The sequence below is a fragment of the Ancylobacter sp. IITR112 genome, from assembly GCF_041415945.1.
GTDB lineage: Bacteria > Pseudomonadota > Alphaproteobacteria > Rhizobiales > Xanthobacteraceae > Ancylobacter.
The window spans coordinates 3,420,567-3,533,440 of the sequence record NZ_JBGCUS010000001.1 but is presented as its reverse complement, the minus strand read 5'-3'; the positions used below and the strand labels follow the sequence as shown (position 1 = coordinate 3,533,440).

The window sequence follows — 112,874 nt, the reverse complement described above, 5'->3', positions numbered from 1 at the left end:
GATACCTTCCGTTAGGTCTGGAAATTCGTCGCCCGCTTGCCTAAAACACTTCCCGGGTGTCGTCGGCTGCATCCCGCAGCCGGGGCAGGTAAGCGCAGGTCGGGCCGCCGCGCGGGACCTGCCGCATGCCGTCACGCCTTTATCGTCGCACCAGCGCGCGTGCGCGCCTCGCCACCGAGCGCGCCTTCCATGCCGCCGAGCGTTTCCTGCATATCGAGGCGGTGAGCGGCCTCGTGCTGCTGGCCGCGGCGGCGATCGCGCTGATCTGGGCCAATTCGCCCTATGCACAGAGCTATCACGATCTCTGGCACACCCCGCTGAGCTTCGGCCTTGGCGGCTTCACCGTCTCGCAGTCGCTGCATTTCTGGGTCAATGACGCGCTGATGACAGTGTTCTTCCTCGTCGTCGGGATGGAGATCCGGCGGGAGATTCATGAAGGCGCGCTGTCCCGGCTGCGCGCGGCGGTGCTGCCGATGGCGGCGGCGGTCGGCGGCGTGGCGGTGCCGGCGCTGATCTATGTCTCGCTCAACAGTGCGCCGGGGCAGATCGAAGGCTGGGCGGTGCCGACCGCGACCGACATCGCCTTCGCCGTCGGCGTGCTGGCGATCCTCGGCCGCTCCATTCCCTCCAATCTCCGCGTCTTCCTGCTGGCGCTCGCCATCATCGACGATATCGCCGCGATCCTCATCATCGCGCTGTTCTATTCCGGCGGCATCGACCCGGCCGGCCTTCTGGTCGGGCTCGCCGGCATCGTCATGGTGGTGGCGCTGCAGCTTGCCGGGATCGGCTCGGCCTGGGCCTATATCGTGCCCGGCGCGGTGCTGTGGATCGGCTTGCTGCAGGCGGGCGCGCACCCCACGCTCGCCGGCGTGATGCTCGGCATGCTCACCCCGGTGGTGCCCGGGCGGGGGCGCGAGCCGGCGCTGCACGCGGCGGAGCGCGCTCTCGACGATATACGCGGCAAGGCGGCGCGCAGCGCCGATGCGGCGAGCCTGCTGCCCGCCCTGCGCCGCCTCGCCATCGCCCAGCGCGAGATGACGCCGCCGGTGACCCGGGTGCAGATGGTGCTGCACCCCTGGGTCGCCTATGGGGTGATGCCGATCTTCGCCCTCGCCAATGCCGGGGTTAGCCTCGACGGGGTCGATTTCGGCCGCGCGGATGCCTTCGCCGTCACGGCCGGGGTGGTGGTCGCTCTGGTGATCGGCAAGCCGCTTGGCGTCGTCGCCGCGAGCTGGCTGGTGGTGCGCGCCGGCTGGGGCAGCCTGCCGCCGGGCGTGAGCTGGGCCGGGGTGCTGCTGGTCGGCCTGCTCGCGGGCATCGGCTTCACCATGTCGATCTTCATCGCCACGCTGGCCTTTGCCGATCCCGCGCTGCTCGGCGCGGCCAAGCTCGGCGTGTTGATCGCCTCGCTCGCCGCCGCCGGCCTCGGCCTCGCCTTCGGCCTGCGACTCACACGGCGGGCGCGCGCGCTCGCCCCGTCCCCCAGTTGATCCACGGGAGAAGAGACCATGACCGGACTGATCATCGGCGCCGCCCTGATCCTCACCGCCGCAGTGCTGTTCGTCATCGCCCTGCCGCCGCGGGGCGAGCGGCAGGCGCGCCGCTTCCTGCGCGCGGACTCCGCGCAGGGAGCCTATGCCGTGTTCCTCGTCGGGCTCAGTGGCGCCGGGCTGGTGCTCACGCTGGCGGGCCTGGGCGCGGAGTGAGGCGGGGGCCCCCGGTTGAAGATCGGGCCCATCCGCATTATCCTTAACCGGCAGGCCCGGTGCGGAAGGTCCGTCCGGGGCCTGCGGTCAAGACGAGAGGATCAGGACCCCTGTCCATCATGGCGCTTGCAGCGGCCGACACCAGCCCGGCGACTGCACCTGTCTCCGACGCGCGCTTCGACGCCGAGGAGATTCTTGCCCTCGTACTCGCCCGTCTCGATGATGACCAGGCCGAGGACGTCGTCTCCATCGAACTGCGCGGCAAGACGACCATTGCCGATTACATGGTCGTCGCCTCCGGCCGCAACCAGCGCCATGTCGGCGCCATTGCCGAGCACCTCGTCGAGGCGCTCAAGGGCCGTGGCGTTTCCGGCGTGCGCGTCGAAGGCCTGCCGGCCTGCGACTGGGTGCTGATTGATGCGAGCGATGTCATCGTCCACATCTTCCAGCCGGAAGTGCGCGGATTCTACAATATCGAGAAGATGTGGTCGGCCGCCATTCCCGGCGGCCCGGCGACGCTGACGCGCGGCTGAGCGCGTCTTGCGGCTCATCCTTCTCGCGGTCGGCCGGCTGAAGGCCGGGCCCGAACGGGAATTGTGCGCGCGCTATCTCGACCGCTCGGCCAAGGGCGGGCGGGCGCTCGGCCTTTCCGGGCCCGACGTGACCGAGATCGGCGAGAGCGCGGCGCGCCGGCCCGAGGACCGCATGGCCGAGGAGGGCGCGGCGCTGCTCGCCGCCCTGCCCGATGCGGGGGCGGTGATCGCGCTCGACCCGCGCGGCGCGGAGATGACCAGCGAACAGATCGCCGCCGACCTCGCCGCGCTGCGCGACCGGGGGTCGCGCTCGCTGAGCTTCGTCATTGGCGGAGCGGACGGGCTGAGTGAGGCGGTGCGCGGGCGGGCGGACCGGCTGATCGCCTTTGGCCGCGCCACCTTTCCCCACCAGCTCGTCCGCGTCATGCTGGCCGAGCAGATTTACCGCGCGACGACGATCCTCGCAGGCCATCCCTATCACAAGGCCTGAACGGGCGGCGGCGCTAACCTGTTCTTAACCACGCCGGCCCCTCCTATTCCGATGCCCGCGCGCCGCCCCGCTTCGCCCCCCGCGCCCCGCCCGCCATTGCGCGCGGCGGTGACGGGGGCCTGCGCGCTGGCGCTGGTGACGGCGCTCGGCCTGCCGGCGGGGGCGCAGACGGTGCCCGCCGCGCCGAAGGACAAGCAGCAGGAACAGCAGCAACGGATCGAGCGGCTCAATGCCGAGCTGAAGGATTCCACCGCCGTGCAGAAGCGCCTCGCCGCCGAGGTGGCGGCGCTGGAGGGCGACCGCGCCAAGCTGAACGAGGCCCTGCTCGACACCGCCATCCGTGTGCGCGAGACCGAAGCCAAGCTGGACGCCAGCGAGCAGCGCCTGCTGCTTCTGGGCCGCGAGGCGGCGGACATCAAGGAATCGCTGGAGGCCCGCCGCGCCGTGCTGGCCGAGGTGCTGGGCGGGCTGGTGCGGCTCGGCCGGCGCCCGCCCCCGGCGCTGATGGTGCGCCCGGACGACGCGCTGGAATCGATCCGCTCGGCCATGATGCTCGGCGCGGTGCTGCCGGAGCTGAAGGCGGAGACCGACCTGCTCGCCAGCGAACTCGCCGCGCAGGAGCGGGTGCGCCAGGACACGGCGCGCGAACGCGACGCTCTCGCAGAATTGAAACGTTCCCTCGCCGATGAACGCGCCCGCACCGCCGCGCTGATCGAGGAGAAGAAGAACTCGCTGCAGCAGGGCGAGGCGGCGCTCGCCGACGAGAAGACCCGTGCCGCCGCGCTCGCCGCCGAGGCGGGCAATGTGCGCGAGCTGATGGCGCGGATGGAGACCGAGATCGCCGCCACCCGCAAGGCGGCGCAGGAAGCCGCGCAAAGCGAGGCGGCGCAAGGGCCGGCGGGCAGCACGGCCGACAGGCTGGCGGCGCTGCAGAACCCCGGCCGGCTCAGCCCCGGCGTCGCCTTCGACGACGCCAAGGGGCTGCTGCCGCTGCCGGTGGGCGGCACGGTGCTGAAGGCCTTCGGCGCCGATGACGGCTATGGCGGGCAGGAAAAAGGGCTCTCGCTCGGCACGCGGATCGAGGCCCAGGTCGCCTCGCCCAGCGATGGCTGGGTGGTTTATGCCGGGCCTTTCCGCTCATATGGACAACTGTTAATTATCAATGCTGGCAATGGTTATCATATCCTGCTGGCCGGAATGGATAAGATCACGGTGGAATTGGGTCAGTTCGTGCTCTCGGGCGAGCCGGTCGGGATCATGGGGCGCGGTCCCCAGCTCGTCTCGTCGGCCGGCCTTGGAACCGCCCAACCCATTCTCTACGTCGAGTTCCGCAAGGATGGAAACTCGATTGATCCAACGCCATGGTGGGCGACGAGCGAAAGCGAGAAGGTACGCGGATGATGCGTAGGACGTCTGTATTTCTCTTCGGTGCGGCGGCCGGCGCCCTGATCGCGGTCGGCGCCACCCAGCCGCGGCTGCTGCTTGAGCCGACGGCGGCGATGGCGGCGGCGTCGGATACGTACCGCCAGCTCAACCTGTTCGGCGACGTGTTCGAGCGCGTGCGTGCCGACTATGTGGAAAAGCCCGACGATTCGAAGCTGGTCGAGGCGGCGATCAACGGCATGCTGTCCTCGCTGGACCCGCACTCCACCTATATGGATGCGAAGGATTTCCGCGACATGCAGGTGCAGACCCGCGGCCAGTTCGGCGGGCTCGGCATCGAGGTGACGATGGAGGACGGCCTCGTGAAGGTCGTCGCCCCGATCGACGACACCCCGGCGGCCAAGGCCGGCGTGCAGGCGGGCGACCTGATCGCCAAGCTCGACGGTGAAGAGGTGAAGGGCATGACCCTGAACCAGGCGGTCGACAAGATGCGCGGCGCGGTCAACACGCCGATCAAGCTCACCATCATCCGCAAGGGCCAGGACAAGCCGATCGAGCTGTCGATCACCCGCGACATCATCAACATCAAGTCGGTGCGCGCCCGGGTCGAAAATGGCGATATCGGCTATATCCGCATCACCTCCTTCAGCGAACAGACCGGCGAGGGGCTGAAGAAGGCGGTGGCCGACCTGACCAAGCAGATCGGCGAGGACAAGCTCAAGGGCTTCATCATCGACCTGCGCAACAATCCGGGCGGGCTGCTCGACCAGGCGATCGACGTGTCCGACACCTTCCTCGACCGCGGCGAGATCGTCTCCACCCGCGGCCGCGACCCTGAGCAGACCGAGCGCCGCAATGCGCGGCCGGGCGACCTCGCCAATGGCAAGCCGATCATCGTGCTGGTCAATGGCGGCTCGGCCTCGGCCTCGGAAATCGTCGCCGGCGCGCTGCAGGACCACAAGCGCGCGACGGTGCTGGGCTCGCTGTCCTTCGGCAAGGGCTCGGTGCAGACGGTGATCCCGGTTTCCGGCAATGCCGCGATCAAGCTGACCACGGCACGCTACTACACGCCGTCGGGCCGCTCGATCCAGGCCAAGGGCATCCAGCCCGACATCGAGCTGGTGCAGGACGTGCCGCAGGATGTGAAGGAAAAGGCCGAGGCGGCGGGCGTCGAGACCACGCGCGGCGAAGCCTCGCTCAAGGGCCATCTGAAGAATGGCGAGGACGAGCAGACCGGCTCCCCCGCCTATGTGCCGCCGGACCCGAAGGACGACACCCAGCTCAAGCTGGCGATCGACCTGATCGAGGGCGTGCAGAAGAACGCCGCCTATCCCGCCGATCCCAAGGCGGCGGTGCCGAACTGATCGCACCTGACTGGACGCCGCCGGCCCTGTGCCGATGGCGACCTCGAACAGAGCAAGGCCCGCTTCCCCAAGCGGGCCTTTAGCTTTTCGGGCCTTTTCCCTTTTGGCGGCCCTGTACCTGAAGCGGCCCTGGCGCTTTTTCGCGCTGCCGCGCCGAATGCCCGATTCTGCCGCGATCCCGCCTTGGTCGGCGGCGACAAAGGCGGCATGAACCGCGCTGCTCCTCTCCGCCTGCCGCCCCGCCCGCCGGACCTGTCGCCCGCCGGCGACAGCCTGCCCGGCCGCGACGCCGTCCGCGATCATGCGCGGCACTATGCGGCGGTGGGGGTGTTCGGCGTCGCCGCGCTTTCCGTGCTCAGCGTCGCGGTGGCGGCCTATGTGCTGCGGCCCGGCGCGGCGGGCGCGCCGCAAAGCCCGCCGCTGACGCTGGAGACGAGCGGCTTCCCGACCATGGGCGTCGCCGCCGACATGCCGGCGTTGCGCCCGAGCCTTGGCGCCGATGACGGCGTGAGCATCACCGTGTTCGACGGCGCGACCGGACGACGCGAGGTGCTGGCCGGTCCGGGCCTGCTCGATTCCACCGCGCCGGGGCCGCTGGCCGGCGGCACTGGCGACGCGACGTTAACCCCATGACCAGCCGGCGATGCGTGGCCTCTGGCATCGCGCCGCCGCTCGCCTATGATCCCGCCCGGCCCGTGTTCCAGCTCCCTGCGGTGGCGTCATGATCCCTTTCGACCAGCTTCCCTATCGCCCCTGCGTCGGGGTGGTGCTTGTCAATCGCGACGGTCTGGTCTTTCTCGGCGAGCGCCGGGGCGGGCCGGAACAGGTGGACGCGCAGCATTCCTGGCAGATGCCGCAGGGCGGCATTGACGAGGGCGAAAGCCCGGAGGCGGCGGCGCGGCGCGAGCTCTATGAGGAGACCAACGTCTCCTCGGTGGAGATGCTGGCCACGGCGCCGGACTGGTTCGCCTATGACCTGCCGGAACCGCTGGCGCGGCAGGCCTGGAAGGGCCGCTATCGCGGCCAGACGCAGAAATGGATCGCGCTGCGCTTCACCGGCACGGACGACGAGATCGACGTGCTCAACCCCGGCGGCGGCCAGCACAAGCCGGAATTCGTCGCCTGGCGCTGGGAAAAGCTGGAGCGCACGCCGGGCCTGATCGTCCCGTTCAAGCGGCCGGTCTATGAGCAGGTGGTGAGCGTGTTCCAGCCGGTGGTGGCGCCGGCGCCGTAGAGCCGGCGCCGCGGTTCGCCGCCCTTGCTCGCGGCGTCCGCGCCGCGCCCGGCCCGGCGGGTAGGGCGTCGCGCTGTGGCGGCCTTCCGGTGCGAACGAACGTTCGTTCTTGACTCGCCGCGCCGCTCTGACTAAATGCGAACGAACGTTCGCTCCAATCCGGGACGGTGTATGACCCCCCTTGCCACGCCTGCCGCTCACTCCGCCGCCAAGGCCGCCGCGCCGGCGGCGCCCGGCCCCGCGCCGAAGGAGCGGCGCGATCCGCGCCGGCGCGTGCTTGACGCGGCGATCGCCTGTTTCACACGCTCCGGCTTCCACGGCACCTCGATGCAGCAGATCTGCACCGAAGCCGGCATGAGCCCGGGCGCGCTCTACCGCTACTTCCCCTCCAAGGAGTCGATCATCATCGCCATTGTCGATGAGGAGCGGGCGGTGCGGATGAGCTGCCTGGAGCGGCTGGAATCGGCCCCGAGCTTCGTCGAGGGGCTTGCCCGCATGGGCGAGGCGCTGTTCTCCGGCGAGGAGCCGATGGTGTGCCTGGAACTCGGGCCGGAAATCTATGCCGAGGCCGCGCGCAACCCGGCGCTGAAGCCGATCTTCGACGCTGTCGAGGACGAGATGAACGCGGCGATCCGCAGCCATTTCGTCGCCGCGCAGGCGCGCGGGGAAATCGACCCGGCCATCGACCCCGACGTTGCCATGCTGATGATCAACGCCATTGGCGACGGGCTGGTGCTGCGCCGCAGCTTCGAGCCCGGCCTGCCGCTCGAACGGATGATGCCGGCCCTGGCCGGCCTGATCGCCCGCATGCTGGCGCCCGCCGCGGCGCCGACCCTTTCACCGGACCGCACATCATGACCGCCAAGACGCCCTCGCTGCGCGGGCGCATCGCCCTCGCCCTCACCATGACCGCCATTGTGGTCGGTGTTGCCGGCTATGCTTTCCGTGACCGCATCGCCGCCGGGCTCGGCCTTTTCGAGCCGGCGCAGGCCGAAGTCGCCGCGCCGGAACCCGATGAGGTGAAGGGGATCACCATTTCCGTCGTGCCCGCCACGCGGCGCGAGGTGGTGGAGCGGCTGCCGGTGACCGGCACGCTGGTGCCGCGCGAGGAGATCATGGTCGGGCCGCAGATCGACGGCTACCAGATCACCGAGATTCTCGTCGAGGAAGGCGATCGGGTGAGCGAGGGCCAGGTGCTGGCGCGGCTGTCGCGCGACATGCTGGAGACGCTCCTCGCCCAGAACACCGCCAATGGCGCCAAGGCGCAGGCCGCCATCGCCCAGCAGAAGGCGCAACTGCAGCAGGCGCAGGCGCAGCTTATCGAAGCGGAGGCGGCGGTGGAGCGCGCGCGTACCCTGATCAAGACCGGCGCGACCTCGCAGGAAGTGCTCGACCAGCGCGAACGGGCGGTGAAGGTGGCGACGGCGCAGGTGACGGCGGCCGAGGAAATGGTCACCGCCGCCCAGGCCGAGGCCGACCAGATCAAGGCCACGCGCGACGAGATCGAGGTGCGGCTCGCCCGGACCGAGATCAAGGCGCCGCTCGCCGGCATCGTCTCCTCCCGCTCCGCCCGCATCGGCGCCATCGTGCTCTCGGCCAATAGCGAGCCGCTGTTCCGCATCGTCAAGGACGGCGCCATCGACCTCGACGCCGAAGTGCCGGAATCGGCCCTTCCGCGCATCACGCCGGGGCTCAGCGTGGCGGTGACGCCCGCCGGCATCCATCAGCCGCTGGACGGCACGGTGCGGCTCGTCGGCGCCAAGGTGGACCCGGCCACGCGCCTCGCCCGCGTCGCGGTGGCGCTGCCGGACGATCCGCGCCTGCGCCCCGGCGCCTATGGGCGCGGGGTGATCGAGATCGCCCGCCATGACGGCGTCGCGCTGCCGCAATCAGCGGTGCAGTTCGCCCCGGAAGGCGCCTTCGTGCTCGTTGTCGAGGGCGACACGGTGCGCCGGCGCCCGGTGACGATCGGGCTGAAGGGCGACGGCTATGTCGAGATCACCAAGGGCGTGGCCGAGGGCGAGAGTGTCGTCGCCCGCGCCGCCGGCTTCCTGCGCGACGGCGACCGGGTGAGCCCGGTGCCGCTGGCCGATGCTCCCGCGAAGGGCGGTGTGTGATGGCTCTCAACATCTCCGCCTGGGCGATCCGCAAGCCGGTTCCCTCCATCGTGCTGTTCGTGGTGCTGACCGCGATCGGCCTCTACACTTTCGACCGGCTGCCGATCACCCGCATGCCGAATATCGACGTGCCGATCGTCTCCGTCACCATCACCCAGCCCGGCGCGGCGCCGAGCGAGCTGGAAACGCAGGTGACGAAAGTGGTCGAAACCTCGATCGCCGGCGTGCAGGGGGTGAAGCACATCACCTCCTCCATCACCGAGGGCACCTCGCTCACCGTGGTCGAGTTCCAGCTCGAAACGCAGGTCGACCGCGCGGTGAACGATGTGCGCGACGCGGTGACCAAGGTGCGGACCGAACTGCCGCAGGATATCGAGGAACCGCTGGTGCAGCGGGTCGATGTCGAAGGCATGGCCATCGTCACCTATGCCGCTTCCGCCCCGGCGATGACGCCGGAGGAACTGTCCTGGTTCGTCGACGACACGCTGGTGCGCGCGCTGCAGGGCGTGCGCGGCGTGGCGCAGGTCAAGCGCGAGGGCGGGGTGGAGCGCGAGATCCGCATCTCCCTCGATCCCGACAAGCTGGCGGCGCTGGGCGTGACGGCGGCCGACGTGAACCGCGAGCTCGCCGCCACCAATGTCGACCTTGCCGGCGGGCGCGGCGAAATCGGCACGCAGGAGCAGTCCGTGCGCACGCTGGGCGGCGCCACAACGGTGGAGGACCTTGCCGAGACCCGCATCTCGCTGCCGGCCAGCGGGAGCGGCGGCACGCGCTATGTGCGCCTCGCCGACCTCGCCACCGTGACCGATGGCGCCGCCGAGCCGCGCATCTTCGCCCGGCTCGACGGCAAGCCTGTGGTCGCCTTCGGCATCTACCGCGCCAAGGGCTTCTCCGACGTGGTGGTGGCCGAGAACGCGGAAAAGGCGCTGCTGGACCTCGAAAAGCGCCACCCGGAAGTCGATATCACCCTGATCGATTCCACGGTGAAATACACCGAGGCCGACTACACCTCGGCCATGCACACGCTGATGGAAGGCGCGGTGCTGGCGGTGATCGTGGTCATGGTGTTCCTGCGCGACTGGCGCGCCACCATCATCACCGCGACGGCGATTCCCTTGTCCATCCTGCCCACCTTCTGGGTGATGGACCTGCTCGGCTTCTCGCTCAACGGGGTGAGCCTTCTCGCCGTCACGCTGGTGACTGGCATTCTCGTCGATGACGCCATCGTCGAGATCGAGAACATTGTGCGTCACATGCGCATGGGCAAATCCGCCTATCGCGCGGCGATCGACGCCGCCGACGAGATCGGCCTCGCCGTGGTGGCGACCACGCTCACCATCGTCGCGGTGTTCCTCCCGGTCAGCTTCATGGGCGGCATTGCCGGCCAGTATTTCCGCCAGTTCGGCATCACGGTCGCGGTGGCGGTGCTGTTCTCGCTGCTGGTGGCGCGGCTGCTGACCCCGATGCTCGCCGCCTATTTCATGCGCGATCACGGCCACCGGGAAACGCCCGATGGCTGGATGATGCGCGCCTATATCGGGCTGCTGCGCCGCTCCATCCGCCACCGTTTCCTCACGGTGACGGCGGGCATCCTGCTGTTCATCGGCTCGATGTGGCTCTCCACCCTGCTGCCCTCCGGCTTCATTCCCAATTCCGACGTGTCCCGCTCCGTGCTGGCGCTGGAACTGCCGCCAGGGGCGACGCTGGAAGCCACGCGGCGCGTGGTGGATGAGGTGACCGACACGCTGAACGCCCAGCCCGAAGTGGCGAGCGTGTTCGCCACCGCCGGCTCCGGCTCCACCGACGGGCCGGCCAGCGGCGGCGGCGAGGTGCGCAAGGCGACGATCATCGTCAATCTGGTGCCGCGCGCCGAACGCGCGGCGACGCAGAAGCAGTTCGAAATGCGGCTGCGCGACGAAATCGCCCGCATTCCCGACCTGCGCTTCAATTTCGGCGCCTCCGGCGGCGCCGGCCCGGGCGGGCGCGAATTCACCATCATCCTCTCCGGTTCGGACGGGGCCGAGGTGGAGGCGAAGGCGCTGGAGCTGGAACGCGAGATCCGCGAGAAGGTGAAGGGCCTGTCCAATGTGCAGACCTCGGCGGCGCTGGAGCGGCCGGAACTGCGCGTGGTGCCCCGGCTCGCCGAGGCGGCGGCGCTCGGCGTCTCGGTGTCGGACATCGCCCAGACCGTGCGCATCGCCACGCTGGGCGACGTGTCGCAGAACCTCGCCAAATTCTCCGCCGGCGACCGCCAGGTGCCGATCCGGGTGCAGCTCGACGAGCGGGCGCGCGGCGATCTCTCCACCTTCGAGACGCTGAAAGTGCGCACCGCTTCCGGGGCCTCGGTGCCGCTGCTCTCGGTCGCCGACATTTCCTTCGGCACCGGCCCGTCCAGCCTCGACCGCTATGACCGCGCGCGGCGCGTGGCGATCGAGGCCGACCTCGCCGGTAACACCCAGCTCGGCGAGGCGCTGGCGGAGGTCTATGCCCTGCCGGCAGCCAAGAACATGCCGTCCAGCATCGTGCTGAAGGAATCCGGCGACGCCGAGATCATGGGCGAGGTGTTCGGCGGCTTCGCCACGGCGATGATGGCTGGCGTGATGATGGTGCTGGCGGTGCTGGTGCTGCTGTTCGCCAATGTGCTGCAGCCGATCACCATCCTGGTCGCGCTGCCGCTCTCGGTGGGCGGCGCCTTCATCGCGCTGCTGCTCACCAACAACGCCATGACGCTGCCGGTGGTGATCGGCTTCCTGATGCTGATGGGCATCGTCACCAAGAACGCGATCCTGCTGGTGGATTTCGCCATCGAGGCGGTGCATGCCGGGGTGGAGCGGACCACGGCGCTGATCGAGGCCGGGCGCAAGCGCGCGCAGCCCATCATCATGACCACCATCGCCATGGCGGCGGGCATGATGCCCTCGGCGCTGGGGCTTGGCGAAGGCGGCGACTTCCGCTCGCCGATGGCGATCGCGGTGATTGGCGGCCTGCTCGCCTCCACCCTGCTGTCGCTGATCTTCGTGCCGGCGGTGTTCACGCTGATGGACGATCTCGGCCGGCTGTCCGGGCGTATCTTCGGCCGCTTCATCGGCGCGCGCGACGAGCCCGACGAGCCCGGCAGCGTGCCGGGCGCGCGCCCGGGCCTGCACGCGGTGGATGCCGGCCCGCACTCAACCCCCCGCCCGCCGCTGGCGGCGGAGTAAAAGGGGTCCGATCGTCCCTCATCCTCGGGCTTGACCCGGGGACCCAGCCGTATCTCTGCGGCCGCGTGAGAAAGTCTGGGTGGCCGGGTCAAGCCCGGCCATGAGGTAACAGACGAGAGCGCGCGTGAGGAGTAGGGGACCGCCGCTATTGCAGCGTGCCGTCGCCTTCGCCGCCGGTGCGGGCCATGCTCATCTCGGTGACGGCGATCAGCATCTCGGCGCGGGCGGCGAGGTTCGGCGCCTCCAGCAGCGCCTGCTTCTCGCGCGGGCCGAACGGCGCCATCATCGCCAGCGCGTTGACCAGCGCCTCATTGGGCGCGTCCTTGATGCTCTTCCAGTCCGCTTCGAGCTGGTTGGCGTCGAGATAATCCGCCAGCGTGCGCAGCAGCAGGGCGCGGTCCACCGCATCGGCGCCGGCATTGGGCGTGAAGTCGTCGCTAAAGGGTGTGTAATCGACCTTGGCCTGGCGGAACGGCGTGCCGGAATCCACCTCCGCCACCACCCGGAAGCGGGCAATGCCGCTGAGATTGAGCAGATAGCGGCCATCGCCGCTTTCCGCGATCTCGGTGATGCGGCCGGCACAGCCCACGCCGACAATGTCGGGCGCGCCGGGCACGGCAAGCGCCGGCTGCTGCGGCGCGGTCTGGATGATGCCGATCAGCCGGTGGCTGGCCAGCGCCGCGTCGATCATCGCGACATAGCGCGGCTCGAACACGTTGAGCGGAAGCTGGCAGCGCGGCAGCAGCAGCGCCCCTTCCAGCGGGAAGAGCGGGAGGATCGGCGCCAGCTCCGAGGGGCCGGCATAGGGCTTGTTGATCGCCATGGCGTTCCGGTTTCTCGTGCGGCACGTCGGGGGCGGGGAAACGCCCCGCCGGCGTCAGGCGAAGAGCAGCGAGGACAGGCGGCGGCGGCCGCTGAGCGTGTGCTCGTCCGTCGGGCCCCAGGCCTCGAAGAACTGTACAAGCTGCTTGCGCGCCCCGTCATCGTTCCAGCCGCGATCCTTGCGGACGATGGCGAGCAGATGGTCCACCGCCTCCTCGCGCCGGCCGCGCGCGCTCAGCGCCACGGCGAGATCGAAGCGGGCCTGATGGTCGAGCGGGTTGGCGGCGACCTTCGCTTCCAGCTCCTTCACATCGCCGAGCGCGCTGGCGGCCTCTTCCAGCTCGATGGCGGCACGCACGGCGGTGATGGCGCTGTCAGTGGCGGCGCTGGCAGGGGCGAGGGCGAGGGTGGCCTTCGCCTGTTCGAGATTGCCGGCGGCGAGCTCGGTACGGGCGAGGCCGGCGATGGCGGCGAGGTTTTCCGGCTCCTCGCCCAGCACGGCGGCGAAGATTTCCGCCGCCCCGGCGAGATCGCCCTCAGCCAGCGCCGCGTCGCCGCTGGCGAGAATGTCGGCGATGTCATTGCCGCCGCCCGAGGCGGCGATCAGCTTGTCGACGATCGCCTTGATCTGGGCTTCGGGCTGCGCGCCCATGAAGCCGTCGACCGGCTGGCCGTTGACGAAGGCATAGACGGTGGGCAGCGACTGGATGCCGAGCTGCTGGGCGACGGCGGGGTGCTCGTCCGTGTTCATCTTGGCGAGGCGCACCTTGCCCTTGGCGGCGCGCACCACCTTCTCGATGATCGGGGTGAGCTGGCGGCAGGGGCCGCACCAGGGCGCCCAGAAATCCACCAGCACCGGGCGGCGGCGCGATTCCTCGACCACGTCCTTCATGAAGCTCTTGGTGGTGACGTCGATCACCACATCGTCGCCGGCCGGCGCGCCGCCCGGGGCGGCGGGAGAGGAGGGCTGGTTCAGCAACATGGGTCGTCCTCGCAATAGGGCAGGTGCTGTCGGGTCTCGGGCTCGGGGTCTAAAATGGTCTGCCGCGCCGCGAATGCAACGGGGCAATCAGCTCTCGGTGGTGGCGGGTTGCTCCGCCTCGCTGCGCCGGGGCACCGCCAGCACGCGCGGCTCATGGCCGGTGTCGCGCAGGAAGCGGATAAGGTCGGCGCTGGCGATGGTGGTGGTAGCGGTGTTCACCAGCGGGTGGCAGTTAATCACCTCATGCGCCATCAGCTCGGCGTCGAGCACCACGGTGACGCGGCCATCCCGGTCATTGACCGGGCCGAAGGCGGTGACGGCGCCGGGCTTGACGCCCAGCACCTCTTCCAGCAGCTCGGCGCTGCCGAAGGAGAGCTTGCTCGCCGCGCCGAGCGCGACATGCAGGTTCTTCAGATCGACCCGGGCTTCTTCCTCGACCACGACGAGGAACAGGTTGCCCTTCTTGTCCTTCAGGAACAGGTTCTTGGTGTGGCCGCCGGCAATGTCGCCGCGCAGCGCCTGCGAATCCTCCACCGTGAACAGCGGGGGATGTTCGACCGTGGTGGTGGCGATACCGAGTTCGGCAAGCCGGGCGAGAAGGTCGTCGCGGGAAAGGGGCATGGCGGACATCAGCGTGTTGTCGGGGCGGGGAGGGAGGTCGGCACTGTCTTCTAGGGCGGGCTGGCCACGGGCGGCAAGCGCGCCGGGGCGCGCGGGGCCGGTCAGCGCGCGCCGTCCGTGGTGATGATCTCCGACAGCGGGCGCTTCTGGCAGGGGACGAAGCGCTCGGTGGGGGCGTAGATGAGAATGTCCGGCCGGAAGCGGTCGATCAGGCCGCGGTCGAACTGGCAGCCCTGATGGTGCGTCCACACGAAAGCGGAGCTCTGCGCCGCCAGCAATCCGGCCCAGAAGCTCTGGGTGAAGGAATCGCCCGCTACCATGATGCGCGGCCCGGCATGGCCGGTCGTGGCCGCCTCGGTGATGAAGACCTTGTTCTCGGGTCCTTGCACGAGGCCGGGGATCGGGGCGAGGTTTTCCGGCTTGGTGAAGGGCGCGCGCCAGGGATAGCGCTGGTCGGGCGGATCGCGGTGGTCGAGGCCGCCAAGACGCAGCAGATCGCCGCCCGGCTTGACGGCCGCCGGGCCGAGCGCCGCGCTGGCGGCGACTTCGAGATCCGGCCGGCCGACAGCCGCCATCGCGGCGTTGAAGGCGATGAGCGCGCCGCGCTCGTTCCAGTGCGTGTCATAGCGGAAATAGGTGCGCCCCTGCGCGCCGGCCGCGGCAAGCAGCGGGCGCAGATCGACGAAAGGCACCTTGTCGGCGGCGAGGGCGGCGGCAATGAGGTCATATTCGGTCGGCGTCTGCTTCTGCCGCCGGGCATAGGCGGGCAGTTCGGCCAGGTTGACCGTATGCGCGTTGGGCGGGATGAGCACCACGAACCGCCCGCCCAGCGCGCTCACCTGATCGTCGAGCGACCGTGCATAGGCGACGAAGGCGCGGATCATCTCCGGCCGGACGAGATGGCCGATGGATTGTTCCAGCGCATGGTTGTCGCGGATGAACAGCGTGCCGTTCTCGCCCTGCAGCACCCGCTCGCCCTGCGGCGCGTCGATGAAGCGCAGATAGCGCTGATGCGCCGCCAGCACCGCGCCACGGAAGCCGAAGCTGTTGTTGATATAGGGATCGAGCCGCTCGGAGGCGTGCTCCCACCACCGCACTTCCGGTTCCAGCACGGTGCGCATCGGCCCGGGCATGTCGGGCGCGACGAGGCCGATGGTCGGCAGGGTGAGAAGCGCGACGAAAAACAGCGCCCACCAGCGGCGAAAGGCCATCAGCAGCGGCATGCTCGCCCTCCCCTCAGAACCGGAAATACAGGAAGGGCGAATAGGTCGCCGCCCCCACCGACAGGATGCACAGCGCGAACAGCGCCGCCACCACCACGCTGTCGGTGAACCCGTAAAGGGCGAGGCGCAGGCGCTGGGGCAGGCGCTTGGCGCCGGGCTGCGGCAGGCCGAACATGGCGAGCGGCCAGGCCAGCACCAGGATGATAACCGTCACCGGTTCGAGATCGGCGAGCAGATTGACCGAAAGCGGCCCCGCCCCGTTCAGTCCGGCGAGGCCGGCGAACAGGTCGAGCGCCTGCGGCAGGCTTTCCGCCCGGAACCAGACCCAGCCGGTGAGCACCACCAGCAGCACATAGGCATGATTGACCACGCGCGGCGCGGCGCGCAGGGCGGCGCCGAAGCGGGTGCGCTCCAGCACCAGGAAGCTGCCGTGATGCACACCCCAGATGACGAAGGTCCAGCTCGCCCCGTGCCACAGGCCGCAGAGCAGGAACACGGTCCAGAGATTCAGCGCCGTGTGCAGGTGGCCTCTCCGGTTGCCGCCGAGCGGGATGTAGACATAGTCGCGGAACCAGCTCGACAGGCTCATATGCCAGCGGCGCCAGAAATCGGTGATCGAGAGCGCGCCATAGGGCAGGTTGAAATTGCGCGGGAATTTCAGCCCCATGGCCAGTGCAAGGCCGATCGCCATGTTGGAATAGCCGCCGAAGTCGAAATAGATCTGCAGCGCATAGGCGCTCACCCCGATCCAGGCCTCGCCGAGGCTGGGGGCGGCGGTGTTGTCGAACACCACGCTGACCAGCGGCGCCACCTCGTCGGCGATCAGCACCTTCCAGGACAGGCCGATGACGAAGATGCGCAGCCCCGCCGACACCCGCCCAAGCGTGGTGCGCCGCGCCCTTATGCGATGGGCGATGGTGGAATAGCGCACGATCGGGCCGGCGACGAGCTGCGGGAACATGGTGATGTAGACCGCGATCTCCTCGAACCGGCCATTGGCCCGCGCCTTCCCGCGATAGATGTCGACGAGATAGGAGATGGCGTGGAAGGTGAAGAAGGAGATGCCGAGCGGCAGCGGCAGATGCACCACCGGAAGCTGGGCGGCGGCGGGCAGCAGCAGGTTGAGGTTCTCCGCCAGGAATCCCGCATATTTGAAGGCGATCAGCCCGGCGAGATTCAGCGCCACCGCCAGCGCCAGCATGCGCAGCCGCCACGGCCCGGCGCGGCTGTCGATCAGCAGCGCGAACAGGTAGTTGGCGACAATGGAGACTGCGAGCACCGCGACATTGGCCAGCCCTCCCCAGGCATAGAACACCAGCGAGAAGGCGAGCAGCACGAGATTGCGGGCACGCAGTCCCGGCGTCGCGAAATAGCAGATCAGGAACGCCGGCAGAAAGTAGAACAGGAAGGTGACGGACGAAAAAACCATGGGGTTCCGGCGGCGCCTGCGGGCGAAGGGGATGGCTCTTCATACACGAAGAATCATCCTCGGAAACGTTCGCGGCGCGGGCGGGCGCTGACGGATGGACGCGCGCCCGCGCCCGGCGCAGGACGGACCTGCACGGAGGCGGCGTTGACAGCCGCCGGGAGGGCGCGCCACATCTGCCGGGCAGAGCGCAGGAGATATTATGCGTCCGGTTATCGGTGTGATCAGCGATGTGAAGGCCAGGGACGGCCATGTCGTCCACGGCGTCACGGAAAAGTACATCTATGCGGTGGCGCGCGGCGCTCAGGCGATGCCCGTGCTCATCCCCGGCACCATTTCGGCGGTGGATTCCGCCATGGCGCCGGAGCGGATCGTCGTCGACGAGATCCTGGAGGCGGTGGACGCGCTGTTCCTGCCCGGCAGCCCGTCCAATGTCGGGCCGCAGCATTATGGCGACCTGCCGCACGACCCGCCGCTGCCGGCCGACCCGCACCGCGACGACATCTCGCTGCCGCTGATCCGCGCGGCGCTGGAACGCGGCGTGCCGCTGTTCGGCGTGTGCCGCGGCTTTCAGGAGATGAATGTCGCGCTGGGCGGCACGCTGTTCCAGAAGCTGTATGAGCAGCCCGGCCGCTTCGACCATCGCGAGGATTCCAGCCTCGACATCGAAGGCCAATACTCGCCCGCTCATGGGGTCGCGCTGACCGAAGGCGGCCTGCTGGCGAGCCTTGCCGGCGACACGACGTGGCGGGTGAACTCGCTGCACGGCCAGGGCGTGGCAACGCTGGCGCCGGGCGTGGTGGTGGAGGCGACGGCCGGGGACGGCACCATCGAGGCCTTCCGCGTGCCGGATTCGCCGGGCTTCAACATGGCGATCCAGTGGCACCCGGAATGGCGCTTCTGGGAGGACAAGCTGTCCAGCGGGATCTTCACCGCCTTTGGTGCAGCGGCACGCCTAGCCGCCGAGCGCCGGCGGGGCGGCGGACGGCTGAAGGCGGCGGGCTGAGGCGTCTTTACCCGAGCTGCGCCAGCAGATGGCCGATGCCGTCGCGTATATCGGCCTCGATGGCGCGGCGCAGGGCCGGCTCGTCGCGGGCGCGCAGCGCCGCCAGCGCCTCGGCGTGGCGGTCCACGGGGTAGTGTGTCTCAAGGTCCGCCAGAGCCATGCGCATGAACGGGCCGATCTGCAGCCACACCGATTCGATCAGCGGCAGCAGCACATTGTCCGCCCGCCCGCCATAAAGCGCGCCGTGGAAGGCGAGGTTGGTCTCGATCATCGCCTCGGTGTCGGCGGCGGCCACCGCCGCGTCGGATTCGGCGTTGAGCGCGTCGAGCCGGGCGATGAAGGCGTCATCGGCCACGGCGAGGGCGCGGGCTGCCGCTTCGGTCTCCAGAAGCGTGCGCGCCATCATCAGCTCCTCGAAGCGCCGCGCCGTCATTTCCGGCACGCGCACGCGGCGATTGTCGAGCAGCACCAGCGCGCGCTCGGCGACCAGCCGCCGCAGCGCCTCGCGCACCGGCATGGAGGAGACGCCCAGCGCATCGGCGAGGCCGCGTATCGTCACCGCCTTGCCGGGCGGAAAGCGGCCGGCCATGACCGAACGGCGCAGCCGGCGAAACACCCATTGCTGCAGCGTGTCGCCGTCGAGGCGGGGGTCCTGGGAGAGATCGAGCGCGGGAGAATCCATCGGTCCGGGCGGCTTCGGGGAAGTGGCGACGTGAGAATGTCAGCTTGCTGCGTTATATAGCCGGAATACGTTTGTGATCCTGCCGAAGATCGGGAGTTTTCCGCCCATGGCCGCACAATCCGAGATTCCCGCCCGCGCGGGCTATGAAATCGACCCGAAGCTGCTGGAACTGCTGGTCTGCCCGCTCACCAAGGGGCCGCTGGACTATGACCGCGGCGCGCATGAGTTGGTGTCGCGGGCGGCGCGGCTGGCCTACCCGATTCGCGACGGCATCCCGATCCTGCTCGCCGACGAGGCGCGGCAGCTCACCGAGGAGGAAGCGGCGCGCTAGCGCTCTACAGCGCTTCCCCGCGCAGCAGGCGGGGGGCGCGCCCGCCAATGCCGGCGGCGTCGCGGATGAAAAAGCCCTTCAGCGCCGGCAGGCGCTCCACCAGCCCGAGCCCGACATCGCGCGCCAGCCGCACCGCGTCCGAGCGCAGGCCGAACAGCCGGTTGAGCCCGTCGGTCGCCACGCCCATGGCCAGCGTGTCGAAGCGGCGCCAGCGCTGGTAGCGCTCCAGAACGTCCGGTCCGCCAATATCGAGCCCGAGCCGGGCGGCATCGGTGACAGCTTCCGCCAGCGCCGCCACATCGCGCAGCCCCATATTGATGCCCTGTCCGGCGATGGGATGGATGGTGTGGGCGGCATCGCCGACCAGAGCGAGCCGCTCGCCGATGAAGGAACGCGCCATCTGGAAGCCGAGCGGGAACGCCTTCGGCTCGTCGAGAATCTCGATCTCGCCGAGTTCCAGCCCGAAGCGCTGTTCCAGCTCGTCCAGCAGCAGCACGCGCGGCAGCTTCAGCAGGCGCGCGGCGGTCTCGGTCGCTTCGGTCCAGACGATGGAGCAGCGATTGCCGGCGAGGGGCAGCATGGCGAAGGGACCGGCGGGCAGGAAATGCTCGATCGCCTTGCCCTCGTGCGGGCGCTCATGGCCGACCGTCATCACGATGGCGGACTGGTGATAGGACCAGCCGGTGACGCCGATGCCGGCCAGCGCCCGCAGCTTGGAGCGGCCGCCATCGCAGGCGGCGAGCAGGGAGGCGGAAGCTTCCGTGCCATCGGCGAGCCGCAGCGCCGTGCCGGCCGAGCCGGGGGTGAAGCCGGCGATGCGGCTGGGCAGCAAGGCGATGCCGCGTTCGCGCGCCAGCTCGGTCATCGCGTCCTGCAGCACCGCATTGGGCAGCATATGGGCGAAGGGCTCGCCCGGCTCCACCTCGCCGTCGAAGGACAGGAACACCGGCCGGGCGGCGTCGCCGAGCTTGGAATCGGTGATTTCCATGGCGAGGATCGGCTGCGCCTCGCCCGCCACCCGCTCCCACACGCCGAGCGCCTCGAACAGGCGGCGGGCGCCGGCGGCGATGGCGGAGGCGCGCAGATCGGTGCTGGCTGGCCGCGGCGCGGCGAAGGCCGGGTCGGCAACAGCCAAGCGGGCGCTCTCACCCAGCCCCTGCCGCAGCGCGAGCGCGAGAGTGAGCCCGGCGAGCCCGCCGCCGGCCATCACCGCATCATATCGCTGGTCCTGTTGCATGGCTTGCTGCTGCATGGCTCGGCGCCTCCGCTCTCGACCATCCGCGCATTGTGCGCGCTCCCTCCTATGCCTTAGCTAGGCACCCCGGACAATGCGCCGGGGCGCCGCCCCCACCTTGCCCGCCCGTCCCGTCGCGATGAGGAGCCGCCCGCCCATGACCCATAGCGCCGCCGAACTCGTCGCCCTGCTCGATCTGGAACGGCTGGAGGATAATCTGTTCCGCGGTCTCAACCCGCCGGAATCCTGGCCGTTCCGCACCCGCGTCTTTGGTGGGCAGGTGCTGGCGCAGGCGTTGGTGGCGGCGCAGCGCACGGTGGAAGGGCTCGCCGCGCATTCGCTGCACGCCTATTTCCTGCTCGCCGGCGATCCGCAGGTGCCGATCATCTATGATGTCGAGCGGGTGCGCGACGGGCGCAGCTTCGCCACGCGGCGGGCGGTGGCGATCCAGCACGGGCGGCCGATCTTCATCATGTCAGTGTCCTTCCACCGCGCCGAGCCGGGGCTGGAGCACCAGCTCGATCTCGACATGGAGGTGCCGGCGCCGGAAGAGGTGCCGGGCATCGGCGAATTGCCGCCCGACGTGGTGGCCCGGTTGCCTGCCCCGGTGCTGGCCTATTGGCGGCGCCCGCGCCCGATCGAACTCAGGCCCATCGGTCTCGGCGAGCCGGTGCGCGTGCCGCGCCGGGCGGTGTGGTTCCGCGCCAGCGGCCCGCTGCCCGACGAGGAGGGGCTGCACCGCGCCGTGCTCGCCTATGCCAGCGACATGACGCTGCTGGAGGCGACGACACTGGTGCACGGCACCAGCGTGCTCGGCGAGAGCCTGCAGGTCGCCAGCCTCGACCACGCGCTATGGCTGCACCGGCCGTTCCGCGCCGAAGAGTGGCTGCTTTATGTCCAGGACAGCCCCAGCGCCGCCGGCGCGCGCGGCTTCGCCCGCGGCTTGATCTATGACCGTGCCGGCCGGCTGGTCGCCTCGGTGGCGCAGGAAGGGCTGATCCGGCCGATGCGGACGCCTGACTCGCAGGCAACTGCCTAAAAATTAGCCGGCATATGGCAATTGTGCGGCGATGACTCGGGAAGGGTCATAGCGCCGATCAAGAATTGAGCAACCGGACCGGCTCGCCGCAGGGCGGGGGCGGGCCCGTCGCGGGCCGCCTGTGCCCCGCCTCGCGTGGCGCTTCGGACGGAAAGCCTTGATTCGCAACACTTGGCACGCGATTTGATTATCTGTCCCCGGCTGGACCGGAGGGTTGCAGGGACAACCTGGCCGAGTCCGACATGTAACGCCCGGAGCACCGCCAGCGGTTTCGGGCCAAGCGGGGACAGGACGCATGAAGATCGTCATGGCTATCATCAAGCCTTTCAAGCTTGAGGAAGTCCGGGATGCGCTCACTGGCATTGGTGTGCACGGACTGACCGTCACGGAGGTCAAGGGTTACGGCCGGCAGAAGGGCCATACCGAGATCTATCGCGGCGCGGAATACGCGGTGAGCTTCCTGCCGAAGCTGAAGATCGAGGTCGCCGTGCCCTCCGATCTGGTTTCCAAGGTCATCGACGCCATCACCACGTCGGCCAAGACCGGCCAGATCGGCGACGGCAAGATCTTCGTCTACGCGATCGACCAGGCCGTGCGCATCCGCACCGGCGAAACCGACGCCGACGCCCTCTGAGCCCGCGCCACTGATCCCGACATTTTCCGATTGCGACGGAGCATTGAACCCATGACGACCAAGAATTGGATACGCGCGGGCCTGCCTGCGCTGGCGACGACGGCGCTGTTTGCGGCCGCCGCTTTCGCTCAGGACAACCCGGCCACCGGCGCCGAAGCCACCGCCGAGGTTGCTGCGGCGGTCACGGTGGACAAGGGCGACATCACCTGGATGATGGTGTCTTCCATCCTCGTGCTGTTCATGACCGTCCCCGGCCTCGCCTTGTTCTATGGCGGCCTGGTGCGCGCCAAGAACATGCTCTCGGTCCTCATGCAGGTCACCGTCATCGCCGCGGTGATGATGCTGCTCTGGATTTTCTACGGCTACTCGCTCGCCTTCACCGCCGGCAACGCCTTCATCGGCGGCTTCGAAAAGGCCTTCCTCGCCGGCGTGACCACGGAAAGCCTCGCCGACACCTTCTCGGCCAATGTGAAGATTCCGGAATACATCTTCATCGTGTTCCAGATGACCTTCTCGGCCATCACCCCGGCGCTGATCATCGGTGCTTTCGCCGAGCGCATGAAGTTCTCGGCCATCGTGCTGTTCTGCATCCTGTGGGTGACGTTCGTCTATTACCCCATCGCCCACATGGTGTGGTTCTCGGAAGGCTATCTCTTCGCCATGGGCGCGCTGGACTTCGCCGGCGGCACGGTGGTGCACATCAATGCCGGTATCGCCGGTCTTGTCGGCTGCATCATCATCGGCAAGCGCACCGGCTACGGCAAGGAGCTGATGCCTCCCCACTCGCTGCCCTTCGCCATGGTCGGCGCCAGCGTCCTGTGGGTGGGCTGGTTCGGCTTCAACGCCGGCTCCAACCTTGAAGCGAATGCCGGCACCACGCTCGCCGTGATCAACACCTTCGTCGCCACCGCCGGCGCGATTGTGGGCTGGACCCTCATCGAGTGGCTGGCCAAGGGCAAGCCCTCCATGCTCGGCGCGATCTCCGGCATGGTGGCGGGCCTCGTCGCCATCACCCCGGCCGCCGGCCTTTCCGGCCCGCTCGGCGCCATCGTCCTCGGCTTCGTCGCCGCCATCATCTGCTTCTTCTTCTGCACCACGGTGAAGAACGCGCTCGGCTATGATGACAGCCTCGACGTGTTCGGCGTGCATGGCGTGGGCGGCATTGTCGGCGCCATCGGCACCGGCATCGTCGTCGCCCCGGCGCTCGGCGGCCCCGGCGTCGCCGACTATGCGATGGGCCACCAGGTGTGGGTGCAGTTCCAGGCGGTGGCGATGACCATCGTGTGGTGCGGCGTCGTCTCGGCGATCCTCTACTACATCGTCAATGTCCTCGTCGGCCTGCGCCCGTCGGTGGAGAAGGAGCGCGAGGGTCTCGACATCGTCGAGCATGGCGAGCGCGCCTATCATAGCTGAGCGATGCTCAGGGCCGAGGGGGCGGCGCCCGCGCCGCTCCACGGTTCCACGGCTTCCCGGCCTTCCCGAGGCCCCGGCATCGCCGGGGCCTTTTCCTTGCGCCCGGCCCGCCCGATCGGCGCGCATGGTTAAGAACGCCTTTACCGCAGCGGGTCTATGCTGGCGCCAGAGGCTGCATTCCGTGGCCGAGCCGAGACCTGTGCCGTGCCCGACACCCCCTCTCCCGCTGCCGCGCCGCCGGCCGCCACGCCCGATCCCGGGCCGGCGGCACGCTCGCCCTTTGTGCGGCTGACCGAATTGCTGGCCGATCTGGCGCCGGGCAAGCCCGCCCTCAGCCTGGCCGTGGGGGAGCCGCGCCATGCCATGCCGGGTTTTGTCGGCGAGGTGCTGGCGCGCCATCTCGACGGCTTCGGCCGCTATCCCGCCGGCAGGGGCCTGCCCGAGTTCCGCCGCGCCGCCGCCGACTGGTGCGCCCGCCGCTACGCGCTGGCGCGTCCGCTCGACCCGGAGCGCGAGGTGCTGGTGCTCAACGGCTCGCGCGAGGGGCTGTTCTTCGCCGCGCTGATCGCCCGCCGGCAGCTCAGTGCCGGCAAGCGCGCCCGCATCGGCGCGCGCGAACCCGTGGTGCTGCTGCCCAACCCGTTCTACGCCGCCTATGGCGCCGGCGCCGAGGCGGCGGGCTGCGTCAGCGTCGACCTGCCTTTGCCGGCCGATGGCGGCTGGCTGCCGGATCTCGACGCGCTGACGCCCGATCTGCTCGACCGCGCGGTGGCGCTTTATTTCGCCTCGCCCGCCAACCCGCAGGGCAGCATCGCCCCGCGCGCCTATCTCGAACGGCTGGTGGCGCTGTGCCGGGCGCATGAGGTGTTGGTGTTCGCCGACGAATGCTATTCCGAGATCTGGCTGGGCGATCAGCCGCCGACCGGCATTCTCGAGGTGGCGGGGCCGGATTATGGCGGCGTCGTCGCCTTCAACTCGCTGTCGAAGCGCTCCAGCCTGCCGGGGCTGCGCTGCGGCTTCTGCGCCGGCGAGGCGCGCTTCCTCGACGCCTTCGCCGATTTCCGCAATGTCGCCGCGCCGCAGGTGCCCGAGCCGCTGCAATGGGTCGGCATCGCCGCTCTGGCCGACGAGGCGCATGTGGCGGCGAGCCGCGACCTCTACAAGGCGAAGTTCGATGTGGCCGACCGGGTGCTGGCCGGGCATTTCGACTATCGGCGGCCCGATGGCGGCTTTTTCCTCTGGCTGAACGTCGCCGGGCGGGCGGGCGAGGGGCGCAGCGCCGGCGAGCAGGCGGCGCGGCTGCTGTGGCAGCGCGAGGGGCTGCGTACCGTGCCGGGCGGCTATCTCTGCCGCGGCGACGGCGACGGGCGCAATCCCGGCGCCGACTATCTGCGACTCGCGCTGGTGCAGGACCTTGAGACGACGCAGGAGGCGCTGCCGCGCCTGCTGGCCGGTCTGTCCTGAGCGGGGCGGGGCGCTTGGCGAGGCGGAGCAAGGACACGGGGCGGGATATGGGGACGCAGACGACGATGCGGACGCCTCGGCTTGAGGCCGGTCCTTCGCGTGCCGCCCGGCCGCGGCCGCGGCCGGAGCCGGCCGGCAAAAGCGGCGCGGGGGCGCGGGCGCACCGTGCCGGCAAGAGCGCCCCCGGCGGCTTCCTCCCCGAGGAGGTGCGCGGCGCGCTCTCCCGCCGCACGGCGGAACTCATCGGCCTCGCCTGGCTCGCCCTGTGCGCGCTGATGCTGCTGGCGCTGGCGACCTGGTCGGCGGACGATCCCAGCCTCAGCCGTTCCAGCGCGGTGGCGCCGTCCAATCTTCTCAGCGTCCCCGGCGCCATCTTCGCCGATGTGATGATGCAGCTCTTCGGCGTCGCCGCGCTGGCGGTGGTGCTGCCGATCGGCATCTGGGGCTGGCTGCTGCTCACCCATCGCCATCCCGGCCGGCTGCGGGCGCGGCTGATCGCGCTGGCGGGGGGGATCGTGTTCGCCTGCGGCTTCGCTGCCTGCCTGCCGCGCTTCGGCGGCTGGCCGCTGCCGAGCGGGCTGGGCGGGGTGCTGGGGGAACTGGTCCTCGCCGTGCCGGCGGCGTTGCGTCCGGGATGGCTGACGAGCGCCGATTACGCGGTGGTGGGCGTGGTGTGCCTGCTCGGGGCCGCGCTCACCCTGCCGCTGGCGGTCGGCCTCGGCCTGCGCGCCGCGCCGGCGGATGATGCAGAGGAGATGGGCCGCGAGCCGGCGGGCTTCGAGGATGACGAGCCGGGCTGGGTCGCCTTTCTGCTCGGCATGGCGACTCACGCCGTGCTGTCGCTGAAGGCGCGCCTCGCCCCCGGCGCCGCCCGTCGCCCGCGCCCCGGGCGCGGCCTTGGCGAAAGGCTGCGCGAGAGCGTGCGCTTCGGCGGGGCGGAGGAGGACGATCTCGCCGCGCTGCGCGGCGGGCGGCACGAGCCGAGCTTCGGCCGCCGCGACGCTGCGGGCGAGGAGGACGATGTCGCCGGCTTCGAGAGCGCCGATGACGAACTGCCCGATGCGCTGAACGAAGCCTTCGCCGAACCGCCCCCGCCGGCGGCACGGGCGGCCAAGCGCCCGCCGCCGCTGCGCTCCATCCGCGGCGGCCGGGCGGCGCGGGAGGAACAGCGCCGGCGCTACGCCCTGCCGGGTCTCGACCTGCTGGCGCTGCCGCCCCCGCGCGGCGGCCCGGCGCTGTCGCGCGAGACGCTGGACCAGAACGCCCGCGATCTCGAAGGCGTGCTGGACGATTTCGGCGTGCGCGGCGCCATCGTCAATGCCCGCCCCGGCCCGGTGGTGACGCTCTATGAGCTGGAACCGGCGCCGGGCATCAAGTCGAGCCGCGTCATCGGCCTCGCCGACGACATCGCCCGCTCGATGAGCGCGATTTCCGCCCGCGTGGCGGTGATCCCGGGCAAGAACGCCATCGGCATCGAACTGCCCAACCCGAAGCGCGACAAGGTGCTGCTGCGGGAAATCCTCGCCGCCCGCGACTTCGGCGAGGCCGCGCACAAGCTCGCCATCGCGCTGGGCAAGACCATTGGCGGCGAGCCGGTCATCGTCGATCTCGCCCGCATGCCGCATCTGCTGGTCGCCGGCACCACCGGCTCGGGCAAGTCGGTGGCGATCAACACGATGATCCTGTCGCTGCTCTACCGGATGCGGCCGGAGCAGTGCCGGCTGATCATGATCGACCCGAAAATGCTGGAACTGTCGACCTATGACGGCATTCCGCATCTGCTCACCCCCGTCGTCACCGATCCGAAGAAGGCGGTGGTGGCGCTGAAATGGGCGGTGCGCGAGATGGAGGAGCGCTATCGCAAGATGTCGAAGGTCGGCGTGCGCAGCATTGACGGCTTCAATGCCCGCCTCGCCGAAGCGCAGGCCAAGGGCGAGCAGATCGTGCGCACCGTGCAGACCGGCTTCGACAAGGAGACGGGCGAAGCGATCTATGAGCGCGAGGAAATGGATCTCTCGCCCATCCCCTATATTGTCGTGGTGGTCGACGAGATGGCCGACCTGATGATGGTCGCGGGCAAGGACATCGAGGGCGCCATCCAGCGCCTCGCCCAGATGGCGCGCGCCGCCGGCATCCACCTGATCATGGCGACGCAGCGCCCGTCGGTGGATGTCATCACCGGCACCATCAAGGCCAATTTCCCGACCCGCATCTCCTTCCAGGTGACGAGCAAGATCGACAGCCGCACCATCCTCGGCGAGATGGGCGCGGAGCAACTGCTCGGCCAGGGCGACATGCTCTATATGGCCGGCGGCGGGCGCATCTCCCGCGTCCACGGCCCCTTCGTCTCCGACCAGGAGGTGGAGCGCGTGGTCGAGCACCTCAAGGCGCAGGGCGCCCCAGATTATCTCGATGAGGTGACCATCGACCTCGAGGGCGAGGGCGAGGACGGCGCCGTGTTCGACAAGGGCGCGATGGGCGGGGAAGAGGGCGGCGATCTCTACAGCCAGGCGGTGGCGGTGGTGATGCGCGACAAGAAGTGCTCCACCTCCTATATCCAGCGCCGGCTGCAGATCGGCTATAACCGCGCCGCCTCGCTGGTCGAGCGGATGGAGCGCGAAGGGCTCGTCGGCCCGGCCAACCATGCCGGCAAACGCGAGATTCTCGCCGAGGGCGGCGGGGAGGGCTACTGAGCCGATGGCGCGCTGTCCTCCCGCACCCGTGTTCACCGCCGCGGCTGACGCAGCGTCGGGGCCACAGGATCGCCACAGCGGCGCGCTACCCGCTGCCGTGCTACCGACATGCGCACGAGGCTCCCGCGCCCAGTGCCAAGCCAGACGTGCCCCCGGGAGATTATGGCCTATGCGCTCCATGCTTCGTCTCTGCGCCGCCGCCCTGCTGCTGCTGCCCGCCGGCCTTGCCGTGGCGCAGGTGCCGCCGCCGCCCTTCGTGCCGGTGCCGCCGAAGAAGCCGGCCTCGATGATGCGCACCGCGCAGGCGGGCCCGGCCGCCGCCGCCAGCGGCGAACCCGGCATCCAGGTCGCGGCGGTGGCCAACCAGCGGGCGGCCACCGAGACGGTCCAGCGCATCAATGACTATTTCAACAGCTTCAAGACGATGATCGGCGATTTCGTGCAGGTCGATCCGGACGGCACGCGCCAGCAGGGCCAGTTCTACATTCTCAAGCCGGGGCGGGTGCTGTTCGAATATGAGGCGCCGAGCCGGATCGAACTGGTGGCCGATGGCCGCTCGGTGGCGGTGCGCGACAAGAAGCTGAAGACGCAGGACATCACCCCGCTCTCGGCGACGCCTCTGCGCTTCCTGCTGTCGGAGAACTTCAACCTCGCCCGCAACGCCAATGTGACCGGCGTCTACCAGGACGACATCTTCGCCACGGTCGTGATCGAGGAAAAGCAGCCCATGGTCGGCACCTACCGGCTGATGATCATGTTCGACGCCAAGACCATGCAGCTCAAGCAGTGGACGGTGACCGACCCGCAGGGCTACGACACCACGGTCGCGGTTTCCAATCTCGACACCGCCCAGCGGCCGGACCCGATGCTGTTCGTCATCAACCGCTAGAGCGTTTTCGAGCGAAGTGGATACCGGTTCGCGTGAAGAAAACGCGACAAAAGAAAGAGTTAGAGCATTTCACTGTTTCCATGAAATAGTGAAATGTTCTAAAGCCGGGACGAAGCGAAGCGGCGCGGCCGGTCACGCGGCCGGCGGGCTTCCGCTGCGCTCAAGCAGCGGGCCGAGATGGAGTTCCGGATAGAGCGCGGCCACCTGCCGGACATCCTCGCCGAGCCGGGCGATCATCCAGTCGCGGACATCGGCCACGATCGGCCGTAGTGGCTTGTCGCGCGAGCGGACGAACTGGCAGTGCCGGCCGGTGGTCTTGACACGCGGGCTGGCCGGCACCAGCGCCTTGGTCCGCAGCCAGTGGCAGGCGACGTTCAGCCAGCCGAGCGCCACGCCCTGGCCGAGCATCGCCGCCTGCACGACGATGGCGTAATCGGAAAAGATCATCGAATTGGTCGCCGCGCCGGGATCGCCGGGAAAGAACACCTGCGACCAGTCCGGCTGCGCTTCGCCGAGACTGATCAGGGTCTCGACCTGGCCCGCCACATCGGCGATCGAGCCGCGCTGCCCCTCGCGATAGCCCGGGCTGCAGATCGGCACCAGAATCTCCGGCATGATGTAGCTCGCCTCATGACGTTCATCCGGGCCGTCGACGAAGCGCATGCCGAGATCGACATCGCTGACCGGCCCGGAAAGCGCCGACATGATGAGCTGGAAGCGCAGTTCGAGCGAGGGAAAGGCCCGCTTGATCTCCGCCATATGCGGCATGATCCAGTGCGTGGTGAAGCCGGTGGAGACCGAGAGCGTAACCGTCTCCACCCCGGTCTTGCGGTCCTCGATCTCGCGCAGCGCGTGCTCGATGCCGGAAAATCCGCGGGAAATCGCTTCATAGAGGATGCGTCCCGCCTCGGTCAGCGTCACCCCGCCGGGCACGCGATCAAACAGGCTGGCGCCGATATGCTCCTCCAGCCGCCCCATCATCCGGCTGACGGCGGCCGGCGTCACGTTGAGTTCGTCGGCGGCTCGGGCGAAATTGCCACAGCGCGCCGCCGCTTCGAACGTGAAGAAACCATTCATCGAGGGCAAGGCGAGGCGAAGCTTGCGCATTACATAATGTAATGCCGGACGGATTTTTTTTCAATTGAACGCGGTCGCGATCATTGGTCTGCTTCGACCATGGGTGGCGCGGCAAGAGCCCGACAAAACGCAAAGCGCAGGGTGACGAGCAGCATCGAATCCGCCGGTCCGGCCGGAAGGGGGCCGGGGCGGTGGCGGCGCGGAATGCGCCTGCGATGTAATGTTCTGCCCGTGGCTTTCGAAGCGGGGGAAATATGACCAGGCCGACTTCTTCTGGGACGGTAGGGGTCTCGATCCGGGGCGCTTCCAAATTCTATGGGAGCTTCCGGGCGCTTGACGAGATCAATCTGGAGGTCGCGCCGGGCGAATTCGTCTCGATCCTCGGCCCGTCCGGCTCGGGCAAGACCACCCTGCTCGGCATTCTCGGCGGCTTCGTCCAGCCCACCTCGGGCGCGATCTTCCTCGGCGAGCGTGACATCACGCTTGAGCCGCCGCACAAGCGCGACATCGGCATCGTGTTCCAGAACTACGCGCTGTTCCCGCACATGAATGTCGCGGAGAATGTGACGTTTCCGCTGCGCGCGCGGCGCATGCCGAAGTCCGAATGGCCGGCGAAGCTGAAGGCGGCGCTCGACATGGTGGAGCTTGGCGGCTTCGGCGACCGCAAGATTCATGAGCTGTCCGGCGGCCAGCGCCAGCGCGTCGCGCTCGCCCGCGCCATGATCTTCGAGCCGCGCCTGATCCTGATGGACGAGCCGCTCTCCGCCCTCGACAAGCAGTTGCGCGAGACGATGCAGATCGAGCTCAAGCACCTGCACCGCAAGCTCGCCGCCACCATGATCTATGTGACGCATGACCAGCGGGAGGCTCTGACCATGAGCGACCGCATCGCCGTCATGAACAGGGGCCAGCTCGTTCAGGTCGACACGCCGGAACGGCTTCACGACAACCCGGCGGATTCGTTCGTCGCCGGCTTCATCGGCGAGGCGACACTGCTGCCGGTGCGGCGCGTCGATGCCCATACGGTCGATCTCGACGGCAGCCGCCTCGTCGCCGCGCGCCCGGTGCCGGACGGCGCGGAGCTGCTGCTGGTCATTCATTCCGAAAAGCTCACCGTGGCGGCGCAGCCGGTGCCGGGCACGCCGAACCTGCTGAGCGGTGTCGTGACCGAGACGCTCTACCAGGGCGAGAGCATCCGCCTCTTCCTCCAACTCGACGGCGGCGCGCGGCTCAGCCTGCGCGTGCCAAGCAACCATGGCGGCCGCTCGCTGCTGAAGGCGCCCGGCGAACGCCTCGCCGTCACCCTTCACCCGGACGACACCATCGTCGTGCCGCAGGCACGCTGACCCGCATCCACGCTATCTGCCAAGAGGAATGAAACGAATGAAGTTCACCGATTTCAAGGTCATGACCTTCGATGTCGTCGGCACGCTGATCGACTTCGAGACGGGTGTCCTGGGCGCGGTGCGGGCGCTCGGTGGCCCCAAGGCCGCTGCGGCCAGCGACGACGAGATCTTCGAACCCTATAAGCGCGGGCGCGACAAATTCTACGGGCGTTCCTCCTTCGCCATGAAGGATGTCTATCTCTCGCTCGCCACCGAATGCGGCTTCAACACGGACGAGGCCACCGCGGAGGCGTTCCAGCTCGCCGTGCTGCGCTGGCCGGCCTTCGCCGATTCCGTCGAGGCACTTCGCCGGCTCAGGAAGAACTACCGCCTCGTCGCCATGACCAATGCCGACCGCACGGCGTTTTCCGCCTATGCCGCCACGCTGGGCAATCCGTTCCATGACAGCGTGACCTGCGACGAGACGGGATGCGCCAAGCCGGATCCGCGCTTCTTCGCCTTCAACAAGGGCCGGCAGTCGGCGCTCGGCTTCCAGCAGAGCGAGATCCTGCATGTCGCGCAGAGCCAGTATCACGACATCGGCGTCGCCAAGGCCGAGGGCTATGTCACCTGCTGGATCGAGCGTCGCCAGGGCCAGCAGGGCTTTGGCGGCACGCCCGATCCGAAGACGATGACGACGCCCGACTTCCACTTCTCCTCGCTCAAGCAGCTTGCCGACGCGGTCGATGCCGAACGCGCCGCCGCCCGCCTGGCGGCCTGACGGGGACAGGCTGGTCATGGTCGCCCCCACATCCCCGGCGGATATTGCCTCCCTCTGGCAGGCGACCTCGGTCGCCCGGCCGGCATTTGGCAGCCTGGCGAGCGACCATGCCTTCGATGTGGCCATCATCGGCGGCGGCTATACCGGGCTTTCCACGGCGCGCTATCTCGCCAAGTCCGGGCTGTCGCCGGTGGTGCTCGAAGCGCAGCGCATCGGCTGGGGCGCCAGCGGGCGCAATGGTGGCGTGGTCTCCGGCAAGTTCCGCATCGGCTTCAAGGACATCGCGGCGCGGCACGGCATTGACACGGCGCGGCGTATGCATGCGCTCGGGATGGAGGCGATCGAACATGTCGGGCAGCTCATCGAGGAGCTTGGCATGGAGGGCGCGGACTACCGGCCCTCGGGTTCGCTGCGCTGCGCCCATAATCCGCACACGCTCGACGTGCTGAAGAGCGAGGCGGCCTGGCTGCGCGAGACCCTGGGGGATCGTGGCGTGTCGATGCTCGACGCCGGGGCGGTGGCGGAGGAAACCGGGGCACGCGGCTTCGCCGGCGGCATGCTCAACCACCATGGCGGGGTGATCCATCCGCTCAATTTCGTGCGCGGGCTGGCCGCCGGGCTGAAGGCGCAGGGCATTGCTCTCTTCGAATCCACCCCGGTCGTCCGCGTCGGGCGCGAAGGGGCGGGGATCGTGGCGGAGACGCCGGCGGGGCGCATCACCGCGCGCCAGCTTGTGATCGCCACCAACTCCTATTCCGACCTGACGCCGGCAACGGCGCCGGTGCGCAAGGCGATCATCCCGTTCCGCTCGGCGATGATCGCGACCGAACCGCTGGCGGGCACGCCGGCAGCGGGACTGCTCTCCACCGGACGCAGCTACACCGAGACGCGGCGCATGATGCGCTGGTTCCGCAAATCCGGCGACCGGCTGCTTTATGGCGGGCGCGGCGCCTTCGGCAAGACCGACACCGAATCCGCCTTCGCCGCGCTGGAAAAGGCCATGCGGCGCCAGTTTCCCGCGCTTGCCGGGGTGAAGGTGACGCATCGCTGGTCGGGGCTGGTAGCGATGACGCTCGACAGCCTGCCGCATCTCGGCCGCCTCGATGACCGTGTGGTCTATGCCTTGGGCTATAACGGCACCGGCGTCGCCCTTGCCTCCGGCATCGGCCGCCACGTCGCCGCGCTGGTGGCGGGCAGTCAGCCCGATCTCGGCCTGCTGACGCGGCAGCCTCTGGCTTCCATTCCCTTCTACGGCCTGCGCGAACCCGCCGTCCGGCTGGTCGCCGGCTGGTACCAGTTCCTCGATGCCATCGGGCGATGACGCGCCGCACCATCGCCTCACCCACGCAAGCGGCCGACAAGAATGACCTAGAGGAGAACCGGAATGCGCGTGACACTCTCGATCCCGACGATCATGGCGGCGCTGCTGCTGCCGGTGGCGGCCGCCTCGGCCGACCAGATCACCTTCGTCTCGCAGGGCGGCGCCTATCAGGAGGCCCAGACCAAGGCCATCCTCGATCCGGTCGCCAAGCTGCTCGGCATCACCATCAACCAGGATTCCTCGCCCGACGCCTGGCCGGTGCTGAAAACCCAGACCGCGACCGGCAAGCCGGTGTGGGATGTGATCGACACGCCGACCAAGGACTGCATCCGCGGCGGCGAGCAGGGCATGATCGAGAAGCTCGATTTCTCCAAGCTTCCCAATGCCGCCGAGATTCCCGCTGGCTACAAGACCGCCTATTCCGTGCCCTATGAGTTCTATTCCTCGGTGCTCGCCTTCAACTCGAAGAAATTTGGCGACAACGGCCCCAAGAGCTGGGCTGATTTCTGGGATGTCGAGAAGTTCCCGGGGACCCGCGCGCTGCGCAGCCATCCCATGGCGACGCTGGAGGCGGCGCTGCTGGCGGACGGCGTGCCGGCCGACAAGCTCTACCCGCTCGATGTCGAGCGCGCCTTCAAGAAGCTGGAGCAGATCAAGCCGCACATCACTGTCTGGTGGACCTCCGGCGCGCAGTCGGCGCAGCTTCTCGCCGATGGCGAAATCGACATGGAGATGGCGTGGAACGGCCGCGTGACCGCGGTGATCAAGGAAGGCGCGCCGGTCGGCTACACCTTCAACCAGGGCTTCCTGCAGGAAACCTCGCTCTGCATCCTCAAGGGCGCCCCCAATCTGGCGACGGCCTATGCCTTTGTGAACGCCGCGATCTCGCCGGACATCCAGGCCAATTTCCCCGCCTATATCGACTATGGCCCTGGCAACCCCGCCGCCTACAAGACCGGCAAGATCTCGCCGGAGCGTGCCGCGCAGATGCCGAGTTCGCCGGAGAACGCGGCGAAGCAGGTGCTGATCTCGGTGGCGTGGTGGAGTTCGCCGGCGGGCGAGGAAGCGCAGAAGCGCTGGGCATCCTTCATCCAGAAGTAAGCGGCCGCGAGAGCCTGATCCGATCAGCTTGCCCAGGCTGATCGGTGAATCAGTCTCTAAACGATTGATAGAGAGCGTCTTCCGATCTGATTGCGATGCCAACAGACCGGAACGGCTCTGGTGCGGGGAGGCTTCCATGTCGACATCGTCGGTCAATCCGTCGCTCGCCCATCAGCGGCGCGAACGCCGCCTGGTCCTGCTGCTGCTGGCGCCGGCGCTGGCGGTGGTGGGCGGCCTGCTGATCGTGCCGCTCGGCTGGCTGGCCTGGCAGTCGGTGCGGCAGGGGGACGGGTTCACCCTGGCACATTATGCCCGGTTCCTTACCGATGACGTTTACTGGATGACGTTCCTGCAGACCTTCCGCATGGCCTTCATCGTGACCGGCGCGGCGCTCATTCTCGGCTACCCCGTCGCCTATGTGGCGGCGGGGGCCTCGCGGCGCTGGAGCCTCTTCATCCTGGCGATGGTGGTGCTGCCGTTCTGGACCAGCGTGCTCGTGCGCGCCTATGCCTGGCTGATCCTGCTGCAGCGGCGCGGCCTGGTGAACACCGCCTTGACCGAACTGGGGCTCGTCGACGCCCCGCTCACGCTGGTCAATAACGAGTTCGGCACCATCGTCGCGACCGTGCACATCCTGCTGCCCTTCATGGTGCTGCCGCTCTACGCCACCATGCAGAAAATACCGCCGGAACTCAGCATGGCGGGCTCAAGCCTCGGCGGCACGCCGCTGCATGTGTTCCTGCGCGTGTTCCTGCCGCTTTCCCTGCCCGGTGTCGTCGCCGGAATGGTGCTGGTGTTCGTGCTGACGCTCGGCTTCTACATCACGCCGGAACTGCTGGGCGGCGGGCGGACCTACATGGTCTCCATGCTGGTGTCGCGCAATATCGAAGTCTACAACGAATGGGGCGCGGCCTCCTCGATCAGCGTGGTCCTGCTCGCCTGCGTGTTCTTCATCTTCCGGCTCGCCAGCTTCGTGATCCCGTTCGAGCGCATCATGGGGGCACGCTGATCATGCCCGGCTCGAAGCTCCTGCTGCGCCTTTTTGTCGGCCTCGTCCTGCTGTGGCTGGTGATCCCGATCCTCATCATCGTGCCGATGTCGTTCTCCGGCGCGCGCTTCCTCGCCTTTCCGCCGCCCTCCTGGTCGCTGCGCTGGTACGAGGCCTATCTCGCCAGCCCGGCCTGGATGCAGGCGACGCGCGTGAGCCTCACCGTCGCCGTGTCGAGCGCGGTGATCGCCACGGTGATGGGGACCGCCGCGGCCTATGCGCTCAACCTCGCCAGTTCGCGTCTGGTGCGCAGCCTGCAGGTGGTGCTGATGCTGCCGCTGGTGGTGCCCATCGTGATCACCGCCGTCGGCGTGTTTCTCGTCTATGCGCAGATCGGCCTGCTGGCGACCATGACCGGCCTGATCCTGGCCAATGTCATGCTCGGCCTGCCCTATGTCATCACCTCGGTGCTGGTGGGGCTGCGCAAGTTCGATCCGGCGCAGGAGATGGTTTCGCGCAGCCTCGGCATGAACCGGCTGCGCACCTTCTTCATCGTCACCCTGCCGCAGATCCGCGCCAGCGTGATCACCGGCCTGCTGTTCGCCTTCATCTCGGCGCTGGACGAGACCGTGGTGGCGCTGTTCATCTCCGGTGGGCAGTACCAGACGCTGACCAAGCGCATGTTCACCGCGCTGCGCGACGAGATCGACCCCACCATCGCCGCCATCAGCACGCTGCTCACCGGGGTGTCGTTCCTCGTGGTCATGCTGGTCGCGCTCAGCGCCCGCAGCGAGGCGAGGTCCAACGCCGCGTCATGAACACCGACACGCTCATTCTCGGCGGCGGCTCGGCCGGCTGCGTGCTCGCCGCGCGGCTTTCCGAAGACCCGCAGCGCGATGTCATGCTGGTGGAGGCCGGGCGCGATGTCGCCGCCGGCGCTGTGCCGGCCGATGTGCGCTCGCGCTATCCCGGCCGCGCCTATCTCGACACCTCCAATATCTGGAGCGGCCTGACCGCGCTGATGGGGGAGACGGTCCGCAATGCCGGCCGGCGGCCCCGCCGCTATGAGCAGGCCCGCCTGCTCGGCGGCGGATCGGCGATCAATGCGCTGATGGCCAATCGCGGAGCGCCCGGGGATTATGACGAATGGGAAGCGCTCGGCGCCGCCGGGTGGAACTGGGAGGCGTGCCTGCCGGTGTTTCGCGCGCTGGAGGCCGACCGCGACTTCGACGGTCCGCTGCATGGCGCGGACGGCCCGCTGGTGGTGCGCCGCATCGGCGACGCCGCCATCTCGCCCTTCGTCCACCGGGTGATGACGACGCTGCAGAGCCGCGGCCACCCGATCCGGCCGGACCAGAACGGGCCATGGGAAGACGGCACGTTTCGCGGCGTGGTGGCGGTGGACGATGAGGGCCAGCGCCAGCCGACCTCGCTCGCTTATCTGACGCCCGAGGTGCGCCGACGCCCCAATCTGCGCATTCTCACCGACCATGCCGCCACCCGCCTGCTGTTCGAGGGGCGTCGGGTCGTGGGGGCGGAGATCGCGACGGCGGGGGGCGGGCGCGTCACCATCGCGGCGCGGCAGGTGGTGCTGGCGGCAGGCGCCATCCATTCGCCCGCGCTGCTGCTGCGCTCGGGCATCGGGCCGGCAGAGGAACTGCGCGCGCTCGGCCTCCCCGTCGTCGCCGAACGGCGGGGCGTCGGCCGCAACCTGATGGAGCATCCCTCGATCGCGGTCGCCACCTGGCTGCCGCCCGGCGCGCGCGAGCGCAATCCGGGCGAGCACCATGAGCAGGCGATATGGCGCTACTCTTCGGGCCTGCCGGGAACGCCGGCCGGCGACATGCACGCGGCGATCCTCGCGCGTTCCGGCTGGCACGCGGTGGGCTTGCGCACCGGCAGCCTGTTCTTCTGGGTAAACAAGTCCTATTCGCGCGGCTTCCTGCGGCTCGCCTCGGCCGATCCCCGCATCGAGCCAGAGGTCGATTTCCGCATGCTGAGCGATGAGCGCGATCTCGTCCGGCTGAAATCGGCGCTGCGCATGGGCGCGCACGCGCTGCTCGACCCCGCAATGGAGGGTTTCCGCGACGTGGTGTTCCCGGCGAGCTACACGCCGCGCGTGGCCAAGATCGCCGTGCCGGGCATGTGGAACGCGGCGCAGCGCGGCACGCTGGCGGCGCTGCTCGACATGGCCGGTCCGCTGCGCGCGGCGCTGATCCATGCGGTGGTGACGCAGGGCATCACCCTGGCCGGGTTGCTGGCGGATGACGACGCTTTGGCCAACTTTGTACGGACGAATGTGGGCGGTACCTGGCATCCCTCCGGCACCTGCCGCATGGGCCGGGCCGAGGATCCGCAGGCGGTGACCTCGCCGAACGGCGCGGTGATCGGGGTGGATGGCCTGTACGTGGCCGATGCCTCGCTCATGCCGTCAATACCGCGTGCCAACACCAATATGCCCACCCTCATGATCGCCGAGCGCATCGCCGCCTTGCTGCGCCGCGACGGCTGAACAGCGATCCTTGCCGGAGCCCCGGCGCCTCCCGCCGACGGGGCTCCAGCCCTTCGCGCGCGACGGGGGCATCGTGAGCCAGAGCGGGTACCGGCGCGCTTGCATCCGCCGCCAAGCGACGTAGATTGTCCGTACAAATTCAAAAAGAGGGCGATCGCGATGCGGCAGACGGACGTAGCTGTCATCGGCACCGGATGGTGCGGCGGCATTCGGGCGGAGACGCTCGCACGCTCGGCGCTGGTGGACCGGCTGCACATTTGCGACATCCGGCCCGAGCGGCTGGAAGAGGTGCGGCGGCTCACCGGGGCGGCGAGCGCGACGCTGGATTACCGCGACATCGTCGCCAATGATGCCATCCGCGTGGTCTATATCTCGACCACGCCCGAGGGCACCCATTACCCCATCGCCCGCGACTGCTTGAAAGCCGGCAAACATGTTCTGCTGGAGAAGCCCATCGCGCTCGAATTGTGGGAGGCCAACGAGCTGATCGAGCTGTCGCAGCGCCAGGGCGTGAAGTTCACCATCGGCTATTCCCAGCGCTTCAACCCGAAAATCGCCTATGCCAAGAAGGCGATCGCGGACGGCACCCTCGGCCGCGTGGTCAATGTGATGGTGTCGCGGCATCTCTCGCGCAATCTCGGCAAGAAGATCGCCTCGCGGGTCAAGCTCTCGCCCGCCGCGATGGAATCGACCCATGACCTCGACTTCGTGTTCTGGCTGCTGGAACCGGCCAAGCCCGTGCGGGTCTATTCGCAGGGCGCCTATGGCTACATGCAGGCGGTCAACGGCTCCTATGACTGCATGTGGTCCACCGTGACCATGGACAATGGCATGCTGGTGGTGGTCGGCGGCGGCTGGAACCTGCCGCCCGCCTATCCCAATTATTGCGGCACCTGGATCGAGATCACCGGAACCGAGGGCGCGCTGATCCTCGACGATACCCAGCGCGACAACTGGCTGAGCACGGTTTCCGAGGGCACCCGTTTTCCCATGTCGACCATGCCGGGCGAACAGGTCGACCATGTCTTCGCTGGCCAGATGGGGCCGGAGACGCTGCATTTCCTCGAATCCGTGCTGCTCGACCGCGCACCGATGGTGGCGCCGGAACATGCGCGCATGGTGATGCAGTGCTATATGGCGGCGGACCTTTCGGCGGCGGTGAACGAGCCGGTCGACCTGCCGCTGTCCAACCAGTCGCTGGCGCGGATCGACGATCTCAAATCGGCGGCGCTGGCGGCGGGCTGACCGCCCGCGCGAGGGGACGGCAAGGCCCGAGGCGAGGGGCGAGGCACGCGATGAGGCAGGGAGCGTCGGCGCCCGCCGGGGCGAGCGAGTGATGAACAAGGCCAGATCATCCCGGACGCGCCGTCCTTCGGCCGAGAGCCCCGCCAGCGGCGGCGCGCCGCTCTATGCCGAGATCGCGGCGACGCTGCGTGCCGAGATCGAAGCCGGCCAACCGCCGCAGGGCACCCGGCTGCCGACCGAGCACGCGCTGTGCGCGCGCTTCGGCGCGAGCCGGTTCACCATACGTCAGGCGCTTGCCGGGCTGCGCGAGGACGGGCTGATCGCTGCGCGCGCCGGGGCGGGCACCGTGGTGGTGGCAAGCCGCCGCCGCGAGGCGTTCGTCCACACCCTCGGCTCGGTGGAGGAACTGCTGCACTACCCCGCCGAGACCTTCCGGCGCACGCTCGGCATCGAGCCGGTGACCGCCTCGCCCGAGCTGGCGCATCTTCTCGCCTGCGGCGCCGGCGAAGCCTGGGTGCGGCTCAAGGCGGTGCGCCAGACCAAGGCGGCGCAGGCTCCCATCGCCTATTTCGACATTTATGTCCGGCCTGATCATGCCGGGGTGTTCGACCTGCCCAATCCGGAGGGCGCACCGGTGGTCCGCCAGATCGAGCAGACGCTGGGCGTGCGGGCGGCGCATGCGCAGATCGAGATCTTCGTCGGCCGCATCACCGAGGATCTCGCCGCGCCGCTGATGGCGCAGCCGGGGGATCCGGCGCTCATCATCGTGCGCCGCTACCGGCGGCCGGAGGGCGGCGTCTATCTCGTCACCTATTCCGTGCACCCGGAAAACCGCTTCTCGCTGAACATCGCTTTCGAGCGGCGCTGAGCCGCCCCTATCCGCCGCTTCGCCCAGCGTCGCCGCCGGACCCATGCCCGCGGGCTATGTCCCAATGGCGAAACAGCATTTGCCCGGCCCGGCCGCACATGTTCCGCTCACGATCAAGAACAACATGTGACAAGGTGGAGACCGATGAGGCCGCACGACATCGCCAGCCAACGCCGCGAGGGGGCAACCGGCTCCCGTTCCGACCTGCCGGCCCCGGCGGGTGTCGCCCTGCAGGGAGGCCGGTGATGCGTCGTCCGTCGCCCAAGGGGATCGGCCTCGCCATTGTCGGCGCGGGGCGCGTCGGCCTGTTTCGCGGCGCCGTCGCCGCGCGCCACCCGGCGGTGGAATGGATCGGCCTCGCCGAGATCGACCCGGAAAAGGGGCGGCGCGTCGGGGCGGAGATCGGCGCCGACTTCGTCACCACCGATCACCGCGAATTGCTGAAGCGGCCGGAGGTGACGGCGGTCATCGTCGCCACCGACGAGCATCTGCATGTCGATCCGGTCATGGCGGCGCTGGAGCGCGGCCTGCCCATGCTGATCGAGAAGCCGCTGGCGACCCATCTCGACGATTCGGCGCGGGTGCTGCGGGCGATCGAGCGCAGCGGCGTCGATGCCGTGGTCGGTTACACCCAGCGCTTCCGCCGCCGCTGGCTGGCGGCCAAGGAGAAGGTGCGCACCGGCGCTCTGGGCGATGTCACCATGGTGACTTCCCGCGCCTTCATGAACCGGCTTGTGGCGATCGACAATTACCGCCGCTCAAACGCGCCCGAGACCATCTCGCCGATGGTGATCTCGGGCACCCACGCGCTCGATATCGTCATGTGGTATCTGGAGGCGAAGACGCCGGTCGAGGTCTATGCCCGTTCGGTCGACAATGTGCTGGGGCCGGACTGGCGCGGCATCGACGGCACCGCCGGCATGATCATGATGTCGGACGGCTCGATCTACCATCTCAACATCAACTGGGCGCTGCCGGTGACCTGGCCCGGCGCGGTGTACAGCCTTGAGGTCGGCATTGTCGGCACGACCGGGGTGCTGACCATTGACGACACGCATCGCGACATCGTGCTGGCGGTCTCCGCGCCGCAGGAGGAAGGCTATCTGCCCGACAAGAGCCGGCTGGTCGATTTCATGGGCAGCTACCCGCCGGGCGACATGGCGCTCGGCGAATTGCGCGGGCCGATGCGCACCGAAACCGAGTCCTGGCTCAACCGTATCGCGCTCGACCTGCCGACCCAGCATGCCACCGCTGCCGAGGCGCATAACCGGCTCATGCTCACCAAGGCGCTCGATCTCTCCGCGCGCCTGAGGAAGCCGGTGAAGCTGCCGCTGGAGGTGGAAGGAGAGCGTGAACTGATGCGCGAGGCCGCCATGGCCTGACGCGCGGCGAAGCTGCGACGGCGCCAGCCAGAAAACAACGCGGCGCCGGGATTCCTGGGAGGGAACAATGACTGCCACCGTGACCATGACCCGCCGGCGCGCCGGCCTTGCACTCCTGGCGGGGGCGCTGCTCGCCCTCGCGCCGTGGCACGCGCAGCCCGCGCGCGCCCAGTCCGACTACCCGACCAAGCCGATCACCATCATTGTGCCCTTCGCGCCGGGCGGGGCCTCGGATTTCGCCGCCCGGCTGATCCAGCCGCGGCTGGCGGAGATACTCGGCCAGCAGATCGTCATTGAGAACCGCGACGGGGCGGCCGGCAATGTCGGCATGGACCTCGCGGCGCGGGCGAAGCCGGACGGCTACACGCTGTTCCTCGCCAATGTCGGCACGGTGTCGATCAACCCGTCGCTTTTCTCCAGCCTGCGGGTGAAGCCGATGGAGGACTTCGTGCCGATCTCCATCATCGCCGACACGCCCGGCCTCCTGATCGCCAATCCGAAATTCCCGCCCAACAATGTCGTGGAACTGGTGGCCTATGTGAAGGCGCATCCCGGCGAGGTGAATTTCGCCTCGCCTGGAACCGGCTCGGTCAACCGGCTGGAAATGGAGTCCTTCCGCCGCGAGGCGGGGCTCGACATGAACCATGTGCCCTATAAGGGAGGGGCGGGCCCCGCCACCGCCGATGTCATGGGCGGCCATGTCAGCCTGATGTTCGTGACCATCTCCTCCGGCATCAACCATGTGAAGGGCGGACGGCTGAAGGCGCTCGGCGTTTCCACCAAGGAGCGCGTGCCGCAGCTTCCCGACGTGCCGACCATGACCGAGCAGGGCTTCCCCAAGAGCGTCTCCTCCTCCTGGCAGGGGCTGCTCGCGCCGGCCGGCACGCCGCAGCCGATCATCGACAAGCTGCACGCCGCCGTGGTTGAGGCGATGAAAGACCCCGCCATCAAGGCGCGCATGGCCGAATCCGGCGTCATCGCGGTGTCCAGCCCCAGCCCGGCGGACTTCAAGGCGTACATCCAGGCCGACGCCGACAAATGGGGCGCGGTGATCAAGGAGATCGGCGCCAAGGCCGACTGACCCTGACGCGCGCCGGAAGAGGGTGCGCCGCCGGCGGCCCTCTTCTCCCCAGCTTCCGCCGTCCGCCGCCACGGGCCTGCCCGGCCGCGGGCGGCGGGAGCGAGCCAGCGGAGCCCATCCCATGGACATCAAGCTCTCCTCCGATTTCCTCACCGGCCTGCTGTTCTGCAGCCTCGGTGCGCTCGCCATCATCATCGGCTCGGACTATCCGATCGGCACCGCCGCGCGCATGGGCGCCGGCTATTTCCCGCTGATGATCAGCAGCGGGCTGATCCTGCTCGGCGCCATCCTGCTGATCCGCTCCTTCCTGACGGAAACCGAGGAAGTCGGCGCCGTCGATCTGCGGCCGATGCTGCTGCTGATCGCCAGCATCCTGCTGTTCGGGCTGCTGATCGAGGATTGGGGCTTTCCCGTCGCCGGGCTGGTGGTGGTGATCGGCGCCCGCATTGCCGGGCGCGATTACACGCCGCTGGAAACCGGGCTGCTCGCCGTCGGGCTGGTCGGCTTCTGCTACCTGCTGTTTTCCTACGGGCTTGGTCTGTACCTGCCCGCCACCCGGTTCTGGTGAGGACGTCGCATGGAACTGTTCGGTGACGTTCTGCTCGGCTTTTCCGTCGCGCTGACGCCGGAAAATCTCGCTTACGGGTTTCTCGGCGTGCTGCTTGGCACGGTGATCGGCGTGTTGCCCGGCCTCGGCCCGGTGGCGACCATTTCCATTCTGCTGCCGGTGACCTTCACCCTGCCGGCGCCGGCGGCCCTCATCATGCTCGCCGGCATCTATTACGGCGCGCAATATGGCGGCTCGACCACCGCCATTCTGGTGAACCTGCCGGGCGAGAGCTCGTCCGTGGTGACGGCGATCGACGGCTACCAGATGGCGCGCAAGGGCCAGGCGGGGCTGGCGCTGGCCACGGCGGCGCTCTGCTCCTTCATCGCCGGCACGCTGGCCACCATCGTCATCGCGGTGGCGGCGCCGGCGCTCGCCGAGGTGGCGCTGGATTTCGGGCCCGCCGATTATTTCTCGCTGATGCTGTTCGGCCTGGTGGCGGCGGTGATCCTCGCCCATGGCTCGGTGGTGAAGGCGATCGGCATGATCCTCGTCGGCATCCTGCTCGGCACCATCGGCATCGACGCCAATACCAGCCTGGAGCGCTACACCTTCGGCATCCCCGCCTTCGGCGACGGCATCGACTTCGCGGTCATCGCCATGGGCATGTTCGGCATTGGCGAGACCATCTCCAATCTCGGCCAGGGCGAAGGCGCCCGCAGCTTCGTGAAGGATGTGCACGGCCTGTGGCCGCGCTGGGCCGACATCAAGCGCTTCATAAGGCCGGCGCTGCGCGGCACCTTCCTCGGCGGCTGCCTCGGCCTTCTGCCGGGCGGCGGGCCGGTGCTGGCCTCCTTCTCCACCTATGCGCTGGAGAAGAAGCTGTCGAAAACGCCGGGCGAGTTCGGCAAGGGCGCCATCGAGGGCGTCGCCGGCCCGGAAGCCGCCAACAACGCCGCCGCCCAGACCGCGTTCATCCCGATGCTCACCCTCGGCCTGCCCTCCAGCGCCGTCATGGCGCTGATGATCGGCGCGCTGATGATGCAGGGCCTGTCGCCCGGGCCGCAACTGATGACCCAGCGCCCCGATCTGTTCTGGGGCCTCATCGCCTCGATGTGGCTGGGCAATCTGATGCTTGTTGTGCTCAACCTGCCGCTGGTCGGCATCTGGGTGAAGCTGCTCTCCGTGCCCTACCGCATGCTCTACCCCGCGATCATGCTGTTCTGCTGCATCGGCGTGTACAGCATCAACAACAACGCGCTCGACGTGATGCTGGCGGCGCTGTTCGGCGCGTTCGGCTATCTGATGCGGCGGCTGCATTGCGAGCCGGCGCCGCTGCTGCTCGGCTTCATCCTGGGGCCGATGATCGAGGAAACGCTGCGCCGCGCGCTGCTGATCTCGCATGGCGATCCCATGGTGTTCGTGCAGCGGCCGATCAGCCTGACCTTCCTGGTCATGACTGCGCTGCTGCTGGTGATCCTCATCGCGCCGATGATCCGCATGACCCGCGAGCGCGCCTTCGAGGAGCCGGCCGACTGATGCCGGCCGCCCCTCCAACGGCGAAAGGCCGGGCGTGATGCCCGGCCTTTTTGCTGGTGAAAGCTGCGCCGGGGGGCGTCGCCGGGCTCAGGCGACGCCGACCAGCGCGCGCTGCTGCGGCGGCGCCCAGTGCGGGCCATGATCGGGGAGCGCGCTGAAGATGCCGCGCTGGGCGAGGGCGTCGATTTCGGCGCGGAGCAGCCCCATCACCGCCTGGGCGGCGGTGCTGACCTTGTCGCCGACATGCGAGAGCATGATGGTGCGGCTGAGATTGACGCCGCCCACCGCCACCCCGGTGAGCTGGCCTTCCTCAATCTCCTTGCGGAAGGCGGAGATCGGCATGATCGAGACGCCCCGCCCGCGCAGCAGCATGCGCCGGATCGCCTCCACCGCGTCGATCTCGCAATCGACCTCGATGCAGACCCCGTGCGAGGCGAGCTGCTCGTCGACCAGCGCGCGAATGCCGCGCGTCACCAGGAGAGGTGTCGAGGCGAGCTCGTCCAGCGTCACCACCGGCGAGACCCCGCGCGACTGGCGCGGCATGACGACGACGATCGGCTCGGTGAGCACGGCGGTGAAGCGCAGCGCCCGGTTGGGTGGCGGGTTGGTGAGAAGAGCGAGATCCACCTGGCTGTTCACCAGATCCACCTGCAGCCGGCGGGTGAATTCCTCGATGATGGTGAGGTTGATGGCGGGATAGGCGGCGCTGCAGCGCTCGATCAGCCCCGGAGCCAGCAGGGAGGACAGCGTCGGCGAAATGCCGACCACGACGCGGCCGGAGACGCCGTCGCCGCCATTGTTCATTTCCTGCCGCGCCCGCGCCACTTCCTGCAGGATGCGCCGGCTGTGCTGCAGGAAGCGGCGGCCGGCCAAAGTGAGCTGCACGCCGCGCGGCAGGCGCACCAGAAGCGGCGTGCCGATCTCCGTCTCGATGCGCTGAATATGCCGGCTGAGCGCCGGCTGCACGATGCCGAGATCGCGCGAGGCGCGGGTGATGCTGCCGAGTTCGGCCACCCGGACGAAGGCTTCGATGCTGCGCAGTTCCATGGCGTCTTCCTCCATGGGGCGCCGTGTTCTGTTCTGGGTGCGCCCCCTTGTGAACGCGGATGCGGATTAGGCCGGCGGGGGAACCCGGAACACGCGCAGGGCGATGGCGAGCATCGAGTAATAGCCGAGCAGGCCGGTGAGCTCGATCACGGTGCGCCGCCCGAAACGCGCCACCGCCTTTGCGAAGAGCGCGTCGGGCACGTCCTTGTGCCGGTAGACGGCGCTGGCGAAATCATGCACCAGCGCCGCGTCGTCATCGGCGAAATCCGGGCGGCGTCCGTCCGCGAGCGCTTCGATCTCCGCTTCCGGCACGCCGGCCTTGCGCGCCTCGCGCGCGTGGACGCCGAACTCATAGTCGGCGCCCCAATAGGCGGCGGTGGTGAGGATGGCGAGTTCGGAGAGGCGCGGCGGCAGGCCGGTGCGGTAGCGGCAGAACGCCCCGACCGCCTGCGCGCTGCGCGCCAGATCGGGGCTCTCGACATAGAGGTGGAACGGCGCCGGCACCGCGCCGGCGCGCGGGCGGCCGATCTCCTCGAAAATGGCGCGCTGCTCGGCGTCGAGTTCGGCCTGATCGAGGTCGCGGTAGCGCGGGAGCGCGGTGGCGTCGTGCATGGCGGTCCTCACGCGCTGGCGGCGAGCGGCGGGCGCAATGCCTCGACCGTGGCCGGGGCATTGGTCGCCACCGAGCGGCAGATGGCTTCCAGCACCGCGATATTGCCGATTTTCTGCGCGTCGGTGAAGACATAGGGCGCGCCGGTTTCGATGGCGCGGGCGAAAGCTTCGAGATTGGCCCGCACCGTGTCCGTCCACTCGAACTCGCGCACCTCGCGGCGGCCGTCCTTGTGCTGGATGGTGAGCGTGGTCGGGCCGGGCGTGTCGGGGTGGGTGTGGTTGCGCGCCTCGACCCACGCCTCGGTGCCGAACACCGTCATGCCGATATAGAGCGGGGTGACGAGGATGGCGTTGAGATAGCCGGTGGCGCCGGAGGCGAAGCGGGTGTGGACGGAGACGACGTCGCCATTCGGCCGGTCCGAGCCCCGGCTGGCGGTGAGGGCGTAGACCTCGTCGATCGGCCCGAACAGATCGAGAAAGGCGTCGCTGAGATGGATGCCCATCGCGGTCATGCCGGCGGCGGGCGCGTCGACCGGCGAGGCGCGCCAGTCGGTCTTCGGCACCGCGGCAAGCTTGTCGTGGCTGAAATTGGCCTCGACATGGGCGATGGTGCCGAGCGCGCCCGACTGCACCAGCCGCTTGATTTCCAGCATGGCCGGTTCGTAGCGGCGCTCATGGCCGATGCCGAGCTGGACACCAGCGGCGCGGCAAGCGGCGACGGAACGCTCGGCGTCGGCGCGGGTCAGCGCCAGCGGCTTCTCGCAGAACACATGCTTGCCGGCGCGGGCGACCATGGCCACCTGCGCCATGTGCAGCGAGTGGGGCGTACACAGGATCACCGCGTCGATGCCGGGATCGCCGAGCACGGTGTCCCAGTCGGTGGTGAGCGCAACGCCATGCTCGGCGGCGAAGGCGGCCTCGGCCTGCGAGGTGTCGATGGCGGCGACGATGCGCAGCTCGGGAGAATCCGCCATGCGGCGGATCATGTGCTTGCCCCACCAGCCCAGCCCGGCGATTGCGGCGCGGATCATGTTTCCTCCTGTCGCCGCCTGTCCCGACGGCTGTTGACTGTCGACATTATTCGGCCGCGGCGGAGCGGCGTCCAGCATTGACTGCGGGTATGACCTTTTCCGCCATCAATTCCATCGAGCGGATGGCGAGCGTCCGGTCGGCCCAGTCATGGCCGGCATAGAGCAGCGTGCCGAATGCGCCGATCTCATCCTGGAACGCGGCGAGTTCGTCCGCCACCTTGTCGGGCGTGCCCCAGATGACGAGATCGGCCAGCACGCTGTCGACCGTGACCGAACTGTCCGGCGCCGAGGGGTCGCGCTTGAACAGGTTGGCACGGCCATTACCCACCAGCTTGGTCGCCAGCGAGTTGTAATAGGCGTAATAGGGGCTGCCCGGCTCGGTGGCGTAGCGGCGGGCGGTGGCGAGATCGTCGGCGACGAAGATGCTCTTGGCCACGCGCCAATTGGCGGGATCGGCGGGGCGGCCGGCCTTCTCGCAGCCCTCGACATATTTCGGCCAGTGGGTCTTGACCCAGACCGGCAGCAGGAAATTGGCGGAAATCGGCTCCCAGCCGCGCTGTGCCGCCTCGGTCACGCCCTTGGAGAAGGGGGCGACGGCGGTGATGACGATCGGCGGGTGCGGACGCTGATAGGGCCTGTGCATCACGCCCTGGCCGAGCGCGGGAAGGAAGGTGCGCTCGGTGGAAATGGACCAGTGCTTGCCTTCGCGCCGATAGGGCGCTTCGCCCGACCAGATGCCGAGAATATGGTCGATCGCCTCGACGAACATTTCGGTGCGGTTCTTGTCGAGATTGCCGAACACTTCCGCATCGGAGAGCAGGCCGCCCGGGCTGATGCCCATGATGTAGCGGCCCCGCGCCATGTGGTCGAGCATGGCGACCTCGCCGGCGACGCGGGCGGGATGCTGGTTCGGCAGGTTGATGGTGCCCGAGCCGAGGCGGATGGTGCTTGTCTCGCTCAGCAGCCAGGCGATGAAGATCAGCGAGGAGGTGATGGTCTCCGCGCCGTCGGTGACATGCTCGCCGAAGAAGCCCTCGCAGAAGCCGAGCTTCTCGGCGATGAGGCAGAAGTCGCGATCCTCCTGCAGCGTCTCGGTCAGGCTACGGTGCAGGGGATGGATCGGCATGGTGAAGAAGCCGAGTTTCATGAGGCGCGTTCCCGGTTCGCGGCGTTGGCGTTGGCGCAGTGGGGCGGCAGGGCGGCGGGGCTGCACAGCGCGCCGGTCGCGTAGACCAGCGGCTCGCCGTCGCGATGGGCGGCGCGCAGCACCCGGCCGATGAAGATGAGGTGGTCGCCGGCCTCGATGAGCTGTTCGGTGCGGCATTCGAAGCGGGCGATGGCGTCGGCGATCAGCGGCGAGCCATGCGTGCCAATGGCGTGCGCCACCTCGCCGAACTTGTCGGGGTGCGGGGTGGCGAAGTGCCGGCACAGATGCGCCTGGTGCGTGCCGAGCACGTTGACGGCGAAATGGCCGGCCTCGGTGAAGCTGCTGCGCGAGGGCGCCTCCCGCCTGAGGCTCCACAGTACCAGCGGCGGGTCGAGCGAGACCGAGGAGAAGCTGTTGGCGGTGAGGCCCTCCAGCTTGCCCTGCTTGGTGCGGGTGGTGACGATGGTCACGCCGGTGGCGAAGCGGCCGAGCGCCCGCCGGAAGTGGCCGTGATCGTCGCCCGAGGCGAAGGTGATGATGTGTTCGCTCATGCCGGCAAGCTTAGGGATGCCGGCCCCGCTGCAGAAATGATATGATCTGCTCGCCTCGATCAGGAAAGATGATGGCGATGAGCGAGACCCTGCGCGATGTCCGGCTGTTCGTGGCGACCTATGAGGAGCGCTCCTTCACCGCGGCGGCGCAGCGGGAAAACGCCACCCAGTCCGGCGTGTCGCAGCATATCCGCAAGATCGAGGACCGGTTCGGGGTGAAGCTGTTCGTGCGCGGCGGCGGCACGGTGCAGCCGACGCCGGCCGGCGAGACCTATTACCGCCATTGCATCGAGCTGCTGCGCCTCAACGCGCTGGCGAACCGCGCGCTCGGGCGGTTCGGCACCGGCTTTGACGGCGAACTGGTGGTGGGGTTGATGCCGACCATGACGCGCTCGGTGCTGGCGCCGGCGCTGGCGCGCTTTGTCGCCGCCCATCCCAATGTGGTGGTGCGGATCGTCGAAGCCTATTCGGCCAATCTGACCCAGCAGGTGCGGGCGGGCGATCTCGACTTCGCCATCGTGCCGGCCTCGACCGGCATGGTGGGGGTGCGCACGACGCGCTTCGCCTATACGCCGGAGGTGCTGGTCTCCAGCGCCGCGGCGGGGCTTGAGCATCTGCGCCCGGTGCGCCTCGCCGAATTGGGACCGCTCAAGCTGGTGGTGCCGGGAATGCAGAATGCGCGCCGCGCCAATATCGAGACCTATCTCGCCAGCAACCGTGTCGCCGTCGAGCGGCGGCTCGAACTCGACGCCATGATGGGCACGCTCGACTTCGTCGCCTCCACCGACTGGGTCGCCGTGCTGCCCGGGCTGATGATGGCGCCCGAGGTCGACGGCACGGGACGGCCCCGGCCGGGCACGGACGCCGTGGGCCGGTTCGCGGTGAACCCGATCGCCGATCCGCCGCTCGGCATGGACCTGATGCTGATCGAGCCGGCGCGGCGCCCGCTCCCCCCGCCCGCCGCCGCCTTTCTCGATGTGCTGGGCCAGGAAACCGACCGCATCGGCGCGGTGTGGGGCCCGCGCGCCGGGGTCTATGAGGAGGCGGGGGTGTCGTAGTGCCCGCCGCTCATCGTGCCATCGGCGGCTTTGCCCGCTATGCCATGGGTGGTGTCCTTGACCACGAAGAACACCACGTCCTCCTCCGGTAGCGCCACCGTCGAATGGATCACGCCCGGTGGGAAATAGACCAGCGTGCCGGGTCCGGCGATGCGTTCCGGCTCGCCCTCGATATTCACCCGCAGGCGGCCCTGCACCACATAGTTCCATTGCTCATTGGGGTGGGAATGCGGCCGGGCGCCGGTGCCGCGCGCCTTGCGCATCAGCCCGCACTGGGTGCGGATGCCTTCCACCACGCTGCCAATGGCGGTGGAATAGCCGGGGCCGCCCTCGATGGCGGAGAGCGCGTCGAGCTGGAACAGATAGGCGCCGTCGCCGGCCTTGAAGGCGCCCTCGTTGATCGTGGCGCGGCCGGCCGGCGACGCGGGTTCGGGGGAGGCGGACATGGGGATCTCCTGATGGTCAAAAGCGGGCCGCGAGCGGCGCTATGCCGAGCGTGGCGGCGAGGTCGTCGAGCTGCCGGCGCAGCGGGGCGGGCAGCGGCACGCCCTCGCGCAGCCGCGCCGCGCGCAGGACCGCCCGCCGGTCGCCGGGAATGCGCACGCCGTCCGTGCCCGGCAGCGGCGCGTCATGGCGCAGCTCGTCGAGCTGGCGTGCCATGGTGGCGGCGAAGACTTCCAGCGGCATGAAGCGGCCGACATCCAGCGCCAGGATGAAGTGCCCGGTATTGGTCTCGGTCGAGGAATCGGCGTTGAAGTCCACCACCTCGCTGCCGAAGGCGGCGCCGTTGAGCGTGCCCGCCAGCAGGCCGAGCATGAGGGCGAGACCCGAACCCTTGTGGCCGCCAATAGGCAGCAGCACGCCCTCGCCGCTGCGCGCGGGGTCGGTGACCGGGGTGCCGTCGATCTTGCTGACCATCCAGCCCTCGGGCATCGGCGTGCCGTTCAGCACATGCTTCTTCACCGTGCCGTAGGAGACGACCGTCGTGGCGATGTCGAGCAGCACCGGCGGGGCGCCCGCGCCGCCGGGAATGGCGATGGCGAGCGGGTTGGTGCCGAGCAGCAGGGAGGTGCCGCCCCAGGGCGCCATGTGATTGGCGCTGGCGACGACCGAATAGATGCCAATGAAGCCGCGCCGGGCGAGGCTGTCGACATAGAGCGACGCGGGGCCGGCATGGTTGGAGCGGCGCACGCCGACCCAGCCGAGGCCGGCCTCCGTGGCGATGTCGACGGCGATCTCCGTCGCCCGCCGCATCACCAGATGCCCCATGCCATTGTCGCCATCCACCCGCGCCAGCGCCGGGGCGAGGCGCTGTGCCGTGATCGCCGGCCGGGGATTGACGCCGCCGCCGCGCAGGCGGCGGACATATTGCGCCAGCCGGAAGATGCCATGGCCGTCGGCGCCGGTGAGATCGGCCTCGACCATCAGCTCGGCGACGCTGGCGGCGTCGTCGGAGGGCAGACCGCAGACGCCGAGGGCGTCGGCGATCAGCCCCGCAAGCGCCGGGGCCGGCAGGCGCTCGCCGGCCGCCGGCAAAGGTTGGGGAACAGCGTTCATGATGTCTCCCCCGCATGTTCGGAGGCGATGGAGCGGGTCTCCCCGGTCGCCGCCAGGGTGCGGGTGGCGGCGATGTCGGCATAGGTCCAGAAAATGGCGAGCGGCGCGCTGTCCGAGGCATTGCGGAAGCGGTGCGGCACTCCCGGCGGGATCCAGGTCGTGTCGTGGCGGGTCAGCTCATGCGTCACGCCGTCGATCTCGAACACCGCGTCGCCGTCGAGGATGATGACGCTTTCCTCGCAGTTATGGCTGTGCAGCGGGATGCTGGCGCCCGGCCCGAAGTGGGTGATGCCGTTGAGCAGGCGCTGCGAGCCGAGCGCGGCGGTGACGAGGCGCGTCGTGCGCGCGCCGCCGCCGCGTTCGGTGACGGGGAGGTCGGCGGGGCGGAGAATGGCGGGGGGATGCATCGCGGTCTCCTAGCGCTTCAGGCGCCCGCCGCGGCATCCGCCGCGACCTCGACGCCGAACCAGCCGCCCGCCGTGCGGCCGAGGATCGCCTCCTCCTGCGCGCGGGCCAGCCCGGCCGCGCGCACCTGCCGGGCGCCTTCGAGCGTGCCCATGTCGAAGGGATAGTCCGAGCCGAGCAGCACATGGCCGGCGCCGAACGTGTCGGTGAGGTAGCGCAGCGCCGGGCCGAAATGGGTGAGCGTGTCAAAATACAGCCGGCGGATGGAGACTTCGGGACTTTCCCTGATGAAGCGCCGGCATTCCGGCCGCTCCTGCCAGCCATGGATCATCCGGCCGGTCTGGAACGGCAGGAAGCCGCCGCCATGGACGAGGCAGACGCGCAATTCCGGGTAGCGCTCCAGCACCCCGCCGAACACCAGCGAGGCGGCGGCGATGGTGGTCTCCAGCGGGTTGCCGATGAGGTTCTTGAGATAGAATTCCCGGGTGCGCTCGCCCGCCGCCGTCTTCTGCGGGTGAATGAGGATGAAGGCGCCGAGCTCCGCCGCCGTCGCCCAGACCGGCTCCAGGGAGGGGTGGTCGAGATTGCGGCCTTCGATATGCGAGCCGATCTGCGCCCCCTTCAGACCGAGCGAGGTGACGGCGCGGCGCAGCTCGTCCGCCGCCAGGGCGGGATCCTGCATCGGCAGTGTGGCGATGCCGAGGAAGCGGTCGGGATGGCGGCGCACCAGTTCGGAAATCGCCTCGTTCTGGATCTGGCACAGTGCGCCGGTGAGCGCCGCCTCGCGCTCATAGAGGAAGGTCTGCGGGCAGTTCGACAGCACCTGCAGGTCGAAGCCGGCGATGTCGAGATCGGCGAGCCGCCGGTCGAGGTCCCAGCCGCCGCGCGGAAAGGGCCTCTGGACGATGTCGCCCACGGTGAGCACGCCGCCTTCCGCGTCGACCTCGGTGAGGGTCGGGCCGATATCGGGCGCCTCGCGCCGCATGCGGGCCATCATCTCCTCGGTGAGGATATGGGCGTGAACGTCGATGACGGGGGAGAAGCTCATGCGCGGCACCTAGTCGGAGGAATGGGAGAGAGCCTCGCTCACCCCGGCGCGGCGGGCCGCGCGGCGGGCGAGGAAGAAGCCGAACAGCGGCAGGGCCAGCGAGCCGATCACCAGCAGGGTCAGCACGGCGGCGAGCGGGCGCTGCACGAAGATGGCGGCGCTGCCTTCCGACAGCATCAGGCTCTGGCGCAGCGAGCTTTCCATCAGCGGCGCCAGCACCACCGCCAGCACCAGCGGCGCGCGGGGAATGTCGGCGCGGATCATGAGATAGCCGACCATGCCGAAGAACAGCGTCAGCCCGACATTGAACAGGCTGAGGCTGATGGCATAGGCGCCGACCAGCGAGATGATGAGGATGGCCGGCACCAGATAGGAATAGGGAATGCGCAGCACGCTGGCGAAGAGCGGCGCCAGCGGCAGGTTCATCACCAGCAGCATGACATTGCCGATGAACATCGAGGCGATCAGCCCCCAGACGAGGTCGGCCTGCTCGGTCAGCAGCATCGGGCCGGGGCGGATGCCCAGCAGCACCAGCGCCGCCAGCAGCACGGCGGTGGAGGCCGAGCCGGGAATGCCCAGCGCCAGCATCGGCACCATGGCGCCATGGGCGGCCGAGTTGTTGGCCGATTCCGCCGCCGCCACGCCGTCGAGCGCGCCATGGCCGAAACGTTCGGGATGGCGGCTCATCTTCTTTTCCAGCACATAGGCCATGAGCGCGGCGACGGTGGGGCCGGCGCCGGGCATCAGCCCGATGACGAAGCCGAGCGTGCCGCCGCGCAGCATCGCCATCCGGCACTCCACCCAGTCGCGGCGGGTGAGCCACATGTCGCGCAGCCGCGTGCGGACCGCCTGGCTGGCCTGCGTCTGTTCCATCGAGACGAGGATTTCGGCGATGCCGAACACGCCGATGGCGACGGGCAGGAAGTCGATGCCCTCCAGCAGTTCCAGCGAGCCGAAGGTGAGGCGCGACGTGCCCTGGATCGGATCAGTGCCGACCAGCGCGATGATGAGCCCGAGCGCCGCGCCGATCATCGCCTTCAGCGCCGAGCCGGTGCCGAGGCTGGCCGTGGCGGTGATGCCGAGCAGCGCGAGCAGGAAATATTCCGGCGCGGAGAAACCGAGGGCGAAGGCGCTGAGCGCGGGGGTGAGGAAGACCAGCGCCGTGACAGCGCCGATGCCGGCGAGGAAAGAACCGATCGCGGCGGCGGCGAGCGCCTGCCCGGCCCGGCCCTGCCGGGCGAGCTGGTTGCCATCCACCGCCGTCATCACGCTGGCGGCCTCGCCGGGCACGTTGACCAGCACCGAGGTGAGGGTGCCGCCATACATGCCGCCATACATGATGCCGGAGAGCATCACCAGGGCGGTGACGGGTTCGAGGCCGAAGGTCACCGGCAGCAGCAGCGCCATGCCGGCGGAGGGGCCGATGCCGGGCAGCGCGCCGATCAACTGGCCGAGGGTGACGCCGATGAAGACGAACAGAAGGTTGGTCGGGGTGAGGGCGACGGCGAAGCCCTGGGCGAGGGAGGCGAGCGCGTCCATGGAAGTCTCCGGACCTCAGATTCCGAGCGGGCCGGCCGGCAGCGCGATGCCGAGCCAGGCGACGAAGACGCCATAGACGAGGCCGATGATGAGCGTCGTGGCGAACAGGCTGGCCCCGAGCGGGCGCCGCTCCAGCCCGAGCAGAAGAAACAGGCAGAACAGGGAGGCGGCAGGAATGAAGCCGACTAACGGAATGAGCAACACCATCAGCCAGAGCCCACCGACCAGCGCGCCGACCCGCGCCATGCCGTGTCGATCTGGGAAGCTGTGCGGCTCCCTATTGTCATCGAACGCGGTGGCCACGAGCAGCGCCAGCGCCAGCGCGCTGCCGATGGCGGCGACCCAGAACGGGGCGAAGGCCGAGCCGGGGGCGAAATCCGCCCAATAGGGCAGTTCCCATGTGCCGGCCAGCACCCCGATGGACAGCGCCAGCAAGGCGAGCGCGGCGATGACATTGGTTCGACGCATGGCGAACTCCCCGCCCGAACAGGCGGGCCGGGGGCGCCCCCCGGCCCGGTCGGTTCACTGCACCGCCGATGGCTTGGCGAGGCCGAGATCGCGCAGCAGCGCGAGATGCTCGTCATGCAGCTTCTGCATATAGGGCTTCACCTCGGCCGCGGGGATCATCCGGCTGCGCAGGAAGTTCTCCCTCAGGCTCGCCTGCCATTCCGGGTTGGCGACCAGCTTGGCGATGGCGTCGTCCCAGAATTTCACCGTCTCGGCGTCGAGCCCGGGCGGGCCGGCGAGACCCCAGGCCTGTCCCCAGACCACGTCATAGCCCTGCTCGCGGGCGGTAGGGATGTCCTTCAGCTCGGGTTCGGTGCGCCGCTCGCTGGACAGGATGGCGATGATGCGCGCCTTGCCGCTCTTCACCAGCGGCATCGCCTCGGACGGGGTCAGGGTGACGAAATCGACATTGCCGCCGAGAAAGGCCGCCTGGGCGGCGCCGCCGCCGTCGAAGGGCACATAGTTGAGCTTGACCTTGCCGGCCTTCTCCACCAGCCCCGCCACCATGTGGTCGGTCGATCCGGACTGCGCGCCGGCGACCTTGACCGAGCGCTCGCGCTGGGCGGCGCGTTCGACCAGTTGCTTCATGTCCTTGATCGGGGAATCCGCCAGCACCACCAGCACGAGATCGCCCTGGATGAACATGCTGATCGGGGTCAGCTTGTCATAGAGCGTCGGCAGCCCCTGGGTGATCGGCGTGGTGAGGATGGGCTGGGCGATGCACAGCACCACATTGCGGTCGCCGGCCTTGCCCATCACGAAATTGCCGGCGACCATCCACGAGCCGCCAGTGCGGTTCTGCACCACCAGCGGGTTGGTGATGATCTTCTGCTCGTTGAGGATCTTGGCGGCGCGGCGCATCAGCACGTCGGGCGTGCCGCCCGGGCTGGTGCCGGTGGTGATCTCGATCGGGCCGGTCGGGGCGCCCTGGGCCATCAGGACGGCCGGGGCGACGACCGTGGCGGCGCCGAGCGCCAAAGCGAGAGCGGCGCGTTTCAGGCATAGGCGAAACGGCCGCGCGACAGAAGCGTGGATCATGTGGCGTTCCTTCCTAGGGGTCATGGCACAGCGTCTTGTGACGTCTTGTGCGGGAAGGAGAGGCTTCCGTAGCGGAGTTGTCAAGTTAAAAGGAAATAATCATCCGCACAGATCCATGTCATAGCGGCATAGGCCAAGTACATATCGGCATGGGTAAAGTACAGTGGCGGTGGGTCTCGCGGGGCGGGCGGCGGAATCCCGGCGGCCACGACCGCGCGACACGGCGGGATGGGTCAGGCAGGGAGTTGCGGGGACGGGGCGTCGCGGAATCAACGGGGCCGGACGCGCGGGGGTCAGAACGCCGGCAGCGGCGGCGCGCCGGGGGCAATGGGGAGAGGCTCGTCGCGCCAGAAGCCCCCGCCGGTCTCCCCCAGCAGGTCGGCGAAGGCCGAGGGCCGGGCAAGCTCGGCAGCGCCGAAGAGATACAGGCCGATGCCGGCCGCCGCCAGCCGCTCGCGCCGCCGCCGCTCCGCCCCCGGCGTGAGGGCGGAGGGGACGAACAGCACCGCCTGCGCCGCCTCGCCGTGCCAGAGCAGCATGTCGACCGGGCAGGGCAGCGCGCCGCCATCCTCGGCGAGCGGCAGCCATGCGCGCGGCAGCGGCAGCGGCGCGGAATAAAGCACGTCCTCCGGCGTGAACAGGCCGGCGAGCGGACGCAGGCGCTCGGCAATCCTGGGGCGGTTGGCAGCGACGACGGCGCGCAGATAAGCGAGATAGCCCTCGATGAACCGCGCTGCCTGGCCGTTCCAGCCGCCGGACAGGCGCCGCAGATGGTCGGCGAGCCGCTCCTGCGCGGTGCGTGCGGGCTCACCCGGCGAGGGCGCCGGCAGGGCGAAGCCCTCGTCGTTCAGGCGCAGAATCCGGCCGCGCTCCACCAGCAGGTCGGGCCCATGGGCAAGCGCCGCCCCCGGCGTCGGCACGCGCGCGGCGCCATAGGCGATGCGGGCCGTCGGGCCGGGCGGGAACGGCCAGACGCCGAGCCGCTCGTGCGCGCCGGGCGCGGGGCCTGCCAATGTCGCGTCGCGCGTCGTCATGTGTCCCCTCCTGCCGGCGGCGCACGATCCGGCGGGCAGACGGAGCCTGTCAACGGCGCCGCGCGCCGCTGCGCGGGGCCGGGCGATCATCATTCCTGATCGGCGGGATAAGAACTTATGGTTTCGCCTCCGCCCGGCCGCGCCGCTAGCGTCCGCCTCGATCAGCAGAGGAAAACGCCATGACGGGGACAACCGGGTTCGTCCGTTCCGCAGAGGCCGAGATCGCCATCCGCGTCGACGGACCGGCGCATCTGCCATGGCTTGTCTTGTCGAATTCGCTCGCCGCCGACATGAGCATGTGGGACGACCAGATGCCTGCGCTCACCCGCAGCCATCGCGTGCTGCGCTACGATTCGCGCGGTCATGGGCGCAGCACGGCGCCCGCCGGGCCCTACAGCTTCGATCACCTGGTTGGCGATCTTCTGGCGGCGATGGACGCCGTGGGCGCGGCGCGGGCCGACCTGCTCGGCCTCTCCATGGGCGGCATGACGGCGCTCGGCGTCGGGCTCGCTTATCCCGAACGGGTGGGGCGGCTGATCTGCGCCGCCGCCCGTGCCGATGCGCCGCTGCCCTTCGTCGCCGGCTGGGACCAGCGCATCGCCGCCGTGGAGAGCGGCGGGATGTCCGCCCTGCTCGGCGGCACGCTGGAGCGCTGGTTTACGCCGGCCCTGCGGGAGGCGCGGCCGGAGACGGTCGACCGCGCGGCGCGGATGATCCTGGCGACGGCGCCGACCGGCTATATTGGCTGCGCCCAGGCGCTGAAACGGCTCGACTATCTGCGTCATTTGCCGGCGATGCGCCCGTCGGTCCTGTTTATCGCCGGGGAAGTCGACATGGCGGCGCCGGTCGCGGCGATGCAGGAGATGGCGCAGGCGACGCCGGAGGGCACCCTCACCGTGCTGCCGGATGTCGCTCATCTCTGTAACATGGAAGACCCCGACGGCTTCACCGCGGCGGTGGCGGAATTTCTCGGCCGGACGCGGCAGGCGGCGGAATAGACGGGTTGGGATCGGCCGCGCCACGCCGCAGGAGACGGCGACGCGCCGGCCGCGAAAGGGAGGACGCCATGCTCGACCACACCAGGCTCGACGATGTGAAGATCGACCTGATCTCCGGGATGCGGCTGATCGGCCATGATCCCATCGCCGGCTTCGGCGGCATTGGCGAGGGCATGTCGCTGCAGCGCGCACCGGATGGGCGGCGCATTCTCTGGCTGGCGCATGAGGGGCCGCCGAAGAACTTCACCGGCGTCGATGTCACCGATCCGCGCCGCCCGAAGGTGATCGTGCAGACCGAGCTGCCGCACAACAAGGTGCGCTCCAACTCGCTGGAGACCTCCGGCGACCTGATGGCGGTGGCCTACCAGACCTATGGCGTGGGCCTCCAGCCGGCGGGGGTGGAACTGTTCGACATCTCGGTGCCGGAGCATCCGCGCTCGATCAGTTTCTTCGACTGTTCCGGCCCGCATTCGCGCGGCGTCCATCAGGTCTGGTTCGTCGATGGCGAATTCGTCCATTGCGCCGCCGGCGCCGCCGACTTCACCCCGCGCAACCCGCTCGACGACCAGGCCTACCGCATCATCGACGTGCGCGATCCGTCGCGTCCCGTCGAGGCGGGGCGCTGGTGGCTGCCGGGCACGGCCGAGGGCGACGACGCCCCCCCGCCGGAACGGCTGAAGATCGACAGCGGCATTCGCTGCCACAACACCAATGTCTACCCCGCCCGCCCCGACCGCGCCTATGTCGGCTATATCGACGGCGGCTTCCATGTGATGGACATTTCCGACAAGTCCCGCCCGCGGGTGATTTCCAGCTTCAACCCGAACCCGCCTTTCCCCGGCTTCGCCCACACGCTGATGCCGCTGTTCGGCCGCGACCTCGCGGTGGCGACGCATGAATGCATCCACGACAACGGCTTTGACTGGCCCAAGCTGACCTGGGTGCTGGACATTCGCCGCGAGGACAATCCGGTGCCGCTGAGCACCCTGCCCATGCCCTCCTTTGAAGAATATGGCCGCAAGGGCGGGCGCTTCGGCTGTCACAACGTGCATGAGAACCCGCCGCGCGACACCGCGCTGCAGTCCGAGACGCTGATCTTCTCGACCCTGTTCAATGGGGGCCTGCGCGTGCACGATATCGGCGACCCGTTGAGCCCGCGCGAGGTGGCGGCCTTCGTGCCCGCCGCCCCGCCCGGCGCGCGGGTGCCGGCGATCCAGCTTAACGAGGTCTATGCTGACGAGACCGGCCTCGTCTATTGCGCCGACCGCCATGTCGGCGGCCTCTATATTCTCGAACTCGACATCTGAGCGGGAGGGCCGCGCGCTCATGCCGGAGGACGACGCGCCGGTTCCCGTGCTGCTGATCACCGGCTTTCTCGGCAGCGGCAAGAGCACGCTGCTGAACCATCTGCTGCGCGACCCCGACATGGCGGCGACGGCGGTGATCATCAACGAGTTCGGCGATGTCGCCATCGACCATCTTCTGGTCGAGAGTGCTATCGAGAACGCCATCGTGCTGCAGAGCGGCTGCATCTGCTGCACGGTGCGCGGCGATCTCGTCGACACGCTGGACGATCTCGGCGCCAAGGTGCGCCAGGGGCTGCTGCCGCCCTTCACGCGGATCGCCATCGAGACCACCGGCCTCGCCGATCCGGGGGCGCTGGTGCACAGCTTGCTCACCGAGCGCAGCCTCGTGGAACGGTTCGCGCTGCGCGCCGTGGCGACGACGGTGGACGCGGTGAACGCGGCGGGCCAGCTCGACGATTTCGCCGAGGCGCGCCACCAGGTGGCACTGGCGGATATTCTCCTGCTCACCAAGACCGATCTCGCCCCCGCCGGTGAGGTGGGGGCGCTGGGCGCGCGGCTGGCGGCGCTCAACCCCGGCGCGGCCCGGGTGACGGTCGTCAACGGCGCCATCAGCCCGCGCGAATTGTTCGCCCTCGTCCCCGACACCCCGGCGCGGGCGCAGGAGGACGTGCTGCGCTGGCTGAATGAACAGGCCTTCGCGCCGGCCCGCGCCGGCACCACCCCGTCGCATGACGGCGACATCCGCGCCTTCGCCCTCACGCTCGACCGCCCGGTGACGCGCGCGGCGCTACGGCTCTGGCTGCGGGCGCTGCTGTCGCTGCGCGGCGGCGATCTCCTGCGGATGAAGGGGATCGTGAATATTGCGGGCGAAGAGGCGCCACTGGTGGTGCATGCGGTGCGGGAATTGCTGCACCCGCCGGTGCGGCTCGCGGCGTGGCCGAGCGAGGACCACAGCACGCGCCTCGTCGTGATCGCCCGCCACATCGCGCCGGAAGCGCTGCAGCACAGCCTGGACATTCTCGCCGGCGTCGCGGCGGCCGATCGGTGACTTCCGTGCCGGCGCTCGGTGCGGATCGCCGGGGCGGACTCCCCTTCGCGGCAAATGCTTGAGAGCGTTTTCGAGCGAGGTGGATACCGGTTCGCGTAAAGAAGACGCGACAAAACAAAGAATTAGATCATTTCACTGTTTCCGTGAAGCCGAGAAATGATCTAGTGTCGCGGCCGATTCCCGCCCCCGACAGGTTCTCCCGCTTTGCCGCTCTCGATTGCTACCTGGAACATCAATTCGGTGCGACTGCGCATCGGGCTCGTCGCCAAGCTCGCCGAGGAACATCAGCCGGATGTCATCTGCCTGCAGGAGACCAAGACGCCGGATGACCGCTTCCCGCTGAAGGAGGCGGCCAAGTTCGGCTATCCCCACGCCGCCATCCATGGCCAGAAGGGCTATCACGGCGTCGCCATCCTCTCGAAACGGCCTTTCGAGGATGTGAGCCGGCAAGGCTTCTGCGACATGGGCGATGCGCGGCACATCTCTGTCGTGCTCGGCCGCGAGGCCGGGCTGTCCGCGCCGCTCACCATCCATAATTTCTACATTCCCGCCGGCGGCGATATCCCCGACCCTGATGTGAACGAGAAATTCCGCCACAAGCTCGCCTTTCTCGACGAGGCAACCGCCTGGGAGCACCTGCACCCGCAGGATCCCGCCGCGCGCTCGGTGCTGGTGGGCGATCTCAACATCGCGCCGCTGGAGGCGGATGTGTGGAGCCACAAGCAGTTGCTCGACGTGGTCAGCCACACGCCGGTCGAGGTGGACAAGCTGGCGAAGCTTCAGGCGGCTGGCAATTGGGTGGATGTGATGCGCAATTTCATCCCGCCGCAGGAGAAGCTCTTCACCTGGTGGAGCTACCGCGCCGCCGACTGGGCGGCTTCCAATCGCGGCCGGCGGCTCGACCATGTGTGGGCGACCCCCGCGCTGGCGCCGACGGCCCGCGCGCTCACCGTGCTGCGCGAGGCGCGCGGCTGGGAGCGGCCTTCCGACCATGTGCCGGTGATCGCCACTTTCGACGCCTGACAGCGGCGATGCGCGGCGCGGCGGGCCTCGCCTTTCCGCAAGCGGCGTTATAGGTTGCCCCTGAACCTGATCCGACCCAGCCGAGGAAGCCTCCTTGTCCCGCGCTCTCTCCCGCCTGTGCCGCACCTTTGCTCTTACGCTCGCGCTCGGTGGCGCGCTGGCGCTGGGCGGCTGCGGCGTGAAAGGCCCGCTGGAGCCGCCGCCCGGTTCGCCGCAGGCGCAGCCCGGCCCGGACGGCAAGGTGCCGAAAGATACCGGCCCGGTGAAGCCGAAGACGCCTTTCATCCTCGACGGCCTGCTCTGACCACCGAAGCGCCATGCACCATTTCGCCTATCGTGACGGCATCCTCCACGCCGAGGATGTGAGCCTTGTCGATATCGCCCGCGCGGTCGGCACGCCGTTCTACGCCTATTCCACGGCGACGCTGGAGCGGCACCACCGCGTGTTCACCGAGGCTTTCGCCGATATGCGCACCACGCTGTGCTACGCGGTGAAGGCCAATTCCAACCAGGCGGTGATCCGCACCTTCGCCAGGCTCGGCGCGGGGGCGGACATCGTCTCCGGCGGGGAGTTGAAGCGCGCGCTGGCGGCGAGCGTGGAGCCGCACAAAATCGTGTTCTCCGGCGTCGGCAAGACCCGTGAGGAAATGGCGGCGGCGCTCGATGCCGGCATCATGTGCTTCAATGTCGAGAGCGAGCCGGAACTGCTCACCCTCTCGGAAGTCGCGGTGAGCCACGGGGTGGCGGCGCCGGTCTCGATCCGCGTCAACCCGGACGTGGACGCCAAGACCCATCACAAAATCTCCACCGGCAAGTCCGACAACAAGTTTGGCATTCCGGTGTCGCGGGCACGCGAGGTCTATCGCCACGCCGCCGCCCTGCCGGGGCTGCGCATCACCGGCGTCGACATGCATATCGGCAGCCAGATCACCGATCTCGGCCCGTTCGACAACGCCACCGCGCTTCTGGTCGAACTCGCCCGCGACCTGATGGCGGAGGGGCACCCGCTCACCCATCTCGATCTCGGCGGCGGGCTCGGCGTGCCCTATGTCGCCGGCGAGGCCGAGCCGCCGCTGCCCTCCGCCTATGCGGCGCTGGTGAAGCGGCACACGCATAATCTCGGCCTCGGTCTCGTCTTCGAGGTTGGGCGCATGCTGGTGGCCAATGCCGGCATCCTCGTCGCCCGCGTGCTCTATGTGAAGGAAGGCGAGGGCAAGCACTTCGTCATCGTCGACGCGGCGATGAACGACCTGATCCGCCCGACCCTCTATGACGCGCATCACGAGATTTTGCCCGTGCGCGAGGCGGTGCCCGGCGAGGGACAGATGGTCGCGGATGTGGTGGGGCCCGTGTGCGAATCCGGCGATTTCCTGGCGCTGGGGCGCCGCCTGCCGGGGCTGAAGGCGGGCGATCTCATCGCCGTCATGACCGCCGGCGCCTATGGCGCGGTGCAGGCCTCCACCTACAATACGCGCGCTCTGGTGCCGGAAGTGCTGGCGCGGGGTGGGGAATTCGCGATTGTGCGCCCCCGCGTCGAGGTGGACGAACTGATCGCGCTCGACCGCGTCCCCGCCTGGCTCGCCTGAGCCCGGCCGGCGCCGTCTTGCCGCGCAGGGCCTGTCGCGGCTTCACGATCTGCTGATGGGTTGAGCGTGCCCGTTCCGGCGGCAGGGCTGGCGTGCCGGTGTCGCCATGTTAAGGTGACGCTGGGGCTGGTGTGGACCTGAGAGCGTCGGAGGTCGGCCGCGTGACGGCAACACCGGATGGAACGGAAGGCGAAGGCCGCCCGGCGGCGGGGGTGAACCCGCGCGCCGACAGGATGCGGGCCGCAGCCGGCGACAGGCGCGCGGCCGAGCCGGGCTCGACCGCGGCGCGCATGGAGGCGGCGCTCCGGCGCGCGCGCGGTGTGCTGCTGTGGGAGCGGGTCTGGCCCGCCATCGTCGCATTCGGCGCCGCGCTTGGCGTCTTTCTCATCGCTTCCTGGCTTGGCCTGTGGCTGGCGCTGCCGCCGCTCGGCCGCATCATCGGCCTTGTCCTGTTTGCCGCGCTGTTCGCGCTGGCGCTGGTGCCGGCGCTGCGCATCCGGCCCCCTTCGGCGCGCGAGACGCTGGCGCGGCTCGACCGCGAGAGCCATCTGCCGCACCGGCCGGCCACCGCCCTTTCCGACCATCTCGCCTCGAAGCCCGACGATCCCGTCGGCGCCGCGCTGTGGCGGGCGCATCTGGCGCGGATGTCGGCACAGATCGGCAGCCTGCGCGTCGGCCTGCCGTCGCCCGGCATCGCCGCCCGCGACGGGCGCGCGCTACGGGCGCTGGTGCTGCTCGGCGTGATCGCCACCTTCTTCATGGTGCCGGGCGAGCATCTGCGCCGCATCGCTTCCGCCTTCGACTGGGCCGAGCTGGTGCCGCCCAGGCCCTACCGCATCGACGCCTGGGTGGACCCGCCGGGTTATACCGGCCGGGCGCCCATCCTGCTGCCGGGCCTGCGCTCGCAGGAGGTGGCTCAGGGCGTCGCCGCGTCGCCCGAGGGGGAGGGGCCGTCCTATGAGGCGAGCGCGATGACGGTGCCGGCGGGTAGCGAGCTGGTGGTGCGGGTCATCGGGCTCGATGAGGCCCGGCTGGAGACGCAGGGCGGCCTCGCCGCCGCGCCGCAGGAGGGCAAGAGCCCGACCGTGACCGATGCGTCACCCGCTAAACAGGGCGCCTCCGCCCGTGCGCCTTCCGCGCAACCCGGCGCCGCGACCGAGGAACGGCGCTTCGTCATCGCCGCCGATGGCATGGCGCGTATCGAAGGGCCGGATGGCCGCTCCGTCTCCTGGCATTTCCGCGCTCAGCCCGATCTGCCGCCGACCATCGAGCTGACCAAGGAGCCGCAGGCGTCGGGCAATAACGCGCTGGCGCTGAGCTACAAGGCCGAGGACGATTACGGCATTGCCGGCGCCGAGGCGCGCTTTACCGCCGTGCCGCCGCCGGCGCCGCTGCACGCGCTGAAGAACGCCCCGGCTCCTGCCGCTCCCCGCCCGCTGGTCGAGGTGCCCAATTTTCCGCTGCCGCTGGTCGGCAGCCTCTCGCGCATGGCGAGCGGGCAGACGACAAAGGATTTCACCGAGAATCCCTGGGCCGGGACGACGGTGGAGATGGTGCTGGTGACGCGCGACCAGGCGGGCAATTCCGGCCAGTCCGCGCCGCGCGTCTTCGCCCTGCCGCAGCGCGCCTTCTCCAACCCGCTGGCGCGGGCGCTGATCGAGCAGCGACGCCGGCTCGCGCTCGACGCCAATCAGCGCGAGCGGGTGCAGGCCGCGCTCGATGCGCTTGCCATCGCGCCGGAAGCGTTCACGCCCGATCCCTCGCACTATATCGGCCTGCGCACCGCCTATTACCGGCTGGCCAATGCCCGCAGCGACGACGATCTGCGCGGGGTGGTCGACTATCTCTGGGAGGTGGCGGTCCGCATCGAGGATGGCGACCTCTCCGATGTCGAGAAGCGGCTGCGCGACGCGCAGCAGGCGCTGCAGAACGCGCTCGACAACAATGCGTCCGACGAGGAGATCGCGCGGCTGACGCAGGAACTGCGCGACGCCATGAACGAGTTCATGCAGGCGCTGGCCGAGGAGGCGCGGCGCAACCCGAACCGCGCTGACAACCAGCCGATGGACCCCAACACCCGCACGGTCCGCCCGCAGGACCTGCAGAAGATGCTCGATCGCATCGAGGACATGGCGAAGAACGGCGCGCGCGACGCGGCGCGGCAGATGCTGAGCGAATTGCAGAATATGCTGAACGGCCTGCAGGCCGGTCGTCAGCAGCAGCGCCAGCAGGGGCAGAGCCAGATGTCCCAGTCCATGGACCAGCTCGGCGACATGATCCGCCGCCAGCAGCAATTGCGCGACCGCACCTTCAAGGAAGGGCGCGACGGCCAGCAGGATCAGGCCTTCAACGACCTCAGGCAGAATCAGGAGCAGTTGCGTGACCAGCTACGCCAACTGCGTGAGAAGATGCAGCAGGCGATGCGGGGCCAGGGTCAACAGGGCCAGCAAGGGCAGCAGGGCCAACAAGGGCAGCAAGGCGAGAACGGCGAGGGCCAGCAAGGTCAGGGCCAGCAAGGGCAGGGCCAGCAAGGGCAAGGCCAGCAGGGGCAGGGGCGCGGCCAGGGCCAGGGCATGCCGGGCGAGAACGGTCTCGCCCAGGCCGAACAGGCGATGCGCGAGGCCGAGCAGGCGCTGGGCGAGGGCGACGGCACCGGCGCGGTGGACGCGCAGAGCGAAGCGCTGCAGGCGCTGCGCCGGGGCGCCCAGCAAATGGCCGAGGCGATGCAGCAGCAGGGCGGGCCCGGCGGCGAAGGCCCGGGCGGGCCTTCCGGCCAGCGCGCCGAGCGCACCGACCCGCTCGGCCGGCCGATGCGCTCGCGCGACTATGGCGACGACAACACGGTGAAGGTGCCGGAAGAATTCGACATGCAGCGCGCCCGCCGCGTGCTGGAGGAACTGCGCCGCCGCTTTGGCGAGCCGGACCGGCCGCGGCTCGAACTCGACTATCTCGAACGGCTGCTGCGCGACTTCTGAGGCCGGTCCGTCATCCCAGAACAGCTGCAGGCCGTATCCGGGATCGGCTGCCGATGCTGGCAAGCGGGCTCGGCAGGCGATCCCGTCTCTCCGCTTCGCTGCGGCTGGGATGACGAAAGGGAAATGCGTGCCGGCGCGAGCCGCCACCGCCGCCGCTATTTCTCCGCTTCGGGGATGTAGCCGATGAAGGGCAATTGGCGGAACGCATGCGAGACATCCATGCCATAGCCGACGACGAAATAATCCGGGCATTTGAAGCCGACGAAATCCGCCTCGATCTGCACCGCGCGCTTGTGCGGCTTTTCCAGCAGCACGCACACCATGACCCGGCGGGCGCCGCGCGCGGCGAGCAGATCCTTGGCGAAGGCCAGTGTCCGGCCGGATTCGAGAATGTCGTCGATCAGCAGCACGTCGCGCCCGCGCACATCGGTCTCAATATCGCGCAGCACGGTGACATGGCCGGAGGAAATGCGGGCGTCGCGATAGCTCGACAGGGTGATGAACTCCACCTCCGGCGCCAGCCCGGCATGGTGCATGGAGCGGATGAGATCGGCGGCAAAGACGAAGCTGCCCTTGAGGACGGCGATCACCACCAGCTTCTCCGGCGCGGCCTTGACGATGTCCGCGACCAGTTCACGGTTGCGCTCGGCGATGGTCTCGGCATCGAACAGCACCTCGATCCGGGCATTGCGAGAGCCGTGCCCGGCATCGGCGGCGGTCGGGGCGGTGGTGTCTTCGGTCATCGGCTTCCTCTTGCCCGGCGGGTGACGCGCACGCAACTGGCGCGGCTTGTGCTTTGCCGGCAGGATGAACGGGGCATCGCCGCGCGTCCAGCGGGGTTTCCCGTTACCGGCGCCCGCGCCTGTCTTTTGCGACGCCGTGCACACGCTATGTTAGAGGTCGCGGCATCAGAATCAGCGGGCACCATGTCCCGTCGAAGGATTGAGTCTTGGTTCGCTTCGAAAATGTCGGCCTGCGCTACGGCATGGGTCCGGAGGTTCTGCGGGATGTCACCTTCGGCATTCCCCCGCATTCCTTCCAGTTCCTCACCGGCCCGTCCGGCGCCGGCAAGACGACGCTGCTGCGGCTGCTGTTCCTTTCCCTGCGCCCGACGCGCGGGCTGATCACCATTTTCGGCCGCGACGCCGCCAAGCTGGCGCCGGACGAGACGGCGGCGCTGCGCCAGCGCATCGGCATCGTGTTTCAGGATTTCCGCCTGCTCGACCATCTCAGCACCTATGAGAATGTGGCGCTGCCGCTGCGCGTGCAGGGGCGGGAGGAATCGAGCTACCGGGCGGAAGTGACCGAATTGCTGCATTGGGTGGGGCTGGGCGAGCGCATGCATGTTCTGCCCCCGGTGCTCTCGGGCGGCGAGAAGCAGCGCGCCGCCATCGCCCGGGCGCTGATCAGCCGGCCGGAAATCCTGCTGGCCGACGAGCCGACCGGCAATGTCGATCCCAGCCTGGCGCGCCGCCTGCTGCGCCTGTTTCTCGAACTGCACAAGAGCGGTACATCCGTGTTGATCGCGACCCACGATATCGGGCTGATGGACCAGTTCGACGCCCGCCGCCTTGTCATCAATCAGGGGCGCCTGACCGTCTATGACTGAACATCGAGCCACGGGATCGGGACGGCTGGCGGCCATGGCCGGGCGGCTGCGGGCGCCGGCGGCCGAGCGCGCCGCCGAGCGCGCCGCAAAGCCTGGACCCGGCGCCGCGGGCGCCTCCGCCGGCAAGTCGGCGGCGCAGCGGCCGATCGTGCCCAGCACCACGGTGACGACGCGGGCGCTGATCGCGGTGATCGCCATCATGACGTTTCTCGCCGGCATCACCATCGGCGCGGTCTCCGCCGTGAGCAATGTCGCGGCCGAGTGGACCGCCGACATTGCCCGCGAGGCGACGATCGAGATCAAGCCGGGCGACGGGCTGGATGTCGACGCCGCTCTGGCCAAGGCGGTGGAACTCGCCAAGTCGACGCCCGGCATCGCCGACGCGACGGCGCTTGACCCCGCCGCCACCGCCCGCCTGCTGGAGCCCTGGCTCGGCGCCGGGCTCGACCTCGCCAATCTGCCGGTGCCGCGGCTGGTCACGGTGAGGCTCGGCGCGACGGCGGATGCGCAGACGCTGGCGGCGCTGCGCGAGGTGCTGACCCGGCAGGTGCCTTCCGCCACGCTTGACGACCACCGGCTCTGGGCGGAGCGGCTCGCCGCCACCACCCGCACGGCGATGACGATAGGGCTGGCCGTGCTGGCCCTCGTCGCCACCGCTACGGTGCTGTGCGTCACTGTCGCCACCCGCGCCGCGGTGGAAGCGGCCCGCTTCGTGGTGGAGGTGCTGCATTTCGTCGGGGCGCGCGATACCTTCATCGTCTCGGAGTTCCAGCGCCACTTCCTCACCGTCGGCCTGAAGGGCGCGGCGGTGGGCGGCGGTGCGGCCATCGCGCTGTTCTTCCTCGGGTCGACGGTGCCATCCTGGCTGCGGGTCGACCAGCAGGTGGATACCTTCGTCGGTGCGATGACCATCGACGCGCGCGGCTATGGCGGCATCATCGGTGTGGCGGTGCTGGTGGCGCTGGTGACGACGCTGACCTCGCGCCTGACGGTCTACCGCACCCTGCGGGGCATCAGCTAGGCAGCGCCGTGTCCATGCTCTCCCCTTCCGATCCCGCGCATGCGCCGATGCCGAGCCGGCCGCGCCGCCGGCCCGCCCAGTGGCTGTGGCTTCTCGCTGCCGTGCCTCTTGCGGCGCTGCTCGCGCTGGTCGCCGGCTTCGCCCTTTTCGTCGCCGGTATCGAGGGCCGCGATGCTCAGGCCGGGCGCCGTGCCGACGGCATTGTGGTGCTGACCGGCGGGTCCGAGCGCATCGCGGAGGCGACCAATTTGCTGCTGGAGGGGCGGGGCAAGCGCCTGCTGATCACCGGCGTGCATCCCGACACCACACTCGACGAGATCATGCGCACCGTGCCGGCGACGCGCGAGGCGCTGGAATGCTGCGTCGAACTCGGCCGCGCCGCGCTAAACACCCAAGGCAATGCCATCGAAGCCGGGGAATGGGCGAAGGCGCATGATTTCCGCTCGCTGCTGGTGGTCACCTCCGCCTGGCACATGCCACGGGCCCTGGTGGAACTGCGTCGCACCACGCCCGGCATCACGCTGGTGCCCTATCCCGTCGTGCCCCGGCGCGCCGCCGAGGGCGGTCCCCCGACGCTGGCCGGCCTGCGGCTGCTGGCGGTGGAATATGTGAAGTTCCTCGCCGCTTCGCTCGGGGTGCGGGCCTGGCCGGCGGTGACATCGCAAATGCGTGAAACCGGGCGCCTGCCCCCGCCCTAAGGGGTCTTGTCAAGGGAACCTTCAGCATCTTCGCGGATTCCTCCACAGAACGGTTGACGCCGCAAACAGATGTTCTAGATTTGTTCCCATGATGACACGCGACACCACCCGCTTTGATTCGCTTGAGGATGCCGGCCCGCTCAGCGCCAGCGGCCTGCTGGCGCGTCGCTTCCGCCTGTGGCGCGGCACTGATGGCCGTCGGCAGGTCTATTCCGTCTATGCCGCGGAGGAGGCGCCGGACTATCCCGCCGCCGTCGCCATCGCGGTGCGGATGGAAGGCACGCGCCGCATCCCGGTCTGGGCCGGCCCGGCCGGGGCCAAGGCCCGCAGCGCCGCACTGGCCACCGGCGCGCAGGAAATCCATCTGCGCGTTCTGCCCGACGCCGACAGCGGCACGCTGGCGCCTCTGTGAGGGGCGGGCGCCCTGTTCACAGTCGGGCCACCAGCCAGCCGATTTCCTCGTCGCGTATGCCGAGTTCGGCTAGATGCCGGGCGGTGGCGGTGACGTAATCGGCATTGGGGCCGCCCATGCCGTGGCCCTGCCGGATAAGATGCAGCCGCTCCTCCAGCGTGAGTTGGCCGGCATATTGCGCATGGCTGCGATCGACCAGAAACACTACGGCCGGCACGGTGCGCGTGCTTCCATCCTTTAGCCAGACCCGGCGCACCGCCTCGCGGTAGATGTTGGTGACCTGCTCGCGCTCGCGCAGATAGGTAAGCGTCGCCTCCGCCAGCGCCGGTGCGACCCGGAAGGCGATGCCGATGCAGGCGCCGCCACGGTCGAGGCCGAGCACCAGGCCGGGCCGTTCCGGCGTTCCCCGCCAATGCACCGACTTCACGCAGAAGGAGCGATGCGCGCCGATCAGCTTGCCCGGCACACGCTCCTCATAGGCGAAACCCGGATTCCACATCAGCGAGCCATAGCCGAACACCCAGAGCGGCTCGCCCGGCGCGAGGGAATGGGCGAAGGAACCGGCGGCGGGCATGGCGGACACCTGGAGTGGCGAGGGGGCACTTGGCGCGGCGGCGTGACTCGGCGCGCGGCACCTCTCCTGCTTGCCTGCCTCCGCGCTCTGGCGCAAGCCGGGCGCAGCGCCTAAACCGGGAGGCGGCGGCGCCGGCCGACGCGCAGGCACGATCTGCCCGCCTTAAGCCTGCCGTATCGGCGTTCGAGCCTGCGCCGCCCGCCTAGCTGGAGTTCTCCCATGACCGCTTCCGATGCCCGCCCCGATCCTGCCGCCCCCCGGCGTCGGTGGCTGATTGCGCTGCCTTTCGCGGCGCTGGTTCTGCTGGGCATCGGCTGGTCGTTCCTGTGGTACTGGAGCGCGGGCCGGGCGGAAGCCGAAATCGACGCCTGGATGGTGCGTGAGGCGGCGGAAGGGCGCAACTGGACCTGCGCCAGCCGCGAATTCGGCGGCTATCCTTTCCGCTTCGAACTGATCTGCGACGCACCCACCGTCACCTTTGCCGGCCCCGAGGCATGGAAAGCAACGATGACCCGCGCCCATGCGGTGGCGCAGGTGTGGAACCCCCAGCATATCATCGCGGAATTCGAAGGCCCTTCGGTGCTGACGCAGGCCGGGAGCGGCCGCGAGATCACCGCCACCTGGTCGCTGCTGCAGGTGAGTGGCGTTGGCCGGGCCGGTCAGGCCGAGCGCGTCTCCATCGCCGCCAATGACTATGCGCTGGCGGAGGGCGGGGCGACGGTGTTCTCCGCCCGCCATGTGGAACTGCATGTCCGCCATCATCCCGGCGAGGCGACGGGCACGCTCGACATCGCCTTCGGCTTCACCGGCGCGAGCGGCATGGCGCTGAGCGCGACGCCCCGCACCAGCGGCGTCGCGGCGGCGCAGGCGGCCGCCCAAGCCGCGAAGTCGATCGACGGCGAGGTGGAGGCGACGGTGACGCAAGTGCCGCCGTTCCGCGCCATGCCGGAAGCCGAGCGCCTCGCTTTATGGCAGCAGGCTGGCGGGCGGGTGCAATTGCAGCTCGCGCGCATCACCGGGGGCGGCGGTGCGCTGAGCGCCTCCGGTGATCTCGGCCTCGACGCCCAGATGCGGCCCGATGGCCGGCTCGACCTCGCCGTGGTCAAGGCGCAGCCGCTGTTCAGCGCCCTGGCGGCGGCGGGGCTGATGCCGGACTTCCTCGCCAATCTCGCCCCGGCGATGATGATGGCGGGGATGCCCACCACGGTGGACGGGCAGAAGGCGAGTTCCTTCCCCTTCAGCTTCCGCAACGGACAGGTGATGCTCGGCATGCTGCCGCTCGGCAAGATCGGCCCGCTTTATTGAGCCGGCCGTCATCCCGCACGACCGTAGGTCGATCCGGGATCGCGCGGGCGTGAGAACGATCCCGGCTCTGCGGCTGCGCCGCCGGCCGGGATGACGCCTCGCCCCTCACACCGCGAAGATGCTGGCCCCGGTATCCGCCGTGCCGACGCAGGCGCGGAAGGCGGCGAAAAGTTCGCGGCCGACCCCGACATGAGAGGGGGCGAGATTGGCCGGGGCCGGCGCCCGCTCCGCCCACATTTCCGGCTCCACCAGAACCGTGAGCGTGCCGGCCACTGCGTCGAGCCGGATAATGTCGCCATTGCGGATCAGCGCGATGGCGCCGCCATCGGCGGCTTCCGGGGTGACGTGGATCGCCGCTGGCACCTTGCCGGAGGCGCCGGACAGGCGTCCATCGGTGACGAGGGCCACCTTGTGGCCGCGGTCCTGCAGCACGCCGAGCGGCGGCATCAGCTTGTGCAGTTCCGGCATGCCGTTGGCTTTCGGCCCCTGGAAGCGCACCACGGCGACAAAGTCACCGGTGAGCGACCCGGCCTTGAAGGCGGCCTGAAGCTCCTCCTGGCTGTGGAACACCCGGGCTGGCGCCTCGATGATGTGGCGTTCGGCAGCGATGGCGGAGGTCTTGATCACCGCCTTGCCCAATTCGCCCGCCAGCAGCTTGAGCCCGCCCGTGGGCTGGAAGGGCTCCCCGGCTCCGCGCAGCACGGCGGTGTCGCCGCTCGCCTCGGCCCCCTCGCGCCAGCCGAGTGTGCCGTCCTCGCGCAGCACCGGCTCCTGCGTATAGGCATCGAGCCCGCCGCCCCACACGGTTTCCACGTCCGCGTGCAGCTTGCCGTCGGCGAGCAGTTCGCGGATGACGAAGCCCATGCCGCCGGCAGCGTGGAAATGGTTCACATCGGCCTTGCCATTGGGATAGACGCGGCAGAGCAGCGGCGTCACCTCGGCGAGGTCGGAGAAATCGTCCCAGGTCAGGGTGATGCCGCCCGCCGCCGCCATGGCGACGATGTGCAGCGTGTGGTTGGTCGAGCCGCCGGTGGCGTGCAGGCCGACAATGCCGTTGACGAAGGCCTTCTCGTCCAGCATGCGGCCGACCGGCACATAATCATTGCCGAGCGCGGTCATCGCCATGGCGCGCTCGGCCGCCGCAATGGTCAGCGCCTCGCGCAGCGGCGTGTTGGGGTTGACGAAGGAGGCGCCGGGCAGATGCAGGCCCATGATCTCCATCATCATCTGGTTGGTGTTGGCGGTGCCGTAGAAGGTGCAGGTGCCCGGCCCGTGATAGGACTGGCTCTCCGCCTCCATCAGTGCCTCGCGCCCGACCTTTCCTTCGGCGAAGAGCTGGCGGATCTTCGCCTTCTCGTCATTGGGCAGGCCCGAGGTCATCGGCCCGGCGGGAATGAACACCGCGGGCAGATGGCCGAAGGAAAGCGCGCCGATGACGAGGCCGGGCACGATCTTGTCGCAGATGCCGAGGAAGACGGCGGCGTCGAAGGTCTGGTGCGACAGGGCGACGGCGGTCGCGAGCGCGATCACGTCGCGCGAGAACAGCGACAGTTCCATGCCGGCCTCGCCCTGGGTGACGCCGTCGCACATGGCGGGCACGCCGCCCGCCACCTGCGCCGTGCCGCCGGCGCGGCGCGCGGCGGCGCGGATCAGCGCGGGGTAGCTCTCATAGGGCTGGTGGGCGGACAGCATGTCATTATAGGCGGTGACGATACCGAGATTGGCGCCGCTGCCTTCGCGCAGCATGGCCTTGTCGGAGGGGCCGCAGGCGGCGAAGCCGTGCGCCTGGTTGGCACAGCCGAGCTTGGCCCGGCTCGGCCCGCGCTCGGCGGCCTCAGCGATCCGTTCGAGATAGCGCGCGCGGGCGTCACGCGAGCGCGTGGCGATGCGCTCGGTGACCTCGCCGATGCGGGCATTCACATGGGACGGAATGGCAGTGGCCATGCGGCTCTCCTCAGGGTCGGCGGCGGCCGGCAGGTCCGGCCGGTCTTCGGTGGCGGCGGCCCGGACGGGCCGCCGGGACGGCAGGCGGAAATAGGCGCGCCCGGCTCAGGGGCACCAGAAGATGTCGAGCGCGGGCTTCGCCCGCAGCACGGCACGTATCGGCATGTCGGTCGCCGGGCCCTCGCCCAGCGCCTTCGCCAGCACCGGGCGCTTGGCTTCGCCCTCGATGTGCAGGGCGAGCGCGTCGGCGGCCAGCAGTACCGGCAGGGTGAGGGTGATGCGCGGCTCGCCGGCATCGGGAGCGCGCATGGGAATGAGACCGAGCGCCGCGTCAGGGTCGATGGCCTCGCTCAAATGGTCGCCGCCGGGGAAGAAGGAGGCGGTGTGGCCGTCATCGCCCATGCCGAGAATGGCGCAGGCGAGCGGCCAGGAGATATCTTCCAGCGCCTCGTTGACGGCGAAGAGCCCGTCTTCCGGCGTCGGCGCGTCATTGGCAAGGGGCACGAATCGCACGGCTGCAGCCTTGTTTTGCAACAGGTGCTGGCGCACCAGTCGGGCGTTGGAACGGTCGGAGGTCTCGCGTACCCAGCGCTCATCGACGAGGGTGACGGCGATCTTGTCCCAGGGCAGGTCGCGGGTGGAGAGCTCCTCGAAGAAGCGGGTGGGCGTGCGTCCGCCGGAGACGGCGAGGCTGGCCATGCCGCTGCGGGCGACGCGCGCGGCGAGCGCCGCGCTGGCGAAATCGGCGACCGCGCGTGCGACCTCGGCGCTGTCCTTCAATTCGTGCAGTTCCGGCATGCCCGGCAGTCTCCCTCTCGTGCCGGCCCAAGCCGGCGCCTCTACGGATCGCGGCGCCTGAGGCGCCAGCGGTCAGTATAGGGCAGTTGTGCGACGACCGGAGGCCGGTCGCCGCACGTCTGGTTGAGCGCCCACGGGTCCCGGCGGGGCGCGGTGGTCACGGCAGGCGCCGGTCAGGCGCCGTCTTCCAACCCAAAGGCGCCGGTCAGGCGCCGTCTTCGAGCCCTAAGGCGCCTCTAGGCGCCGTCTTCGAGCCCCAAGGCGCCGCTAGGCGCCGTCTTCGAGCCACGTGCGGCCGTCACGCTCGATGAGGGCGATGGCGGCCGAGGGCCCCCAGGTGCCGGCGGTGTAGGGGCGCGGCGGTTCCTTGGCGTTGCGCCAGGCCTCCAGGATCGGATCGACCCATTTCCACGCCGCCTCGACCTCGTCCCGGCGCATGAACAGGGTCTGGTTGCCGCGCACCACGTCGAGAATGAGGCGTTCATAGGCATCCGGGTTGCGCACCTTGAATGCCTTGGCGAAGCTCATATCGAGCGGCACATGGGTGAGGCGGATGCCGCCGGGGCCGGGATCCTTGATCATCAGCCACAGCTTCACGCCCTCGTCCGGCTGCAGGCGGATGACGAGCCGGTTGGATTCGATGGTGCCGACATTGGCGTCGAACACCGAATGCGGCACCGGCTTGAAGCCGACGACGATCTCGGAGACGCGCGAGGCGAGGCGCTTGCCGGTGCGCAGATAGAAGGGCACGCCGGCCCAGCGCCAGTTCTCCACCTCCGCCTTGACCGCGACGAAGGTCTCGGTGCTGCTGGTGGAGGAGCCGAGTTCGTCGAGATAGCCCGGCACCGCGCCGCCCGCCGAGGCGCCGGCGCGGTACTGGCCGCGCACGGTGACGGCGGCCATGTTCTGGTCGTCGATCGGCTTGAGCGCGCGCAGCACCTTCAGCTTCTCGTCGCGCACCGCGTCGGCGTCGAGCGAGGCCGGCGGTTCCATGGCGACGAGGCAGAGCAACTGGAGAATGTGGTTCTGCACCATGTCGCGCATGGCGCCGGCGGTGTCGTAATAGCCCGCGCGCTCCTCGACGCCGAGCGCTTCGGCCACGGTGATCTGCACATGGTCGATATGGGCGTTGTTCCACAGCGGCTCGAACAGGGCGTTGGCGAAGCGCAGCGCCATCAGGTTCTGCACCGTCTCCTTCCCGAGATAATGGTCGATGCGGTAGACGCGGTCTTCCGGGAAGATGCGGCCGATCTGCTGGTTGAGCGCGACGGCCGATTTCAGATCCTTGCCGATCGGCTTTTCGATGACGACGCGGCCCTTCTCGGCGAGGCCGTATTTGCCCAGCCGCTCGCAGATCGGCCCGAACAGATGCGGGGCGGTGGCGAGATAATAGACCGGGATATGCTCGGGGAAGGCGCCGACGCGCTGCGCCAGCTCCGGCCAGCCGCCATCCGCGTCGGCATCGGCGGCGACATAGGACAGGCGTGCGAGGAAGCGGTCGACTTCCGGTCCTTCCAGTTCGCTGGCGGGGATATGGTCGGTCAAGGCCTGGCGGGCGAAGGCGCGGAACTGGTCGTCGCTGAGCGCCCGGCGCGAGACGCCGATAATGGTCGCGTCCTCGGGAATCTGCCCGTCGAGGTCGCGGTGGAACAGCGCGGGGATCAGCTTGCGACGCGCAAGGTCGCCCGTCGCCCCGAAGACGGTGAGGGTGAAGGGCGCCACCGGAATTACGCGGCTGGTCATATGGGCGGTGTCTCCTTGGCGTCCCATGCCCGGGACGGGAGGTGGATCGGTTCGTTTCGCGCGGCGGGCGGAAGCCGTGTTTCCCGACCCCGGTTCACCCGACTCCTAGCAAAAACGATTCCGCGCCGCGACCTAGCCGGGCGACGAACCACAGCCGCCTGGTTGCCGCTGCGCAGCGCGCGCGTGGCCGGCGACGACGGGAGAGAGAATCCATCGCCGTCCAGCACAATGCCTATGTTGCATCGCAACAATATGGCGAGAAAGTGGGCGAGTCAGGGGCGAAAAACGGCGGAGGGCGGCGCCGCAAGTATTCGCCGGTCCCGCGCTTCTTGTGCACCTGCGTGACGACACGTCGGCGGGCTGTGCCCTACCTGCCGCCGCGGCCGCGGCGTGAGCGGCGAAAAGCCCGGAAAAACGGCTTTTGGTTCAATCGTTTAAGTAATAACGTATTCATCCGTACATTATAAGGTATGGAGTATACCAAGATTGGTATGCCAAATACAAAATAACAGTAATACGTAATACCAGTTGACCTTGCGCCGCAACATTGGACTTTCGAATTATCGCTTGGCTTTGGCTTATTCTTGGTACAAGTTATTCCACAGAATATCCGGCGGAGAGACACAACAACGCCCCCGGCTATCGAGGTCACGCCCCGCTCCGCGGCGGAAGGCTGGACCCAAACGCAAGAGCCGACCAGCCAATGAGTCGGCCGTTCGCCAGAACCCTTTGGGAAGGAAACGCCAAATGAAACATCTGCATGCTCTCGGCCTCGGTGCCGTGACCGCTCTTGGCATGACGGCCCTGTCCATGCTGCCGGCCGCCGCCGCCTGGGAACCCACCAAGCCGGTCGAGTTCATCGTGCCCGCCGGCACCGGCGGCGGCGCCGACCAGATGGCCCGTACGCTTCAGGGCATCATCGCCAAGCACGACCTGATGTCGACGCAGCTCGTCGTCATCAACAAGTCGGGCGGCGCCGGCGGCGAGGGCTTCCTCGACGTGAAGAGCAACAAGGGCAATCCGCACAAGATCGTCATCACGCTCTCCAACCTGTTCACTACCCCGCTGGCTACCGGCATTCCCTTCAACTGGAAGGATCTGACCCCGGTCGCGATGCTGGCGCTCGACGAATTCGTGCTGTGGGTGAACGCCCAGGAGCCCTACAAGACCGCGCAGGAATATGAGGCGGCGATCAAGGCGGCGCCGGACAATACCTTCAAGATGGGCGGCACCGGCTCCAAGCAGGAAGACCAGATCATCACCGTCGCCATCGAGAAGGCGCTCGGCAAGAAGATGACCTACATCCCCTATAAGGGCGGTGGCGAAGTCGCGGTGCAGCTCGTCGGCGGCCACATCAATTCGAGCGTGAACAACCCGATCGAGGCCGTCTCCCAGTGGCGCGGCGACAAGCTGCGTCCGCTCTGCGTGTTCGACTCCAAGACGCTGCCCTACACCGACAAGATTCAGGGCGACCTGTCCTGGTCCTCGGTCCCGACCTGCAAGTCCGCCGGTCTTGATGTCGAATATCTCATGCTGCGCGGCATCTTCATGCCCCCGGGCGTGAGCCAGGAGCAGGTCGACTACTTCGTCGAGCTGTTCAAGAAGGTGCGCGAGACCCCCGAGTGGAAGCAGCTCATGAAGGACGGTGCGTTCAACCAGACCTTCATGGCCGGCGACGAATTCAAGGCCTGGCTCGACCAGTCCGAGAAGACCCACAAGGACCTGATGCAGGCGGCTGGCTTCATCGCCGGCAACTGATACGCCCCCTGACGGCGTAGCCCCGAGCACGGCCGACCCCCAAGGGCGATCCCTAAGAGCGATCCTCAAGGGCCGGCCGCGCGATCCTCGACCGGATCGCGGCATGCGCGGCGCGCAAGAGGAGGCGGTGGGCCTCCTCCTTCGCCGCACTCCGGGCGAGACATAACAACAATCATTCAGCGGGCTGGCGCCAGCGTGCCGTCGACGGGCCTTGTCCCGCCGGCCCTGCTTTTGCGCGGATTTTCGGAGACATCTCGATGGAACAGTCTCACCACGGAGCCGAGTCGGGGCCCAAGCAACGCGCCGTTGAAGTCGGCACGGCGCTGCTGACCCTGGCCTTCGGCCTCATCGTCCTCTATGGCAGCATGATCGTCGGCTTCGGGTGGGGCTCGGACGGCCCGCAGGCCGGCTTCTTCCCCTTCTATGTCGGGCTCATCATCTGCATCTGCAGCCTCATCAATGTGGTGGCGGGCCTGCGTGTCGATCCTGACGCGATCTTCGCGGAGAACCAGCAGCTCGTTCAGGTGCTGAAGGTCCTCATCCCCGCCTGCATCTATGTGGCGCTGGTGCCGTTCCTCGGGATCTACATTCCCTCGGTGGCGCTCATCATCCTCTTCATGGTCTGGCTCGGCAATTACGGCTGGCCGCTCTCCCTGGCCGTTGCCTTCGGCGTCCCGGCCTTTTTCTACATCACACTCGAACGGTGGTTCCTGATCCCGCTCCCGAAGGGGCCGGTCGAGGCCATGCTCGGTCTCTGATCCGGACAGACAAGAAGGCCACCCAGGGGGATAGCGCCCATGAACATGATTGCTGAGAATTTCACCTACCTCTACCACGGATTCGGCATCGCCTCCGATCCGTTCAACATCCTGCTGATGGCCATCGGCATTCTGCTGGGCGTCATCATCGGCGTGCTGCCGGGCCTCGGCGGCGCCAACGGCGTCGCCATCCTGCTGCCGCTCACCTTCTCCATGTCGCCGACCTCGGCGATCATCCTGCTGACCTGCATCTATTGGGGCGCGCTGTTCGGCGGCGCCATCACCTCGGTTCTGTTCAACATTCCGGGCGAACCCTGGTCGGTGGCCACAACCTTCGACGGCCATCCAATGGCGCGGTCGGGCCGCGCGGGTGAAGCCCTCACCGCGGCGTTCACCTCGTCCTTCGTCGGCGCCTTCTTCGCGATCGTCATGATCACGCTGATCGCCCCGCTGGTGGCGCAGTTCGCGCTGCAGTTCGGGCCGGCCGAGAAGTTCGCGGTGTATTTCCTTGCCTTCGCCTCCTTCGTCGGCATGAGCAAGGAAACGCCTTCCAAGACCATCGTCTCCATGATGATCGGCTTTGCCCTCGCGGCAGTCGGCCTCGACATGGTGACCGGCCAGCTTCGCCTGACCTTTGGCATCACCGAACTGCTCAACGGCTTCGACTTCCTCATCGCGGTCATCGGTCTGTTCGGTATCGGCGAAATCCTGCTGACGATGGAAGAGGGACTGGAGTTCCGCGGCAAGGCGGCGAAGATCGACCCCAAGGTGGTGTGGAAGACCTGGAAGACGCTTCCGCGCTACTGGGTGACCTCGCTGCGCTCCTGCATCATCGGCTGCTGGATGGGCATCACCCCGGCGGGCGCCACCCCGGCCTCCTTCATGGCCTATGGCATCGCCAAGCGCGTGTCGAAGAACGGCAAGAACTTCGGAAATGGCGAGATCGAGGGCGTCGTCGCTCCCGAAACCGCCGCGCACGCCGCCGGCACCGCCGCCATGCTGCCCATGCTGGCGCTCGGCGTTCCCGGTTCGCCGACCGCCGCGGTTCTGCTCGGTGGCCTGCTGATCTGGGGTCTGCAGCCCGGTCCGATGCTCTTCGTCGAGCAGGCGGAGTTCGTGTGGGGTCTCATCGCCTCCATGTATCTCGGCAACATCGTCGGCCTGATCCTCGTGCTGACCACGGTGCCGCTGTTCGCCTCGATCCTGCGCATCCCCTTCTCGATCATCGCCCCGGTGATCCTGGTGATCTGCGCCATCGGTGCCTACACGGTGAACAATAACGTCTTCGACGTGCTGATGATGATGGTGTTCGGCGTCCTCGGCTACCTGCTGAAGAAGACGAACTACCCGCTGGCGCCGCTGGTGCTGGCCATCGTGCTCGGCGACAGCGCCGAGGAAGCCTTCCGCCAGGCGCTGCTGTCCTCCGGCGGCACCATCTCGGTGTTCTGGTCGAACGGTCTGGTGTCCTCGATCATGGGCCTCGGCCTCATCGCCGGCCTGTGGCCGCTGATCGGCCTGGCGCTTGGCAAGCTGCGCGGGACTTCCGCCCAGCCGGCCTGACGCCGATAATCAACGGGCCCGCCGCGCGCCAGCGTGCGGCGGGTTCAGCCGCGAGGAGGATGACGTAACGTCATCCTCCTCGGGCGCCCAGGCGAAGGGCGGGGCCAATCGCTCTTCCGCCGAATCCCTCGCCCCCGGAGAGGGAAATCGGGCCATCAACGGTCGCGGGACACTCCGCCGCCCGAGCCACGCAGCAGAAAGTGGCCGGCGGACGGAGGCGCGAACCGACGTTTCGGGGGGACGGGAGGCAACGCCAATGATTTATGCCGATACGGAGCTTCACCGCCGACGCCCTGGGCCGCTGCCCGGGCGCAGGCCGGAGACGGAAGCCTCATGATGAGCGTCGAGAGCACCATTCGCCGTGTCAATGGAGGAGCGGCCAAGCTCTCCGTGGCGCCGCTCGAAGACACCTCCACCTTCAAGAACCGCGCCTATACCGCGCTGAAGGAGGTGATCGTCTCGCTCAACATCTATGACCAGCCCAGCGAGGTGCGCCTCGATGAGCGCCAACTGGCGCAGAGCCTGGGCGTCAGCCGCACGCCGGTGCGCGAGGCGATGGCCCAGCTTGAGCGCGAGGGCTTCGTGCACTCCGTGCCGCGGCGCGGCATCTATGTGGTGCGCAAGACGCGCCGTGAAGTGATCGAGATGATCCAGGTCTGGGCGGCGCTTGAAAGCCTCGCCGCCCGTCTCATCACCGTGCATGCCACGGATGAGGAGATCGGCAGGCTGCGGCAGATGTTCGCCTCCTTCGACGAGGGCGGCGGCCCGCACGCCAAGCTCGACGAATATTCCGAGGTCAACATCCAGTTCCACCAGACGATCATCGCCATGGGCGGCAACGGCATTCTCGTCAATCTGGCGGAAAACCTGTTTACCCATATGCGGATGATCCGGCGCAAGACGATCGGCGAGGAGAACCGGGCCGACCGCTCGATCCAGGATCATCTCGCCATCATCCAGGCGCTGGAGGCGCGCGATACCGACGCGGCCGAGGTGCTGGTGCGCAACCATGCGCTCGGCCTCGCCGACCATGTCGCGCGCTACGCCGACTATCTCGAATAGGGCCGCCGGCCGGCGCCCTGTCCGCAACCTCGACCCGGCGGGTTCCTCGACCCCGCCGGGCTTTTTTGCGTCAGGCGGGTGCAGGCGTGACTGGCGGAGCCGTAGCGCCAGGGTGTGGCGGCTCTGCACCGGCGTCGCGGCTTCGGTCGCGCGCGGCCGAGCGGCCGTTGCACCCTTGCGGGGATTGCTTTACCCACGGCTCAGGTCCTTTGCCGGGCCCATCCCAATTCCGAGCCGACCGACACGCTGCGGAGGAGCCGCCCTTCATGCTGCGCTCGCTGACCGATTTTATCGCCGAGATCGCCGGGGGTGGTCGCGAGGCCTCCGCTTTTGCCGAGAATGACTACCGGCTGGCGGCCGCGGCGCTGCTGGTGCATGTGGTGACGATCGACGGCGTGATCGGCGCCGACGAGATGGACAAGCTGCGCCGCCTGCTTGCGGCCCGGTTCACCCTTTCCGAGGATGACGCGGAAAAGCTGCTTGAAGCCGCCATCGCCCGCGACGCCGAGGCAGTCGACCTCTACGGCTTCACCAGCGTGCTGAACCGCGCCATGGATGAGGAAGGCCGCCGCCGGGTGGTGGAGATGATGTTCGAGGTCGCCTATGCCGATGGCGGGCTGACCGAGTTCGAGGACAATCTGGTCTGGCGCGCGGCGGAACTGCTGAATGTCACCTCGCGCGACCGCGTCGACATCCGCAAGCGGGTGCGCGACGCTTTTGAGGGCTGAGCACCGGGCGGCGCCGTCGGGGGTTGAGGCGCGCGGCGAATCGTGGCGTCATCCTTGCTTGGCGAAAGCGAGCGCTTCCCGCCCCGTTCGTGCCGACGAGATCATGGCTGTCGCAGACACTCCGCTTCCCGTTCTCATCGTGCTCCACCAGGAGCATTCCTCTCCCGGCCGCGTCGGGCGGCTTCTGGCCGAGCGCGGGCACCGGCTTGACATCCGCCGACCCTGCCTCGGCGAGGAACTGCCGGAGACGCTGGCCGGCCATGCCGGCGCCGTGGTGTTCGGCGGCCCGCAAAGCGCCAATGACAGCCATGACTATATTCGCCGCGAGATCGACTGGCTGGGCGTGCCGCTGCGCGAGGGCAAGCCCTATCTCGGCATCTGCCTCGGCGCGCAGATGCTGGCGCGCCATCTCGGCGCCCGCGTCGCACCTCATCCCGAAGGGCTGGTCGAGATCGGCTACTACCCGATCCGCGCCACCGAGGCGGGCGCCCGCATGCTGGGGGCGCCGGCGCCCGCCGGCCCGACCTGGCCGGACCATGTCTATCACTGGCACCGCGAGGGCTTCGATCTCGCCACCGGCGCCGAACTTCTCGCCCAGGGGCCGACCTTCCCCAACCAGGCGTTCCGCTACGGCGAGCGCGCCTTCGGTATCCAGTTTCACCCGGAGGTGACGCATCACATGATGTGCCGCTGGACGGTGCAGGGCGGTGAGCGGCTGGACCTGCCGGGGGCCCGCCCGCGCCGGGCGCATTTCAGCGACCGCCTCCAGCACGATGCGCGCATCCGGCTGTGGCTGGAGGCGTTTCTCGAGCGGTGGCTGGGGGAGGAAGATCCTGCTCTTCGCGCCGGAGACGCAGGCACGTGCATGTCGTGAGCGCCGGCCCGCGGCTCGGCGGGCCGATCTTCACCTCATGAAAAAGGCAGCGCCGGTGCCGGCGCTGCCTTTTTTCGATGTCTCAAGGGCGGGAGGCGAGGAGGCGATGCCCCGCCTCAGGCAACCTTCTTGGCGCGGCCGCGCGGCTTGGCCGCCGGGGCGGGCGCCGGCTTCTTGCGCTGCTGGCCGAGACCCATCTTCTTCGCCAGATTGGAACGCGCCTCGGCATAGCTGGGAGCGACCATGGGATAGTCGTTCGGCAGGCCCCATTTGGCGCGGTAATCTTCCGGCGTCATATTGTACTTGGTGCGCAGGTGACGCTTCAGCGACTTGAACTTGAGGCCGTCTTCCAGGCAGATGATATATTCCGGCGTCACCGATTTCTTCACCGGCACCGCAGGCTTCAGCACCTCTTCGACAACAGCCGGGGCAGGAGCGGAGAGACGAAGCAGGGCGCCGTGGACCTTGGCGATCAGATCGGGAAGTTCGGCGGCGGGCACCGAGTTGTTGCCGACAAAAGCCGCAACGACATCCGCGGTAAGGCCGAGATAATCGGCCGACACGGCATCCTGCTCAGACATCTATTTTCTCCATTGAGACTGAGATGGATTTAACATCAAACGAGCAAACGTCAATAAGCAAATAGCAAGCAAAGCGGCAGCGATATGGCAGCTTTGTCAGCCCCAAACGAAAAAATTCACGCGCTGCCCCCTGTTTTGACGGCGGCCGCGTGGCGCCCCCCATGTTCCGACGGCGCGTGGTCAAGTCGAATGAAGTGCTGTGGCGGCAAAGGTTTGCCACGCTTCTGCGCGGTAACACGCCTTGCGAGACGAGGGGTGCTCCTGTACTGCCGCAACGTCAGAGATCGGCGCGGGCAACGTCCGCAGGACAGCAGGGTTAAACGTTTTAGTACGCACAATTTCTTGATGAGTGCCGCCGCCAAGTACAATCCTTGAGCGGCGGTGTACATCCATTGGTTTATCGAATCACTCGTAGATGTGATCGAAGAATGCCCTTTCCAGCGTGACGGCACGACGAAAGAAGGCGGCGGCATTAGCCCGCACGGCGGAGTCGGCGGCGGCGCCCACACGATCCAATTCGCCGCGTAGCCAGGTCACGAAGGTGCGGAATTCCGCATTATTGTGCAGGGTGATCCATTCTGCATGCACGAAGTCGGGCGGAAGCGGAGCATCGGGACGGTCCGCCCAGCTCAAATAGAGCCATTCGGCGACGGCGAGCACGGCGAGACAGCTCGCATAATCCCGGCTGGCGGCGGCGTCCTTCATCAGGGTCTGGAAGCCGGCCGTAGGCGCGGTGAGCACCGGATGGATGCGCTCGGCCTCCGGCACGCCGAGCGCGACGAAGGCGCGCTGGAAATAGGTGTTCTCGTCGCTGGTGATCATCGCCGCGAACTGGGCGAAGCGGATGCGCGACCCGAAGCGGTCGGCCGTGGCGATCGCCATGCCGAGCAGGGCGACGAAGCCGTCGATGAACTGGTAGTCCTGCGTCAGATAGCGGCGCATGACCTCCGGCGGCACCGTGCCGGCGAATATCTCCCCGACAAAACGATGGTCGACGCAGGCTTGCCAGTCCTGCGCGCTTTCCTGGCGCAGGTCATCGCTGAAGCTCATCCGTTGCTCTCCGTCATCTGGTCCGATCCAGGGCTTATCTAGAGAGCCTTGCGGAGATGTGAAATCATCGCGCGGCCCTTGCGCGCACTATGCTTAACGTGGGCGCGGATGGTTCACATGCGGATCGACTGCCCGCCATCGACGATGAGCACATGGCCGTTGACGAAGGAGGCCTCATCCGAGGCCAGGAACACGGCGGCGGCCCCGATTTCCGGCGGATGACCCCAGCGGCCGACGGGCACGCGGGTATCGACGAAAGCGGAGAAGGCGGCATCGGCGACGAGGCCGGCATTGGTCTCGGTGGCGAACATGCCGGGGGCGATGGCGTTGCTGGTGATGCCGGCCCGCGCATAATCCACCGCCAGCGCCCGCATCAGCCCGCCGAGCCCGGCCTTGGCGGCGGTGTAGACGGGATCATGGCGGTTGGCGATGTGGGCGGCGATCGAGGTGACGGTGATCAGCCGGCCATGCCGGTGCGCCGCCATGTGCTCTGCTGCTTCGCGCGCCAGCAGCATCGGGCCGATGAGATCGGCGGCGATCAGCGCCTCCATTTCGCCGGCGGTGAAATCCTTCAGCGGCCGTCGGTCGCGGGCGCCGACATTGTTGACCAAAATGTCGAGCCGGCCATGTTCCCCCGCTATGGCGGCGATGGCCGCGCGGCCGGCGTCGGCGTCGGCGACATCGAAGGGGGCAGTGGCGACCGCGCGGCCGGTCGCGGCGGCGAGAGCGGCGGCGGCGGCGTCCAGCCGTCCGGCGTGGCGGCCATTGATCACCACCCGGGCGCCGGCGGCGGCGAGCGCCTTCGCCATTTCGAAGCCGAGCCCGCGCCCCGCCCCCGTTACCAGCGCGACGCGGCCGTCAAGCCGGAAAGGGCGCTGCAGGGTATGCGACGGGGAGGCGTCGGAAGAGGGAGGAAGGTTCATGGCACACCCGGCTGGGAAATGAGCACCCATTTTCACCCGGTCGGCGCGCCGGCGCCACCCGCTTCCCGCGCCGCCGGGCTCCGCGATGTTGCGGTCCGCCCGATCCGGGTGGCTTCCGCCGGGCGTGGCCCGGTGTCAGACTGGCACCGCTTTCGCATAGGCGTTTATCAAACGACCGATCCGTTGCCGGGGGACAGTGCCGATGCCGCTCATTTCCAACAGCTATGGCAAGGGGCGCGTGCGCATCATGCGGGTTGCGCGCGACAGCGCCCGCCATGAGGTGCGCGAGCTTTCCGTGCAGGCGATGCTGACCGGCGATTTTGCCGCTGCCTACACACAGGGCGACAACCGGCAGGTGATCGCCACCGATTCGATCAAGAACATCATCAACATTGTCGCCCGCGACCATGTCGGGGCGGAGAACGAGGTGTTCGCCGGCGTGCTCGCGCAGTATTTTCTCGACCGCTACCCTCATGTCGCCGGCGTTGAGGTCACCGCGCATGAGACGAAGTGGCGGCGGCTGGTGGTCGATGGCGCCGCGCATGACCATGCCTTTGTGCTCGATGGTAATGGCAAGCCCTTCGTCCGGCTGGAGGCGACGCGCGAGGGAAGCCGGCTCGCTTCCGGGGTCGACGGCTATACCTTCCTCAAGACCACCGAGTCGGGCTGGGAAGATTACTGGGTCGATGAGGCGACGACGCTGAAGCCGACCGCCGACCGCCTGTTCGCCACCGCCATGGAGGCGACCTGGCGGTGGAGCGGCACGCCCGCGAGCTACGCCGCCGCCAATGCCGCGGTGCTCGATGCAGCGCTCAAGGTGTTTGCCACCACCTACAGCCCGGGCGTGCAGGCGACGCTGTACCAGATGGGCGAAGCGGTGCTCGCCGCCGTGCCCGAGGTGGCCGAGATGTCCATGGCCTGCCCGAACAAGCATTATCTCCCCATCGACCTGTCGCCCTTCGGCCGCGCCTTTGACGGGCAGGTCTTTACCCCGACCGACGAGCCGCACGGCCAGATCGTCTGCACGGTGGGGCGCCGCTGAGCGGGCAGCAACGGCCGCAGGGATCAGGCATGGACTTGAACGGGGTCACCGAAGTGCTGCGACCGCGCGTACGGGCGGAGCTTCCGGCCGCGCGCGGGGGCGACGCGGTGGTGGGTGGCGGCACCTGGCTGTTCTCCGAGCCGCAGCCTTCGGTACGGCGGCTCGTCGATCTCGCCGGGCTCGGCTGGGAGCCTTTCCGCGCCGGGGCGGACGGGCTGAGCATTTCCGCCACCTGCACCGTCGCCGAACTGAACGGTTTCGAGCCGCCGGTGGCGTGGCGGGCGGCCAGCCTCATCCGGGCGTGCTGCCGCTCCTTCCTCGCCTCGTTCAAGATCTGGAACACGGCGACGGTGGGCGGCAATATCTGCCTCGGCCTGCCCGCCGGGCCGATGATCTCGCTCGCGGTCGCGCTGGAGGGCGAGGGCATTGTCTGGGGACCGGACGGCGCCGAGCGGCGCGCGCGGGTCGCCGATCTTGTGCGCGGCCCGCGCGAGGTGGCGCTGGCGCCGGGTGAGGTGCTGCGCTCGGTGGAGCTGCCGGCGGCGGCGCTGCGCCGCCGGGCGGCCTTCCGCCGCGCGTCGCTCACCCCGCTGGGGCGTTCCGGCGTGCTGCTGATCGGCACGCGCGCGGACGATGGCGGCTTCGCGCTCACCGTGACCGCCGCCACAAGGCGGCCGGTGGAAATCGCCTTTCCCGCTGTGCCAAGCTCCGCCGGCCTCGCCGCGCGGCTGGCAGCGGCGATCCCTCAGTCGCTCTATTATGACGACATGCACGGCCGGCCGGACTGGCGGCGCCACATGACTCACCTGCTGGCGCAGGAGATCCGCGACGAACTGGACCAACGGGATGAGGGGCGCGCGTGAGGCTGAGCGTCAATGGCCAGGCGATCGAGACCGAGGCGCGGCCGGGCCAGTGCCTGCGCACCCTGATGCGGGAATTGGGCTGGTTCGGGGTGAAGAAGGGGTGCGATGCCGGCGATTGCGGCGCCTGCACGGTGCATCTCGACGGCCGGCCGGTGCATAGCTGTGTCACGCCCGCCTTCCGTGCCGAGGGGCGCGCCGTTACCACCATTGAAGGGCTGGCGGCGACGTGCGAGGGCGAGGGTCTGCACCCGGTGCAGGAGGCCTTCCTGAAGGCACAGGGATTCCAGTGCGGCTTCTGCACCGCCGGCATGGTGATGACGTCAGCCGCGCTCGACCAGGGCCAGCGCGCGGACCTGCCGGACGCGCTCAAGGGCAATCTGTGCCGCTGCACCGGCTATGCCGCCATCGCCGATGCGGTGGCCGGGATCGCGACGGTGGAGGCCGACGCGCGGCAGGGCCGCGTGGGCTGCTCCGTGGCCGCGCCGGCCGGGCCGGCCATCGTCACCGGGGCCGCGCGCTACACCATGGATGTGGCGCCGGAGGGCGAGCTGGCGGGGCTGCTGCACATGAAGCTGCTGCGCTCGCCGCATCCGCACGCGCGCATCCGTGCCATCGACACGGCGGCGGCGCTGGCCCTTCCGGGGGTGGTGGCCGTGCTGACGCATGAGGACGCGCCGTCACGGTTGTTCTCCTCCGCGCGTCACCACCACGCCACCGACGATGCCGACGACACCCGCGTGCTCGACGCGGTGGTGCGCCATGTCGGCCAGCGCGTGGCCGCCGTGGTGGCGGTGAGCGAAGCCGCGGGAGAGGCCGGATGCGCCGCGATCCGCGTGGACTATGAGCTGCTGCCGGCGGTTTTCGACCCCGAGGATGCCATGGCGCCCGGCGCGCCGCTGGTGCATGGGGACAAAGGGCCGGAGAGCCGCATCGCGGAGGCCTCCCGCAACATCGCCGCCGCGCTGGCGGGCGGGGTGGGGGACATCGCCGCCGGGCTGGACGAGGCCGATGTGATCCACACGGCGACCTATGAGAGCCAGCGCGTCCAGCACGCCCATCTCGAAACCCATGGCTGCATTGGCTGGCGTGACGCCGAGGGGCGGCTGGTGATCCGCAGTTCCACCCAGACGCCCTTCCTCACCCGTGACGCGCTGGCCGCCCTTTACGACCTGCCGCGCGAGAGCGTGCGGGTCTTCGCGGAACGGGTCGGCGGCGGCTTCGGCGGCAAGCAGGAAATGCTGACCGAGGACATCGTGGCGCTGGCGGTGCTGAAAACCGGGCGGCCGGTCAAGCTGGAATATACCCGCGAAGAGCAGTTCGCCGCTTCCACCAGCCGCCATCCGATGAAGGTGACGGTGACGCTCGGCGCGACGCGGGACGGGCGGCTGACCGCCTTCTCCATGCGCATGCTGCTGAACACCGGCGCCTATGGCAACCATGCGGCGGGTGTGCTGTTCCACGGTTCGGGAGAGAGCGTCGCGCTCTATAACTGCCCGAACAAGCGGGTGGAAGGCTGGTCGGTCTACACCCATTCCCTGCCCAGCGGTGCCTTTCGCGGCTATGGGCTGAGCCAGACCGTTTTCGCCGTGGAATCGGCCATAGACGAGCTGGCGCACAAGCTCGGCATGGACCCCGTCGCGCTGCGGCGGCTGAACATGGTGCGGCCGGGCGATGCGATGGTGTCGTCCGGTCCGCCGCACCACGATGTCGAGATGGGCAGCTACGGGCTCGACCAGTGCCTCGACCGGGTGGAGGCCGAACTGGCCGGGCCGCTGCCGACACTGCTGGGCGCGGAGTGGCAGGTCGGGCGCGGCATCGCGGCAGCCATGATCGACACCATTCCCCCGCGCGGCCATGTCGCGCAGACGCGGCTGATGCTGACGCCCGACGGCACCTACGAGCTGCGCACCGGCACGGCGGAATTCGGCAACGGCACCACCACCGTGCATGTGCAGATCGCTGCCACGCTGCTCAGCGCCCGCCCGGGGCAGATTAGCGTGCGCCAGTCCGACACCGCCCATGTCGACCACGACACCGGCGCTTACGGTTCGACCGGTACGGTGGTGGCCGGCAGCGCGACGCAGGCGGCGGCGGCGCGTTTGGCGGCGCTCATCCGCGAGGCCGCGGCCGCCCGGCTGGATGTGCCGGCGGGCGACTGCCGGATCGAGGGCGAGGCGGTGGTGGCGGGCGAGAGGCGGATCGCCCTCGCCGCGCTGGCGCCGCTGGAGGCCTTGGGCGACGCGGCGGGCAGTCCGCGTTCGGTGGCGTTCAATGTGCAGGGCTTCGAGGTCGCGGTGCATGGGCGCACCGGCGAAATCCGCATTCTGCGCTCCCTCCATGCCGCGGATGCCGGCACGGTGGTCAACCCGATGCAGTGCCGCGGCCAGGTGGAAGGCGGCGTGGCGCAGGCGATCGGCGCCGCGCTCTATGAGCGGCTGATCATGGACGATCAGGGGGCGGTGACCAATGCCAGCTTTCGCGGCTACCATATCCCCGCCTTCGCCGATGTGCGGCGCACGCAGGTGTTCTTCGCCGAAACCTATGACTCCATCGGTCCTATGGGAGCGAAGTCGATGAGCGAAAGCCCGTTCAATCCGGTGGCGGCGGCGCTCGCCAATGCGATCTTCGACGCCACCGGCGTGCGGTTGCGCGCGACGCCCTTCGTGGCGGATGAACTCTACGCACTGCTGCCCGCCCAGATGGCGGAAGAGGCGGCGTCATGAGCGGGAGCCTTCAATCGCGGGTGCTGCGCGGGCCGGCGGCGACGCTGGCGGGCAATCCGTTCGAGCAGCCCTCGCGCGGCTGCCTCATCACCCATGACGACGCGCTCATCGTCATCGAGGACGGGCGGATCGCCGCCTTCGGCCCCTATGCGGAACTCAGCGACACGCTGCCCGAGGGCGTGGCGGTGGAGCATTTTCCCGGCCATCTCCTCGTGCCCGGTTTCATCGACGCGCATGTGCATTATCCGCAGATGCAGGTGATCGGCGCCTTCGGCACGCAATTGCTGGAATGGCTGGAGACCTACACCTTCCCCGCCGAGATGAGCTTCGCCGATTCCGGCCATGCCGGGCGGGTGGCGCATCTGTTCCTGCGCGAATTGCTGCGCGCCGGCACGACGACGGCGATGGTCTACTGCACGGTCCATCCGTCATCGGTGGACGCCTTCTTCACCGAAGCGGCGCGGTTCGATGCGCGGATGATAGCCGGCAAAGTGCTGATGGATCGCCACGCGCCGGCGGCTTTGCTGGATACGGCCCAGCGCGGCTATGACGAGAGCCTCGCTTTGATCGAGCGCTGGCACGGGCGGGGGCGGGCGCTCTACTGCGTCACCCCGCGCTTCGCGCCGACCTCGACCGAGGCGCAGCTCGACGCCGCCGGGGCGTTGCTGAAGACACGCGACGGCCTCTTCCTGCAGACGCATCTGTGCGAGAATCCGGCCGAAATCGAATGGGTGCGGGAGCTTTTCCCCGCGCGCGCCTCCTATCTCGATGTCTATGCCCAGGCCGGGCTGGTGGGGCCGCGTTCCATGTTCGGCCATGGCATACATCTGCATGAGGCCGATTTCTGCACCTGTCACCAGGCGGGAGCGGCGCTGGCGCATTGCCCGACCTCCAACCTCTTTCTCGGCAGCGGCTTGTTCCGCCTGTTCGAGGCGGTGGACCCCCGCCGGCCGGTGAAGGTCGGACTCGGCACCGATGTTGGCGGCGGCACCTCGCTGTCGCAATTGCAGACGCTGAACGAGGCGTACAAGGTCGCGGCCATGGTCGGGCAGAAGCTCGATGCGGTGCAGGGCTTCTATCTCGCCACATCAGGCGGGGCGCGGGCGCTCGGACTGGAGGACCGCGTCGGCCGGCTGGCGCCGGGGATGGAGGCCGATATCTGCGTGCTCGACCCGAAGGCGACCCCGTTCATGGCGTTCCGCGCCGGCTATTGCGCCTCGATGGAGGAAGTGCTGTTTCTCCTGATGACGCTCGGCGACGACCGGGCCGTGCGCGCCACCTATGTCGCCGGCCGGCCCGTCTACGACCGCGACCGGCCGGGCGATGCGTTCCGGCCCGTGCATGGTGAGGAGCAACCGTGACGCATCCCGTCTCCCTCGACACGCTGAACACGCTCGACCGCGACGGCTTCATTGCCGCGCTGGACGGCATTTTCGAGCACGCGCCCTGGGTGGCGGAAGCCGCCTTCGCCCATGCGCCCTTCGCCACGGTGACGGCGTTGCACGAGGCGCTGATGGCGGCGGTGTGGGCGCGGCCGGAGGCGGAGCGCATCGCGTTCGTGGCGGCGCATCCCGATCTGGCGGGAAAGGCGGCACGGGCCGGCGATATCGCCCCAGCTTCGGTGTCCGAACAGGCGGGGCTGGGGCTGGACCGGCTGTCCGAGGCCGAATTCACGCGATTCGAGCGGCTGAACGCCGCCTATCACGCCCGCTTCGGCTTTCCCTTCGTCATCTGTGTGCGGCGGCAGACGCGCGACGCATTGCTCGACGCCTTCGACGCGCGGCTACTGCACAAGCGGGAGGAGGAACTCGCCGCCGCCCTGGTCGAAATCGGCCATATCACCGCGCTGCGGCTGGTGGAGCGCGTGGTGGGGACGGGTCAGCCCAACGTGTTCGGCCGCCTGTCCACACATGTGCTCGACACCCATAGAGGTGGACCAGCGCAGGGCGTGCGGGTGGAGCTTTACGAGGTGGGAGCCAGCGCGCGGGCGCTTCTCACCGAAGCGGTGACCAATGCGGACGGACGCACCGATGCGCCACTGATCTCCGGCGCGCCGCTGCGGGCGGGGCGCTATGAGCTGGTGTTCCATGTCGGCGCCTATTTCGCCGCACGCGGGCTCGATTTGCCGGGGGCGGGCCTGACCGGCCCGGCCTTTCTCGACACGGTTCCAATCCGCTTCGGCATCGCCGAGCCGGAGGGGCACTATCATGTGCCGCTGGTGGTGACGCCGTGGAGCTATTCCACCTATCGCGGGAGCTGAGCGGCGCGCCTTGAGCGCGCCTCAGTCGTCGGTGGGGCCGGACAGCGTGTGGTAGCGGCGGCTGTAATAGATCAGGCTCTCATGCGAGCCGCCTTCGGCGACGCCGACCACCTCGCAGAACAGCACGTCATGGGTGCCGACCTCGACGGTGCGAACGATGCGGCAGTCGAAGGCGACGACCGCTCCCTCCAGCAGGGGTGCGCCCGTGACGGCGGCCCGCCAGTTGCCGCTGGCGAAGCGCTCCTCCGGCGGGGTGCGGCCGCCGAACAGGTTGGACAGCGGCTCGTGCCCCGCCGCCAGCGTGTTGATGCAGACGACGCCATTGGCGTGCACGGGAGGGGCGGCGGAGGAACCCTTGTTGAGGCACACCAGCAGGGTCGGCGGGCTGTCAGTGACCGAGCACACCGCAGAGGCGGTGAAGCCGTGGCGACCGCCCGGCCCGTCTGTGGTGACGATGTTCACCGCCGCGCCGAGGCGGGCCATGGCGTTGCGGAAGCCCTGCCGCGTCACCGGCGGCGGACCATTATCGGGAGCGCCGTCGAGCGGCGAGCACGGGGGGGACATGCCCTTCTCCTTCCTGCCGGATGAAGGCCGGCACCCGGGGCGCGGGGAATCCGCGCCCCATTGGCTCGCGCGGGTCAGAACTCGCGCAGATTGTCGCGCAGCAATTGGTGCTTGTATTCGGTGCGCACGAGGCCGCGGGCCTGCAGCTCCGGCACCAGCCCGTCGCAGATCTCGGCGATGTAGCGGCGGGAGACCCGCAGCACCGGCGTGGTGATGAGGAAGCCGTCGCCACCAACCTCGGCCATCGCCTCGCCCATCTTGTCGGCGACCTGCGCCGGAGTGCCGATCAGTTCCATGGAGGAGACGAGGCCGCCGCCGCCCGAGGCCGCGAGCTCGCGCAGCGTCTTGCCCGAGCCCCATTGCTGGAACTTGTCGAGCGTGCCGGATTCGCCGTTGGTGACGAGCTTTTCCGGCAGAGGCTTGTCGAGGTCGTATTTTGAGAAGTCGATCTCGGTGATGGCGGAGATGGAGATCAGCACGTCGGTGACGAAATTGTCCGACATGGTGACGTTCTCGTAGCGGGCGCGCGCTTCCGCTTCCGTCTCGCCCAGACTCGGGCAGATGCAGAAGAACACCTTGATGTCGTCGGGGTTGCGGCCGATGGCCTCGGCGCGGGCGCGGATGTCGGCGCGGAACGCCTTCATGCCCTCAACGCCATTGGCGACCGAGACGATGGCGTCGGCATAGCGGGCGGCGAAGTCGCGCCCGCGCGGCGAGGCGCCGGCCTGCAGATAGACCGGGCGGCGCTGCGGCGAGGGCACGGTGTTGAGCGGCCCGCGCACCTGGTAATAGGTGCCCTTGTGGTCGATGGTGTGGACCTTGGAGCCATCGGCATAGATGCCGTTCTTGCGGTCCAGCACCACGGCGTCCGGCTCCCAGCTGTTGAACAGCTTGTCGCAGACTTCCATGTATTCCTCGGCCATGGCGTAGCGGTCCTCGCGCGGAGGCAGCTTGTCCATGCCGAAATTCTTCGCCATCAGATCCTCAGCCGAGGTGACGACGTTCCAGCCGAAACGGCCCTTGGTGAGGCTGTCGATGGTGGAGGACAGGCGCGCCAGCATGAAGGGCGGGTAGGCCATGGTCGACATGGTGGCGACGACGCCGAGATGCTGCGTCGCCATGCCCATGGCCACCGCCAGCGGCGCGGGATCCGCCTTCGGCACCATCATGGCGTGCTTCAGCGAGAGATCGCGCGAGCCGCCATAGGTCTCCGGCACCATCAGCTTGTCTTCGATCATGATCAGATCGAAGCAGGCGCGCTCCATCGCCTGGGCCATCTCGATATAGAACCGGCCGTCCCACGGATTGCCGCCCTGGCCGAAGGGTTCGCGCCATTCGTCGGGCGTGAAGTTCATGAACCAGGCGAGGTGGAAGCGCTTGTCGGCCATTGTGTCAGTCCTTCACTAGAACAGTCTCGAAGGCCGGGACGGACGGGCTGTCCACGGCTGTGTCGGCGGTGCCCAGCAGGGCGAGGCGCACACGCGCGCGCTCCGCCTCGAACAGGCGGGATTCGCGCACGCTGCGGCACTTGGCTTCGAAATCGGAGACGATGCTGGCACCGAAGCGCTCCGGCGCCTGCGGGTCGTTGCGCCGCTTGTCGACGGCGATGACGCGGGTGCCGAGGAGGAAGGCTTCGGGCAGATCATGCGTGACCATGACGATGGTCATGCGGTTCTCTTCCCAGAGTTCGCCGACCAGTTCGTGCATGGATTTGCGGGTGCCGGGGTCGAGTGCGCCGAACGGCTCGTCCAGCAGCAGCACCTTCGGCTTCATGATCAACGCCTGCGCCAGAGCGAGGCGCTGCTGCATGCCGCCTGACAATTGCGCCGGGTATTTGTCCGCGTGCTCGCCGAGGCCGACGCGGGTGAGCAACGCCATCGCCTTCTTTTCCAGCGCCCTGCGGCGAGCGCCGAAGAAGCGGCCGAGAATGGGCGCGCCCGCCCATTGCGGGCCCATCATCACATTGCCCAGCACGGTGCGGTGCGGGAACACGGAATAGCGCTGGAACACCACGCCCCGGTCGGCGGTGGGCTCGGCGGCGATGGGCTCGCCGTCGATCAGAATGCGCCCGCGCGTCGGGCGCTCCTGCGACAGCAGCATGCGCAGCAGCGTGGTCTTGCCGACGCCGGAGGGGCCGATGATGACGAGGAATTCGTGGTCGTCGAGCGACAGGTTGACCTGTTCGAGCACGACGCGCTCGTCATATTCCTTCCAGACATTCTCGAAGGTGATGGTGGTCATTCAGGCCGCCTTTATCTGGTCCCAGGGATAGGCGGCGACGGCGAGGCGGCGCAGCGCGTAATCCATGAGGAAGGCGAGAAGGGTGATCCAGATGACGTAGGGAAGGATCACATCCATGGCGAGGTAGCGCCGCACCAGGAAGATGCGGTAGCCCAGCCCGCCTTCGGAGGTGATGGCCTCCGCCGCGATGACGAACAGCCAGGCGGCGCCGAGCGAGAGCCGCACCGAGTCGATGAGGCGCGGCATCACCTGCGGCAGCACCACGCCGGAGATCATCTGCCAGGTCGAGGCGCCGAGCGTCTGCGCCTTGATGATCTGCTCGGTCGGCAGCGCCGAGACGCGCAGCATCACGTCGCGGATGATGAAGGGGGCGATGCCGAACACGATCAGCACGATCTTCGAGGCCTCGCCAAGGCCGAAGAGGATGAACAGGATCGGCAGCACCGCCAGCGGCGGAATGAGCGAAAACGCGGCGAAGAACGGCTCGAAGGTGGCGCGCAGATAGGGCACGAAACCGACGATGATGCCGAGCACGAGGCCGAGCACCGCGGAAATGCCGAGGCCGATGAACAGGCGCTGCAGGCTGAGCCAGGTGTCCCACCACAGGAGATACTGGCTCGTCGCCCTGTCCACCGTGGTCGCCATGCGCACCATGGTGTTCCAGAAGCTGGCGAAGCTCGGCATCAGCTTGTCGGCCGGCTCCACCGCGAGGCGGGCATTGGAGCCCAGCATGTAGATCGCCAGCACCAGGATGAAGGGCAGGATGGCGAGGATGAGCCGCACGCCGGGGCGGGGGGCGTAGTTGATGATGCGACGCATGGAGCCTTCCATCTGAAGGGTGTCGTCCCGGCTTCGCCGGTGTCTCTCCTCGGCCCAAGGGCCGCCTTGGCGCGCCCTCTCCGGGGAGGGCGCGGAACGATGCGAGGGCCGTGTCGTCGCCCCACGGAGCCGAAGGCGGAGCGCCGAGCCGGAACCAGGTGCCGCGCGCGGCTGCAGGTGTCACCGCGATCTTTCCGCTTCGTCGGCCCGGCCGCTGGTTACAGGGCGCTGGTTCCGGGTCGCTGGTCCCCGGACCGGCGCCGCGCGCCGCGTGTCCGGGGACCGGATGCGGAGAGGGAGCGCCGCCGCTCACAGCTTCCCGTCGGCCGCGTCCTTGGTGAAGCTGGCGTTGACCCGCATCTTGATGTTCGCCTTGTCGCCCAGCACGGTGCCGTCGGCGACTTCGATGCCGATGGAGTCGACGCTGGTGGCGCCCTGGCCGAACAGGCCCTGCTGGAAGCAGAACGTGCGGATGTTGTTCCAGATCTTGGCGTTTTCGGGCGACAGCAGGAAGCTGGCCGCCTCCTGAGGGGTGTAGAAGAAATGGGTGGTGTCGAGCTGCGCCTGCAGGCCGCTCGCATCCGTGCCCATGGCGCTGGTCATCACCGCGCGCATGTCCTCGGCCTTCTCGCCCCCGGCCTTGAGGATGCCGAGCGCCTCATACCAGGCGCCGACGACGGCCTTGGCGAAGTCCGGATTGTCCTTGAGCGTGGCGGTGTTGCCGATGAACACGTCCATGATCTCGCCGGGGATCTTGGAGCTGTCGAACAGGTTGGTGGTGCCGGCGACCTTGAGCATGTCCTCGGTGAGCGGCTTCCACGAGACCGCGTGCTTCATCGCGTCCTGTGAGATGAAGGCGGCGGAGATTTCCGCATCGGAGATGTTCACCGTCTTGGCGGCGGTGGGGTCGTCGATGCCGGCGAGCTGCAGGCCCCGGTTCAGCAGATAGTGCGAGACGCTGTACTGCAGCAGATACACGTCCTGGCCGGCGAGTTCCTTCACATCCTTGGCGGTCTTGGAAACGACGATGTCGTTGCCGTTGGAATAGTCGGTGATCAGCAGGATGGAGGTGTCGACGCCGCCGGCGGCGGGCATGGTCAGGCCGTCCATGGAGGCGACGCCGACGGCGTCGATCTCCCCGGCGATGAACTGATTGATCGAGCCGACATAGTCGTTGGCCTGGATGATCTCGACATCAATGCCGTATTTGTCGGCCCATTTCTTCATGATGCCGGAGGACTTGAGATAGGCGAAGGGCATGAAGCCGATATAGACGGTGTAGGCGACCTTGAAACTTTTCTTCGGGGCGGCATACGCGGCGGGGGCTCCCGCAAGGGCGGCGGCGGCGAGGCTGGCGAAAACGGCTGCAGCCCTGATTATGCGCTTCATGAGGGGTGGCTCCGGTCGCTGAATTGGCTGGACCGGGCTATTAAACGGTGACTTAATATCGGGTGCAAGCCCAACAAATGGGCACGCTTAGCATATGTGCAAGGCAGAAAATTCCGTACAAATACGGAGGAAACGCATGACCGCCCGCCCCGCGCGCAAGCGCCTGCAGCCCGCCGAGCGGCGGGTGATGATCCTCGAAGAAGCCTTGCGGCTGTTCGCGGCGCGCCATTTCTCGGTGGTCACCGTTCGCGACATCGCGCTGGTCTGCGACATCAATGTCGGGCTGCTTTACCACTACTTCGCCAATAAGGATGATCTCGTGCGGCGCGCTCTTGGGCATGCCATCGAGCAGTTGATGGCCGGCTATGAGGAACGGCGCGCGGCCGGGGCCGAGCCGCTGGCGGAAATCCTCGCCTGGCTCGACATCCATATGGAACTGGCCCCGACATTGGCGCTAATGGTCAAGCTGATGAGCGACTATGCCAGCTCCGGCCTGCGCGACGAAGAACTCGACGCGCTGATCGCCGGCTTCTATGGCCGTGAGAAGCAGTTGCTTGAAGGAGCGCTGGCGCGCGGTGTGGCGAGCGGCGACTTCGCTCCCGTGGATATCGCCCGCACCGCTCGGCGCATCGGCCTGATGCTCGACGGCATTTTCTACGCTTCGGCCAGCCGGGGCGATGAGCGCATCCTCGACGACATTGCCGACCTCGCCGATTTCGTGCGGGAACTGCTGGCGGTGCCGCGGGCGCCGGCGGCGTTGCCCGCCGCGAGCGCGTCGGCGCAGCGCTCCCTGTCATGAAAAGGCCGGTCGCGGGGACCGGCCGTCTGATGCGTTGTTCCGCTTGCCGGTTTAGAGGCTGGTCTGATCAGGTTAATAAGATCTGATCGGACCAGCCACTAGAATATTGAGGTTCTACTGATCTGAAGAGATCAGATCGGGATGTGATCTAGAGTCCAACGCAGACATATTTGATGTCGAGATATTCCTCGATACCGTATTTCGAGCCTTCACGACCGACGCCCGATTCCTTAACCCCGCCAAAGGGCGCCACTTCCGTGGTGATGACGCCGGCATTGATGCCGACCTGGCCGTAGCGCAGGTTCTCCGAGACACGGAAGGCGCGGGCGAGATCGCGCGTGTAGAAATAGCAGGCGAGGCCGAACTCGGTATCGTTGGCGAGGCGCACCGCCTCTTCCTCGGTCTCGAAGCGGAACACCGGGGCGACGGGGCCGAAAATCTCTTCGCGGGCGAAATTCATCTCCGGCGTGGCGCCGGCGATGACGGTCGGCTGGAAGAACTGCCCGCCGAGTTCATGCCGCCCGCCGCCGGTGACCACCTTGCCGCCCTTGGCGAGGGCGTCGGCGACGAAGCTCTCGGTCTTGGCTACCGCCTTGTCGTCGATCAGCGGGCCCTGCACCACGCCCTCGTCAAGGCCGGAGCCAACCTTGAGCCTGGCCGAGGCGGCGGCGAGCTTCTCGACGAAGGCGTCATAGATCCCGGCCTGGGCATAGAAGCGGTTGGCGCAGACACAGGTCTGGCCGGAGTTGCGGTATTTCGAGGCGATGGCGCCTTCCACCGCCTTGTCGAGATCGGCATCATCGAAGATGAGGAAGGGCGCGTTGCCGCCCAGTTCCATCGAGACACGCTTCACCGTATCGGCAGCCTGCTTCATCAGCAGCTTGCCGATGGGGGTGGAGCCGGTGAAGGTGATCTTGCGCACGGTGGGGCTGGAGGTCATCTCGCCGCCAATGGCCGAGGCCGAGCCGGTGAGGATGTTCACGACGCCCTTGGGGTAGCCCGCCTGTTCGCACAGAACGCCCCAGGCGAGGCCGGAATAGGGGGTCTGGGTCGCCGGCTTCATCACCGAGGTGCAGCCGGTGGCCAGCGCCGGCCCGATCTTGCGCGCCGCCATGGAGGAGGGAAAGTTCCACGGCGTGATGGCGGCCACCACGCCGACGGGCTGCTTGGTGACGAGAATGCGCCGCTCGCCCCAGGGCGAGGGGATGGTGTCGCCATAGACGCGGCGGGCTTCTTCCGAGAACCACAGCACATAGGCGGCGCTGGCGCCGACCTCGCCCATGGATTCGGCAAGCGGCTTGCCCTGCTCGATGGTCAGGAGTTCGGCCAGCGCCCGCTGATTGTCCATGATGACGGCGTGCAGGCGGCGCAGCAGCTTGGCGCGCTCATCCGCCGTGGTGCGCGAGAAGCTCTCGAACGCGGTCGCGGCGGCAGCGATGGCGCGCCGTGTTTCGTCCGCGCCGGCATTGGGCACGGTGCCGATCACCTCGCCCGTGGCGGGGTTGGTGACCTCGATCGTGCCGCCGGCATCGGCGCCCACCCACTGCCCGTCGATGAAATTCGCGTCGCGCTTGAAATCCGCCCAGTTCATGGGTTCCGCCTCTCCATCAGGGGAAGGCTGAAGAACCCGCCAGGCGGTACGCCCTGACCGGCTCAGCCTTCCGGGGCGCGGCCCTCCTGGCCGGCGCCGGCCAAGGCTATTTAGCGCCCGGCCGGCAAAGCGACAATCGCCGGGCGATCACATCGGTTGTGACGGTGCGGGCAGTGCGTGGTTCAGTTTCGCGTCTGGTCGAGCAGCGGAGCGAAGCCGCCGAAGATCATGCGCTGCCCGTCAAAGGGCATGTCGGTCATGCCCGCGAGGCGCGGATCGGCCATGAATTTCTCCATACCGGCCTCGCGCGCCTCGCGCGAAGGCCATTCGATCCAGGAGAAGACCACTGTTTCTTCGGGCGTCGCCTGCACGGCGCGCCGGAAATCGGTGACCTTGCCGTCCGGCACATTGTCACCCCAGGTCTCGACCACCCGAAGAGCGCCATGTTCCAAGAAAATTGGCGCGGCCATCTCGGCGAGGGTGCGATAGGCGTCCTTCTTGTCGGTCGGCACGGCGATGACGAAGCCGTCAATATAGCTCATGGCGTCCTCCTGTATCCGCCGGGGGCGGTCCACGACTCTAGGCGTCTTCCGAAAGGGGAAGGCGGTAGGCCGGGCGGGGCGCCGACGAAAAAGCCCCGGCCGGGCGCTCATCGCCTTGGCCGGGGCTTTTCCTCGTTCAGGAGGTCAGGCGGCTCAGTTGTTGCGGTTGCCGAAAAGCTGCAGCAGCATGATGAACATGTTGATGAAGTCGAGATAGAGCGTCAGCGCGCCCATGATCGCCTTGCGGCCGGCCACCACGTCGTCGTCGCCGGCGAAGTACATCTCCTTGATGCGCTGGGTGTCGTAGGCGGTGAGGCCCGCGAACACCAGCACGCCCACCACCGAGATGACGAACTGCAGCATCGAGGAGGCGAGGAAGATGTTCACCACCATGGCGACCAGGATGCCGATCAGGCCCATGACGAGGAACGAGCCGAGGCCCGACAGGCTGCGCGAGGTGGTGTAGCCATAGAGGCTGAGGCCGCCGAACGCCGCTGCGGTGATGAAGAACACCCGGACGATGCTCTCATGCGTGTAGACCAGGAAGATGCTGGCCAGCGACACGCCGACAAGCGCGGCATAGACCCAGAAAATGGTCTGCGCGGTGGCGACGCTCAGCCGGTCGACCCGGAAGCTGAGGAACAGCACGGCGGCGAGCGGCGCGAACATCACGACATAGCGCAGCGGGCTGCCGAACAGCGTGGCGCCGAACTCGGTGAGGTAGATGCCGGCGAACTGGTAGGGCGTCGCCACGTCGGAGACGGCGAGCATGTAGATGCCCAGCGCCGCCGCGCCGGTGATGGCGAGGCCGAGCGTCATGTAGTTGTAGACGCGCAGCATATAGGCGCGCAGGCCCTGGTCGATCTCGGCCTGCGTCCGCGCCGCCGTCGCCCCGAAGCGCGGCACGGAGACGTTGCGGTTAAAGTCGGACATGGTCGGATCCTCTCCCGGTAATCCCGTGTCCCACCCGTTCCCGGCGACATGCCGGCAAGCGTGGGAAGTCAGCGTGAATATGAGGGCGCGCCCTTCCTGCCGCAAGTGAAGTTTGCGACAGGTTTGACGCTGCGTGAGCCGCGCCTCGCTAGAGATTGCGCAGGATGCGCGCCGGCTTCTGCCCCAGCGCCCGCCAGGTGCCGATGAGGCCGAAGCCGACGGTGAGCACCAGCGCCACCGCTACCGCTCCCAGCGCCGCTCCGGTCGACCAGGCGAAGCCGAGCTTCATCACATAGACCACCACCACATAGGCCGCCGCCACGCCGGCACCCACGGCCACCACTGATGTGACGAGGCCGAGCGCGGCATATTCGAGCCCATAGGCCGCCACCAGCCGCGCCCGTGTGGCGCCCAACGTCTTCAGTATGACGGCATCATAGACCCGGTGGTGCTGCCCGGCCGCCAGCGCGCCGGCGAGCACGAGCACGCTGGAAAGCAGGGTGACGAGGCTGGCGCCGCGGATGGCGATGAGCAGATTGCCGACGATCTCGCCGATCTGCGTCAGCGCCTCCTTCACCCGCACGGCGGTCACGGCTGGGAAATCCGCCGCCACGGCGCGCCCGAGGCGGCGCTCGGTGGCGACATCGCCGCCTTCCGGCAGGGTCAGCGTCGCCAGCGAGGTGTGGGGCGCGCCGGCGAAAGTGTTGGGCGAGAACACCATGACGAAGTTGATGGCGAGCCGCTCCCACTCCACATCGCGCAGATTGGCGATGGTGGCGGTGATGGAGCGGCCGAGCACGTTCACCGTTACCTCGTCGCCGATCTTGAGGCCGAAGGCGTCGGCGATCTCGCGCTCGAAGGAGACGAGCGGCGGGCCGGCATAATCGGCCGGCCACCACTCCCCGGACGCGAGCACCGAGCCTTCGGGCAGCGTCTGCGCATAGGTAATGCCCCGGTCGGAGGACAGCACCCAGGCGAATTCCGGCGGCGGATCGAGGCTTTCCGCCGGGCGCCCGCCCAGGGTGAGAATGCGCCCGCGCAGCATGGGCACGACTTCCACCTCGCCCTCCGGCGCTTTGTCCTTCAGAAAACGCGTGAAGGCCTCGGTCTCTGTGTTCTGGATGTCGAGAAAGAAGAAGCTCGGCGCCTCGGTCGGCAGGCGGGAGGTGAGTTCGCGCGTCAGGCTGCGGTCGATCAGTGCCAGTGTCACCAGCAATGTGAGGCCGAGGCCGAGCGAAAGCACGATGGTGGGGGTAAGCGCCGCCGGCCGGTGGATATTGGCGAGCGCGAGACGCAGCGCCGTGGAGCGCGGGCGCGGCAGCCGGCGGGCCAGCGCCATGATCCCGGCGCCGACGAGCCGCAGCACCACGAGCACGCTCGCCGCCGCCGCGAGGTAGATCATCGCGATGTTGCGCTGTTCGGAAGCGTAGACGGCGAGACCCGCCAGCGCCAGCACCGCCAATGCGGTGAGGGCGATGTACACGAGGCGTGGCCGGCGGCGCCCGCCTTCCACATGCTCGCGGAACAGCGCCGACACCGGCACATCATGTGCGAGGCCCAGCGGCCAGAGCGCGAAGGCCAGGGCGATGAGCCCGCCATAGGCCAGCGCCAGCAGGATCGCGCCCGGTTGCAGGCTCGGCTCGATGGCCACCGGCAGCAGGTGGCCGAAGGCGGCATTGGCCAGGAAGGGCAGGGACGAGCCAACCGCGATGCCGATGGCGATGCCGATGGCCGCGATCAGCCCCACTTCCGCGAGGTAGATGGCGAACACCGTCCGCCCCGGCGCGCCGAGGCTCTTGAAGGTGGCGATGACGCCGCGCTTGGCGTCGAGATGGCTCTTCACCGCATTGGCGACGCCGACGCCGCCGACGAGGAGGGCTGTCAGGCCGACGAGGGTCAGATATTCGGTGAAGCGGCGGACATTGTTCTCCAGCCGCGGCGCGGCGGCCTCGCGGGTGCGGGCCTCGAAGCCGGCTTCCGGCGCGCCCTTCTGCACCTCCTCGACAAAAACCGCGAGGTCGGCCGGGCGGTCCATCTTCACCCGGTAGTGCCAGCGCACCAGGCTGCCGGGCTGCAGCAGATCGCTGGCGCGCAGCGCGTCGATCGCGATCAGCACGCGCGGGCCGAAGCCGATGCCGGTGGAGAGCAGGTCCGGCTCGCGCTCCAGCGTGCCGCGCAGGATGAGCGTCGCGGCGCCGAGCTGGAAACGGTCGCCGATCTTCAACTGAAGCCGATCGGCGAGGGCGGGGTCGACCAGCGCGCCATAGGCGTCGCCGTCGCGGGCCAGCGCCGTGGCGAGCGGCTGCGGCGGGGTGATGTCGAGCGAGCCGACCATGGGGTAGACACCGTCCACCGCCTTCACCTCCGCCAGCGTGGCGTCGAGCGCCTCGCCGCTGCCGGCACGCGCCATGGCGCGCAGCGTGGCGACGGTGGAAACGCGCCCGCCCGCCTCGATCAGCCGGTATTCCTCCGGGCTCGCCTCGCGCTGCACCAGGGTGAAGGCGGCATCGCCGCCCAGCAGTGTCGTGCCCTCGCGGGCCAGCCCGTCGGTCAGCGCCCGCGAAAAGGCACCGACACCGGCGATGGCGGCGACACCGAGCGCGAGGCAGGCGAGGAACACGGCGAAGCCGCGCAGGCCGCCGCGCAATTCGCGCAGGGCGAAGCGCAGTGCCAGCGTATGGCGGCTGGGCGCGCGCAGCGGTGCGGCCGTGGGGGCCCCGGCAGCGGTGGACACCTGATCGCTGTTCATGCGCCGGCCTCGGAGCCGGCCCGCGCGCCTTCCGTCTCTACCCGGCCGGAGCGCAGCCGCACCGTGCGGTTGCAGCGCTGGGCCAGCATCGGGTCGTGGGTGACAATGACCAGCGTGGCGCCGCGCCGGGCCTGCGCCTCGAAAAGAAGGTCCATGATCTGCTTGCCGGTCGCCTCGTCCAAATTGCCGGTCGGCTCGTCGGCGACGAGGATGCGCGGTTCGGGCGCCAGCGCCCGGGCCACCGCCACGCGCTGCTGCTCACCCCCCGACAATTGCGAGGGATAATGGTCGAGCCGGTGGCCGAGGCCGACGGCGGTGAGTTCGGCGGCGGCGCGGACGAAGGCGTCCGGCCGTCCGGCCAGTTCCAGCGGCACGGCGACGTTCTCCACCGCCGTCATGGTCGGGATCAGGTGGAAGGCCTGGAACACGATGCCGACATGGCGGCCGCGAAAGCGGGCGAGCGAATCCTCGTCCAGCCCGGTCAATTGCTGTCCCGCCACCTCGACCCGGCCGGCATCGGCCCGCTCCAGCCCCGCGAGCACCATCAGCAGGCTCGACTTGCCCGAGCCGGAGGGGCCGACAAGGCCGACCGCTTCGCCCTGACGAATGGCGAGCGACACACCCTTGAGGATGTGCACGCGCGCAGCGCCGCTGCCGAGGGAGAGTTCGACGCCATCGAGGCGGACCGCGAGGGCGGGGGAGGTGTCAGCGGGCATGGGTCTCTTTTCGTCTCTGGTCCGGGCGGGCGATGTCTCGCCTTATGGAGGTCGGGATCATGCGCACCATATGTTGCGCTGCACCGCTTCCGAAAGGGTATGCCCTTGTCACGATTGCTCCATCGGCTTTTCGCTCTCTGCGGCCTTGTCCTGCTTGCCGGGGCGGGCGCCCTCACCGCCGCTGCGGCCGAGCCGCTGCGCCTCGTGGCGTTCGGTGACAGCCTCACCGCCGGCTATGGGCTGCCGGCCAGCCAGTCCTTCCCGGTACGGCTGCAGGCGGCGCTGCGGGCGAAAGGACACGACGTTGTGATCGAAAACGCCGGCGTCTCCGGCGACACCACCAGCGCCGGCCTCGCCCGGCTGGACTGGTCGATCCCCGAGGGCACGGATGGGGTGATCCTTGAACTCGGTGCCAATGACGCGCTGCGCGGTCTCGATCCGGCGATCCCGGAGCGCTCGCTCGACGCCATTCTGGCGCGGCTGAAGGCGCGTGGCATTCCCGTGCTGATGGCCGGCATGCGCGCGCCGCCCAATCTTGGCAGCGCCTACCAGACGCGCTTCGACGGCATCTATGAGCGGCTGTCGCGGAAATACGACGTGCCGCTCTATCCGTTCTTCCTCGACGGCGTGGCCGGCCAGACGGGGCTGAACCAGCCGGACGGTATTCATCCCACTTCGGCCGGTGTGGATATCATCGTCGAGCGCATGCTCCCCGCCGTGGAGGCGTTTCTCGCCACGTTGAAGACCCCGGCCCCCGGCGAGTCCAAGCCCGGCTGACGGGACGCCGGCGCCGGCGGCCGGCGGTGGCGCAAATGTGACGAAGTGTGGCCCCGCGGTTCTCGACGGGCCGGACGGCGTGGGCTATCGCTCCGCCCCGGGGCGATGTCGTGCAGTGTCTGCCGGTGCGGGGGCATATGAAATATCGAAGCGAGATCGACGGCCTGCGGGCCGTCGCCGTCGTTCCCGTCATCCTGTTCCACGCCGGTTTCGCAGCCTTTTCCGGCGGTTATGTCGGGGTCGATGTTTTCTTCGTCATCAGCGGTTACCTGATCACCTCCATCCTCCTCACCGAGATCGAGGACGGCAGCTTCTCCATCGCCCGCTTCTATGAGCGGCGGGCCCGGCGCATTCTTCCCGCTCTCTCCGTGGTGATGCTGGCCTGCCTGCCCTTCGCCTGGCTGTGGATGATCCCGGAACAGCTTAAGCAGTTCGGCCAGAGCGTCACCGCGGTGGTGTTCTTCGTTTCCAACTTCCTGTTCTGGCAGGAGTCCGGAGGCTATTTCGCCCCGGCGGCGGAAATGAAGCCGCTGCTCCACACCTGGAGCCTCGCGGTCGAAGAACAGTTTTATCTGTTCGCGCCGCTGAGCCTCGCCCTGTTGTGGCGCTTCGGCCGGCGCCGGCTGTTCTGGATCGTTGTGGCCACCGCGCTTGTGAGCCTTCTCGCCACCGAATGGGGCTGGCGCTACGCGCCGCGGGCGAATTTCTACCTGCCGCAGTTCCGCATCTGGGAACTGCTCGCCGGCTCGATCTGCGGCTTTCTCGCCACCCGCCGCCCGCCGCAGGCAAATAACTGGCTGAGCGCGCTGGGGCTCGGCTTGATTGCGTTCGCGATCTTCGCCTTTGACGAGACCACGCCCTTTCCGAGCCTTTATGCGCTGGTGCCGGTGGGGGGGGCGGCGCTGGTGGTTCTGTTCGCCCATAAGGGCACATGGGTGGCGCGCCTGTTGTCGGCGCGCCTGCTCGTCGGCATCGGGCTCATCAGCTACAGCGCCTATCTCTGGCACCAGCCGCTGTTCGCCTTTGCCCGCATCCGCGCGCTGGCGGAGCCGGCGCCGGAATTGATGATGGGGCTGGCCGCCCTGTCCCTGGTGCTGGCCTATCTGAGCTGGCGCTTTGTCGAACAGCCTTTCCGCCGGCGGCCGGTGCCGCTGCTGCCGGACCAGCGCCTTGTGTTCCGGGTGAGCCTGCTGGTGGGTGTCCTCTTCGCCGGCATCGGCACTTTCGCCAATGTTTCCAAGGGCATCCCGTCACGGCTCGCCAGCTTTGAGACGGGAAGCCGGGAGGAAAGGCTGATCGCCTCGGCCAACCGGCCCTCGGTCGATGCCGGCTGCGACCGCAGCCGCGCGCCCGGGGGTGTCGGTGCGCTGTGCCCGATCTACCAGCCGGCGCATCCTCGCCACCGCATTCTCATTCTGGGGGACAGCCATTCGCAAGCGACGCTGCCGGCCTTCGCCGGGGTGGGGCAAAGCAGCGCCGTCTACTGGATGGGTGCCGCCAGTTGCCCGCCGCTCCTCGGCGTGTCGGTGCATGGCGGCCTGTTCGAGCTGGGCGTGTGCGAGGATCTCGCCCGCCGGCAGCTTCAGGCGGCCGCGGAGGGCCGGTTCGATATTGTGGTGCTGGTGGCTCGCTGGTCGATGTATCCGGTCGGGCTGAGAAACAAGGCGCTGATCTCGCGCGAGGGCGCCAGCGGCTATCCGTCCCAGGCTGACGCGCATGAGGCCCTCGCAGCGGCGCTGCCGGAAACCGTTCGGCGTTATCTTGAACAGGGTGTCGCGGTGGTGCTGCTGGACCAGATTCCGGAACAGAAGGTGCTGCCGCAGAAAATCCTGCAGCAGGCGGCGCTGCTCGGACTGCGCGGCGGGTTCGACGGCGAGGCGCTGGAACAGGCGATCTGGGAAAGCTCCACCACCTTGGAGGCCGACGTGGCGCGGCAAGGCTTCGCGTCGGGTGAACTCGAGAAGCTGAAGGGCGAGAAGGTGTGGGTGCTGTCGCTCGACGCCCAGTTCGAGCGCCAGGGGCGCTATGTCTGGGGCGATCGCGAGGGCGCCTTCTATTCCGACCAGGACCATCTCTCGGTGCATGGTGGCGCGTTTCTCAAGGACAGTGTGACAGCGGCCTTCGCCGACATCACCCGCGCCCTGCCGGCGCGCTGAAGCGCCGGATCCGGATCCGATGGCGGGCCGCGCCACGCCGCGGCATCCTAGCCGCAGGGTGGCGGAAATGTGACGCAATGTTGCCGCTCGGCGCTCGACGGGCCGGACGGCGTGGTTTATCGCTCCGCCCCGGGGCTATGTCGTGCAGTGTCTGCCGGTGCGGGGGCATATGAAATATCGAAGCGAGATCGACGGCCTGCGGGCTGTCGCTGTCGTTCCCGTCATCCTGTTTCACGCGGGTTTTTCGGCGTTTTCCGGCGGCTATGTCGGGGTCGACGTTTTCTTCGTCATTAGCGGCTACCTCATTACCGTCATCCTTCTCACCGAGATCGAGGCCGGGCGCTTCTCCATCGCCCGCTTCTACGAGCGGCGGGCGCGGCGCATCCTTCCCGCTCTCTTCGTGGTGATGCTGGCCTGCCTGCCTTTCGCCTGGCTCTGGATGATCCCCGACCAGCTAAGCGCCTTCGGCGCGAGCCTGGTGACGGTGGTGTTCTTCGTGTCCAATTTCCTGTTCTGGAGCGAAGAAGGCAGCTATTTCGCCGCTGCCGCCGAGTTGAAGCCGCTGCTGCACACCTGGAGCCTCGCGGTCGAGGAACAATATTACCTGTTCGCGCCGCTGACGCTGGCGCTGCTCTGGCGCTTCGGCCGGCGCCGGCTGTTCTGGATGGTGGTCGCCGGCGCGGTTGCCGGGCTGGTCGCCACCGAATGGGGCTGGCGCTACGCGCCGCGGGCGAATTTCTACCTGCCGCAGTTCCGCATCTGGGAACTTCTCGCCGGCTCGATCTGCGGCTTTCTCGCCACTCACCGCCCGCCGCAGGCGAATAACTGGCTGAGCGCGCTGGGTCTCGGCATGATCCTGGTCGCGATCTTCGCCTTCGACGAGAGCACACCATTCCCGAGTCTCTATGCGCTTCTGCCGGTCGGCGGGGCGGCGCTGGTGGTGCTGTTCGCCCATAAGGGCACATGGGTGGCGCGCGTGCTCTCGGCGCGTGCGCTGGTGGGGATAGGGCTCGTCAGCTACAGCGCCTATCTCTGGCACCAGCCGCTCTTCGCCTTTGCCCGCATCCGCTCGCTGGTCGAGCCGGCGCCGACGCTGATGATGGGGCTCGCGCTGCTATCCATGGGCCTCGCCTATCTGAGCTGGCGCTTTGTCGAACAGCCCTTCCGCCGGCGGCCCGTGCCGCTGCTGCCCTCGTCGCGGGCTGTCTTCCTGGCCAGCGGCGTGGGCGGCGCCTTTTTCGTGGCGGTGGGGCTCTATGCCAGCCTTTCCGGCGGCGTCCCGGCCCGGCTCGCCGGCGTGGCGCCGGGCAGCTATGCCGAACGCCTGCTCGCCTCGACGCGCAGCGCGCCGCTGAAGCTGTCCTGCACGCCCGTTCCGGCGCAGGAGAAGCGCGCGCCGCTCTGCGCGGTGTTCACCCCCGCCAACCCGAAGCTGCGGATTCTGGTGATTGGTGACAGCCACGCCAGCGCCCTGTTGCCGGCCTTTGCCGGTGTCGGGCGCGACAATGCCGTCTACCAGATGGCGCTTGCCAGTTGTCCGCCGATCAACCGCACCACGCTGCACCGGGCGATCTTCTCTGTCGGAGTGTGCGAGCAGGTCACCCGCGACCAGGTGCGGGCGGTGCGCGAGGGGCATTTCGACGTGGTGGTGCTGGTGGCGCGCTGGTCGGTCTATGCCGGACGCGAAGGGGGACGCGCTTTCGCCCTCGGCCCGGAAGGGGAGGCGTCCATCCCTTCGCTGGCCACCTCGCGCGCCACCTTCGCCAGCCATCTCGCGGCAACCGTGAAGGACTATCGCGATCTCGGCGCCGCGGTGGTGCTGATCGACCAACTGCCGGAACATCGGGTGTTGCCCCGCAAGGTGATCGAACAGTCGATCCTGCTCGATCTCGATCACGGTATAGGCGCAGCGCAGTTTGAGCGGGCTGTGGAGGAGAGCTCCACTGCCATCGAGGTGGACGACAAGCTGCAGGCCTTCGCCGAGGCGGAGCTGGACAAGCTGCGGGGCGAAAAAGTGTGGGTGCTGTCCTTCGACGAGCTGTTCGCGCGCGACGGCCGCTACCGCTGGGGCGATCGCGGGGGAACCTATTATCTTGATGGCGACCATATCTCGCCCTATGGCGCGGCGCTGATCGAGCCGACGCTGACGGCGGCGTTCAGGCAGATCGCGGCGGTGGTGCGGGGTGAGCCGAACGCGCCTTCGCCCCAACCCTGAGGGGAGGCGCCGTCGCGTCAGCTTGCCGCTGCGCCGCAGGCTACCTATCTTGGCCTCACTCCTCCTCTTCTTTTCCGAAAAGCGCCCCACATGCAGTATCGCCCGCTCGGCCGCACCGGCCTCGAGGTCTCCACGATCTGTCTCGGCACCATGACCTATGGCGAGCAGAACACCGAGGCCGAAGGCCACGCGCAGATGGACTATGCGCTCGACCACGGCATCAACTTCTTCGATACCGCCGAACTCTATTCGATCCCGCCAAAGCCCGAGACCCAGGGTTCCACCGAGCGCATCATCGGCAGTTGGTTCAAGGCGCGTGGCAATCGCGACAAGGTAATCCTCGCCACCAAAGTGTGCGGCCTCTCGCAGATGACCTGGTTCCGCGACGATGGCTCGCCCGCGCGCGCCACCCGCGGCCAGATCCGCGAGGCGGTGGAGAAGAGCCTCAAGCGGCTTCAGACCGACTATATCGACCTCTACCAGTTACACTGGCCCGGCCGCCCCGTGGCGCAGTTCGGCGCCAATCCCACACGCTGGGAGCGCGCGGCCGGCGAGGAGACCCCGATCGCCGAGACGCTGGGCGCCTTCGCCGAACTGGTGCAGGAAGGCAAGATCCGCCATGTCGGCCTCTCCAATGAGAGTGCCTGGGGCACGATGAAATTCCTCGCCGAGGCGGAACGCACCGGCGGGCCGCGCGTCGCCTCGCTGCAGAACGCCTATAATCTCCTCAACCGCACCTATGAGACGGCGCTCGCCGAGGTGGGCCTGCGCGAGGATGTGGGCCTGCTGGCCTATTCCCCTCTGGGGCAGGGCTATCTCACCGGCAAGTACCAGAAGGGGGCGCTCCCGGCGGGCTCGCGCACCGCGCTGTTCCAGCGCGCGACGCGCTATCAGGTGCCGGGGGCGGAAGCGGCGATCGACGATTATCTCAGCCTCGCCCGCGACGCGGGCCTTGACCCCTCGCAGATGGCGATCGCCTTCTGCCTGACGCGGGAGTTCGTGACCTCGGCCATCATCGGCGCGACGACGATGGAACAGCTCGTCACCGATATCGGCGCGGTCGATGTGACGCTGTCGCCCGATGTGCTCGCGCGTATCGACGCCGTTCACCAGCTGCGCGGCAATCCGTGCCCCTGAGCGGGCGCTGGCGGCGGGGGCCCCGCCGCCTGTTCGTCCTTGCCTTCCGGCGGGGGACCCGCCGCCTATTCGCCCTTGCCTTCCGGCGGCGCGTGGCGCGTCATCAGCGGCACCTGCGCCATGGCGAAGACAAGGGTGAGGGGGAGATAGCCGAAGGTCTTGAACGCCACCCAGGTGTCGGTGGACACGCTGCGCCAGACGATCTCGTTCAGCACCGCCATGACGAGGAAGAACACGCCCCAGCGAACGGTCAATTCGCGCCAGCCCTGATCGGTGAGCACGAAGACATCGCCCATCACATAGGGCAGCAGCGGCTTGCGCAGCCACAGCCCGCCGAGCAGGGCGATGCCGAACAGCGCGTTCACCAGCGTCGGCTTCATCTTGATGAAATGGTCGTCCTGCAGCACCAGGGTGAGCGTGCCGAACACCAGCACCACGCCGGCCGACACCAGCGGCATGACCGCGATCTTGCGGGCGATGATCCACATGACAGCCAGAGCGGCGAAGGTGGCGACCATGAAGGCACCGGTGGCGACATAGATGCCGCCGCGCCCATTGGCGATGAAGAACACCACCAGCGGGCCCAACTCCAGCGCGAATTTCAGCAGCGGGTGCATGGTGCGCAGGCGGGTGCCAGTGGCGGGGCCGGACGGTGCTTCGCTCATGGGTCAGTCCTCCAGTCCGACGATGGCGCGGGCGAAATCGCGCGCGGCGAAGGGCTGCAGATCGTCAATGCCCTCGCCGACGCCGATGAGATGGATCGGCAGGCCGTGCTTGGCGGCGATGGCGACGAGAATGCCGCCGCGCGCCGTGCCGTCCAGCTTGGTCATGACGAGGCCGGTGACGCCCGCCACCCGCTTGAACGCATCCACCTGCTGCAGGGCGTTCTGGCCCACCGTGGCGTCGAGCGTCAGCACCACGGCGTGCGGCGCGGTGGGATCCTGCTTTTTGATGACCCGGACGATCTTTTCCAGCTCGTCCATCAGTTCGACCCGGTTCTGCAGCCGGCCCGCCGTGTCGATGATGAGCACGTCGGCGCCTTCGCTGCGCGCCTGCTGCAGCCCGTCAAAGGCGACGCCGGCGGCATCCGCGCCGGGGGCGCGCGCGACGAGGGTGGCGCCGGTGCGCTCCGCCCACACTTTCAATTGCTCGATGGCCGCCGCGCGGAAAGTGTCGCCGGCGGCGAGCACCACCTTCTTGCCCTGCGTGCGCAGGGTGGAGGCGAGCTTGCCGATGGTGGTGGTCTTGCCCGAGCCATTGACGCCGACCATCAGCAGGATGAACGGCTTGGCTTCGCCGGCGAAGACCAGCGGCTGCGCCACCGGCTTCAGCACCGCCTCGATCTCTCTGGCGACGAGGGCCCGCACTTCCTCCGGCTCGATCGCCTTGTCATAGCGCCCCTTGCCGACGGCGGCGGCGATGCGGGCGGCGGTGTCGACGCCGAGATCGGCGCGGATCAGCACGTCTTCCAGATCCTCCAGCGTGTCGGCATCAAGCTTGCGCTTGGTGAACAGGTCGGTGATGCCGGTCGACAGGCCGGTGGCGGTGCGGGTCAGCCCCTGGGTCAGGCGCTTCCAGAAGCCAGGGCGGGCCTGGGTGGTCTCGTCGTTCATGTCGGTCATGCCGCGATCAGCCGAACGCCGTCATGGCCGGCGATGCGGATATGGGTCAGCGTGCCGGGCGCCAGCGGCGTGGCAAGGCGCACCGGGGTGAAGCTCTTGGTGCGGGCGAGGCCGCCGCGCTCGGTCAGCACCTCGCGCCGCGCGCCCACTTCGCCGGCGAGATGGCGAAGCAATGCGTGCGCGCCCTTCTCGCGCAGGCGGCGGGCGCGCTCCTTCACGACCGCAGGGGCCACCGCCGGCATGCGCGCCGCCGGGGTGCCGGGGCGGGGGGAGAAGGGGAAGACGTGCAGATGCGTCAGCCCGCACTCGTCAACCAGATCGAGCGAGGCGCGGAAGGCGGTTTCCGACTCGGTGGGAAAGCCGGCGATAAGATCGGCTCCGAACACGATATCGGGCCGCACCCGCCGCAGATCGCGGCAGAAGCCGATGGCGTCCGTGCGCGAATGCCGGCGCTTCATGCGCTTTAGAATGAGATCGTCGCCGGCCTGCAGCGAGAGGTGGAGATGCGGCATCAGCCGTTCTTCCTCCGCCAGCGCCCGCATCAGCTCGGCATCGACTTCCACCGAATCGATGG

At 68.6% G+C, this 112,874-nt stretch carries 103 protein-coding genes (1 of these 103 only partly in view); 61 read left to right on the top strand and 42 right to left on the bottom strand.

Features of this window, described 5'->3' with window-relative positions:
* Nucleotides 1-125 precede the first annotated feature (125 nt).
* From nhaA to AAC979_RS16745, 11 genes are all read left to right on the top strand, one after another.
* Nucleotides 126-1,490: a Na+/H+ antiporter NhaA gene (gene nhaA / locus AAC979_RS16795; protein WP_371348043.1), complete on the top strand. Its 1,365-nt coding sequence runs from the start codon at nucleotides 126-128 to the stop codon at nucleotides 1,488-1,490.
* An 18-nt stretch (nucleotides 1,491-1,508) separates the two neighbouring features.
* Entirely contained in the window at nucleotides 1,509-1,706 is a 198-nt protein-coding gene (locus AAC979_RS16790; protein WP_371348042.1) for a hypothetical protein, read from the top strand.
* A 119-nt stretch (nucleotides 1,707-1,825) separates the two neighbouring features.
* Nucleotides 1,826-2,239, top strand: a complete 414-nt coding sequence (rsfS, locus tag AAC979_RS16785; RefSeq protein ID WP_371348041.1) for a ribosome silencing factor — start codon at nucleotides 1,826-1,828, stop codon at nucleotides 2,237-2,239.
* Nucleotides 2,240-2,246: 7 nt separating this feature from the next.
* A complete protein-coding gene (gene rlmH / locus AAC979_RS16780) occupies nucleotides 2,247-2,729 on the top strand; it encodes a 23S rRNA (pseudouridine(1915)-N(3))-methyltransferase RlmH (RefSeq protein WP_371348040.1) in 483 nt (160 codons plus the stop codon).
* A gap of 108 nt (nucleotides 2,730-2,837) precedes the next feature.
* Nucleotides 2,838-4,130 (top strand): murein hydrolase activator EnvC, encoded by a 1,293-nt coding sequence (locus tag AAC979_RS16775; protein WP_371348039.1) that lies wholly within the window; start codon nucleotides 2,838-2,840, stop codon nucleotides 4,128-4,130.
* A complete protein-coding gene (locus AAC979_RS16770; RefSeq protein ID WP_371348038.1) occupies nucleotides 4,127-5,476 on the top strand; it encodes a S41 family peptidase in 1,350 nt (449 codons plus the stop codon). Before AAC979_RS16775 ends, AAC979_RS16770 begins: the two co-directional genes overlap by 4 nt.
* A 207-nt stretch (nucleotides 5,477-5,683) precedes the next feature.
* Entirely contained in the window at nucleotides 5,684-6,109 is a 426-nt protein-coding gene (locus AAC979_RS16765; protein WP_371348037.1) for a hypothetical protein, read from the top strand.
* Between the two features lie 88 nt (nucleotides 6,110-6,197).
* On the top strand, nucleotides 6,198-6,710 hold the full coding sequence (locus AAC979_RS16760; protein WP_371348036.1) for an RNA pyrophosphohydrolase: 513 nt from the start codon (nucleotides 6,198-6,200) through the stop codon (nucleotides 6,708-6,710).
* 171 nt (nucleotides 6,711-6,881) lie between these two features.
* Nucleotides 6,882-7,568, top strand: coding sequence for a TetR/AcrR family transcriptional regulator (locus tag AAC979_RS16755; protein ID WP_371348035.1), 687 nt, complete (start codon nucleotides 6,882-6,884; stop codon nucleotides 7,566-7,568).
* Complete coding sequence (locus tag AAC979_RS16750) at nucleotides 7,565-8,827, top strand: efflux RND transporter periplasmic adaptor subunit (protein WP_371348034.1); 1,263 nt, start codon at nucleotides 7,565-7,567, stop codon at nucleotides 8,825-8,827. The genes AAC979_RS16755 and AAC979_RS16750 overlap by 4 nt, the downstream gene beginning before the upstream one ends.
* On the top strand, nucleotides 8,827-12,027 hold the full coding sequence (locus tag AAC979_RS16745) for an efflux RND transporter permease subunit (protein ID WP_371348033.1): 3,201 nt from the start codon (nucleotides 8,827-8,829) through the stop codon (nucleotides 12,025-12,027). Before AAC979_RS16750 ends, AAC979_RS16745 begins: the two co-directional genes overlap by 1 nt.
* A 145-nt stretch (nucleotides 12,028-12,172) precedes the next feature.
* On the opposite strand, the gene AAC979_RS16740 is transcribed toward AAC979_RS16745, so the two are convergent.
* The 5 genes from AAC979_RS16740 to AAC979_RS16720 all read right to left on the bottom strand — a co-directional run bounded on the left by AAC979_RS16740 (nucleotide 12,173) and on the right by AAC979_RS16720 (nucleotide 17,104).
* On the bottom strand, nucleotides 12,173-12,850 hold the full coding sequence (locus AAC979_RS16740) for an LON peptidase substrate-binding domain-containing protein (protein ID WP_371348032.1): 678 nt from the start codon (nucleotides 12,848-12,850) through the stop codon (nucleotides 12,173-12,175).
* A gap of 54 nt (nucleotides 12,851-12,904) precedes the next feature.
* Nucleotides 12,905-13,831, bottom strand: a complete 927-nt coding sequence (gene trxA / locus AAC979_RS16735) for a thioredoxin (RefSeq protein WP_371348031.1) — start codon at nucleotides 13,829-13,831, stop codon at nucleotides 12,905-12,907.
* An 87-nt stretch (nucleotides 13,832-13,918) separates the two neighbouring features.
* A complete protein-coding gene (locus tag AAC979_RS16730; RefSeq protein ID WP_371349086.1) occupies nucleotides 13,919-14,452 on the bottom strand; it encodes a prolyl-tRNA synthetase associated domain-containing protein in 534 nt (177 codons plus the stop codon).
* A 101-nt stretch (nucleotides 14,453-14,553) separates the two neighbouring features.
* Entirely contained in the window at nucleotides 14,554-15,675 is a 1,122-nt protein-coding gene (locus tag AAC979_RS16725; protein ID WP_371348030.1) for a hypothetical protein, read from the bottom strand.
* Between the two features lie 13 nt (nucleotides 15,676-15,688).
* Nucleotides 15,689-17,104: an MBOAT family protein gene (locus AAC979_RS16720; RefSeq protein WP_371348029.1), complete on the bottom strand. Its 1,416-nt coding sequence runs from the start codon at nucleotides 17,102-17,104 to the stop codon at nucleotides 15,689-15,691.
* A 199-nt stretch (nucleotides 17,105-17,303) separates the two neighbouring features.
* On the opposite strand from AAC979_RS16720, the gene AAC979_RS16715 reads away from it, so the two are divergent.
* Nucleotides 17,304-18,107 (top strand): gamma-glutamyl-gamma-aminobutyrate hydrolase family protein, encoded by an 804-nt coding sequence (locus AAC979_RS16715; protein ID WP_371348028.1) that lies wholly within the window; start codon nucleotides 17,304-17,306, stop codon nucleotides 18,105-18,107.
* A 7-nt stretch (nucleotides 18,108-18,114) separates the two neighbouring features.
* Here AAC979_RS16715 and AAC979_RS16710 read toward each other — a convergent pair whose 3' ends face one another.
* Nucleotides 18,115-18,789 carry a GntR family transcriptional regulator gene (locus tag AAC979_RS16710; RefSeq protein WP_371348027.1) on the bottom strand — a complete coding sequence of 225 codons (675 nt, stop codon included), beginning with the start codon at nucleotides 18,787-18,789 and terminating at the stop codon, nucleotides 18,115-18,117.
* A gap of 106 nt (nucleotides 18,790-18,895) precedes the next feature.
* On the opposite strand from AAC979_RS16710, the gene AAC979_RS16705 reads away from it, so the two are divergent.
* The gene (locus AAC979_RS16705; RefSeq protein WP_371348026.1) at nucleotides 18,896-19,120 is read left to right on the top strand and encodes a Trm112 family protein; all 225 of its coding nucleotides are present in this window, start codon (nucleotides 18,896-18,898) and stop codon (nucleotides 19,118-19,120) included.
* Nucleotides 19,121-19,124: 4 nt separating this feature from the next.
* Here AAC979_RS16705 and AAC979_RS16700 read toward each other — a convergent pair whose 3' ends face one another.
* Nucleotides 19,125-20,372, bottom strand: a complete 1,248-nt coding sequence (locus tag AAC979_RS16700) for a ubiquinone biosynthesis hydroxylase (protein ID WP_371348025.1) — start codon at nucleotides 20,370-20,372, stop codon at nucleotides 19,125-19,127.
* 139 nt (nucleotides 20,373-20,511) lie between these two features.
* On the opposite strand from AAC979_RS16700, the gene AAC979_RS16695 reads away from it, so the two are divergent.
* The 6 genes from AAC979_RS16695 (at nucleotide 20,512) to AAC979_RS16670 (ending at nucleotide 28,486) form a co-directional block, all read left to right on the top strand.
* The gene (locus AAC979_RS16695; RefSeq protein ID WP_371348024.1) at nucleotides 20,512-21,393 is read left to right on the top strand and encodes an acyl-CoA thioesterase; all 882 of its coding nucleotides are present in this window, start codon (nucleotides 20,512-20,514) and stop codon (nucleotides 21,391-21,393) included.
* A gap of 295 nt (nucleotides 21,394-21,688) precedes the next feature.
* Entirely contained in the window at nucleotides 21,689-22,027 is a 339-nt protein-coding gene (locus AAC979_RS16690; RefSeq protein WP_371348023.1) for a P-II family nitrogen regulator, read from the top strand.
* Nucleotides 22,028-22,078: 51 nt separating this feature from the next.
* Complete coding sequence (locus AAC979_RS16685) at nucleotides 22,079-23,440, top strand: ammonium transporter (RefSeq protein ID WP_371348022.1); 1,362 nt, start codon at nucleotides 22,079-22,081, stop codon at nucleotides 23,438-23,440.
* Nucleotides 23,441-23,596: 156 nt separating this feature from the next.
* On the top strand, nucleotides 23,597-24,904 hold the full coding sequence (locus AAC979_RS16680; RefSeq protein WP_371348021.1) for an aminotransferase class I/II-fold pyridoxal phosphate-dependent enzyme: 1,308 nt from the start codon (nucleotides 23,597-23,599) through the stop codon (nucleotides 24,902-24,904).
* Between the two features lie 65 nt (nucleotides 24,905-24,969).
* A complete protein-coding gene (locus AAC979_RS16675; protein WP_371348020.1) occupies nucleotides 24,970-27,597 on the top strand; it encodes a DNA translocase FtsK in 2,628 nt (875 codons plus the stop codon).
* A 169-nt stretch (nucleotides 27,598-27,766) separates the two neighbouring features.
* The gene (locus AAC979_RS16670) at nucleotides 27,767-28,486 is read left to right on the top strand and encodes an outer membrane lipoprotein carrier protein LolA (RefSeq protein ID WP_371348019.1); all 720 of its coding nucleotides are present in this window, start codon (nucleotides 27,767-27,769) and stop codon (nucleotides 28,484-28,486) included.
* Nucleotides 28,487-28,618: 132 nt separating this feature from the next.
* Here AAC979_RS16670 and AAC979_RS16665 read toward each other — a convergent pair whose 3' ends face one another.
* Nucleotides 28,619-29,593 carry a LysR family transcriptional regulator gene (locus AAC979_RS16665; protein WP_371348018.1) on the bottom strand — a complete coding sequence of 325 codons (975 nt, stop codon included), beginning with the start codon at nucleotides 29,591-29,593 and terminating at the stop codon, nucleotides 28,619-28,621.
* Nucleotides 29,594-29,817: 224 nt separating this feature from the next.
* On the opposite strand from AAC979_RS16665, the gene AAC979_RS16660 reads away from it, so the two are divergent.
* The 13 genes from AAC979_RS16660 (at nucleotide 29,818) to AAC979_RS16600 (ending at nucleotide 44,253) form a co-directional block, all read left to right on the top strand.
* A complete protein-coding gene (locus AAC979_RS16660) occupies nucleotides 29,818-30,909 on the top strand; it encodes an ABC transporter ATP-binding protein (protein WP_371348017.1) in 1,092 nt (363 codons plus the stop codon).
* Between the two features lie 37 nt (nucleotides 30,910-30,946).
* Entirely contained in the window at nucleotides 30,947-31,669 is a 723-nt protein-coding gene (locus AAC979_RS16655) for an HAD-IA family hydrolase (RefSeq protein ID WP_371348016.1), read from the top strand.
* Nucleotides 31,670-31,685: 16 nt separating this feature from the next.
* Nucleotides 31,686-32,990, top strand: coding sequence for an NAD(P)/FAD-dependent oxidoreductase (locus AAC979_RS16650; RefSeq protein WP_371348015.1), 1,305 nt, complete (start codon nucleotides 31,686-31,688; stop codon nucleotides 32,988-32,990).
* A gap of 63 nt (nucleotides 32,991-33,053) precedes the next feature.
* Nucleotides 33,054-34,091, top strand: coding sequence for an ABC transporter substrate-binding protein (locus AAC979_RS16645; protein ID WP_371348014.1), 1,038 nt, complete (start codon nucleotides 33,054-33,056; stop codon nucleotides 34,089-34,091).
* 136 nt (nucleotides 34,092-34,227) lie between these two features.
* On the top strand, nucleotides 34,228-35,100 hold the full coding sequence (locus tag AAC979_RS16640) for an ABC transporter permease (protein ID WP_371348013.1): 873 nt from the start codon (nucleotides 34,228-34,230) through the stop codon (nucleotides 35,098-35,100).
* A 2-nt stretch (nucleotides 35,101-35,102) separates the two neighbouring features.
* Complete coding sequence (locus tag AAC979_RS16635; RefSeq protein ID WP_371348012.1) at nucleotides 35,103-35,897, top strand: ABC transporter permease; 795 nt, start codon at nucleotides 35,103-35,105, stop codon at nucleotides 35,895-35,897.
* Nucleotides 35,894-37,591 carry a GMC family oxidoreductase gene (locus AAC979_RS16630; protein WP_371348011.1) on the top strand — a complete coding sequence of 566 codons (1,698 nt, stop codon included), beginning with the start codon at nucleotides 35,894-35,896 and terminating at the stop codon, nucleotides 37,589-37,591. The genes AAC979_RS16635 and AAC979_RS16630 overlap by 4 nt, the downstream gene beginning before the upstream one ends.
* 159 nt (nucleotides 37,592-37,750) lie before the next feature.
* The gene (locus AAC979_RS16625) at nucleotides 37,751-38,836 is read left to right on the top strand and encodes a Gfo/Idh/MocA family protein (protein ID WP_371348010.1); all 1,086 of its coding nucleotides are present in this window, start codon (nucleotides 37,751-37,753) and stop codon (nucleotides 38,834-38,836) included.
* Between the two features lie 91 nt (nucleotides 38,837-38,927).
* Complete coding sequence (locus AAC979_RS16620; RefSeq protein WP_371348009.1) at nucleotides 38,928-39,704, top strand: GntR family transcriptional regulator; 777 nt, start codon at nucleotides 38,928-38,930, stop codon at nucleotides 39,702-39,704.
* A gap of 245 nt (nucleotides 39,705-39,949) precedes the next feature.
* A complete protein-coding gene (locus AAC979_RS16615) occupies nucleotides 39,950-41,086 on the top strand; it encodes a Gfo/Idh/MocA family protein (RefSeq protein WP_371348008.1) in 1,137 nt (378 codons plus the stop codon).
* Nucleotides 41,087-41,153: 67 nt separating this feature from the next.
* Nucleotides 41,154-42,167 carry a Bug family tripartite tricarboxylate transporter substrate binding protein gene (locus AAC979_RS16610; protein ID WP_371348007.1) on the top strand — a complete coding sequence of 338 codons (1,014 nt, stop codon included), beginning with the start codon at nucleotides 41,154-41,156 and terminating at the stop codon, nucleotides 42,165-42,167.
* 121 nt (nucleotides 42,168-42,288) lie between these two features.
* Complete coding sequence (locus AAC979_RS16605; protein WP_371348006.1) at nucleotides 42,289-42,735, top strand: tripartite tricarboxylate transporter TctB family protein; 447 nt, start codon at nucleotides 42,289-42,291, stop codon at nucleotides 42,733-42,735.
* A gap of 9 nt (nucleotides 42,736-42,744) precedes the next feature.
* The gene (locus AAC979_RS16600; protein ID WP_371348005.1) at nucleotides 42,745-44,253 is read left to right on the top strand and encodes a tripartite tricarboxylate transporter permease; all 1,509 of its coding nucleotides are present in this window, start codon (nucleotides 42,745-42,747) and stop codon (nucleotides 44,251-44,253) included.
* 87 nt (nucleotides 44,254-44,340) lie between these two features.
* On the opposite strand, the gene AAC979_RS16595 is transcribed toward AAC979_RS16600, so the two are convergent.
* The 5 genes from AAC979_RS16595 to AAC979_RS16575 form a co-directional block, all read right to left on the bottom strand.
* Nucleotides 44,341-45,300 (bottom strand): LysR family transcriptional regulator, encoded by a 960-nt coding sequence (locus tag AAC979_RS16595; protein WP_371348004.1) that lies wholly within the window; start codon nucleotides 45,298-45,300, stop codon nucleotides 44,341-44,343.
* Between the two features lie 66 nt (nucleotides 45,301-45,366).
* A complete protein-coding gene (locus AAC979_RS16590; RefSeq protein WP_371348003.1) occupies nucleotides 45,367-45,912 on the bottom strand; it encodes a carboxymuconolactone decarboxylase family protein in 546 nt (181 codons plus the stop codon).
* 8 nt (nucleotides 45,913-45,920) lie between these two features.
* Nucleotides 45,921-46,943, bottom strand: a complete 1,023-nt coding sequence (locus tag AAC979_RS16585) for a Gfo/Idh/MocA family protein (RefSeq protein WP_371348002.1) — start codon at nucleotides 46,941-46,943, stop codon at nucleotides 45,921-45,923.
* A gap of 46 nt (nucleotides 46,944-46,989) precedes the next feature.
* Nucleotides 46,990-48,090 (bottom strand): LLM class flavin-dependent oxidoreductase, encoded by a 1,101-nt coding sequence (locus AAC979_RS16580; protein ID WP_371348001.1) that lies wholly within the window; start codon nucleotides 48,088-48,090, stop codon nucleotides 46,990-46,992.
* Nucleotides 48,087-48,641 (bottom strand): flavin reductase family protein, encoded by a 555-nt coding sequence (locus AAC979_RS16575; RefSeq protein ID WP_371348000.1) that lies wholly within the window; start codon nucleotides 48,639-48,641, stop codon nucleotides 48,087-48,089. The genes AAC979_RS16580 and AAC979_RS16575 overlap by 4 nt, the downstream gene beginning before the upstream one ends.
* 77 nt (nucleotides 48,642-48,718) lie before the next feature.
* On the opposite strand from AAC979_RS16575, the gene AAC979_RS16570 reads away from it, so the two are divergent.
* Nucleotides 48,719-49,699, top strand: a complete 981-nt coding sequence (locus AAC979_RS16570) for a LysR family transcriptional regulator (RefSeq protein ID WP_371347999.1) — start codon at nucleotides 48,719-48,721, stop codon at nucleotides 49,697-49,699.
* Here AAC979_RS16570 and AAC979_RS16565 read toward each other — a convergent pair.
* The 8 genes from AAC979_RS16565 to AAC979_RS16530 all read right to left on the bottom strand — a co-directional run bounded on the left by AAC979_RS16565 (nucleotide 49,675) and on the right by AAC979_RS16530 (nucleotide 56,827).
* Entirely contained in the window at nucleotides 49,675-50,145 is a 471-nt protein-coding gene (locus AAC979_RS16565) for a cupin domain-containing protein (protein WP_371347998.1), read from the bottom strand. The genes AAC979_RS16570 and AAC979_RS16565 overlap by 25 nt on opposite strands.
* A 16-nt stretch (nucleotides 50,146-50,161) precedes the next feature.
* Nucleotides 50,162-51,256: an Ldh family oxidoreductase gene (locus AAC979_RS16560; protein ID WP_371347997.1), complete on the bottom strand. Its 1,095-nt coding sequence runs from the start codon at nucleotides 51,254-51,256 to the stop codon at nucleotides 50,162-50,164.
* Complete coding sequence (locus AAC979_RS16555; RefSeq protein ID WP_371347996.1) at nucleotides 51,253-51,663, bottom strand: cupin domain-containing protein; 411 nt, start codon at nucleotides 51,661-51,663, stop codon at nucleotides 51,253-51,255. The genes AAC979_RS16560 and AAC979_RS16555 overlap by 4 nt, the downstream gene beginning before the upstream one ends.
* A gap of 17 nt (nucleotides 51,664-51,680) precedes the next feature.
* Nucleotides 51,681-52,709, bottom strand: coding sequence for an amidohydrolase family protein (locus tag AAC979_RS16550; RefSeq protein WP_371347995.1), 1,029 nt, complete (start codon nucleotides 52,707-52,709; stop codon nucleotides 51,681-51,683).
* A 9-nt stretch (nucleotides 52,710-52,718) separates the two neighbouring features.
* Nucleotides 52,719-54,248: a tripartite tricarboxylate transporter permease gene (locus tag AAC979_RS16545; RefSeq protein WP_371347994.1), complete on the bottom strand. Its 1,530-nt coding sequence runs from the start codon at nucleotides 54,246-54,248 to the stop codon at nucleotides 52,719-52,721.
* Nucleotides 54,249-54,263: 15 nt separating this feature from the next.
* A complete protein-coding gene (locus AAC979_RS16540) occupies nucleotides 54,264-54,716 on the bottom strand; it encodes a tripartite tricarboxylate transporter TctB family protein (protein WP_371347993.1) in 453 nt (150 codons plus the stop codon).
* A 54-nt stretch (nucleotides 54,717-54,770) separates the two neighbouring features.
* Nucleotides 54,771-55,793 carry a Bug family tripartite tricarboxylate transporter substrate binding protein gene (locus AAC979_RS16535; RefSeq protein WP_371347992.1) on the bottom strand — a complete coding sequence of 341 codons (1,023 nt, stop codon included), beginning with the start codon at nucleotides 55,791-55,793 and terminating at the stop codon, nucleotides 54,771-54,773.
* Nucleotides 55,794-56,086: 293 nt separating this feature from the next.
* Nucleotides 56,087-56,827 (bottom strand): hypothetical protein, encoded by a 741-nt coding sequence (locus AAC979_RS16530; protein WP_371347991.1) that lies wholly within the window; start codon nucleotides 56,825-56,827, stop codon nucleotides 56,087-56,089.
* A 179-nt stretch (nucleotides 56,828-57,006) separates the two neighbouring features.
* Between AAC979_RS16530 and AAC979_RS16525 the strand changes: the two genes are divergently transcribed.
* From AAC979_RS16525 to AAC979_RS16495, 7 genes are all read left to right on the top strand, one after another.
* Complete coding sequence (locus AAC979_RS16525; protein WP_371347990.1) at nucleotides 57,007-57,825, top strand: alpha/beta fold hydrolase; 819 nt, start codon at nucleotides 57,007-57,009, stop codon at nucleotides 57,823-57,825.
* A 68-nt stretch (nucleotides 57,826-57,893) separates the two neighbouring features.
* Nucleotides 57,894-59,132, top strand: a complete 1,239-nt coding sequence (locus AAC979_RS16520; RefSeq protein WP_371347989.1) for an LVIVD repeat-containing protein — start codon at nucleotides 57,894-57,896, stop codon at nucleotides 59,130-59,132.
* Between the two features lie 19 nt (nucleotides 59,133-59,151).
* Entirely contained in the window at nucleotides 59,152-60,180 is a 1,029-nt protein-coding gene (locus AAC979_RS16515) for a GTP-binding protein (protein WP_371347988.1), read from the top strand.
* A gap of 204 nt (nucleotides 60,181-60,384) precedes the next feature.
* Nucleotides 60,385-61,203, top strand: coding sequence for an exodeoxyribonuclease III (locus AAC979_RS16510; protein ID WP_371347987.1), 819 nt, complete (start codon nucleotides 60,385-60,387; stop codon nucleotides 61,201-61,203).
* A 94-nt stretch (nucleotides 61,204-61,297) separates the two neighbouring features.
* Entirely contained in the window at nucleotides 61,298-61,507 is a 210-nt protein-coding gene (locus tag AAC979_RS16505) for a lipoprotein (RefSeq protein ID WP_371347986.1), read from the top strand.
* Between the two features lie 13 nt (nucleotides 61,508-61,520).
* Complete coding sequence (gene lysA, locus AAC979_RS16500; protein ID WP_371347985.1) at nucleotides 61,521-62,789, top strand: diaminopimelate decarboxylase; 1,269 nt, start codon at nucleotides 61,521-61,523, stop codon at nucleotides 62,787-62,789.
* Between the two features lie 161 nt (nucleotides 62,790-62,950).
* Entirely contained in the window at nucleotides 62,951-65,764 is a 2,814-nt protein-coding gene (locus AAC979_RS16495; protein ID WP_371347984.1) for a TIGR02302 family protein, read from the top strand.
* 155 nt (nucleotides 65,765-65,919) lie between these two features.
* Here AAC979_RS16495 and hpt read toward each other — a convergent pair whose 3' ends face one another.
* Complete coding sequence (gene hpt / locus AAC979_RS16490; protein WP_371347983.1) at nucleotides 65,920-66,507, bottom strand: hypoxanthine phosphoribosyltransferase; 588 nt, start codon at nucleotides 66,505-66,507, stop codon at nucleotides 65,920-65,922.
* 206 nt (nucleotides 66,508-66,713) lie between these two features.
* On the opposite strand from hpt, the gene ftsE reads away from it, so the two are divergent.
* From ftsE to AAC979_RS16470, 4 genes are all read left to right on the top strand, one after another.
* Complete coding sequence (gene ftsE, locus AAC979_RS16485; RefSeq protein ID WP_371347982.1) at nucleotides 66,714-67,373, top strand: cell division ATP-binding protein FtsE; 660 nt, start codon at nucleotides 66,714-66,716, stop codon at nucleotides 67,371-67,373.
* Complete coding sequence (locus AAC979_RS16480) at nucleotides 67,366-68,394, top strand: cell division protein FtsX (protein WP_371347981.1); 1,029 nt, start codon at nucleotides 67,366-67,368, stop codon at nucleotides 68,392-68,394. The genes ftsE and AAC979_RS16480 overlap by 8 nt, the downstream gene beginning before the upstream one ends.
* 14 nt (nucleotides 68,395-68,408) lie before the next feature.
* Nucleotides 68,409-69,092 carry a YdcF family protein gene (locus tag AAC979_RS16475; protein WP_371349085.1) on the top strand — a complete coding sequence of 228 codons (684 nt, stop codon included), beginning with the start codon at nucleotides 68,409-68,411 and terminating at the stop codon, nucleotides 69,090-69,092.
* An 88-nt stretch (nucleotides 69,093-69,180) separates the two neighbouring features.
* On the top strand, nucleotides 69,181-69,504 hold the full coding sequence (locus AAC979_RS16470; protein ID WP_371347980.1) for a hypothetical protein: 324 nt from the start codon (nucleotides 69,181-69,183) through the stop codon (nucleotides 69,502-69,504).
* Between the two features lie 16 nt (nucleotides 69,505-69,520).
* Here AAC979_RS16470 and AAC979_RS16465 read toward each other — a convergent pair whose 3' ends face one another.
* The gene (locus AAC979_RS16465; RefSeq protein WP_371347979.1) at nucleotides 69,521-70,078 is read right to left on the bottom strand and encodes a gamma-glutamylcyclotransferase; all 558 of its coding nucleotides are present in this window, start codon (nucleotides 70,076-70,078) and stop codon (nucleotides 69,521-69,523) included.
* A gap of 219 nt (nucleotides 70,079-70,297) precedes the next feature.
* Between AAC979_RS16465 and AAC979_RS16460 the strand changes: the two genes are divergently transcribed.
* A complete protein-coding gene (locus AAC979_RS16460) occupies nucleotides 70,298-71,383 on the top strand; it encodes a DUF2125 domain-containing protein (protein ID WP_371347978.1) in 1,086 nt (361 codons plus the stop codon).
* 105 nt (nucleotides 71,384-71,488) lie between these two features.
* Here the strand turns inward: AAC979_RS16460 and edd are convergent, their stop codons facing one another.
* The 3 genes from edd to zwf form a co-directional block, all read right to left on the bottom strand.
* Entirely contained in the window at nucleotides 71,489-73,327 is a 1,839-nt protein-coding gene (gene edd, locus AAC979_RS16455; protein ID WP_371347977.1) for a phosphogluconate dehydratase, read from the bottom strand.
* Nucleotides 73,328-73,432: 105 nt separating this feature from the next.
* Nucleotides 73,433-74,125 carry a 6-phosphogluconolactonase gene (pgl, locus tag AAC979_RS16450; RefSeq protein ID WP_371347976.1) on the bottom strand — a complete coding sequence of 231 codons (693 nt, stop codon included), beginning with the start codon at nucleotides 74,123-74,125 and terminating at the stop codon, nucleotides 73,433-73,435.
* A gap of 267 nt (nucleotides 74,126-74,392) precedes the next feature.
* Nucleotides 74,393-75,868, bottom strand: coding sequence for a glucose-6-phosphate dehydrogenase (gene zwf, locus AAC979_RS16445; protein WP_371347975.1), 1,476 nt, complete (start codon nucleotides 75,866-75,868; stop codon nucleotides 74,393-74,395).
* A gap of 747 nt (nucleotides 75,869-76,615) precedes the next feature.
* On the opposite strand from zwf, the gene AAC979_RS16440 reads away from it, so the two are divergent.
* The 6 genes from AAC979_RS16440 to AAC979_RS16415 all read left to right on the top strand — a co-directional run bounded on the left by AAC979_RS16440 (nucleotide 76,616) and on the right by AAC979_RS16415 (nucleotide 82,608).
* Entirely contained in the window at nucleotides 76,616-77,626 is a 1,011-nt protein-coding gene (locus AAC979_RS16440) for a Bug family tripartite tricarboxylate transporter substrate binding protein (RefSeq protein WP_371347974.1), read from the top strand.
* Between the two features lie 257 nt (nucleotides 77,627-77,883).
* Entirely contained in the window at nucleotides 77,884-78,384 is a 501-nt protein-coding gene (locus tag AAC979_RS16435; RefSeq protein WP_371347973.1) for a tripartite tricarboxylate transporter TctB family protein, read from the top strand.
* A 45-nt stretch (nucleotides 78,385-78,429) separates the two neighbouring features.
* Entirely contained in the window at nucleotides 78,430-79,944 is a 1,515-nt protein-coding gene (locus tag AAC979_RS16430; protein WP_371349084.1) for a tripartite tricarboxylate transporter permease, read from the top strand.
* Nucleotides 79,945-80,277: 333 nt separating this feature from the next.
* The gene (locus AAC979_RS16425) at nucleotides 80,278-81,006 is read left to right on the top strand and encodes a GntR family transcriptional regulator (RefSeq protein ID WP_371347972.1); all 729 of its coding nucleotides are present in this window, start codon (nucleotides 80,278-80,280) and stop codon (nucleotides 81,004-81,006) included.
* 266 nt (nucleotides 81,007-81,272) lie between these two features.
* The gene (locus AAC979_RS16420) at nucleotides 81,273-81,734 is read left to right on the top strand and encodes a TerB family tellurite resistance protein (protein WP_371347971.1); all 462 of its coding nucleotides are present in this window, start codon (nucleotides 81,273-81,275) and stop codon (nucleotides 81,732-81,734) included.
* A gap of 103 nt (nucleotides 81,735-81,837) precedes the next feature.
* Entirely contained in the window at nucleotides 81,838-82,608 is a 771-nt protein-coding gene (locus tag AAC979_RS16415) for a glutamine amidotransferase (RefSeq protein ID WP_371347970.1), read from the top strand.
* A 116-nt stretch (nucleotides 82,609-82,724) separates the two neighbouring features.
* Here the strand turns inward: AAC979_RS16415 and AAC979_RS16410 are convergent, their stop codons facing one another.
* The 3 genes from AAC979_RS16410 to AAC979_RS16400 all read right to left on the bottom strand — a co-directional run bounded on the left by AAC979_RS16410 (nucleotide 82,725) and on the right by AAC979_RS16400 (nucleotide 85,162).
* On the bottom strand, nucleotides 82,725-83,189 hold the full coding sequence (locus tag AAC979_RS16410; RefSeq protein WP_371347969.1) for a MucR family transcriptional regulator: 465 nt from the start codon (nucleotides 83,187-83,189) through the stop codon (nucleotides 82,725-82,727).
* A 405-nt stretch (nucleotides 83,190-83,594) separates the two neighbouring features.
* A complete protein-coding gene (locus AAC979_RS16405) occupies nucleotides 83,595-84,239 on the bottom strand; it encodes a TenA family protein (RefSeq protein ID WP_371347968.1) in 645 nt (214 codons plus the stop codon).
* 113 nt (nucleotides 84,240-84,352) lie between these two features.
* Nucleotides 84,353-85,162 carry an SDR family oxidoreductase gene (locus tag AAC979_RS16400; RefSeq protein WP_371347967.1) on the bottom strand — a complete coding sequence of 270 codons (810 nt, stop codon included), beginning with the start codon at nucleotides 85,160-85,162 and terminating at the stop codon, nucleotides 84,353-84,355.
* A gap of 202 nt (nucleotides 85,163-85,364) precedes the next feature.
* Here AAC979_RS16400 and pucL point away from each other — a divergent pair, with 202 nt between their 5' ends.
* The 5 genes from pucL to uraD are packed head-to-tail and all read left to right on the top strand — an operon-like array spanning nucleotide 85,365 to nucleotide 92,050.
* On the top strand, nucleotides 85,365-86,204 hold the full coding sequence (pucL, locus tag AAC979_RS16395; protein WP_371347966.1) for a factor-independent urate hydroxylase: 840 nt from the start codon (nucleotides 85,365-85,367) through the stop codon (nucleotides 86,202-86,204).
* Nucleotides 86,205-86,233: 29 nt separating this feature from the next.
* Nucleotides 86,234-87,067, top strand: a complete 834-nt coding sequence (locus AAC979_RS16390; protein ID WP_371347965.1) for an FAD binding domain-containing protein — start codon at nucleotides 86,234-86,236, stop codon at nucleotides 87,065-87,067.
* Nucleotides 87,064-89,790 (top strand): molybdopterin-dependent oxidoreductase, encoded by a 2,727-nt coding sequence (locus tag AAC979_RS16385; protein WP_371347964.1) that lies wholly within the window; start codon nucleotides 87,064-87,066, stop codon nucleotides 89,788-89,790. The genes AAC979_RS16390 and AAC979_RS16385 overlap by 4 nt, the downstream gene beginning before the upstream one ends.
* Entirely contained in the window at nucleotides 89,787-91,151 is a 1,365-nt protein-coding gene (gene guaD / locus AAC979_RS16380; protein WP_371347963.1) for a guanine deaminase, read from the top strand. The genes AAC979_RS16385 and guaD overlap by 4 nt, the downstream gene beginning before the upstream one ends.
* Entirely contained in the window at nucleotides 91,148-92,050 is a 903-nt protein-coding gene (gene uraD, locus AAC979_RS16375) for a 2-oxo-4-hydroxy-4-carboxy-5-ureidoimidazoline decarboxylase (protein WP_371347962.1), read from the top strand. Before guaD ends, uraD begins: the two co-directional genes overlap by 4 nt.
* 21 nt (nucleotides 92,051-92,071) lie before the next feature.
* On the opposite strand, the gene AAC979_RS16370 is transcribed toward uraD, so the two are convergent.
* The 5 genes from AAC979_RS16370 to AAC979_RS16350 all read right to left on the bottom strand — a co-directional run bounded on the left by AAC979_RS16370 (nucleotide 92,072) and on the right by AAC979_RS16350 (nucleotide 97,063).
* On the bottom strand, nucleotides 92,072-92,533 hold the full coding sequence (locus AAC979_RS16370; RefSeq protein ID WP_371349083.1) for a flavin reductase: 462 nt from the start codon (nucleotides 92,531-92,533) through the stop codon (nucleotides 92,072-92,074).
* A gap of 155 nt (nucleotides 92,534-92,688) precedes the next feature.
* Nucleotides 92,689-94,002, bottom strand: coding sequence for an NtaA/DmoA family FMN-dependent monooxygenase (locus AAC979_RS16365; RefSeq protein ID WP_371347961.1), 1,314 nt, complete (start codon nucleotides 94,000-94,002; stop codon nucleotides 92,689-92,691).
* Nucleotides 94,003-94,006: 4 nt separating this feature from the next.
* The gene (locus tag AAC979_RS16360; protein WP_371347960.1) at nucleotides 94,007-94,855 is read right to left on the bottom strand and encodes an ABC transporter ATP-binding protein; all 849 of its coding nucleotides are present in this window, start codon (nucleotides 94,853-94,855) and stop codon (nucleotides 94,007-94,009) included.
* Nucleotides 94,856-95,674, bottom strand: coding sequence for an ABC transporter permease (locus tag AAC979_RS16355; protein WP_371347959.1), 819 nt, complete (start codon nucleotides 95,672-95,674; stop codon nucleotides 94,856-94,858).
* Between the two features lie 309 nt (nucleotides 95,675-95,983).
* Nucleotides 95,984-97,063: a putative urea ABC transporter substrate-binding protein gene (locus AAC979_RS16350; RefSeq protein ID WP_371347958.1), complete on the bottom strand. Its 1,080-nt coding sequence runs from the start codon at nucleotides 97,061-97,063 to the stop codon at nucleotides 95,984-95,986.
* 136 nt (nucleotides 97,064-97,199) lie between these two features.
* Between AAC979_RS16350 and AAC979_RS16345 the strand changes: the two genes are divergently transcribed.
* Nucleotides 97,200-97,862 carry a TetR/AcrR family transcriptional regulator gene (locus tag AAC979_RS16345; RefSeq protein WP_371347957.1) on the top strand — a complete coding sequence of 221 codons (663 nt, stop codon included), beginning with the start codon at nucleotides 97,200-97,202 and terminating at the stop codon, nucleotides 97,860-97,862.
* 148 nt (nucleotides 97,863-98,010) lie between these two features.
* Here the strand turns inward: AAC979_RS16345 and AAC979_RS16340 are convergent, their stop codons facing one another.
* The 5 genes from AAC979_RS16340 to AAC979_RS16320 form a co-directional block, all read right to left on the bottom strand.
* A complete protein-coding gene (locus tag AAC979_RS16340) occupies nucleotides 98,011-99,453 on the bottom strand; it encodes an NAD-dependent succinate-semialdehyde dehydrogenase (protein ID WP_371347956.1) in 1,443 nt (480 codons plus the stop codon).
* Nucleotides 99,454-99,635: 182 nt separating this feature from the next.
* On the bottom strand, nucleotides 99,636-99,995 hold the full coding sequence (locus AAC979_RS16335) for a DUF1428 domain-containing protein (RefSeq protein WP_371347955.1): 360 nt from the start codon (nucleotides 99,993-99,995) through the stop codon (nucleotides 99,636-99,638).
* Nucleotides 99,996-100,148: 153 nt separating this feature from the next.
* On the bottom strand, nucleotides 100,149-100,928 hold the full coding sequence (locus AAC979_RS16330) for a Bax inhibitor-1/YccA family protein (protein ID WP_371347954.1): 780 nt from the start codon (nucleotides 100,926-100,928) through the stop codon (nucleotides 100,149-100,151).
* 148 nt (nucleotides 100,929-101,076) lie between these two features.
* Complete coding sequence (locus AAC979_RS16325; protein ID WP_371347953.1) at nucleotides 101,077-103,677, bottom strand: ABC transporter permease; 2,601 nt, start codon at nucleotides 103,675-103,677, stop codon at nucleotides 101,077-101,079.
* Nucleotides 103,674-104,393 (bottom strand): ABC transporter ATP-binding protein, encoded by a 720-nt coding sequence (locus AAC979_RS16320; protein WP_371347952.1) that lies wholly within the window; start codon nucleotides 104,391-104,393, stop codon nucleotides 103,674-103,676. The genes AAC979_RS16325 and AAC979_RS16320 overlap by 4 nt, the downstream gene beginning before the upstream one ends.
* A gap of 99 nt (nucleotides 104,394-104,492) precedes the next feature.
* Here AAC979_RS16320 and AAC979_RS16315 point away from each other — a divergent pair, with 99 nt between their 5' ends.
* The 4 genes from AAC979_RS16315 (at nucleotide 104,493) to AAC979_RS16300 (ending at nucleotide 110,678) form a co-directional block, all read left to right on the top strand.
* Nucleotides 104,493-105,170 carry an arylesterase gene (locus tag AAC979_RS16315; RefSeq protein WP_371347951.1) on the top strand — a complete coding sequence of 226 codons (678 nt, stop codon included), beginning with the start codon at nucleotides 104,493-104,495 and terminating at the stop codon, nucleotides 105,168-105,170.
* 137 nt (nucleotides 105,171-105,307) lie between these two features.
* Nucleotides 105,308-107,326 carry an acyltransferase family protein gene (locus AAC979_RS16310; protein WP_371347950.1) on the top strand — a complete coding sequence of 673 codons (2,019 nt, stop codon included), beginning with the start codon at nucleotides 105,308-105,310 and terminating at the stop codon, nucleotides 107,324-107,326.
* A 169-nt stretch (nucleotides 107,327-107,495) separates the two neighbouring features.
* Nucleotides 107,496-109,541 (top strand): acyltransferase family protein, encoded by a 2,046-nt coding sequence (locus AAC979_RS16305; RefSeq protein ID WP_371347949.1) that lies wholly within the window; start codon nucleotides 107,496-107,498, stop codon nucleotides 109,539-109,541.
* 90 nt (nucleotides 109,542-109,631) lie between these two features.
* Nucleotides 109,632-110,678 (top strand): aldo/keto reductase, encoded by a 1,047-nt coding sequence (locus tag AAC979_RS16300; protein ID WP_371347948.1) that lies wholly within the window; start codon nucleotides 109,632-109,634, stop codon nucleotides 110,676-110,678.
* A 65-nt stretch (nucleotides 110,679-110,743) separates the two neighbouring features.
* Here AAC979_RS16300 and AAC979_RS16295 read toward each other — a convergent pair whose 3' ends face one another.
* The 3 genes in view from AAC979_RS16295 to mtaB are tightly spaced (at most 3 nt apart) and all read right to left on the bottom strand, a layout consistent with a single transcriptional unit that may run on beyond the window.
* Nucleotides 110,744-111,343 (bottom strand): septation protein A, encoded by a 600-nt coding sequence (locus tag AAC979_RS16295; protein WP_371347946.1) that lies wholly within the window; start codon nucleotides 111,341-111,343, stop codon nucleotides 110,744-110,746.
* 3 nt (nucleotides 111,344-111,346) lie between these two features.
* Nucleotides 111,347-112,300 (bottom strand): signal recognition particle-docking protein FtsY, encoded by a 954-nt coding sequence (gene ftsY, locus AAC979_RS16290; RefSeq protein WP_371347944.1) that lies wholly within the window; start codon nucleotides 112,298-112,300, stop codon nucleotides 111,347-111,349.
* Nucleotides 112,297-112,874, bottom strand: partial view of a tRNA (N(6)-L-threonylcarbamoyladenosine(37)-C(2))-methylthiotransferase MtaB gene (gene mtaB, locus AAC979_RS16285; RefSeq protein WP_371349082.1) — the end only. The gene runs 718 nt beyond the window's last position; only the last 578 of its 1,296 coding nucleotides appear in the window; the start codon falls outside the window, past its right edge; it ends in the stop codon at nucleotides 112,297-112,299. Before mtaB ends, ftsY begins: the two co-directional genes overlap by 4 nt.

Coding starts and splice junctions, on each gene's coding strand:
- AAC979_RS16760 (WP_371348036.1), top strand. CDS start 6,198: ATGATCCCTTTCGACCAGCTTCCCTATCGCCCCTGCGTCGGGGTGGTG.
- AAC979_RS16295 (WP_371347946.1), bottom strand. CDS start 111,343: ATGAGCGAAGCACCGTCCGGCCCCGCCACTGGCACCCGCCTGCGCACC.
- zwf (WP_371347975.1), bottom strand. CDS start 75,868: ATGACCAGCCGCGTAATTCCGGTGGCGCCCTTCACCCTCACCGTCTTC.
- AAC979_RS16470 (WP_371347980.1), top strand. CDS start 69,181: ATGATGACACGCGACACCACCCGCTTTGATTCGCTTGAGGATGCCGGC.
- AAC979_RS16315 (WP_371347951.1), top strand. CDS start 104,493: ATGCCCTTGTCACGATTGCTCCATCGGCTTTTCGCTCTCTGCGGCCTT.
- AAC979_RS16745 (WP_371348033.1), top strand. CDS start 8,827: ATGGCTCTCAACATCTCCGCCTGGGCGATCCGCAAGCCGGTTCCCTCC.
- AAC979_RS16790 (WP_371348042.1), top strand. CDS start 1,509: ATGACCGGACTGATCATCGGCGCCGCCCTGATCCTCACCGCCGCAGTG.
- AAC979_RS16435 (WP_371347973.1), top strand. CDS start 77,884: ATGGAACAGTCTCACCACGGAGCCGAGTCGGGGCCCAAGCAACGCGCC.
- AAC979_RS16415 (WP_371347970.1), top strand. CDS start 81,838: ATGGCTGTCGCAGACACTCCGCTTCCCGTTCTCATCGTGCTCCACCAG.
- AAC979_RS16640 (WP_371348013.1), top strand. CDS start 34,228: ATGTCGACATCGTCGGTCAATCCGTCGCTCGCCCATCAGCGGCGCGAA.
- pucL (WP_371347966.1), top strand. CDS start 85,365: ATGCCGCTCATTTCCAACAGCTATGGCAAGGGGCGCGTGCGCATCATG.
- AAC979_RS16540 (WP_371347993.1), bottom strand. CDS start 54,716: ATGCGTCGAACCAATGTCATCGCCGCGCTCGCCTTGCTGGCGCTGTCC.
- AAC979_RS16615 (WP_371348008.1), top strand. CDS start 39,950: ATGCGTCGTCCGTCGCCCAAGGGGATCGGCCTCGCCATTGTCGGCGCG.
- AAC979_RS16355 (WP_371347959.1), bottom strand. CDS start 95,674: ATGCGTCGCATCATCAACTACGCCCCCCGCCCCGGCGTGCGGCTCATC.
- AAC979_RS16705 (WP_371348026.1), top strand. CDS start 18,896: ATGGCCGCACAATCCGAGATTCCCGCCCGCGCGGGCTATGAAATCGAC.
- AAC979_RS16715 (WP_371348028.1), top strand. CDS start 17,304: ATGCGTCCGGTTATCGGTGTGATCAGCGATGTGAAGGCCAGGGACGGC.
- AAC979_RS16650 (WP_371348015.1), top strand. CDS start 31,686: ATGGTCGCCCCCACATCCCCGGCGGATATTGCCTCCCTCTGGCAGGCG.
- edd (WP_371347977.1), bottom strand. CDS start 73,327: ATGGCCACTGCCATTCCGTCCCATGTGAATGCCCGCATCGGCGAGGTC.
- hpt (WP_371347983.1), bottom strand. CDS start 66,507: ATGACCGAAGACACCACCGCCCCGACCGCCGCCGATGCCGGGCACGGC.
- trxA (WP_371348031.1), bottom strand. CDS start 13,831: ATGTTGCTGAACCAGCCCTCCTCTCCCGCCGCCCCGGGCGGCGCGCCG.
- AAC979_RS16405 (WP_371347968.1), bottom strand. CDS start 84,239: ATGAGCTTCAGCGATGACCTGCGCCAGGAAAGCGCGCAGGACTGGCAA.
- AAC979_RS16710 (WP_371348027.1), bottom strand. CDS start 18,789: ATGGATTCTCCCGCGCTCGATCTCTCCCAGGACCCCCGCCTCGACGGC.
- AAC979_RS16720 (WP_371348029.1), bottom strand. CDS start 17,104: ATGGTTTTTTCGTCCGTCACCTTCCTGTTCTACTTTCTGCCGGCGTTC.
- ftsY (WP_371347944.1), bottom strand. CDS start 112,300: ATGACCGACATGAACGACGAGACCACCCAGGCCCGCCCTGGCTTCTGG.
- AAC979_RS16325 (WP_371347953.1), bottom strand. CDS start 103,677: ATGAACAGCGATCAGGTGTCCACCGCTGCCGGGGCCCCCACGGCCGCA.
- AAC979_RS16590 (WP_371348003.1), bottom strand. CDS start 45,912: ATGCACGACGCCACCGCGCTCCCGCGCTACCGCGACCTCGATCAGGCC.
- AAC979_RS16400 (WP_371347967.1), bottom strand. CDS start 85,162: ATGAACCTTCCTCCCTCTTCCGACGCCTCCCCGTCGCATACCCTGCAG.
- AAC979_RS16535 (WP_371347992.1), bottom strand. CDS start 55,793: ATGATCCACGCTTCTGTCGCGCGGCCGTTTCGCCTATGCCTGAAACGC.
- AAC979_RS16695 (WP_371348024.1), top strand. CDS start 20,512: ATGACCCATAGCGCCGCCGAACTCGTCGCCCTGCTCGATCTGGAACGG.
- AAC979_RS16420 (WP_371347971.1), top strand. CDS start 81,273: ATGCTGCGCTCGCTGACCGATTTTATCGCCGAGATCGCCGGGGGTGGT.
- AAC979_RS16340 (WP_371347956.1), bottom strand. CDS start 99,453: ATGAACTGGGCGGATTTCAAGCGCGACGCGAATTTCATCGACGGGCAG.
- AAC979_RS16515 (WP_371347988.1), top strand. CDS start 59,152: ATGCCGGAGGACGACGCGCCGGTTCCCGTGCTGCTGATCACCGGCTTT.
- AAC979_RS16345 (WP_371347957.1), top strand. CDS start 97,200: ATGACCGCCCGCCCCGCGCGCAAGCGCCTGCAGCCCGCCGAGCGGCGG.
- AAC979_RS16635 (WP_371348012.1), top strand. CDS start 35,103: ATGCCCGGCTCGAAGCTCCTGCTGCGCCTTTTTGTCGGCCTCGTCCTG.
- AAC979_RS16750 (WP_371348034.1), top strand. CDS start 7,565: ATGACCGCCAAGACGCCCTCGCTGCGCGGGCGCATCGCCCTCGCCCTC.
- AAC979_RS16595 (WP_371348004.1), bottom strand. CDS start 45,300: ATGGAACTGCGCAGCATCGAAGCCTTCGTCCGGGTGGCCGAACTCGGC.
- AAC979_RS16730 (WP_371349086.1), bottom strand. CDS start 14,452: ATGCCCCTTTCCCGCGACGACCTTCTCGCCCGGCTTGCCGAACTCGGT.
- AAC979_RS16350 (WP_371347958.1), bottom strand. CDS start 97,063: ATGAAGCGCATAATCAGGGCTGCAGCCGTTTTCGCCAGCCTCGCCGCC.
- AAC979_RS16570 (WP_371347999.1), top strand. CDS start 48,719: ATGAGCGAGACCCTGCGCGATGTCCGGCTGTTCGTGGCGACCTATGAG.
- AAC979_RS16585 (WP_371348002.1), bottom strand. CDS start 46,943: ATGATCCGCGCCGCAATCGCCGGGCTGGGCTGGTGGGGCAAGCACATG.
- AAC979_RS16520 (WP_371347989.1), top strand. CDS start 57,894: ATGCTCGACCACACCAGGCTCGACGATGTGAAGATCGACCTGATCTCC.
- AAC979_RS16410 (WP_371347969.1), bottom strand. CDS start 83,189: ATGTCTGAGCAGGATGCCGTGTCGGCCGATTATCTCGGCCTTACCGCG.
- AAC979_RS16605 (WP_371348006.1), top strand. CDS start 42,289: ATGGACATCAAGCTCTCCTCCGATTTCCTCACCGGCCTGCTGTTCTGC.
- AAC979_RS16330 (WP_371347954.1), bottom strand. CDS start 100,928: ATGTCCGACTTTAACCGCAACGTCTCCGTGCCGCGCTTCGGGGCGACG.
- AAC979_RS16310 (WP_371347950.1), top strand. CDS start 105,308: ATGAAATATCGAAGCGAGATCGACGGCCTGCGGGCCGTCGCCGTCGTT.
- AAC979_RS16460 (WP_371347978.1), top strand. CDS start 70,298: ATGACCGCTTCCGATGCCCGCCCCGATCCTGCCGCCCCCCGGCGTCGG.
- AAC979_RS16580 (WP_371348001.1), bottom strand. CDS start 48,090: ATGAAACTCGGCTTCTTCACCATGCCGATCCATCCCCTGCACCGTAGC.
- AAC979_RS16660 (WP_371348017.1), top strand. CDS start 29,818: ATGACCAGGCCGACTTCTTCTGGGACGGTAGGGGTCTCGATCCGGGGC.
- AAC979_RS16370 (WP_371349083.1), bottom strand. CDS start 92,533: ATGGCCCGCCTCGGCGCGGCGGTGAACATCGTCACCACAGACGGGCCG.
- AAC979_RS16725 (WP_371348030.1), bottom strand. CDS start 15,675: ATGCCGCTGCTGATGGCCTTTCGCCGCTGGTGGGCGCTGTTTTTCGTC.
- AAC979_RS16645 (WP_371348014.1), top strand. CDS start 33,054: ATGCGCGTGACACTCTCGATCCCGACGATCATGGCGGCGCTGCTGCTG.
- AAC979_RS16740 (WP_371348032.1), bottom strand. CDS start 12,850: ATGGCGATCAACAAGCCCTATGCCGGCCCCTCGGAGCTGGCGCCGATC.
- AAC979_RS16630 (WP_371348011.1), top strand. CDS start 35,894: ATGAACACCGACACGCTCATTCTCGGCGGCGGCTCGGCCGGCTGCGTG.
- AAC979_RS16600 (WP_371348005.1), top strand. CDS start 42,745: ATGGAACTGTTCGGTGACGTTCTGCTCGGCTTTTCCGTCGCGCTGACG.
- AAC979_RS16360 (WP_371347960.1), bottom strand. CDS start 94,855: ATGACCACCATCACCTTCGAGAATGTCTGGAAGGAATATGACGAGCGC.
- AAC979_RS16770 (WP_371348038.1), top strand. CDS start 4,127: ATGATGCGTAGGACGTCTGTATTTCTCTTCGGTGCGGCGGCCGGCGCC.
- AAC979_RS16390 (WP_371347965.1), top strand. CDS start 86,234: ATGGACTTGAACGGGGTCACCGAAGTGCTGCGACCGCGCGTACGGGCG.
- AAC979_RS16440 (WP_371347974.1), top strand. CDS start 76,616: ATGAAACATCTGCATGCTCTCGGCCTCGGTGCCGTGACCGCTCTTGGC.
- AAC979_RS16550 (WP_371347995.1), bottom strand. CDS start 52,709: ATGAGCTTCTCCCCCGTCATCGACGTTCACGCCCATATCCTCACCGAG.
- AAC979_RS16565 (WP_371347998.1), bottom strand. CDS start 50,145: ATGTCCGCCTCCCCCGAACCCGCGTCGCCGGCCGGCCGCGCCACGATC.
- AAC979_RS16305 (WP_371347949.1), top strand. CDS start 107,496: ATGAAATATCGAAGCGAGATCGACGGCCTGCGGGCTGTCGCTGTCGTT.
- AAC979_RS16465 (WP_371347979.1), bottom strand. CDS start 70,078: ATGCCCGCCGCCGGTTCCTTCGCCCATTCCCTCGCGCCGGGCGAGCCG.
- AAC979_RS16665 (WP_371348018.1), bottom strand. CDS start 29,593: ATGCGCAAGCTTCGCCTCGCCTTGCCCTCGATGAATGGTTTCTTCACG.
- AAC979_RS16625 (WP_371348010.1), top strand. CDS start 37,751: ATGCGGCAGACGGACGTAGCTGTCATCGGCACCGGATGGTGCGGCGGC.
- AAC979_RS16620 (WP_371348009.1), top strand. CDS start 38,928: ATGAACAAGGCCAGATCATCCCGGACGCGCCGTCCTTCGGCCGAGAGC.
- pgl (WP_371347976.1), bottom strand. CDS start 74,125: ATGCCGGAACTGCACGAATTGAAGGACAGCGCCGAGGTCGCACGCGCG.
- AAC979_RS16690 (WP_371348023.1), top strand. CDS start 21,689: ATGAAGATCGTCATGGCTATCATCAAGCCTTTCAAGCTTGAGGAAGTC.
- guaD (WP_371347963.1), top strand. CDS start 89,787: ATGAGCGGGAGCCTTCAATCGCGGGTGCTGCGCGGGCCGGCGGCGACG.
- AAC979_RS16320 (WP_371347952.1), bottom strand. CDS start 104,393: ATGCCCGCTGACACCTCCCCCGCCCTCGCGGTCCGCCTCGATGGCGTC.
- AAC979_RS16425 (WP_371347972.1), top strand. CDS start 80,278: ATGATGAGCGTCGAGAGCACCATTCGCCGTGTCAATGGAGGAGCGGCC.
- AAC979_RS16560 (WP_371347997.1), bottom strand. CDS start 51,256: ATGAACGCTGTTCCCCAACCTTTGCCGGCGGCCGGCGAGCGCCTGCCG.
- lysA (WP_371347985.1), top strand. CDS start 61,521: ATGCACCATTTCGCCTATCGTGACGGCATCCTCCACGCCGAGGATGTG.
- AAC979_RS16755 (WP_371348035.1), top strand. CDS start 6,882: ATGACCCCCCTTGCCACGCCTGCCGCTCACTCCGCCGCCAAGGCCGCC.
- nhaA (WP_371348043.1), top strand. CDS start 126: ATGCCGTCACGCCTTTATCGTCGCACCAGCGCGCGTGCGCGCCTCGCC.
- AAC979_RS16575 (WP_371348000.1), bottom strand. CDS start 48,641: ATGAGCGAACACATCATCACCTTCGCCTCGGGCGACGATCACGGCCAC.
- AAC979_RS16685 (WP_371348022.1), top strand. CDS start 22,079: ATGACGACCAAGAATTGGATACGCGCGGGCCTGCCTGCGCTGGCGACG.
- AAC979_RS16530 (WP_371347991.1), bottom strand. CDS start 56,827: ATGACGACGCGCGACGCGACATTGGCAGGCCCCGCGCCCGGCGCGCAC.
- AAC979_RS16680 (WP_371348021.1), top strand. CDS start 23,597: ATGCTGGCGCCAGAGGCTGCATTCCGTGGCCGAGCCGAGACCTGTGCC.
- AAC979_RS16475 (WP_371349085.1), top strand. CDS start 68,409: ATGCTCTCCCCTTCCGATCCCGCGCATGCGCCGATGCCGAGCCGGCCG.
- rsfS (WP_371348041.1), top strand. CDS start 1,826: ATGGCGCTTGCAGCGGCCGACACCAGCCCGGCGACTGCACCTGTCTCC.
- AAC979_RS16430 (WP_371349084.1), top strand. CDS start 78,430: ATGATTGCTGAGAATTTCACCTACCTCTACCACGGATTCGGCATCGCC.
- AAC979_RS16300 (WP_371347948.1), top strand. CDS start 109,632: ATGCAGTATCGCCCGCTCGGCCGCACCGGCCTCGAGGTCTCCACGATC.
- AAC979_RS16335 (WP_371347955.1), bottom strand. CDS start 99,995: ATGAGCTATATTGACGGCTTCGTCATCGCCGTGCCGACCGACAAGAAG.
- AAC979_RS16675 (WP_371348020.1), top strand. CDS start 24,970: ATGCGGACGCCTCGGCTTGAGGCCGGTCCTTCGCGTGCCGCCCGGCCG.
- AAC979_RS16670 (WP_371348019.1), top strand. CDS start 27,767: ATGCGCTCCATGCTTCGTCTCTGCGCCGCCGCCCTGCTGCTGCTGCCC.
- AAC979_RS16555 (WP_371347996.1), bottom strand. CDS start 51,663: ATGCATCCCCCCGCCATTCTCCGCCCCGCCGACCTCCCCGTCACCGAA.
- AAC979_RS16365 (WP_371347961.1), bottom strand. CDS start 94,002: ATGGCCGACAAGCGCTTCCACCTCGCCTGGTTCATGAACTTCACGCCC.
- AAC979_RS16700 (WP_371348025.1), bottom strand. CDS start 20,372: ATGCAGCAGCAAGCCATGCAACAGGACCAGCGATATGATGCGGTGATG.
- AAC979_RS16525 (WP_371347990.1), top strand. CDS start 57,007: ATGACGGGGACAACCGGGTTCGTCCGTTCCGCAGAGGCCGAGATCGCC.
- AAC979_RS16545 (WP_371347994.1), bottom strand. CDS start 54,248: ATGGACGCGCTCGCCTCCCTCGCCCAGGGCTTCGCCGTCGCCCTCACC.
- AAC979_RS16480 (WP_371347981.1), top strand. CDS start 67,366: ATGACTGAACATCGAGCCACGGGATCGGGACGGCTGGCGGCCATGGCC.
- AAC979_RS16655 (WP_371348016.1), top strand. CDS start 30,947: ATGAAGTTCACCGATTTCAAGGTCATGACCTTCGATGTCGTCGGCACG.
- AAC979_RS16765 (WP_371348037.1), top strand. CDS start 5,684: ATGAACCGCGCTGCTCCTCTCCGCCTGCCGCCCCGCCCGCCGGACCTG.
- AAC979_RS16610 (WP_371348007.1), top strand. CDS start 41,154: ATGACTGCCACCGTGACCATGACCCGCCGGCGCGCCGGCCTTGCACTC.